Here is a 112,587-nt window from a genome sequence, read left to right as displayed (position 1 = left end):
TGCCAGTGAACCCAGAATTTGCCTCGCTCAATCTGGCGCAATGTGTGCTGCTGATGGGCTATGAATGGATGCGGGCCAGCACCGAGGTGACGGACCTGACCGTCGAGATGGCCGGCACCGATTGGGCCAAAGGCCAAGAGATCGAACATCTGTCGGCACATTTCGAGGACCGTTTGGATGACGCCGGTTTCTTTTATCCCGCGCACAAGGCCAATTCGATGAAGTTGAACTTGCGCAACATGTGGTCGCGGATGCCTCTGACGCGGGCGGATGTGCAAATGCTACACGGAATGATGCGTCAAATGGTGCGCTGGAAAGAGCGCGACTAGACCTTTTGCGCCGGCTGCCCTACCTATCTGTGCAAGACAATAAGTGAGGCGCAGCATGGCGGAAAAACGCAAGTTGTTCGAAGAGGTCGGCGCGGCAGAGGCCGAACGTCCCGTGGCACAAACCGGAGTGATTGATCGGGGCAGGGGCGGCGCACGCGGCGCCATCCGGATCTGGCTGATGATCCTCTTTGCGCTGGTGTTTGTGATGATCGCAGTGGGCGGTCTGACCCGTCTGACCGACAGCGGTTTGTCGATCACCGAATGGCGCCCCCTGACCGGCGCGATCCCCCCGCTGAGCGAGGCAGACTGGCAAAGCGAATTTGCCAAATACCAAGAGATCGACGAATTCAAAGTGCAAAATGCATGGATGCAATTGTCTGATTTCAAAGTGATCTACTGGTGGGAATGGGGGCATCGGCAATTGGGCCGGGTGATTGGCCTTGTCTGGGCCATCGGCTTTCTCTGGTTCCTTGTGCGGCGTCAAATCCCCACCGGTTGGAACGGCCGATTGGTGTTTATCGGTGCGCTTGGCGGTGTGCAGGGCGCAATTGGTTGGTGGATGGTTGCCTCTGGCGTGACCAGCGGTGAGGGCGTCACGGATGTGGCCAGTTACCGCCTTGCCACCCATCTGGGGCTGGCCTTTGTGATCTTGGGGTTCATCACTTGGTATGTGCTGTTGCTCGGGCGCAGCGAACGCGATCTGATGCAGGCCCGCCGCGCCAAAGAGAGCAAACAATTTGGGCTGGCCACGGGGCTGTTGCATTTTGCATTCCTGCAAATCCTGCTTGGCGCTCTGGTCGCAGGAATTGACGCGGGCCGCTATTTTGTTGATTGGCCGCTGATGCAGGGGCAGTTCTTTCCCCCTGACGCCTTTGATATCACTCCCTCATGGCGGAATTTCTTTGAAAACCCCGGTTTGGTGCAGTTCATGCACCGGATGGCTGGTTATCTATTGCTGGCCTTTGGCATTGTGGTCTGGTTGCGCGGGCGTCAATCGGCGCATCCCAACACCCGCTTTGCCTTTAACGCGGTGATGGCGGCGCTGGCCCTGCAAATCGCCGTGGGCATCACCACCGTGCTTTATGCAGCACCGGTGCATATCGCCCTTGTCCATCAGGCACTTGCCGTGGTCCTTTGGGTGCTGATCCTGCGGGCTCGTTTTCTGGCCGCCTATCCCGTTGCAACATCCCTGAGAGGAAATTGAGCATGTCTGCCTATGATGAATTGATGGCGTTCCAGCGCGACACAGAGGCGCTGTCGCAGGTGGCGGGCCGCCTTGGCTGGGATCAGGAAACCATGATGCCGCGCGGCGCAGCCCCCCAACGGGGCGAGGAAATGGCAGCCATGGAAGGCGTATTGCACGCCCGCCGCACCGATCCGCGTATGGCAGAATGGCTAGACAGGATTGACGAGGCCAAGCTGGACGATGTGGGCCGCGCCAATCTGCGCCACATCCGCCGCAGCTTTGACCGCGCCAGCAAGGTGCCCGCCGCATTGGCCGCCCGCATCGCCCGCGTCACATCTGAGGCGCAAGGTACATGGGCCGAAGCCCGCGCCAATGACGATTTCAAAGCTTTCGTGCCGACCCTGACCGAGGTCGTCGCCCTGAAACGCGAAGAGGGGCAGGCGCTCGCGTCTGGCGGCAATGCCGATGTCTATGACGCAATGCTGGCCGACTATGAACAAGGCACCACTGGCGCCGAGCTTGAGGCGATGTTTGGCGCGCTTCGCCCTGAATTGGCCGCACTGCGCGGCGCGGTGCGCGAGGCAAAAGCCCCGCCAACACTGCAAGGGACATTCGACGAAAGCGCCCAGATGAAGCTGACCCGCCAACTGGCGCGATGCTTTGGCTATGACATGAGCCATGGCCGCGTTGACAAGGCAGTGCATCCCTTTGCATCAGGGTCGGGTCTGGATGTGCGGATCACCACACGGACCAATGATACCGATCCATTCAATTGTTTTTACTCAACAATTCACGAAACCGGTCATGGCGCTTATGAGCAAAACATCAACCGCGATTACCTGCTGACCCCTTTGGGCGGCGGCGTGTCGATGGGTGTGCATGAAAGCCAAAGCCGGATTTACGAAAACCAGCTGGGCCGCAGCCGCGCCTTCACCGGCTATCTCTTTGCCCAGATGAAAGACGCTTTTGGCGATTTTGGCGTGGCAGATGAAGAGACGTTTTATAAAATCGTGAACCGGGTCTCTGACGGGTTCATCCGGACCGAAGCGGACGAGCTGCAATACAACCTGCATGTGCTGATGCGCTTTGACATGGAACGCGCCTTGGTGAGCCATGATCTGCAAGTGCCGGACCTTGAAGCGGCTTGGAACGACCGGTTTGAGGCCGACTTTGGCTTTGCCGTCGACAAGGCCTCAAACGGGGTGTTGCAGGACGTGCATTGGTCGGTTGGCCTGATCGGGTATTTTCCAACCTACAGCCTTGGCAATGTCTATGCTGGCTGTCTGAACGAGGCGATGCGCAGCGCCGTGCCGGATCTGGATGATCAACTTGCCAAGGGTGACACCACCGCCGCGACAAGCTGGCTTCGCGATAATGTGCAGGTGCATGGCGGTCTTTATGAGCCCAAAGAAGTGATCACCCGCGCCTGCGGCAAAGCGCCAAGCGAGGCACCTTTGGTGAGCTACCTCAAGGCCAAATTCTCGGACCTTTACGGTATTTCGTAAACCGCTCCGAAGAATTGTTCGCATTTTGTTCCGCATCTGCTAACCTTCCCGAAAGGGGAGGTTCGCAATCATGAACAGAGATCAGAAGTTCGAGGCGTTCAAAGCCCTGCACCAACAGCAAGGCACGGCCTTTGTGATGCCCAATCCATGGGACGCGGGCACCGCGCGGCTGCTGACCCATGCGGGGTTTGAGGCGCTAGCCACAACCAGCGCGGGCTATGCCTTTGCCGCCGGAAAACGTGACAGCTTCGCAAGCCTGAGCCGCGATGAAATCCTGATCAATGCCAAAGCCATCGTGGACGCCACCGACCTGCCGGTTTCGGCTGATTTGGAGGATGGGTTTGGCCGCGATCCCACCCGTTGTGCGCAGACCATTGGTATGGCCATCGACATTGGGCTGGTGGGCGGATCCATCGAGGATGCAACGGGCGATCCTGACGAACCTGTGCTGCCCATCGGCCTTGCCACAGACCGGATCAGGGCTGCGGCAGAGGCGGCCAAAGACCGCGGTTTTCTGCTCACCGGGCGGGCCGAAAACTTTATCTCTGGGCGTCCTGATTTGGCGGATACAATCAAACGGTTGCAGGCCTATTCAGAGGCCGGTGCGGATGTGCTTTACGCGCCCGGATTGCCGGATTTAGACGCTATATCAACGATATGCAGGGAAGTGGACAAGCCGGTGAACGTGGTCATGGGGCTATCGGGACAGGTCTATACGGTGCCAGAACTTTCTGCCGCCGGTGTGCGCCGGATCTCTGTTGGCGGATCGTTTGCCCGCGCGGCCTTGGGCGCATTGCGCCGCGCCGCAGAGGAGGTGATGCATCAAGGCACCTTTACCTATGCAAAAGCGGCCATTCCCGATGGGGAAATGGCCGCTTTGATGGATCAGACCAAACAACCGGATCGGTCTTAGACTTACGCCTCTTCGCCTTCAGAGCCGTCTTCCGCGTCATCGTCGCCCTGATCGGCGATCCATGCGACGCTGACAACTTCTTCGCCCTTGCCGGTGTCAAAGACCTTGACCCCGCCCGCAGACCGCGACCGGAATGAGATCCCTTCGACTGGCACGCGGATCGACTGCCCCTTGGAGGTGGCGAGCATGATCTGATCGTCCATCTCAACCGGGAAGGAGGCAACAATTTCACCGCCGCGCATCGCCTTGTCCATGGCTGTGACGCCCATGCCGCCACGTCCGCGCACCGGGTAATCATGGCTTGAGCTGAGCTTGCCAGACCCTTTGGCGGTGATGGTCAGGATCAGGTTTTCATGGGCCGACATCTCCGCATAGCGTTCCTGATCAATAGTGGCATTGGCATCAACCGCATCCTCATCGGATACATCAACATCGTCCGCCAACCCTGCAACAGCACGGCGCATTTTCAGATAGGCGGCGCGTTCATCTGCGCCCGCATCAAAGTGACGGATGATCGACATCGAGACCACTTTGTCAGATCCACTGAGCTTGATCCCGCGCACCCCGACAGAGGCGCGACTGTTGAACACCCGCACATCGGTGGCCGGGAACCGGATCGCGCGGCCCGAATTGGTGGTCAGCATCACGTCATCATCATTGGACGCAATCCGCGCATTGATCAGCGTGGTCTCGGCGTGTTCATCCTCGAACTTCATCGCGATCTTGCCGTTGGACTTTACGTTGGTGAAATCCGACAGCTTGTTGCGGCGCACCGTGCCTGCGGAGGTCGAGAAGACCACCTGCAGATCGTCCCATTCTTTTTCATCGCGGTCGACCGGCATGATCGCGGCAATGGAAACACCCACCGGGATCGGCAGGATATTCACGATCGCCTTGCCCTTGGAGGTGCGCCCGCCCTGCGGCAAACGCCATGTCTTGAGCTTGTAAACCATGCCATCGGTGGTGAAGAACAAAAGCTGCGTATGGGTGTTGGCCACAAAGAGGGTGGTGACAACATCCTCTTCTTTGGTTTGCATCCCCGACACGCCTTTGCCGCCGCGCCGCTGGCTGCGGAAATCGATCAGAGGGGTCCGTTTGATATAGCCGCCCGATGTGACGGTCACGACCATATCTTCTCGGGCAATCAGATCTTCGTCGTCCATATCGCCGGACCAATCGACAATCTCGGTGCGGCGCGGGACGGCGAACAGATCGCGCACTTCGCGCAGCTCATCGGCGATGATGCCCATGATCCGCTCACGGCTGCTGAGAATCTCGAGGTATTCCTTGATCTTGGCGGCCAGTTCTTCCAACTCGTCGGTCACCTCTTTGACCCCGATCTGGGTCAGACGCTGCAACCGCAGTTCCAGAATGGCGCGGGCCTGCGTTTCGGACAGGTTATAGGTGCCGTCCTCGTTGGCCGTGTGGGTCGGATCATCGATCAGTTTGATGTAGTCCAGAATGCTTTCCGCAGGCCAGCGGCGCGTCATCAACCGTTCGCGGGCCTCGGCGGCATCGGCAGAGCTGCGGATCGTCTGCACGATCTCGTCGATGTTGGTCACAGCCACGGCCAAACCACACAAGACATGCGACCGCTCACGCGCCTTGCGCAGCAGATAGGCCGTGCGCCGCGCAACAACGTCTTCGCGGAAATCAATGAAAGATGTCAGGAACCTGCGCAATGTCAGGGTCTCTGGCCGGCCACCATTCAGCGCCAGCATGTTACAGCCAAAATAGGTTTGCATCGGGGTAAAGCGGTACAATTGGTTCATCACCACTTCGGCTGTGGCGTCACGCTTTAGCTCGACCACAACCCGTACGCCGTTGCGGTCGGATTCGTCCTGAACATGGGCGATGCCCTCGATCTTTTTCTCGCGCACCTGTTCGGCGATTTTTTCGATCATCACCGATTTGTTCACCTGATAGGGGATCTCTTCGATGATAATGGCCCAGCGATCTTTGCGGATCTCTTCGACACGGGTCTTGGCCCGGATGATCACACTGCCGCGCCCCTCAAGATAGGCTTTGCGCGCGCCAGTGCGGCCCAAAAGAATACCGCCCGTCGGGAAATCAGGACCGGGCACATAGTCGATCAATTGCTCGGACGTCAGATCAGGCTCTTCGATCAGGGCCATTGTCGCGTCAATCACTTCACCCAAGTTATGAGGCGGAATGTTGGTGGCCATGCCAACCGCAATACCGCCAGCGCCATTGACCAACATGTTGGGGAACCGGGCAGGCAGAACCGTGGGTTCCTGATCTTTGCCGTCATAGTTGTCTTGGAAATCAACAGTATCGCGGTCGATGTCTTCCAGCAGATATTGCGCGGCCTTTTCCATCCGCACTTCGGTGTAACGATAGGCCGCCGCCTTATCCCCGTCCATGGAGCCAAAGTTGCCCTGACCGTCCAAAAGCACCAGCGACATCGAGAAATCCTGCGCCATCCGTACCAGCGCATCATAGATCGCGCTGTCGCCATGCGGGTGGTATTTGCCCATCGCCTCGGCCACTGGCCGCGATGATTTGCGGTAGGGTTTGTCGTGGGTGTTGTTGGTCTCATGCATGGCATAAAGAATGCGCCGGTGCACAGGTTTCAGACCATCCCGCAAGTCGGGAATCGCACGGCTGACGATCACGCTCATCGCATAGTCGAGATACGAATTGCGCATCTCTTCTTCGATGGTCACAGAGGGCCCGTCATATACGGGGCGCTGTGGCGTATTTTCGTCTTCGTTTTCAGGGGTTTCTGGCGTATCGCTCACGTTCACTGCTCAGCTGTTGGGGCGCTCTATATCTTGCGTTGATTTATAGCAGAAGCGGCAGATCAGGTGCAATGCCTGTGGCCCAAACGCACTGGCAGCATCCCGCTTTGAGTGCCAACACACTGTTTTCATTGAAAAGTAATTCGTTCCGGTCAAACTAGTGCTGCAACAGGCCAAAAAGGAGGGAAAAATGACCCCGAGCGAGACCGAATTGATGCTCAAGGGCTATGGATTAACCACCGCTGAGATCTTTTACCGGATGCCCGATTACACCCATGTGTTGAACAGCTATATCTGGCAGGATTATGATCTGGCCCCGGATCACGAGAAACTGTTTGCGTTTGTCGAATTTTGGCAATCAGAGATCGAAGGCAAACTGCATTCCTTGCGCTTTACCCATCGCAAGCTGATCGGGCCGGGCGAGTGGCAAAATCAGGTGGGCGAATTCACCCTGCATTGAACTTCTCACGCAACGTCGCGGAAAAATCACTGGCGACAGCGAAAGCGGCTGCCCTAGGCTGTGACAAACAGCAATTTGAGGGCCGACATGCACAGACTTCTGGTGGACCACCGAAATATCACCCAAACCAAACTGGAAGAGGCGGCCCCGGCGCCGTTGTCTGATGGTCAGGCCCGGCTCAAGCTGGAAAGCTTTGCACTGACGGCCAACAATGTGACCTATGCCGCCTCCGGCTTTGCCATCGGGTATTGGAAGTTCTTTCCGACGGGTGAGGATGGACAGGGTTTGGTGCCAGTTTGGGGCGTGGCCGAAGTAGCCGAAAGCACCAGCGATGATCTGGCGGTCGGCACCCGGCTTTATGGCTATTACCCAATGGCGGAGGAACTGGTGATCACCCCCAAGGCCGACGGCCATGGCAGCATTCTGGACGCCGCGCCGCACCGCAGGGATTTGCCGCTGATCTACAATCAATATGTGCCTGTCCATGGCGGCACAGCCGAACAAGATCACCTCCGGGCGATTCTACAGCCGCTGTTGGCGACGTCTTACCTGCTGTTTGATTGGTTGATGGACAACGATTGGTTTGGCGCCGAACAGATCATCATCGGCAGCGCCTCATCCAAGACCGGGCTTGGCCTGTGCAAATACCTCGCCGAGCCGGAGAAACGCCCTTACAAAATTGTCGGCCTGACGTCAGAGCGCAATCGCGCCTTTGTCGAAGGCTTGGGCGCCTGTGATCAGGTTCTGAGTTATGATGAGGTGAGCAATCTGGCACAGGTGTCATCTGTCTATGTCGATATGGCCGGCAACACAGAGGTCAAAGCAGCGCTGCACAGCCATCTGGCAGATCATCTGCGCCACTCTGCCGCTGTGGGTCTAAGCCATTGGGACAAATTTGAACAAACCCAAGACCTTGCAGGCCCCAAGCCCGTGTTCTTTTTCGCCCCTGCGCAGGTCGCCAAACGCCGGGAGGATTGGGGACCGGGCAAGATTGAACAACAGATCACGCAAGCGTGGAAACGTATCGCGGCGGACGCATCAGGCTGGCTGAACGTGGTGGTGCATGACGGCATCGCAGCCTCGGATGCGGTTTACAAATCATTGGCGGACGGCACCGCCGATCCTCGTGATGGGCATATCATCCGGCTTTGAACGGCAAGGGTGAGGCAGGGCGAAACGGCCTCAGGCCGAACAGCTAGCCCCGCCCAAAACGCAGAACTTTGCACAATGCGGATGGTTCAGGGCCACGTCACGCTCGGCTTCTTGCAAGGTTGTGCCCAGCTCAAATTCCGGATCATAGGGCAGCAGGGTACAGGCCAGAACAGCAGGGGCCGCCGCACCCTTGCGTTTGACCACCATCCGCGAGGAGGAACACATCACCGCATCGGGCGATTTGTCCAAGATGCTCCAGCAGGCGGTGGTGATTTCCGGCACTTCAACACTTTCGTCCATCTCAGGAAATAACACTGTCATTCCGGGATCTTGCGCATCGATCTTAAAGCTGTGCTCAGCAAAGAACCGGCCATACCCAGCGCGGCTGTCTTCGTCGCTGTCGGCAAAGACAGAGCGGCCCGCGACCGCCATGCGAAAGCCGTTGTCGCGCAGCCATTTCATCCCGGTCAACGTCTTGTCAAACGCCCCATCACCACGTTCCGCATCATGCAGATCCGCCCGGTAATGGTCGACAGATATCCGCAACGTCAGCTTGCCCGGATAAGCCTTGTTGAGCCGCAAAAGCCCCACCTGCATCGATTTGCGCATCATCGGCCGCATGGCATTGGTCAGGATCAACACCTCATAACCTGCCGCCAGCGCGGCCTCTGTCATCTCGATCATCTGGGGGTTCATAAACGGCTCACCACCCGTAAAGGCGATCTCGTGCACCGGCCAATCGCGGGCCTTGATCTGGTCCAGATAATCGCGCACCTCATCCGCCGTGATATAGACCAGCGCATCATTGCTGGGGCTGGAGGCGATATAGCAGTTCACACATTCGATATTGCACAGGGTGCCGGTGTTGAACCAAAGGGTCTCGGGATGGGTCAATGCAACGGTTGCACGTGTCTCACCCTTGGCCGTGACAGCGGGATCCTTGAATTTGTCCAGATTTGCCCCGGCGAGATCTTTCATGATTGGTCCTTGTGCGATGGGTTGTGATGTCCATTATCTGCTAAGGTATAGCGGCGACGGGTGAAAGTCCTAGCATGAGGTGATGCACAACCTTGTGATGCCGCGCAGAATATGCATGTTAGCGATAACATTGGCAGTATAGACCTGTGCAGACACGGTTTAGATAAGAAAGGTCAAAGAGATGGTTTCGAGAGTGATTCCCGTAGATCCCTTCGATCTGGTGATCTTTGGCGGCACCGGAGATCTGGCGCGGCGCAAAATCCTGCCGGGGTTGTTCCGCCGCTTTTGCGCCGGCCAAGTGCCAAGTGACGCTCGCATTGTCGGCGCGGCCCGCACCGATCTGGACAGCGATGGCTATCGCCAGATGGTCCGCGAGGCGCTTGCCGAATTTGGCCGCGACATTGCCTGTGATGAGGGCACGCTGAACGGCTTTCTTGATATGATCCAATACCTTGCCATTGATGCCCGCGGCGAGACCGGCTGGGCGGAACTGGCGGAATTGATGGTTGGCAAGGGCAGGGTGGAGGCGTTTTACTTTTCCGTCTCTCCGGCATTGTTTGGCGATCTGGCCGAACGGTTGCAACACTGGGGCATGGCGGACGAAGACAGCCGGATCGTTGTTGAAAAACCCTTTGGGCACGATCTGGCCTCGGCCAAGGAGCTAAACGCAACGCTGGCCCGCTATTTTGATGAAAAGCAGATCTACCGGATTGATCATTATCTGGGCAAAGAAACCGTACAAAACCTGATGGCTGTACGCTTTGGCAACATGCTGTTTGAACCCCTTTGGAACGCGCAATACGTCGATCACGTGCAGATCACTGTGGCCGAAACCGTCGGTGTTGGCGGGCGGGGTGAATACTACGACAAAGCGGGCGCAATGCGCGATATGGTGCAGAACCACCTGATGCAATTGCTTTGCCTGATCGCGATGGAGCCGCCTGCGCGGTTCGACCCTGACGCGGTGCGCGATGAAAAGCTCAAGGTGATCCGATCGCTTGATCCGGTGCTGCCCCATCACATCGCCCGTGGCCAATATGACGCCATGCCCGGCAATGAGGCCGAGATGCCCAGCTACCGCGAGGCGGTCGATCATCCGCGCAGCCGCACCGAAAGCTTTATCGCGCTGAAAACCCATATCAGCAATTGGCGGTGGGCTGGCACGCCGTTTTACCTGCGCACGGGTAAGCGCATGGCGGCGCGGTCTTCCGAGATCACGGTGATCTTCAAAGACACCCCGCATTCGATCTTTGCCGAAGACGCCGGACGCCACCGCAATGTGCTGTCCATCCGTTTGCAACCCAACGAGGGCATCACCCTGGGCGTCACGATCAAGGAACCGGGGCCGGGCGGGATGCGGTTGATCGATGTCCCTCTGGATATGACTTTTGCCGAAGCATTGGGCGTGGATGGTTCGGATCATGTGGATGCCTATGAGCGGCTGATTACGGACGTGATCCGCGGCAATCAAACCCTGTTCATGCGCGGCGATGAGGTCGAGGCTGCCTGGGCCTGGACCGACCCGATCATCGAAGGCTGGGAAGCCCGCCATGACGTGCCAAAACCCTATGACATCGGGTCCGACGGGCCCACCGATTCAACCGAGATGATGCGCCGAGACGGACGTGAATGGCGAAAGGTAACACCATGAAATTTATCGAATATCCTGACCGCGAACTTCTGACCATGCGGGTCGCGGATGAACTGGCAGGCGAAATTGAGAATGCCTTGTTCACCCATGAAAGCGCATCTTTTGCCGTGCCGGGCGGCACAACACCGGGGCCGATCTTTGACATGCTCAGCGGCACCGATCTGGGCTGGGACAAGGTCAACGTGATGCTCACTGACGAACGCTGGGTGCCCGAAGATCACGATCTGTCCAACACAAGATTGGTCCGCGACCGGTTGCTGACCGGTCCTGCGGCCGCTGCGACGTTCTTGCCATTCTACCGCGCGGGTAAAACGGCAGCTGAGGCTTGCCCCGAGGTCGCGCAGACGTTGGTGCCACATATGCCGCTCTCGGTTCTGGTATTGGGCATGGGCGATGACATGCACACCGCCTCGCTGTTTCCGGGTGCACCGGGGCTCGAGGCCGCATTGGATGGTCATGCCCCCTTGCTTTGCCCGATATCGCCGCCCGATCAGGACATTGACCGCGTGACCTTGCCAGCCCACGCTCTGAAAGGCGCATTGTCCACCCATGTGGTGATCTTTGGGGCGCTCAAACGCAATGCCCTCGAAAAGGCCCAAAAACTTGCCCCAAAAGACGCGCCGATCTCGGTGGTTTTGGGCAACGCAACCGTGCATTGGGCCGCATGATGGACAATTGGACCCGTTTGAAAAGCCGTCTGGATGCCACCCAAGATCGCCCGCTTCTGGCGCTCTTTGAAGAGGAAGGCCGCGCCGCACATTACGCAGTTCAAACCGAACACATGCGGTTTGACTATGCCAAAACCAACATCGATGCAGACACCCGCGCCGATCTGATTGCCCTGACCGAAGATATGGATCTTGCGGGCAAGCGTGACGCGATGTTTGGCGGCGCGGCGATCAACAGCACCGAAAACCGTGCCGTGCTGCACACCGCCCTGCGCAACCTTGATGGCGGGCCGATCTATGTGGACGGTACCGATGTGATGCCAGACATCCACGCCACTTTGGCCCGGATGCGCGAGTTCGCAGACCGGATCCGCACCGGCAATATCACCGATGTGGTCAACATCGGCATCGGCGGCTCTGATCTTGGCCCGGCAATGGCCACGGCGGCACTCAAACCCTATCACGATGGCCCGCGCTGCCATTTTGTCTCCAACGTTGATGCGGCCCATATCGTCGATACGCTGGCCGATCTTGACGCAAAAACCACGCTGGTGATTGTCGCCTCCAAAACCTTCACCACAATTGAGACCATGACCAATGCCCGCACCGCGCGGGCCTGGATGCAGGACCATGGCGGCGATCCCAAAACCCAGTTTGCCGCGCTCAGCACAGCAGAAGACAAAACCACTGCCTTTGGCATTGATCCCGCGCAGGTCTTTGGATTTGAGGACTGGGTGGGCGGGCGATACTCCGTCTGGGGGCCGATTGGCCTGTCACTGATGATCGCCATCGGCCCCAAGGCCTTTGACAGTTTCTTGCGTGGCGCACAGGCGATGGACCGCCACTTCCAAGTGGCAGACCCGCTGGAGAACATGCCAATTATGTTGGCGCTTGTGGGGATCTGGCATAACCAGATCTGCGGTTATGCCACCCGCGCCGTGCTGCCCTATGATCAACGTCTGGCGCTGCTGCCCAGCTATCTGCAACAGCTTGAGATGGAATCAAACGGCAAGTCCAGCCTGCTGGATGGCTCCGATCCGGCCCGCCACAGCGGCCCGGTGGTCTGGGGCGCTGCAGGCACCAATGGCCAACACGCCTTTTACCAGCTCATCCATCAAGGTACCCGCGTCATTCCTTGCGAATTTATGGTCGCCGCCAACGGGCATGAGCCGGATCTGGCCCATCACCACCAACTGCTGATCGCCAATTGCCTCGCGCAATCCGAAGCCCTGATGCGCGGCCGATCCCTGACCGAAGCCCGCAAATTGATGGAGGCCAAGGGCTTCGAAGGCACTGAGCTGGAACGCCAGGCCCGCCACCGGGTCTTTCCGGGCAATCGCCCGTCGACAACGCTGGTTTATGACCGGCTGGATCCCTTCACCCTTGGCCAGATCATCGCGCTTTATGAGCACCGCGTCTTTGTCGAAGGGGTGATCCTCGGTATCAACTCTTTTGACCAATGGGGGGTCGAGCTGGGCAAGGAACTGGCCACCTCACTGCAACCGCTTGTCGAAGGGGAGGCACCATCCACAGGCAAAAACGGATCAACCGCCGCGCTGCTGGATTACATCCTCAACCGGCGCAGTTAACCTTCTTCATTTGGCCAAGAAAACCTCCGGGGAGTTTGAGGGGCAGCGCCCCTCATTCACAAATAAATCAAATGCGGTGCAGCCGCGCCTTTGGCTACATCAGATCCGGGGCGCGGCCCACGCGGTTGGCCAGCTTGCCCACCGTAAGCCCCTGCACAATAATCGAAAACACCACCACAACATAAGTGCATGTCAGGACCAGCGGCTTCCATTCCCCGTCCGGCAGTGACAGGGCCAGCGCCACGGAAATCCCGCCTTTCAGCCCCCCCCAAGTCATGATCGGGGTCACCCCCTGGCTGAAGGTGCGAAACGGCTTGAGCATCCCGATGGGCACCGCCACGGCGGCCAAACGCGCCAGCAGCGCGATAAAGATGGTGGCGACCCCGGTCAGCAACAGATCGCCGGAAAAGGCGATGGCAAAAACCTCAAATCCGATCAGCAGAAACAGAACCGCATTCAAAATCTCGTCAATCAGCTTCCAAAACGCATCAACATAACGCCGGGTTTCCTCGGACATGCCCCGCGCCGCGCCGACATCGCCAATCAGCAATCCTGCACAGACCGCCATGATTGGCGCAGAAACATGCAGCGCCACCGCCAGTTCATAGCCGCCAAAGGCCAGTCCAAGCGTCAGCAGCACCTCAAGCGAATAATCATCAATCCGCCGCATCACCCGAAAGGTGATCCAGCCCAGCACAATGCCTAGGATCGCACCGCCAAAGGCCTCTTGGATGAAGAGCATAACCGCCGCGCCCAACGGGCTGTCGCCGCTGCCATGATGGGCATCCGATGGAAAGGCCAGCCCAACCAGCACCAGAAACACGACATAGCCAACCCCATCATTAAAAAGGCTTTCTCCTGCAATTTTCGTCTCAAGCGTCTTGGGCAGATCCGCCTCGCGCAGCACCCCCAGAACCGCCACCGGATCAGTGGGAGAGATCAGCGACCCAAACACCAGCGCCAACAGGATCGGCATACCGGTCAGCCATGAAAACGCAAACCCCACCACCACCGTCGACAACGCCACACCCAGCGTTGCCATCAAAAACACCGTCACCCATTCGCGGCGCAGATCGCTTAACTTGACATGCAGCGCCCCGGCAAACAGCAGCAGGCCCAGCATCCCCTCAAGCAGGGCCTCAGAAAAATCTATACCGGTGACAAAACCGCGCACGGTGTCGGCGATGCCAAGCGCGGGCCAGATCAGATCAATCCCCAGCAATCCAAAAGAGGCCAGCAGCGAGACCACCAAAATCCCGATTGCCGCTGGAAGTTTCAGGTAAAGGTAATTGATCGCCCCGAAACAGCCCGCCAGAACGATCAGCAGCGAGGTGATTTGCAGGACATTCATGCGCCCGTGGCCATGTCATAGGTGATCCACATGGTGCGCGTTGCCAGTTGATCATAAACGCCGCGCCCGCGGTAATTGTCATCCGCCGTGATCCAGCGCACCACGGTCCAGCCGTTTTGCTGCGCGTTATCGCCAACCGCTTTGATCAACGCCTGCGCGGCGCCGCTGCCGCGTGCGGCAGGATCGACATAAAGATCGTCAAGAAAACATTTCACCGCAGCGCTCAACGGGCTGGCAAAGGGTCTGAAGTGGGTCAAACCGATCACCACCCCATCACCATCCAGCGCCAGCAACCCGTTCACCTCATGGGCGTCATCCATCAGCCAGCCAAACACGCGATCGCGCATCTCGGCGGTCTGCTCTACCTTATAGAACTGCGCATATCCGGCATAAAGACGATCCCAATCGGCGCGGTCTTGGGCGGTCACGGGGCGGATGGTTACGGTCATGGCGTTTCCTTTGAATGTGGCGGCGGCAGGGGTTGGGGCTACCTCTACACAGATGCACGTTCTGGGCAAGATCACCGGGCCTACGCAGGGCCTTTATACGGTGCGCTGGTAGCGCCTTATGACATAACGTCATTTCACCGCTGGCGCAGTGACCGCGCTTGCAAGAACGGGGCAGATTGTCCAATCTGACCCGAAAGTTCACGGAGGAGAACCCGAATGCTTGGTCAAATGATGTCCAAACCCCTGCTGATTTCCAGCTTGATCGAACACGCCGAACGCTATCACGCCGAAGCGCAAATTCATTCGGTCAACACCGGCGGCGGCATCGAAGAAACCAGCTGGGGGCAGGTGGCCCGCAACGCACGAGCCATGGCTTCCGCGCTGACCGCATTGGGGCTGGAGCCGCAAGCCCGTTGCGGCACCATCGCATGGAACAACCGCCGCCATCTTGAGCTGTATTTTGGTGTTTCGGGAGGCGGGTTTGTTTGCCACACGATCAATCCGCGCCTGTTCCCCGAACAACTTGTCTACATCCTCAATCATGCTGAGGACAAAGTGTTGTTCATCGACAAAACCTTTGTGCCGCTGGTGGCTGCAATCCGTGACAAGTTGGAACATCTCGACCACATCGTTCTGATGGAAGGCCATGACGCCGAAGCCGAGAAAGCCTTGCCCGGCCTGAAATTCTACGACGATCTGGTGGCCTCTGGTGATCCGGCATTCCCATGGCCTGAACTGGATGAAAACACCGCCTCAAGCCTTTGTTATACATCGGGAACAACGGGCAATCCCAAGGGGGTTCTTTACTCCCACCGCTCTACCGTGCTGCACAGCTTTGCGGTGAACTTTGCCGATAGCATTTCCTTCTCCGCCGCCGATATCGTGTTGCCTGTGGTGCCGATGTTCCATGTGAACGCATGGGGCGCGCCCTATGCCTGTGCGCAGGTCGGTGCACGTATGGTGATGCCGGGGCCGGGCCTTGATGGGCCATCGCTATTGGGGCTTATCGAAAACCAGAACGTCACCGTGGCTTTGGGCGTGCCAACGATCTGGCTGGGCCTTTATGGCGAGGCGAAAAAGACCGGGGCCAAGATGGCCAGTTTGCAGCGCACCGTTGTGGGCGGTTCGGCCTGTCCGCCATCGCTGATCACGGCCTTCCGCGAGGAATACAACGTTGACACCATCCATGCCTGGGGCATGACAGAAATGTCGCCCATCGGTTCGGTGAACCGTCCTTTGGCCAAACACGGCGAATTGCCGGTCGAAGAGCAGCACAAGCTGCGCGAAAATCAGGGCCGTCCTGTGTACGGGGTGGAGCTGGAGATCCTCGACGAGAACGGGGCACCGCTGCCCCATGATGGTGAAACCCAGGGCGATCTGGTCACGCGCGGCTATTGGATTGTGGACAGCTATTTCCGTTCCAGCACCGAAGAAACCCTTGAGAACGGTTGGTTCCACACCGGCGACGTGGCAACGATGGACGCGGACGGCTATGTGACCATCCGCGACCGGTCCAAGGACATCATCAAATCGGGCGGTGAATGGATCAGCTCGGTCGAGCTGGAGAATATCGCCATTGCCCACCCCGATCTGGCCGATGCAGCCGTGATTGGCGCGACCCATGAAAAATGGGACGAACGGCCCATTCTGATCGCAGTCAAGGCCGAAGGAGCCGATCCGGCGGAGGCCGATGTTCTGGCGTTCTTTGACGGCAAGATCGCCAAATGGCAGGTGCCGGACCGCGTTGTCTTTACCGATGTTCTGCCGCGCAATGCCACGGGCAAGGTGCTCAAACGCAATCTGCGCGATGAATTTGGCAAGATCCTGCTGGGTTGATCAGGCTTTCCAGCGGTCCAAACGGGGAATGCCGCGTGTGAACATCCACGCCATCACTTTTGGCATTCCCGACCGCATCAATGCCTCGACGCAGTGTTGCTGAAACTCCTTCACGCCGACATCAGGGTGCCGAAATGCGCCCTGATCGTAACAGATGGAACAAAAGGTCTGACTTTTGCTGCCGTCAGCCTCCAATCCACCACCCTGCGGATCCTTGGACAGCGGCATTCCGCAGCTTTGGCAACTTCCTGACATGGTTTTCTCCCTCGTTCTCTTGCGTGACTGCTGGGACCATTGTATAAACCATGGACCACTGTCAATGGTTTTGAGGGAAAGATGCGCATCGGAGAACTGGCCAAGCGGGCAAAAGTGTCCCGCGATACGATCCGTTTTTATGAACGCCACGGTTTGATCCGGTCGGGCGTCGATCCTGAGGCGGGCAACAGTTACCGGATCTATCCCGAAGACGCTGTTCTGACGTTGGATGTGATCCGCGATGCCCAAGCCGCAGGGCTCAGCATTGCCGACATCAGCATGTTTTTGGCGCAGTTTATGGCCCAATCACCCGAGGCTGAGGCCGGGCAGGGGTTTCTCGAAGCCAAGATTGTCGAAGTGCGCGCCCGTCAGGAGGCAGGCGCACGGTTCTTGCAGATGCTGGAGCAAACCAAAGCGGCGCTGGACCGCGCCCCTCAAGATGGTCTGGATGAAGTGACCCGCCGCGGCGAAGCTTGATCAATCCCCGGCGGTCTCACGCCCCTTGGCAAACTGCTGCATTTGCTCAAAGGGCGGCAACCATCCTGCGCGGCGCTGGCACCACAGCTCATAACTTGGGGTAAACTGATCGGGTGCATCCATCGCACCCAAATGCAGCTCGATCTCATCACCGCTGCGGGCAAAGACGGAGGATCCACAATTGGGGCAAAAATGCCGCCCGTTGTAGTCGCCGGTCTCCCCCGCGATCTGCACTGAAGCCACAGGAAAAACCGCCGCCGCATAGAACAACGCCCCGTGATGTTTGCGGCAATCCACACAATGGCACAGCCCAACCCGTGCAGGCGGCCCCATCGCCACAAACCTGACCTTTTCGCAGGCACATCCGCCGGTGATTTCTTGCATTTGCCGCCGTTCCTTATGAGGTGTCATGGCACGATAGAATGCGGCAGATCCAAAAGCCATGCCGCCCCGCAGGATCAGCCCATCGGATGGACCCAGATCTCTGCCTCTGGCTCATGCGGGGCCCGCGTGCCGTCCGTCCGTGCGCCCAGCCTTTTTGCCACGGCCTGTGATCGCGTATTGCTTTGGTCTATGTAGCTGTAAAGCCTATCTAATTTGAGTATGTCAACGGCCCAAACCCTGACCGCGAGTGCAGCTTCGGTCGCAAAGCCTTTGCCTTCCGCGCCTTCGAACAGATGCCAGGCAAGCTCAATCTCCGGCCAGTCGGAATGCTTGATCAATCCCACCCGGCCAACGGGCAGTCCTGTCTGCTGCTCCACTACGATGAAAAAACCGAAACCGTGCCAGTGCCAATGGCCAACACCGGCCAGAAATCCGAACCATGCCTGCTGCTCCGTTCCGGTTTCTCCTTGTGCGACCATCGACGGGGCGCTGGTCATAAAACGGGTGAATGCCGGCAAATCCGCGCGTTCAGGGCCGCGCAGGATCAGCCGCGACGTGGTTAACTTGGGGGCAGTTGTGAGCTGTTGCATGGCAGGCCTTTTCTACGGCGGTCTTGGGGTGCCGCGAGTGTAATGGAGAGTTGGCCCTATCGGAAAGGATGGAGTTTCGCGCATTGGCGAACCCGTTCAGCACCCGAATGTGCTTGCGCAATGTCTTTGAAACAAGTTTCGGGATTTGAGGATCTTTGGAGCGGGTAACGAGAATCGAACTCGTAACTAAAGCTTGGGAAGCTGCCGTGATACCTTTTCACCATACCCGCGCTCAGGTTTGAGATATGCGGGGCGGGCAGGGGCGTCAAGGGCAGACCTTCTAGGAAGCCGAAATCATCGCAACAATCACTAATCCAATAAAGATGAACAGGACGATGGCCGTCATAACCATAGCATCATCAATCTCCGTCGGCTTGGTGTTGATTACCCAATATTTGTGAATGTTAATATTCGCAAGAATGCGAGGCTTTCCATCAAACGAAGATATGACAAAGATATCTTTCGATTTTAGCTCCACGTCATCGTAACAATTTGACTCAAACTGAATGAAATCATCGTTTCCATTTTGGAAAAATCTTATCGAGTATTCGCGGCTTTGACTTGGCTTGTGGCCCCGCGAACGCTTAGATCGCGCGATTCCTATAATGACCTGAAAATCTGCTTCACAGTCTGAACAAGAAAGAGAGTAATAGCCTTCCTTCTCGACCTCATAGTTGTTCTGCTCTTCACAGTTAGCACATACAATTTTCAACGAGCTATCCCTGCATTTTCTTTTGCCATTTCTTTTGTGGCAGAACTGCAGAGAATAAATCAACCGGAGATTGCCGCTCCGCTTTACCCGCGCCGCCGCCGTCTGCGGCCGCCGCCAGCTTCACCGCCATCACCGCCGCCGGTGTTGAAAGTCTCGCTTGGCAGGGTGACGATGCTGTTCAGGATCGGGAAAGGCTCCACCGCGTTGGGGATGGCGGAGGCATTCACAAAATGCTCCTGAAAGCGCGGCTCAATTGCGGTTTCGATCTTGTGAATCGCCCGCACGGTTTGTTCGATCTCGGCCCGCGCCTCGCGGTTCAGCAGGGCAATCCGCGCCCCGGTGCCCGCCGCATTGCCCGCCGATGTGACCTTGTCCAAAGGCGCGTCGGGGATCATGCCCAGAACCATCGCATGTTTGGTGCTGATATGGGCGCCAAAGGCCCCGGCCAGCACCACGCGGTCCACCTTTTCAACGCCAAACTTGTCCATCAAGAGCCGCGCACCAGAATAAAGCGCGGCTTTGGCCATCTGGATCTCGCGGATGTCGCGGTTGGTCACGGTGATCTTGGGGCCGCCTTGGGCCGTGCCGTCATAGACGAGGTATGAATTGGTGCGCCCGTCTGCGAACACCATGGGTGATCCGGTTTGTTCTGCCGTGCCGATCAAACCCGGCGCATCAACGATACCGTGGATGCGCATCTCGGCCACCATCTCGATAATGCCGGAACCGCAGATACCGGTGACCCCCGTGGTGGCGATGGCCGCGTCAAAGCCCTCTTCGTCGGACCACAGATCACTGCCAATCACTTTGAACCGCGCGACCTTGGTGGCTGGGTCAATCTCAACCCGCTCAATCGCGCCGGGGGCGGCCCGTTGGCCGGATGAAATTTGCGCCCCTTCAAAGGCCGGACCAGTGGGAGAGGAACAGGCAAGCACCTTTTCCTTGTTGCCCAGCAGGATCTCGGCGTTGGTGCCCACATCCACCACCAGCACCAGATCGTCGGATTTGTCCGGTGCCTCGCTGAGCGCGACAGCGGCGGCATCGGCGCCCACATGGCCCGCAATGCAAGGCAGCAGGTACACCCGCGCAGATCGGTGAATATTCAGCCCCAGATCCGCTGCCCGCAAACGCACCGCATCAGAGGTGGCCAGGGCAAAGGGCGCCTGGCCCAGTTCAAACGGGTCAATCCCAAGAAACAGATGGTGCATCACCGGATTGCAGACAAACACCGCGTCCACGATCAACTCTTTGTCGATCCCGCCTTCGGTGGCGATCTGGCTGAACAGACCGTTCATGCCCTCGCGCACCGCGCGGGTCATTTCATCCGCGCCCGAGGCGTTCATCATCGAATAGCTGACCCGGCTCATCAAATCTTCGCCAAAGCGGATCTGCGGATTCATCACACCGGAGGAGGCAATCACCTCTCCCGTGGCCAGATCGCACAGATGCGCCGCGATGGTGGTGGAGCCAAGATCAACCGCAAGACCGTAAACCGTGCCCTCATAGTATCCCGGCCAGATTGCCATGATGCGCGGTGCGTTTTCAGCGTCCCCCAAATGCACCGCCACGGTGACCTTCCAGCCACCCTTGCGCAGAACCGGCTGCATGGCCTGCAAGATATGCAGATCGGCAGTTACATCCTCCAGTTCCCATTGATCGCGAAGCGCGTTTCGCAACCGCTCCAGATCGCCCGAAGGGTCGTGCATGTCAGGTTCCTGCACCTCGACATAATACAGCTTGGTCGTCGGGTTGATCACGATGTCCCGCGCCTCGGCGCGTTTGCGTACCACCTGTTTGTGAACCTGGCTTTCGGGGGGCACGTCGATCACCACATCGCCCTGGACCGCCGCCTGACAACCCAGCCGCCGCCCGTCGATCAACCCGCGTTTGTCCTTGTATCGCTGTTCAACGGCGTTCCATTCGGACAGTGCATCGTCGCGCACGGTCACTTTATGCTTGGAGAACTCGCCATAGCTGGGCGTGATCTGGCATTTGGAACAGATCCCGCGCCCGCCGCAGACGGAATCCAGATCAACACCCAATTGCCGCGCGGCGGTCAGAATGGGGGTGCCTTTGGGGAAATGCCCGCGTTTGCCGGAAGGGGTGAAAATCACCAGAGGATCACTGCTCATTGCCTGCACCTTTGACTGCCTTTGCGGGCAGCATAGCGAGGCAGACCGGAAGGGAAAGCCAGCCTGCGGCAAAAAGCAGGCCAGACCCGTCATTTAAAGAGGGATTTTAGATCTTTACTTGAATGATCTCGCCTTGATCGCGCCCGTTGAAACACGTCACGAATTCCAGAGCCTCGATAAGGGCTTCGTCTTTGTGACTTGATGTCACAATAGATCGATCTTTCGCGGTCCCACTCCCAAAGGTCAACGCATCCACATGGTCTTCAAGCGCTTAACATCCTTCGCCAGATATCGCGATGAGGCTGGCCCGCTGCGAAAGCCACTGTTCAACCATGCCCGAAAGGACAAGGAAATCTGATACCGGACTATGCAGAACAGTCTTTGGGCTGCCATTACATGTCACCCAAGACATCCGAAACCAAGCGTGCATTCCGCAGCACCGCAGACATCACTATGTCTATCAACCAAAAATTCGACGAAGCAAACTTTGTTTGACCGGTGCATTCAAGCAATGGAACTGATCGACTTCGCTCGCATCCAGATAACTATCATATCGAAATCCGATCAGCTCTTCGATCAATTCAACAGGTATTTCAAAAACAAAATCGACACCTGTTTCACCGCCTTGTTCGTCGAACAAAGCAGATCTTCTCAATTCATATGTATCAGGTAAATCGCCAGTCGCTTCGATGTGGAAAAGGTCGTCCCCGTCGCCAGCATGCGAGACCCGCCAAACTTCTGTCCCACCCCTCCAGAAAGTGGCCGAACTCCACATCGTTGTCTCGTTGATCTCGCACAGACAGATGTCGTGGTTTTCGGAAAAAGCCTCAATCTCTGCAAGTTTGGTTTGACCGAAAGTTTCCTCTTCGCTCCACAAAACCGTCCAGCCAGAGGACTTGATCTGAGCCACCCACCATTCTTCCTGTGGCATTTCGCTGCACAGCTGTTCAGCCGAAAGTCCGAAGGCCTTCAAGACCTGCACAGGGCTGGCCTTCGCTCCCAGAAAACAAATGCGAAACCCCATGCCAGGCCCTCTCTAAAAACGCGAATTTCCTAGCAAAAAACATATTTGACGTGTATTGGCAAGTCGGCTTGGATTTTGCTCCGATTGATCCTGATCTGGACATTCTACCACCAATGCGCCATCATATGCCCCATGAAAACCTTGCATCAAAAACCATGCGTCCCCTGTGCGGCGCGAATTACCATCCCGGCCTGATTTGCCGGGCCGGGTCGGTTCCTGATTTTGATGTTTCAACGCGCAAGCTGCGCTACCACAAGGTTTTTCTCACCATGACACATATACCAACGCTGCACATGCTTTGCGGCAAGATCGCCGCTGGCAAATCCACATTGGCCCGGCAACTTGGCCAAAAGCCCGGCACCGTTTTGATCTCGGAGGATGAATGGCTGGCCACGCTTTTCTCGGACCAGCTGGACACGTTAGACGACTTTGCGAGATGCAGCAGGCGCCTGCGCGGCATCATGGGGCCACATGTGGCAGGCCTGTTGAAAACGGGCGTGTCCGTTGTGCTGGATTTTCAAGCCAACACTGTTCGGAGCCGCAGTTGGATGAAAGGCATCGCTGAGGCTGCGGGCACGGCCTATGTCCTGCATGTATTGGACCGGTCTGATGCTGAGTGCCTTGAGAGCCTGCGCAAACGCAATGCGCAGGGCGATCATGCCTTCGCGGTGACCGAAGACCAGTTTCACCAGTTTTCAGCGTTGTTTGAGCCGCCCCAGCCGGAAGAAGGGTTTGAGATAATGGTGCATTAGGCCGGACGCGCGGATCAAACCTGATCTCAAATGGGTGGGACAGCCCTTGAAGCCGGGCTATGGCCATGAAGCTAAAGCTGGCTCCGCTCGTGAAAGATAAACCCCAGAAAATTCAGCAGGATCTGCGCTGCAAGGATCGTGGTGCTGCCCGATTGGTCGTAATCCGGCGCCACCTCGACCAGATCAATGCCAACGATTTCATGCCTCTGCGCCGCAGCCTGAAGCAGCTCCAGCACCTCGTAGTACAAGAACCCGCCATGGGACGGCGTGCCCGTACCCGGCGCGATAGAGGGGCAGAAAGCGTCAATATCAATGGTCACATAAAGCCGTGCGCCCGCTGGCACATGACCCAGCACCCCGCGCGGCCCCAACTCGCGGGCCTGCCGGACCGAGATGATATCGGACCCCATGGCACGGGCATCGTCATAGCCCTCTTTCGAGGTTGAGCTGACATTGCGAATGCCCACTTGGGTCAGGCCCGTCACATAGTCCTTTTCGGCGGCGCGCCGCATCGGATTGCCATGACCATGCCGCACCCCGTGGCGCACATCGACAAAGTCCAGATGCGCGTCGATTTGCAGGATGTGGATGTCGCCCTGATCATCAAAGGCGCGGATGCAGGGGATGTTGACCGAATGATCACCGCCAATGACCACGGGCAGGGCGCCTGCCGCCAATATCGCCCGCACCCCGATCTCGATATTGCGGTGGCTGGCCTCTGTATCGGTGTGCACAATATCTGCATCACCAATATCGACGATGTTCACGTCTCCGGGCAGATAGGTCACGTCATCCTCATGGTCATAAGCCCCGGCATGGCCAAAGCTGAACAGGGTCGAGGCCTCGCGCACCCCGCGCGGGCCAAACCGCGCCCCGGACCGCCATTGCGTGCCCGCATCAAAGGGCGCGCCCAGCACCGCCACATCTGCATCCAGCGCATCCCAATCTGGCTCATAGGGGCGCTTGCCAAAGGTCGAAATCCCCACAAACGGCAGGTTCAACCTGCCTGCATCGTATCCATGATCTGCCATAATGCCCCCTTTGCCCGGATCATTGACCAGCCCGCCCCACCACGCAAGCATCTTGCACGCGACCAAGGGCGCGATTGCCCCTTTCCAATTGTAGCCATCCGTGAAATAGCAAACCGCCAAATGAACCCATGACCCGAGGTGTATGATGGAGATTCGTGAGGCCCTGACCTTTGATGATGTGCTGCTTGTTCCGGGGGCGTCCTCCGTTCTGCCTTCCACGGCGGATACGCGCACATTTGTGACCAAATCCATTGCGTTGAACATTCCGCTGCTCAGCTCTGCGATGGACACCGTGACCGAAAGCCGGATGGCGATTGCCATGGCACAGGCCGGCGGTATGGGCGTGTTGCACCGCAATCTGGACATTGAACAACAAGCCCGCGAAGTGCGCCGGGTCAAACGGTTCGAAAGCGGGATTGTCTACAATCCCATCACGCTCACGGCCAATCAAACGCTGGCCGATGCCAAAGCCTTGCAAGAACGCTACAACGTCACCGGTTTTCCGGTGGTCGATGACACGGGCCGGGTTGTCGGGATCGTGACCAACCGCGACATGCGTTTTGCCTCCGATGACAAAACCCCGGTCAGCGTGATGATGTCCACGGACAACCTCGCCATTCTGCACGAACCAGCAGACCGCGAAGAAGCCATAAGCCTGATGAAATCGCGCCGCATCGAAAAGCTGTTGGTGACGGACAAGGGTGGCAAGCTCACAGGTCTGCTGACGTTGAAAGACACCGAACAGGCAGTGCTGAACCCAACCGCCTGCAAAGACAATCTGGGCCGTCTGCGCGTGGCGGCAGCCACCACCGTAGGCGATGCCGGTTTTGAGCGTTCCCAAGCGCTGGTTGAGGCGGGCGTTGATATGATCGTGATCGACACCGCTCATGGCCATTCCGAAGGGGTGGCCCATGCGGTGACCCGCGCCAAAGCGTTGAGCAATGAGGTGCAGGTGGTTGCGGGCAACGTGGCCACCGGCGCGGCAACACGGGCGCTGATCGATGCGGGCGCGGATGCGATCAAGGTTGGTATCGGGCCCGGATCAATCTGTACCACACGGATGGTCGCTGGTGTGGGCGTGCCGCAGTTGACCGCGATTATGGATTGCGCCGCAGCCGCAGGCGACATTCCGGTAATTGCTGATGGCGGCATCAAATTCTCTGGCGATTTTGCCAAGGCGATTGCGGCGGGCGCATCCTGCGCCATGGTCGGCTCCATGATCGCAGGCACGGACGAAAGCCCCGGTGAGGTGATCCTGTATCAAGGGCGCAGTTTCAAAAGCTATCGCGGCATGGGATCGCTGGGCGCAATGGCGCGTGGCTCGGCGGATCGCTATTTTCAGAAGGACGCCGCCAGCGACAAACTGGTGCCCGAAGGCATCGAAGGGCAGGTGCCCTACAAAGGCAGCGCGAATGCGGTTGTACACCAATTGGTCGGCGGCTTGCGGGCCGCGATGGGTTACACCGGATGCGCGACCGTGGCCGAGATGCGCAAAGACTGCAGCTTTGTGCGGATCACCGGCGCTGGTCTCAAAGAAAGCCATGTGCATGACGTTCAGATCACCCGCGAAAGCCCGAACTATCGGATTGGGTAATTGAATATGATCAGTATGTTACAGGCGCATCTTGAAGTGAACCCTGCACCATGACTCCGGGTGCGCGGGTCGCCGCAGCGATCGAAATTCTGGGCGATATGTCTGATGGTTTGGCGGCTGAACAAGCGCTGACCCGCTGGGCCCGGCGCAGCCGCTTTGCCGGCTCCAAAGACCGCGCCGCGATCCGCGATCATGTCTTTGACGTGCTGCGCTGCCGGCGCACGGCGGCGCACTATGGCCAGGGGGATACCCCACGGGCCTTGATGATCGGCCTGCTTCATCAGCAAGACGCGGATCTGGATGGGTTGTTTTCTGGCGATGGCCACGCGCCCGCGCCACTAACCGGGCAAGAGCGCCAGTTTCCTATGCCCCCGGCGGATCAGGCAGTGGCTTGGAACCTGCCCGATTGGCTGATCCCTGCGTTTGAGGCATCGCTGGGTGAGGCCGCAAACGGAGTGGCGATCGCCCTGCAAGACCGCGCACCGGTGTTCCTGCGGGTCAATACGCTCAAAACCGACCGCGATCAGGCGCAGGCATCCTTGCAGGCCGAAGGCGTTGAAACCAAACACAATCCTTTGTGTGACACCGCATTGACCGTCACCGAAGGCGCACGCAAGATCCGCAATTCCAACGCTTATTTGCAAGGCCATGTGGAGTTGCAAGACGCCGCCAGTCAGGCGGTAGTCGCGGCATTGCCCAAAGGTGGCCGGGTGCTTGATTATTGCGCAGGCGGCGGCGGCAAGGCGCTGGCGCTCGCAGAAGATCCGGATCGCAAGGTTTTTGCCCATGACATCGACCCACGCCGCATGGCCGATCTTCCGGGCCGCGCAGATCGTGCGGGCGCACAGATCACGTCATTGAGCACCGAACAGACCGCTCAATTCGAAAAGTTTGATATCGTGCTGTGTGACGCACCTTGTTCCGGCTCCGGCGCATGGCGGCGGGCGGCGGAAGGCAAATGGACATTGACGCCAGATCAACTGGCGACATTGAACCAAACGCAGGATGATATTCTGGACAAAGCTGCAACACTGATCGCCGCAGGCGGGGTTCTGGCCTATGCAACCTGTTCAGTGCTGCGGGACGAAAACGAAGACCGCGTTGAGGCGTTTTTGGCACGACATCCCGGCTGGTCCATGACCTATTCCCACCGCTTTGACCTTGGTCCAAACGGCGATGGTTTTTTCACGGCACACTTGACGCAAGATTGATTGACGCGCTATGCAACTTAAGGATGCATAATGGCCGTTGGTTAATCGTAGCTTAACTCTTCGTGCCCCTAATGCGAGCTGAACTCGTTTTGGGGGCTGGCTTGAAAAGCGAAAAACCACAGTTGGATCCTGCGACGCCGCTGCCTTCGGCCGGGCGGATTCGAATGTTTGTTGTGCTGTCCATTCTATTCGGGGTTCTGGCCGTCATCGCGCCGCATCGGCTTGCCACCCTGGCCCTGATCACCGTTGCCGCCACCTTGTTTGCCTTTGCTTGCCTGCGCACCCTGCGCACGGCCCACCGGGTGAGAAAGGATGTCAGCAAGGTCAATATCGTGGCCGATTTCATCGCAAATGACACTGTAGCCAGCTTGGTCACTACGCGGGACGGCCTTGTCACGCTGCAAAACCCGGCCGCCACCCGACTGTTTCAGGGGGCCGAAAAAACCACGCTTGCCTCAATGCTTTCAGGCACATTCGCCAGCCCCCAAGCGATTTTGTACCGCCTGCAATCACGCGCCACTGTCACGGGCACCGCTCATGAGGACATCGCCACCAAAACCGGCCATATGCGCATCGGCGTTCATGACATCGGGCAGGGCGGGTTGGTCTGGCGAATTGATCAGGTGCCCGAACGTGCGCCCCCGCGACCACCCCAAGAAGGGCAACAATTACCGATGGTTATGGTGGGGCGCTCGGACGCGATCCTGTTTATGAACGATGCGGCCCGGCGGCTGGTTGGCGGGCGTGCGAAATCGCTTGATCGCATGTTCACCAAACTGCCTTTACTGCCCGGCACACAGGCCGAAATCACCACATCAGACGGGCCGCAAAACGCCCTTATTGCAGAGGTCCAGGCGGGTGCGGGACGCCGGGCGATCTATTTGTTGCCGCCGCCTGATGTGCTGGAAACCGGTGAGCAGGGGTGGCAAGCCTTTCACGATTTGCCGGTTCCGATGATCAAGGTCGCGCCGGATGGTTCGGTGCAATCCTTCAATAGAATGGCCAAAACGCTGATCGGTGTGAACCTATCGGAAGCTGCGCATCTTTCTGACCTGATGGAGGGGCTTGGCCGCTCCATCACGGACTGGTTGAATGACACCTTGGCGGGCCGCAAAGTGCAAAAATCAGAGTTTTTGCGCCTGCGCCGCACCGACAAAGAGGTGTTTGTTCAGGTTGTGCTGAACCCGATCAACGAGGATGGCAATCCCGCCCTGATCGCGGTGATGCATGACGCGACCGAGCTGAAATCGCTTGAGGCGAAATTTGTGCAAAGCCAGAAAATGCAGGCGATTGGCCAACTTGCAGGCGGCGTTGCGCATGATTTCAACAACCTGCTGACCGCGATCTCGGGCCATTGTGACCTGCTGCTGCTGCGCCATGATCAAGGGGACAGTGACTATGGCGATCTTGTTCAGATCAGCCAGAATGCCAATCGCGCCGCCGCTCTTGTCGGGCAATTGCTGGCCTTCTCGCGCAAACAAACCCTGCGCCCCGAAACCCTGGATATGCGTGACACTCTGGCCGATTTGACACATCTGTTGAACCGTCTGGTCGGGGAAAAGGTCACGCTCACACTCAGCCATGATCCGGTTTTGCAACCCATACGCGCTGACAAAAGGCAACTGGAACAGGTGCTTATGAACCTTGTTGTCAACGCCCGCGACGCCATGCCCGAGGGCGGCGAAATTCGGATTGTCACTGAATGTATCTCCCTCAAAGAACCGCTTTTGCGTGATCAGGTGTCAGTGCCGCCCGGAAAATATGTCACCGTCAAAGTCATCGACGAAGGATCGGGGATCGCGCCTGACAAACGCGACAAGGTGTTTCAACCGTTTTTCACAACCAAACGCACAGGGGAGGGGACGGGTCTTGGTCTTTCCACGGCTTACGGCATCGTCAAGCAATCGGGCGGCTTCATCTTTGTCGATTCCATCGTCGGAAAAGGCACAACCTTCGCACTCTACTTCCCCGTTCTGGATCTGCCCGCCACAGCACAGCCCGCCGCTGCAGCCAAATCACTACCGCCGCGGGCCCAGACCGAAGACGGCGTTATCCTGCTGGTCGAGGACGAAGCGCCGGTGCGGGCCTTTGCCAGCCGCGCCTTGCGCCTGCGCGGCTATACCGTGCTCGAAGCCGATTGCGCAGAGGCCGCGCTCAAAACCCTCGAAGATTCCAGTCTGTCCATAGATGTGTTTGTCACGGACGTGGTGATGCCCGGTATGGACGGGCCCAGCTGGGTGCGCGAAGCGTTGAAAGTGCGCCCGGACGTGCGGGTGGTATTTGTGTCAGGCTATGCCGAGGACAGCCTTGCCGAAGCGCAGACCAAAATCCCCAACTCCGTGTTCCTGCCCAAACCTTTTTCGCTCAGCGAATTGACCGATACGGTGGGACAGCAACTGCACTAAGCCTAAGGGTGGCTGTTCAGGCAATCGAATCGTACAAGACAAACTCTTCGGCGCATTTGCGGCGCAGGCGGACCTCAATAGATTGCGACAGCTCCAACTCCATCGGCGGCGAGACATTGAGCTGTTGCAAATCAAATGTCACTTCAAGCCGTTGCTCAAGGAATTCTCGTAGGCGCTGGGGATCCTCATAGCGGAACAAATGGCTGATGCCCGTGCCATTTGGCTGTGATTTCAGAAAGTTAGCCTGACTTCCCACATCCGCAAACCCCGGTTTGTTGCCCTTGAGATAAGCCAGAACAAAATCATCAAAGCTAATGCCCGCGGTGCTGTTTGGCTTGCCCGCCATGAAAGGCCGCTGGCGATAACGATACCAACTGCCCAGCCACGACACCGGCTCTCGCATGACCGCCATCAGCTCAAGCTCAACCCCGCAAACCTTGTCAAACATCGGTCTAAAAAACCGATTGTAGCGATAAACCGGGGCATGTTTTAGCATCGGCGGGTCGGAAACCACCATATCAGCCCGATCCGACAAGGCCGCCTGATAGGCCGTGGTCCCGGTTTTGGGAACGGACAGGAACGCCAGACGTTCTTTAACAAAAACAAGCACTTTCGGCGCCCCTGTTTCCAAATCAATCTATTCTTCAACATCTAAACTACTCCTTAACCAAAGCTGGAAAAAGATAGCAAAGCAAAGAATTTGATTGAAATGTTCTCTTTTTGGTCTCATATGGAACATTAGAAGAACAAAACAGGATGGCCGGTCAGCGATTGCGGCAGGCAGGCCACTATGACACTAAGGGGCTAGGCAAATGGCAACGGCAGATCTTTTGACAATGGACACGAAAAAATCAGCGGAAAAGCAAAAGGCACTCGACAGTGCCTTGGCACAGATTGAGCGGCAATTTGGCAAAGGCTCGATCATGAAACTGGGTGCCGAAGGCGCCATTCAGGACATAAAAGCCAGCTCGACAGGCTCGCTTGGTCTGGACATCGCGCTTGGCATTGGCGGTCTGCCGATGGGGCGGATCATTGAAATTTACGGACCGGAAAGCTCAGGCAAAACCACGCTGACTTTGCATTGTGTAGCTGAACAGCAAAAATCCGGCGGCGTTTGCGCTTTTGTGGATGCAGAACACGCGCTCGATCCGCAATACGCCCGCAAGCTGGGTGTGGACATCGACGAGTTGCTGATTTCGCAGCCCGACACCGGCGAACAGGCGCTTGAGATCACCGATACGCTGGTGCGCTCAGGTGCGGTGAACATGGTTGTGGTGGATTCGGTTGCCGCCCTGACACCAAAATCCGAACTTGAAGGTGACATGGGCGACAGCTCTGTGGGTGTTCAGGCCCGGCTGATGAGCCAAGCGATGCGTAAACTGACCGGCTCCATCTCGCGCTCCAACTGCATGGTGATCTTCATCAACCAGATCCGCATGAAGATCGGCGTGATGTTCGGCTCGCCCGAAACCACCACCGGCGGCAACGCGCTGAAGTTCTATTCCTCCGTCCGTCTGGATATCCGCCGCATCGGCGCATTGAAGGACCGCGACGAGGTTGTTGGCAACGCCACCCGCGTTAAGGTCGTGAAAAACAAGGTCGCGCCACCGTTCAAACAGGTCGAATTTGACATCATGTATGGCGAAGGCATCTCCAAAATGGGCGAGCTGCTGGATCTGGGCGTCAAAGCGGGCGTGGTCGATAAATCCGGCTCGTGGTTCTCTTACGGGGATGAACGCATCGGGCAGGGGCGCGAAAACGCCAAGACCTTCCTCAAGGAAAACGAAGCGATGGCACATGAGATCGAGGACAAAATCCGCGCCGCACATGGGCTGGATTTTGAAGGCTCCGAAAACGACGATATCCTCGAAGCCTGAGGCAAAGCGCGGGCCAGACCGCACATACAGTTTAACAAGAAGGGCGCGCCGCTTGGCTGCGCCCTTTTTTCATGGGCCGCCCTGTGGACAGCCCCCCGTTGCGCGGCTATTTGAAAAGGAAGATTTTTGCCCCGGAAGGCCAGACCCATGAAGACGTTGAACGAGATCCGCTCCACCTTTTTGTCCTATTTCGGCAAGCAGGGCCACGCGATTGAGGCATCCGGCCCGCTGGTGCCGCGCAATGACCCAACATTGATGTTTGCAAACTCCGGCATGGTGCAGTTCAAGAACCTCTTTACCGGCGTTGAAACCCGCGATTATGTCCGCGCCACCACAGCGCAGAAATGTGTACGGGCCGGGGGCAAGCACAACGATCTGGACAATGTCGGCTACACCGCCCGCCATCACACCTTCTTTGAGATGCTCGGCAATTTCAGCTTTGGCGATTATTTCAAGGCCGAGGCGATTGCCTTTGCCTGGGAATTGCTGACCAAGGAATTTGGCATCGACGCCTCGCGCCTGTTGGTAACGGTCTATCACACCGATGACGAAGCTGCCGAAATCTGGAAGAAAGTCGCGGGCCTGCCCGATGACCGGATTATTCGCATCGCAACAGATGACAATTTCTGGCGCATGGGGCCAACCGGCCCGTGCGGCCCCTGCACTGAGATCTTTTATGATCACGGCGATCACATCCCCGGCGGTCCTCCCGGCACCCCCGAAGAAGACGGCGACCGGTTTATCGAGATCTGGAACATCGTTTTCATGCAGAACGAACAGTTCGAAGACGGCACGATGAAACCGCTGGCGATGCAATCCATCGACACAGGTATGGGGCTGGAACGTATCGGGGCCCTGCTGCAAGGTCAGCACGACAACTACGAAACCGACACCATGCGCGCCTTGATTGAGGCCAGCGGCAACGCGCTGCACATGGATCCATTCACCAGCGGCAACGTGCATCATCGTGTGATCGCCGATCACCTGCGCTCGACATCTTTCCTGATCGCTGACGGGGTCATGCCCTCCAACGACGGGCGCGGCTATGTTCTGCGCCGTATCATGCGCCGCGCGATGCGTCATGCGCATTTGCTGGGTGCAAAAGATCCGCTGATGCATCAACTGGTTCCTGCGCTGGTCAGCCAGATGGGTTCTGCCTATCCAGAGCTTGGACAGGCGCAGTCGCTGATCACAGAAACTTTGATGCTCGAAGAAACCCGCTTCAAACAGACGCTTGAGCGGGGCCTGAAACTGCTCGAAGATGAGGTGAGCACGCTGGAGGATGGCGCCGCCTTGCCAGGCGCTGCGGCGTTCAAGCTTTATGACACATACGGCTTCCCGCTTGACCTGACCCAGGATGCCCTGCGCGAACAGGGCCGGTCGGTGGACACAGACGGGTTTGACAGCGCCATGGCCGAACAAAAGGCCAAGGCCCGCGCAGCATGGTCCGGTTCGGGCGAAGCGGCAGATGCCACGGTTTGGTTCGATGTGGCAGACAAACAAGGCACCACAGATTTCCTCGGCTATGACACCGAAACCGCCGAAGGCCAGATCGCAGCCATTGTTCAGGGCAGCGATTTGACCGCGAAAGCAGGCAAAGGTGACAGCGTCCAGATTGCACTGAACCAGTCACCGTTCTACGCAGAGTCCGGCGGTCAGGTGGGTGACAGCGGCACAATCCGCACCGAAACGGGCCGGGTAGAGATCACCGATACCCGCAAAACCGCTGGAGTTTTCTCCCATATAGGCAAGGTGTTGGAAGGCGAAGTTGAAGTTGGTCAAGCCGCCGTGCTTGAGGTGGATCACAGCCGCCGGACTGCGATCCGCGCCAACCACTCCGCCACGCACCTGCTGCATGAGGCCCTGCGCGGCGCGTTGGGTGATCATGTCTCACAGCGCGGCTCGCTCAATGCCGCGGATCGGCTGCGCTTTGACTTCTCCCACGCCAAGGCGCTCAGCTCTGACGAGCTGTCGGGCGTGGAACGGGAGGTTAACGATTACATCCGCCAAAACACCCCCGTCGAGACCCGTATCATGACCCCGGACGATGCCCGAGGCCTTGGGGCGCAGGCGCTTTTTGGGGAAAAATACGGCGATGAAGTGCGCGTTGTCTCCATGGGCCGGCAAGACGGCTCTGGCAAGGGCACCGACAAATCCACCTATTCGCTAGAGCTATGCGGCGGCACCCATGTCCGCCAAACCGGTGACATCGGTGCGTTTGTACTGCTCGGCGACAGCGCCAGCAGCGCCGGCGTGCGCCGCATCGAAGCCCTGACCGGAGCCGAGGCCTTGAACTGGCTGCGCGATCAACAGGCGGCGCTGTCCCGCGTTGCCGAAACCCTGAAAACCGCAACCACAGATGTGCCGGACCGGGTCCGCGCCCTGATGGATGAACGCAAGGCCCTGTCCAATGAGGTGGCGCAACTGCGCCGTGAATTGGCCATGTCCGGTGGTGGCAGTGCAGCGCCAGACGTGCGCGAGGTGAACGGCGTCAAATTCATCGCCCAAGTGCTCAGCGGCGTCACCGGCAAGGATCTTCCGGCGCTGGTCGATGAACACAAGGCGCAACTTGGATCGGGGGCTGTCCTGCTGATCGCCGATGCGGGTGGCAAGGCGGCCGTGGCCGCAGGCGTCACCGATGATCTCAAGGTCAATCTGTCAGCGGTCGATCTGGTCAAGGCAGCAGTGGCCGAACTGGGCGGCAAGGGCGGCGGCGGCCGTCCCGATATGGCGCAGGGCGGCGGCAAAAGTGCCGACAACGCAGAGGCGGCGATCGCGGCTGCTGAAAACACAATAAAAGGATAAGACCGATGGGCGCACTTTGGATTGCACATGTCACCGTCACTGACGAAGAGGCATACAAAAAATACGCGGCAGGCGCGACCGTCGCCATTGCTGCGCACGGGGGCGAATTCATCGCCCGCGGTGGCCGCTTTGTTCAACTTGAGGGAAAGGAACGGCCTCGCAATGTCGTGGCGCGTTTTCCCGACGTGGAAACCGCAGAAAAATGTTACCACTCAGAGGCTTACCAGGCCGCACTGAACTATGCCCGCGGCGCATCCGAGCGCGAGCTGATGATTATCGAGACCAGCGAATAACACCAGTCTCCAACCTTTTTGGCCCTAAATACTCCGGGGGGTGCGGGGGGCTGGCCCCCCGCTGCGGTCCGGTCGCCTCAGGCGACCAGAAACTAATTTAGCCCGCTTTTGCCATGCGCTTGCGCTCATGGGGATCCAGGTAACGCTTGCGCAGACGGATCGCATTGGGCGTCACTTCTACCAGTTCATCATCATCGATATAGGCAATCGCCTCTTCCAGCGACAGGATCTTTGGCGTGGTCAAACGCACCGCTTCATCGGTGCCGGAGGCCCGCACGTTGGTCAGTTTCTTACCCTTCAGCGGGTTCACTTCCAGATCGTTCTCACGCGAATGTTCGCCAATGATCATGCCGGTGTAGACGTCCGCCTGTGCACCAATCATCATCTTGCCGCGCTCTTCGAGGTTCCAGAGGGCAAAGGCCACCGAAGTGCCGTTCTCCATGGAAATCAGAACACCTGCACGGCGGCCCGGGATTGTGCCCTTGTGCGGCGCCCATTCGTGGAACACCCGGTTGATCACACCTGTGCCGCGCGTGTCGGTGAGGAATTCACCGTGATAACCGATCAAACCACGCGAAGGCACATGGGCCACGATGCGGGTTTTGCCAGCACCGGCGGGTTTCATCTCGACCAGTTCACCTTTGCGCACACCGGTGATCTTTTCGATCACCGCGCCGGAATATTCGTCATCCACGTCGATGGTGGCTTCTTCAATTGGCTCGTGGCGGACGCCGTCGATCTCTTGAAACAGAACTTGCGGGCGAGAGATTGACAGCTCGAACCCTTCGCGGCGCATGTTTTCGATCAGAACGCCCATCTGCAATTCGCCGCGCCCCGCGACCTCAAAGGCATCGCCGCCCGGGGTGTCGCTGATCTTGATCGCAACGTTTGATTCCGCTTCCTTAAGCAGACGCTCGCGGATCACACGCGACTGCACCTTCTTGCCGTCACGGCCCGCCAGCGGGCTGTCGTTGATGCCAAAGGTCACGGTGATGGTCGGCGGGTCAATCGGCTGTGCCGGGATTGCCTCGCTGACGGATTGATCGGCCAGCGTATCGGCCACGGTCGCCTTGGTCATGCCCGCGATAGAGACAATGTCGCCCGCTTCGGCCACATCAATTGCCGTTTGATCCAGGCCGCGAAACGCGAGAATTTTTGTGCAACGGAAGTTTTCAATCAAAGAGCCATCACGCGACATCGCCTTGATGGTTTGGCCAGCTTTCAACGTGCCGGTTTCAACCCGGCCCGTCAGCAAACGCCCCAGAAACGGATCACCGCCCAGCGTCGTCGCCAGCATCGTGAATGGCTTGTCTGTTTCGCTGATCTGCTTGGGCGCAGGCACGTGATCAAGGATCAGCTGGAACAGATCGTCCAGACCGTCACGTTTGCCATCAAGCTCATGGTCGGCCCAACCAGCACGGCCAGAGGCGTACATCGTAGGGAAATCCAGCTGCTCGTCTGTCGCATCAAGATTTGCAAACAGATCAAAACATTCATCCAACGCCCGGTCCGGCTCGCCGTCCGGCTTGTCGACCTTGTTGATCACAACAATTGGTCGCAGGCCCAGCTTGAGCGCTTTTGAGGTCACGAATTTTGTTTGTGGCATCGGCCCTTCAGCCGCATCCACCAACAGCACAACACCGTCCACCATCGACAGGATCCGCTCAACCTCGCCGCCAAAGTCGGCGTGGCCGGGGGTGTCCACGATGTTGATACGCGTACCTTTCCATTCCACCGAAGTCGGCTTGGCAAAGATCGTGATCCCGCGTTCGCGCTCCAGATCGTTGCTGTCCATGGCCCGTTCAGTGGTGGCCTGGTTTTCACGATAAGTACCGGATTGTTTCAGAAGCTCGTCCACCAGCGTGGTTTTGCCGTGGTCAACGTGAGCGATGATTGCGATATTGCGCAGGTCCATGGGATCAGCCTTTGTGTCAAAGTTGCTGCCCCCTAACGTGCAGGCGAGACAAAGGCCAGCACAAAAGCGGATCACCCGGCGGGCTATTGCCCGCTGTCATCCTCATGCCGCAACGTCAAAGCGCAACGGGCCGTTCGCAACGCCCCCCGGTGGCCGGCCCGTCCAGCGCGGTTCAGTGGGTCTGACTGCCGGAAAACAGATGGATTACAACGATGCCAGAGATGATCAGGCCAAGCCCCAGAACCGCAGGCAGGTCCAGCTTTTGGCCAAACAGGACAAATCCGATCCCCGCGATCAGGACAATCCCCAACCCCGACCAGATCGCATAGACAATGCCCACCGGCATGACCTTAAGCGCAAGCGCCATGAAATAGAACGAAGCGCCATAAAACAGCACAACCGCCACCGAGGGCCAGAACCGGGTGAATTGCTGCGAAGCCTGAAGCGCGGTCGTGCCAAGGGTTTCGGTGACAATGGCGATGAACAGCCAAATATAGTGGACAGGCATCTCAGATCCTTCTCAAGACGGGGAGTTCAGTGGTTTCCTTGATCTCTTCCATGACAAAACTGGCCGAGACATCCGATAGCGGCACCTTACGGATCAGCGCCTGATAAAGCCGGTCATAATCCGCCATATCCGCCACACGGGCCCGGATCAGATAATCCAGATCGCCAGTCATCCGGTAAACGCCCAGAATTTCCGGCATGCCCATTGTTGCTTTGGAAAACGCATTCAGCCAATCGGGCGCATGGGCATTGGTGCGGATCTGCATAAACACCGTCAGTCCGAGATTGAGCTGAACCGGGTCCAGCAGTGTCACCCGCGACCGGATCAGCCCACTGTCTTCCATGGCTTTGATCCGCCGCCAGCAGGCATTGCGCGACAGGCCAACAACCTCGCCAAGCGATTCCAGTGATTTGCCCGCATCGCGTTGCAATTCGGCAAGTATCCGGCGGTCGATGTCATCAATTGATCCCATAAATCCGACTATCACGGGAAAATTTCACATGATCAAGAAAATTGGCGCAGTCTTTGGGAAAAATGCACAAGGCGCTGCGGCTACATTGGGGAAACTCAAATTCAACGCGGAGCCCCCTCATGATCGCACGTCTTTTCCTCGACCATCCGGCCAAAGTGGATGAAACCTTTTTTGAACATATGCTCTTTGCGTTGAAATTCTCCGGTCTGCTGTTTGCGGCGGCAGGGGCTGCGCTGATCCATGCCTTTGTACCAGCGTTGTGCGAAAAGACCGCAAGCGGCATCATCAAAACGCTCTATGAGCGCACCTGCAACCGGGGCTGATCTTTATGTGCAGATGGGCGGCGTGGCAGGGCAAGCCATTGTTCCTCAGCGAAATTCTGACCGCCCCGGATCATTCCTTGATCCAGCAGTCGCGCGAGGCCAGCAAATGCAAAACCGCGATCAACGCGGATGGCTTTGGGCTGGCGTGGTATGACCAACACCCCAATCCTGGCCTATACCGCGATGTCTATCCGGCCTGGTCGGACGCCAACCTGAAATCGCTGGCCGAACAGGTGCGGGCGCGTCTGTTTCTGGCACATGTGCGGGCCTCGACCGGCACAGCGACCAGCCGCAACAATTGTCATCCGTTTGTGCAGGGCAAATGGTCCTTTATGCACAACGGGCAGGTCGGCGGTTTTGACAGCTTCCGCAAAGACGCCGACATGATGATCCCGAATGCGCTTTATGCAAATCGTAAAGGCGCAACTGACAGTGAGGCGTTGTTTCTCGTGGCCAGCGGCATGGGTCTGGACCGCGACCCCAAAGCCGCCATGCAAGCCGCCGTTGGCGCGTTTGAGGCCCGTTCCGTGCAATCAGGGCAGGGGCCGCACATGCGCATGGCCGCCGGTTTTTCGGACGGTGAAACGCTCTACGCGCTGCGCTATGCCTCTGACGATCTGGCGCCGTCGATGTTTTATCAATGGAATGAGGACTGGCAGGGCTGGTCCGTGGTGTCAGAACCCTATGACACGGCCCTTGGCAATTGGATCGAAGTGCCCAAGGGCAGCTTTTGCAGGTTCACCGCGACAGAGGTCGAGATTGAACCCTTTGCGCCAACTTTCATGCAGGCAAAAGAACCGGGGCTGCTCGCGGTTTAATAAAAAAGGGCCGCATCGCTGCGGCCCTTCCAGATTTACCCGGCCAATGCCTTGCTGAGATTTTCGTCGATTTTCTCAAGGAAACCCATGGTGGTCAGCCACCCTTGATCCGGGCCTACCAGCAGGGCGAGATCTTTGGTCATCTGGCCGCTTTCCACCGTATCCACGACCACCCGTTCCAGTGTTTCGGCAAAGTTGGTGAGCGCCTCATTGTTATCCAGCTTGCCACGGTGCTTGAGCCCGCCGGTCCAAGCGTAGATCGACGCGATGGAGTTGGTGGAGGTCTCTTCGCCTTTTTGGTGCTGGCGATAATGGCGCGTCACAGTGCCATGCGCCGCCTCGGCCTCGACAATCTTGCCATCTGGGGTCATCAGTTGCGAGGCCATCAAACCAAGCGAACCGAAACCCTGCGCAACCGTGTCGGATTGCACGTCACCATCATAGTTTTTGCAGGCCCAGACAAAGCCGCCGTTCCACTTCATCGCGCAGGCGACCATGTCGTCGATCAGGCGATGTTCATAGGTGATGCCCTTTTCCTTGAACTGGGCTTCAAACTCTTCTTCGTAGACCTTCTGGAACAGTTCAAGAAAGCGGCCATCGTATTGTTTCAAAATGGTATTTTTGGTGGACAGATAGACCGGCCACCCAATATTCAAACCATAGTTCAAAGAGGCCCGCGCAAAATCAATGATCGAGCTGTCGAGGTTGTACATACCCATGTAGACACCGGCGGAGGGCGCGTCATAGACCTCCTGTTCGATCACGGTGCCATCCTCACCGACAAATTTCATCGTCAGCTTGCCGGGGCCGGGGAATTTCATGTCAGAGGCGCGGTATTGATCGCCAAAGGCATGACGCCCGATGACAATCGGTTTGGTCCAGCCGGGCACAAGGCGCGGTACGTTTTTGCAGATGATTGGCTGCCGGAACACCACGCCGCCCAGAATGTTGCGGATCGTGCCATTGGGCGAGCGCCACATTTTTTTGAGGCCAAATTCCTCAACCCGCGCTTCATCCGGCGTGATGGTCGCACATTTGACGCCAACACCGTATTTTTTAATCGCTTCGGCGGCATCAATGGTGATCTGGTCTTCGGTTTCGTCGCGGGCTTGGATCCCGAGGTCATAATACTTCAGATCCACATCCAAATAGGGTGTGATCAGCTTTTTCTTGATGAAATCCCAGATGATCCGGGTCATTTCGTCACCATCAAGCTCGACGATGGGGTTTTCTACCTTAATCTTCGTCATGGATCGGTTCCTTTGGCATTGGATGTTGTTGAGGCAGGCCATAGCCCAGAATGCGGTGCAGGGGAAGTCTGTATACCTTTGTATACCGGACAATCCTCCTGATCTTGTTAATCAAATGCCCCCAAGCCAGCGACGCGGGTTATTTTTCCAAGGCGGCAAAGAACACCGCGATGCGCTGCTTTGCGTAATCCCACAGACGCGGAGCGCCAATGGCGATCTTGCTGCCGACGCGGTCGGCGATCTGGTCTTGGGTGACGTTAAACTCGGTCCAGCTGCCGCCGCCCGATTGCAGGTTCTGCATCGGAGGCTGAAACCGGTCGAGGGATTTGGCAAATTGCGCAGATGGGCTTTGCGCGGCTTCAAACTCTTCCCAGATGGCCCGCAACTCATCGCGCAGATCGTCCGGCAGCAGGCCAAAGATACGGTCTGCGGCGGCTTGTTCCAGGGCTTCCATTTGGGCAATGTCGTGGTCACCAAAGATCGGGTTGTCGCCCGCGTCGATCTCTACCAAATCGTGTAGAATCAACATCTTTATGACCAAAGTTAAATCAACGCCGGGGCCAGCCTGATCTGCCAGAACCAAGGCATAAAGGGTCAGGTGCCACGAATGTTCCGCCGAGTTTTCATAGCGCGAATTGTCGCACAATTCGGTCGCGCGGATGGTGTTCTTGAGCTTGTCCGCCTCATTAAGAAAGGCGATCTGGCGGTCCAGCCGGGACAGCCCGCCGGCGTCTTTCATGATCCGCCCGAAGCGGCGCGATGCGCCTTGAGTTTCTGCGCGAGAAACGCGCGGCCTTTGTCATTGGCCATCCGGGTGCGGATGGCGGTCAAAAACGCCTCTTCGAGGGTCTGGGAGGAGGCACCAAGCACGGTGCCCACCTCCATAAACAAGCGGTCTTCGCCAGTTTCGTTTTGCACCGCGAGGCATTCTTCCGCCAGTTTGTTGGCCATTTCGATGACAACAGGATCTGCCATCAGCGCGTGGTCTCGGTCAGGCGGCGCTTCACATAGTCGGTGGTTGAGGTGATCAACGTGTCCATATGCGGCTCTTCAAAGAAGTGGCCCGCGCCTTCGACCTCTTGGTGGGTGATGGTTATGCCCTTTTGTTCGTGCAGCTTGTTCACTAGATTGACCGTGTCAGGCGGCGGCGCAACGCGGTCAGCGGTGCCATTGATGATCAGACCCGAAGACGGGCAGGGCGCCAGAAAGCTGAAGTCATACATATTCGCAGGCGGCGCAACCGAGATAAATCCAGTGATCTCGGGCCGGCGCATCAAAAGCTGCATGCCGATCCAGGCGCCAAAGGAGAAACCAGCAACCCAGCAATGCTTGGAGTTGTTGTTCATCGATTGCAGGTAATCCAGCGCCGAGGCCGCATCAGACAATTCGCCAATGCCCTGATCATATTCACCCTGACTGCGCCCGACACCGCGGAAGTTAAACCGCAACACGGTAAAGCCCATGTTGTAGAAGGCATAATGCAGGTTATAGACCACTTTGTGGTTCATGGTTCCGCCAAACTGCGGATGCGGGTGCAGGACGATCGCAATCGGTGCGTCACGTTCTTTTTGGGGGTGGTAGCGGCCTTCGAGGCGGCCTTCTGGTCCGGGGAAAATGACCTCTGGCATGAGCGTCCCTGTCTGGATGGTTCAAAGCGTCCCGCGAATAGTTGACAAATTCGCTAAGGCTCCTTAGAACGGTTCTAATCTTGTGCCCGAGCGCTATTCACGCGGGCCAGTCTAAGCGTTTATGCATTTTCATGCGCCCGCGTCAATCAAAGCGGGTGCAATTTGGGGGGTCAGCGATGAAGCTGTCAACAAAAGGCCGCTATGCGATGGTCGCCCTTGCCGATATTGCCCTGCAACCGGAGGGGGCTTTGGTATCGCTTGGCGACATCTCCGAGCGTCAGTCGGTCTCGCTGCCCTATTTGGAACAGCTGTTTGTGAAGCTGCGCCGCGCCGAACTGGTCACTTCGGTACGTGGACCTGGAGGCGGTTACCGGCTCGCACGGCCCACATCGGAGATCCGTGTGGTGGATATACTGGCGGCTGTGGATGAAACCGTGGATGCGATGCACAAAGGCGCGGGCGCATCGGGTGGATCATCAGGCAGCCGCGCGCAGTCATTGACCAACCGTTTGTGGGAGGGCTTGAGCGCCCATGTTTACGTGTTTTTGCACCAGACCCGGTTGTCGGATGTGATTTCCAATGAATTGGTTCCCTGTCCGGCGGTCCCGAATCTTTTTGCGGTGGTGGACGAGCCATGAACCGGTGTGAAAAGGCCGCGCAAGCGCGACATGATTTTAAAGGGCATGAGGGACGCTGTCCCTCAAACTCCCTGGAGATATTTAGGGCCAAAAAGAAAACATGAGGGTCTATCTGGATCATAATGCCACAACCCCAGTGCGGGCCAAGGCAAGGGCGGCGATGATTGCGGCGATGGATGTGGTGGGCAATCCATCATCGGTGCACGCCGAGGGCCGTGCGGCGAAGGCATTGGTTGAAAAGGCGCGGGCGCAGGTGGCTGCGGCGATGGGGGCGGAAGGGGCGGATATCGTTTTTACCTCCAGCGCAACCGAGGCGGCAGCATTGGCGATGCGCGGGCGTGAGTTGGCTGGCGCCGCGATTGAGCATGACGCGGTGCGGGCTTGGCTTGGCGCGGATCTGCCGGTGAACGGGGATGGACATGTCCAGATTGCCGATCCCGCGCAATCGACCCTGCAATTGGCCAATTCCGAAACCGGTGTGCTTCAGGATCTCCCTGCGGGACTTGCGCTGAGCGACATGACACAGGCCTTTGGCAAAATTCCGGTGGATTTCATCGGCTCTGCGGTACGCATGGCTTTGATTTCGGCGCATAAACTGGGCGGACCGAAAGGTATCGGTGCATTGGTGTTGCGGCGCGGCCAAGAGGTGCCAGCACAGATCAAGGGCGGCGGGCAGGAAATGGGCCGGCGGTCCGGCACCGAGAATATCATCGGCATGGCCGGTTTTGGCGCAGCAGCGGCGGCGGCGGCGCAGGATGTGGCCAATGGCCGCTGGGAAGAAATTGCCCAATTGCGCGATATTCTGCAGCAGGCTCTTGAGGCTGGCGAAAACAAGACTATTTTTGTCGGGAAAGGCGCGGCGCGGCTTCCCAATACGCTGTGCATGATGACCCCCGGTTGGAAGGGTGAGACCCAAGTGATGCAGATGGATTTGGCCGGATTTGCGATCTCTGCCGGATCGGCCTGTTCCAGCGGCAAGGTGCGTGCAAGTGCTGTCTTGCGGGCGATGGGCTTTGATGACACTCAGGCCGCGAGCGCGATCCGCGTTTCGCTGGGTCTGGAGACGACACAAGATGACGTGCTGCGGTTTGCGGACAGCTGGACGGCGAAACTGAAAAAACACGAGCAACGGGCCGCCTGAACGGGCCTTCGGAAAGGAACAAGACCTTGGATACTGTGACCCTGAACGAGAACGATGGCGTCAAGGAAGGCGTTGATCAGGAGACCGTGGATGCCGTGCGCGAAGTGGGCGGTAAGTATAAATACGGCTGGTCCACGGATATTGAGATGGAGTATGCGCCCAAGGGCCTGACCCCTGACATCGTGCGCCTGATCTCCGAGAAAAACGAAGAGCCGGAGTGGATGACCAACTGGCGGTTGGAGGCCTATGAGCGCTGGTTGACCAAGACAGAGCCGGATTGGGCAATGGTGGATTACCCTGAAATCGATTTTCAGGATCAATATTACTATGCCCGCCCCAAAAGCATGGCGGAAAAGCCCAAGTCGTTGGATGACGTTGACCCCAAGCTTTTGGAAACATACAAGAAACTTGGTATTCCACTCAAGGAACAGATGATCCTTGCCGGTGTTGAGGGCGCCGAAGATGCGCCTGCCGAGGGCCGCAAAGTGGCGGTAGATGCGGTGTTTGATTCCGTGTCTGTCGGCACCACCTTTCAGGATGAGTTGAAGAAAGCGGGCGTGATCTTTTGCTCAATCTCCGAGGCCATTCGCGAGCATCCCGAGCTGGTGAAGAAATACCTCGGCACGGTTGTTCCGGTGTCCGACAATTTTTATGCGACGCTGAACTCTGCCGTGTTCTCGGATGGCTCTTTTGTTTATGTGCCGCCCGGTGTGCGATGCCCGATGGAACTGTCGACGTACTTCCGTATCAATGCCGAAAACACCGGCCAGTTTGAGCGTACGTTGATCATCGCCGACAAGGGGTCTTATGTGTCTTATCTTGAAGGTTGCACAGCCCCCCAACGCGACGAAAGCCAGCTGCACGCCGCAGTGGTCGAGATCATCATCGAGGAAGACGCCGAGGTGAAATATTCCACCGTTCAGAACTGGTATCCCGGTGATGAAGACGGCAAAGGCGGCATCTACAACTTTGTCACCAAACGCGCCGATTGTCGCGGCGACCGGGCCAAGGTGATGTGGACACAGGTCGAAACCGGATCTGCGGTAACATGGAAATACCCAAGCTGCATCCTGCGCGGCGACGATTCACAGGGTGAGTTCTATTCTATCGCCATCGCCAACAACATGCAGCAGGCCGACACCGGCACCAAGATGATCCATCTGGGCAAGCGCACCAAATCGCGGATCGTGTCCAAGGGCATTTCTGCTGGTAAGGCGCAGAACACCTATCGCGGTCTGGTGTCGATGCACCCCAAGGCCAAGGATTCGCGCAATTACACACAATGCGACAGCCTGCTGATCGGCGATCAATGCGGGGCACACACGGTGCCCTATATCGAGGTCAAGAACAACAGCAGCCGGGTAGAACATGAGGCGACAACCTCCAAGGTGGATGACGACCAGATGTTCTATTGCCGCTCGCGCGGGATGGACGAGGAAGAGGCGGTTGCACTGGTTGTGAACGGGTTCTGCAAAGACGTGTTGCAGGCCTTGCCGATGGAATTTGCCATGGAAGCGCAAGCGCTTGTGGCGATCTCGCTGGAAGGGTCTGTGGGGTGACCGACCAACCTCCCAACCACACCAGCTTGCATGCCGATGCAGGTCCGGGAATGGCGCAAACGCCGGTTCTGGGCAGGCTGAGCCTGTTTGTCTTGGTGGGTTTGGGGTTGATGTTTTGTGCAGCCCGGCTGGGTCTGGCCCAGCCTGGCGTCTGGGGCGCCTCAGGTACGGTGGGGGTCGCGGTTATCTGGCTCGCAATCAAGGCTTGGCGCAGGCGCCATTTACAAGCACGCGGCGAAGCGCTTCAAGCGCAGCTGCATGATTTGAAACAAGAAGAGTTCCGTCTGAAATTTGCACAGGCGCAGCAGGATGGAGCGATCCCTTTTGCCGCCAAGGGCAAGGAGAATGAAACATGATCCTTACAACAACCAACTCGGTCGAGGGCCGCAGCATCGCCGCCTATCGCGGCATTGTCGTGGGCGAGGCGATTATGGGGGCCAATATCGTCCGCGATATGTTTGCCCGCGTGACGGACATCGTAGGTGGCCGCTCCGGCCAGTATGAAACCAAACTGCGCGATGCGCGTGAAACCGCGATGTCAGAGCTGGAAGACGAAGCCAGATCCAAAGGCGCAGATGCGGTTGTGGGCATCGACATTGATTATGAGATTATTTCGGACAGCATGATGATGGTGTCCGTATCGGGAACCGCTGTCAGCCTTAGCTGATACATGAAGAATTTGCCGTAAGGCACGGAATAGGAAGAGAAACATGCTGAGCATCAAGAACCTGAACGTCAAGCTGGAAGAAGAAGACAAGCAGATCCTCAAAGGGGTCAACCTTGAGGTTGAGGCGGGCAAGGTCCATGCGATTATGGGGCCTAACGGCTCTGGCAAATCCACACTGTCGTATGTTCTGTCTGGCAAGGATGGCTATGAAGTGACCGAAGGATCCGCCACGCTTGAAGGGGAAGATCTGTTGGAGCTGGAGCCGGAAGAACGTGCCGCGGCGGGCCTGTTCCTGGCATTTCAATATCCGGTTGAGATCCCCGGTGTGGGCAACATGACTTTCCTGCGCACGGCTGTGAACGCACAGCGCAAGGCACGGGGCGAGGAGGAGATGTCGGCCGCTGAGTTCCTCAAAGTGGTGCGTGCCAAGGCCAAAGACCTGAAAATCGACGCGGATATGCTCAAGCGGCCTGTCAACATGGGCTTCTCTGGCGGCGAGAAAAAGCGTAACGAAATCTTGCAGATGGCGATGCTAGAACCAAAAATGTGCATCCTGGACGAGACCGATTCCGGGTTGGACGTGGATGCGATGAAATTGGTTGCCGAAGGGGTGAACGCCCTGCGCAACGAAGGGCGCGGGTTTCTGGTGATCACCCACTATCAGCGCCTGTTGGATCACATCAAACCGGATGTTGTACACATCATGGCCGATGGCCGTATCGTGAAAACCGGCGGGCCTGAACTGGCGCTGGAAGTCGAAAACAACGGCTATGCCGACATTCTGGCCGAGGTGGCCTGAAGATGGCAGATGCAGCAGAAAAACTGACCCCGACCGAGGCGATGATTGCTGGGTTGGAAATGCCCGGCGCAGGTTGGTCCAAAACGGCCCGCGAGGACGCTCTGGCACGGTTGCGGGCCATGGGCCTGCCGGAACGCCGCGATGAATATTGGAAGTTCACGCGCCCAGACACGCTGACCCAGCCAAACCCACTTCCAGCTGCCGTTCTCGGCAGTGAAGAGGCACCGTTGTTTGACGAAATGGACCGCCTCAAGGTGGTGTTTGTCGATGGCGTCTTTGACGCAGATGCATCGGATGATCTGGCCCTCGAGGGGATCACGATCGAACGCTTGGCGACAGCAACAAGCGATCTGCATTGGGCGCGGGATCTCTACGGCTCACTGGAACTGAACGGCCAAGATCCGGTCGAACGCCCCTTGGCGAGCCTCAACACCGCCTTTGCCACGGATGGTGTTCTGATTCACGTGACAGGCAAACCATCCAAACCCGTAAGCCTGATTTATCGCCATGTATCAGAGACTTCCGATGCGATATTGCACCATTGCATCAAGCTTGATGCAGGGGCTGAACTGACGGTTCTGGAAAACGGCCCTGCCGCGGCGCGGTTCAACAAGGTGATGGAGGTTGATGTGGCCGACGGGGCCAAGTTCCATCATGTGCGCGCGCAAGGGCGCGATCATGAACGCCGGGCGGCGACGCATATTTTTGCCCGTCTGGGTACGGAATCGCAGTTCAAATCCTTTACGCTGACGGTCAATGGCGTGTTGACCCGCAATGATTGTGTGATCGAGCTGACCGGTGATGACGCGATTGCCCACGTGGCGGGTGCCTGCGTTGGCGATGGTGAATTCCATCACGACGACACGGTGTTTGTGACCCATGATGCGGTGAATTGTGAAAGTCGTCAGGTGTTCAAAAAGGTGCTGCGCAACGGGGCAACCGGGGTTTTTCAGGGCAAGATCCTTGTCAAGAAAGACGCCCAGAAAACCGATGGGTATCAAATCAGCCAATCCTTGCTGCTGGACGAGGACAGCCAATTCCTCGCCAAGCCGGAGCTTGAGATCTACGCCGATGATGTGGCCTGTTCGCATGGCTCCACCTCCGGGGCGATCGACGAGGATGCATTGTTCTATCTGCGCGCCCGCGGTGTCTCCCATGCCGAAGCGACCGATCTGTTGACGCTAGCGTTTTTGGCCGAAGCGGTTGAGGAGATCGAACAGGAAGAGCTGCGCGATGAACTGATCGAGCGTCTGTCGTCCTGGTTGCAACGCCGCAGCGCCTGATGTCGGCGACCCGCGATATTGTGGCCACCTATCGGGGGCCGGGGCAGGTCGTGCGCCGGCTGACCGTGCAGGGGCCGCGCGAGGACCGTGCGCTGATCTATCTGATGCTGGGATGTCTGATGGTGTTTGTCGCCCAAACCCCGCGTTTGGCGCGGGAAGCTCATGAGACAGGGACAGATTTGGGCATGTCCATGGGCGGCACGTTGATGGCGTGGCTCTTTATCGCGCCCTTGCTGCTGTACCTGATTGCATTTCTCAGCCAACTGGTGGCGCGGGCGCTTGGCTCATCGCTGAGCGGATTTGGTGCACGGGTTGCGCTGTTTTGGGCGCTTCTGGCGGCCTCGCCGGTTCTGTTGCTTTGGGGGCTGACAGCCGGATTTGTCGGGCCCGGCATTGAAATGACCGGCGTTGGCATGATCTGGCTTGCCGTGTTTTTGTGGTTCTGGCTTGGCGGGCTGCGCGGCGCGGCAAAGGGTGCGTCATGACCCCCGATGTTCTGATCCCGCTGGCGCGGACCACCCTGCGCGAGCCGCGGCGTGCCGCTGAAACAATCCTGAGCTGGCAGCTTAGCCGCGAAACCCTTTGGACCGCGATGGCGCTTGTCGCAGCGCTTTATACTTTTGTCCTGTCCCTGCTCATTGCGCTGACGCCCAGCACACTGAACCTGCCCGGCTATGCAGCATCGCCATTGGCGTTGTTTGTTCTGGTGGCGGGGATCATGGTTGTCTATGTCCACGCCGCCTATTGGACTGGCCTCGCAACCGGAGGCAGTGGCACGCTCGACGGGCTTTTGGCCGTTATGGTCTGGCTTCAGGTCATGCGGGCCGTGGCAGAGCTGGCCTTGATCGTGCTGTCCTTTGTGATGCCCGCGATGGCCACATTGGCCTCCATCGTGCTGACCGGGTGGAGCCTTTGGGTCATGCTGCATTTTCTTGTCGCGGCCCTGCATCTGCCCTCGATGGGCAAAGCGTTTCTGGTTTTGGTCCTGTCCGGTATCGGGCTGGTTGTGGGTCTTGGGATCCTTCTTGCATTGATCGGGCTGACCGCCCAAGGAGTTTTGAACTGATGTATGATGTTGCGCAGATCCGCCGCGATTTCCCGATCCTGTCGCGTGAGGTCAACGGCAAACCCTTGGTTTACCTCGACAATGGTGCCTCGGCGCAGAAACCGCAGGTGGTGATTGATGCCATCACGCAGGCCTATTCGATGGAATACGCCAATGTGCATCGCGGCCTGCATTTCCTGTCCAATCTGGCGACCGATAAATATGAAGCCGTGCGCGGCACCATTGCAAAATTTCTCAACGCCAAGACGGAAAACGAGATCGTGCTGAACTCCGGCACAACCGAGGGGATCAATACGGTCGCCTATGGCTGGGCCATGCCGCGTATGCAGGCGGGCGACGAGATCGTGCTGAGCGTGATGGAACACCATGCCAATATCGTGCCATGGCATTTCCTGCGCGAACGGCAGGGTGTGGTCCTTAAGTGGGTGGATACAGACAGCACCGGCGCGCTTGACCCGCAGGCGGTGATTGATGCCATCGGCCCCAAGACCAAGCTGATTGCAATCACCCAATTGTCCAATGTTCTGGGCACCAAGGTCGATGTCAAAGCGATCACCGAGGCCGCCCATGCCAAAGGTGTTGCGGTTCTGGTCGATGGATCGCAAGGCGCGGTGCATATGCCTGTGGATGTGCAGGACATCGGCTGTGATTTCTATGCGATCACCGGTCACAAACTATATGGCCCGTCCGGCTCGGGTGCGATCTACATCAAATCCGAACGCATGGCCGAGATGCGCCCGTTTATCGGCGGCGGCGATATGATCAAAGAAGTGCACAAAGACAGCGTCACCTACAACGATCCCCCGATGATGTTCGAGGCTGGCACGCCCGGCATTGTCCAGACCATCGGTTTTGGCGTGGCGCTGGACTATATGATGCAGATCGGCATGGATAAAATCGCCGCCCACGAAGACGCGCTGCGCGATTATGCGGTGTCGCGGCTGGGCGGGCTGAACTGGCTACAGGTGCAGGGCACCACAGCAGACAAGGGCGCGATTTTCAGCTTTACGCTGGACGGGGCGGCGCATGCCCATGACATCTCGACCATTCTCGACAAAAAAGGTGTTGCCGTGCGGGCCGGTCATCATTGCGCTGGTCCGTTGATGGAACATCTGGGCGTCACCGCCACCTGTCGCGCGTCCTTTGGGATGTACAATACCACCGGCGAAGTGGACGCATTGGTGGATGCCCTCGAACTTGCGCATGATCTCTTTGCCTAAGGTTTGATTTTCGATTGCAGGGGCGGGGCAGGCTGGCTATACCGCCCCTTGCGGGACCATTAGCTCAGCTGGATAGAGCGCTGCCCTCCGAAGGCAGAGGCCAGAGGTTCGAATCCTCTATGGTCCGCCATTTTTCCGCCCTTGTATTTGTTACACGTAACAGAAACCTTTCCCCCTCAAGATAGGTCACTCGAAGCGCAGCCCTATTGCACAGCCTAGCCCTAATTTGGATCCACCGCTTTCGGCTGCCCACTTGCCGCTTCGATCACCACACCTGCGGCCAGCAGGATATCCTCACGGTAGCGTGGGCCGATCAGTTGGACACCGTTGGGACGCCCCTGGATTTCCCCCATGGCCACGGCCAGGGAAGGCAGGCCAACGGTAGGTACCGCCCGTTGGGTCAGCTGCGCCTCAAAGAGTGCGGCGAAACTTTCGGGAGATTGCACATCCTGTTGCTGATCAAAGGGCAGGGTGCCGGACACCGGACAGATCAAAACCGGGTAATCTTGCAAGAACATGTCCCATTCGCGCATCAGGCTCACGCGGGCTTGCAGGGCGCTCATCAGTTCCTTTTGGCCAACGTCCCCTGCATCATTCGACATCTGCTCAAACACGAACTGCGCCTCGGCGTCACCTTCCTTTTCGATCATTGCGGTGGCGGCAAATTGGGTGTCGGCCATCCACAGCCGGGCGTTGATTTGAGCGGCGTGGCGCATGGGCGGGCCGCTGACCTCTTCCACGATCCAGCCTGCGTCTGTGAGTTGCGCCGCGGCCTGTCTCAACGCGGCTTCGACGGTATCATCGACAGGCATGCCACCCGGCGCGATGACTAGGGCGGCGCGTTTGGGAAAATCACCCCCCGCCAGAGGGGCCGGAACATGCCAGGGATCGCGCAGGTCTGCGGCGGACATGGCCTGCATGGACAGCGCGATATCCTTGATGCTGCGGGCAATCGGTCCGGAGACCGCCATCAGTTGCGCCCCGATCAGGCGGTCTGCGGCGGTGGCGTTATAGGCTGGCACCCGCCCCAAAGAGGGCCGCAACCCCTGCAATCCGCAGGCATAGGCGGGATAACGGATGGACCCCGCGATATCCGTGCCATGGCCAATTGCGCCTATGCCGGCCGCGACCGCCGCCGCCGCGCCACCCGATGATCCGCCGGGCGTAATCGCCTTGTTGCGGGGGTTTAAGGTTGTTCCGTGCAGGTTGTTCTGGGTGAACCAACGCATAGAAAAGGCGGGGGTGTTGGTGCGTCCGATGATCACCGCACCGGCCTTGCGCAAGTTTGACACCACCGGGCTGTCGGCCTTGGCAATCAGATGTTCTTGCAACCGGAGGCCATTGGTCGTGGCATGGCCGGCCTGATCGACGTTAACCTTGATTGTCACAGGCACACCGCAAAGCGGGCCGGGATCATCGCCACGTGCGATAGCGTCATCCACCTTTTGCGCGGCGCTGAGCGCTTCATCCGGGAAGTCCTGCACCACTGCGTTGATCTTTGGATTGACCTCGGCCAACCGCGCCAAATGCGCCTGCGTCACCTCGGTTGCGGTCACGTCCTTGGTGCGGATTGCAGCCGCGGTATCGGCGGCGGTCCATTGCCAGATGTCGGTCATAGCCTGTCTCCTTGTGCCCGTATCAGGGAAATGCGCCGTGCCATAATGCACAGGGTTTAGGGCAGTTTATGCAGATGCGGGCCACTGGCAACTGCGCATTGTTCAGGGCGCTGGATGCGCGGCTGCCTGCGGGCGGTTTGGCCACTCAAAGACCTATTTTTAAGGCCCGATCCCGACCCCACAATAACATTTGACTGGTTTCTCGCGCAGGCGTAATCAATCCATTGCGCTTTGATCATTGTCCAGATTCGGCATGAGGCAATGCGAACCCGTATCGCTTTGGGGAGTGATGCACATGAACTATTCTAAACTGCTGTTTCCGCTTGTTATTTACCTGCTTGCTGCGCCGCCTGCGGCAGCTGATTGGCCGGTTGGTCTGTGGCAATCGCCGCCTGATACTGCCGGTCTGGTTGTCCACGTGCGCACCAAACCCTGCGGTCGTTCGATCTGCGGCCAGATTGAGCGGACAAAGAACAGATTTGGCTATGACACGCCCTCCAGTTTTGTGGGGCGGCGGATGCTGATGGACATGCAGATCCAACCCGATGGCAGTTATCAGGGCCAGATGTGGGAGCCGCATGGCAACCGCCTTGTTGCCTCTCGGATGCAGGTGCAGGGGAACATCATGCAGTTTCAGAACTGCGACAGCGGGGGATGTGTAAACGTGGACTGGACCCGCCTGCGTTAATGATCGCATTCTCAGGTGGAGCCACGTAAAAATGAAGAGCCAGTACAGGGTGAAAAAGTTGTTTGCGCTCTAACAATTGTTGGTTGCGCTAACTTTTTTGCCCAAGTGGACAAAAATTCCACAGAAATAGCTTTGCCTAGACCAGTGTTATCGCTAGCCTCCAAAGCCTGGGAGGATATTACATGAAATTAATGAACACACTTTTGTCTGGCGCTGCCTTTTCGTTGACATTGGCCATTGTCGGACCCGCCGCTGCTGAGGACTGCCCGCGCGGTGATCTGGACAAGCGTTTCTGCGATGTGAACGGGGATCTGATTGCGGACACGCCCACAGATCCGGCCGATCAGGTTGACCCCGATACACTGATCTTTGCCTATACGCCTGTAGAAGATCCCGCTGTTTACAAAACCGCATGGTCTGATTTCCTGACCCATCTGGAGAAAGAGACCGGCAAGTCTGTGGTCTTCTTTCCCGTTCAGAACAACGCCGCCCAGATTGAGGCAATGCGGTCGGGGCGTTTGCACATTGCGGGCTTCAACACCGGGTCCAACCCTTTGGCTGTGAACTGCGCCGGGTTTAACCCGTTTACCATTATGGCGTCCAAAGACGGCAATTTCGGCTACGAGATGGAGATCATCACGTACCCCGGTTCCGGCATCGAAAAGGTTGAGGACATCAAAGGCAAACAATTGGCCTTTACCTCGCCCACGTCAAACTCAGGCTTCAAAGCGCCAAGCGCGATTTTGAAAGGCGACTTTGACATGCTGCCAGAGCGGGACTTTGAACCGGTCTATTCGGGCAAGCATGACAATTCGATCCTTGGTGTGGCCAACAAGGACTATATGGCGGCCTCTATCGCCAATTCGGTCAAGGCGCGGATGCTGAGCCGTGATGTGATCACCGAAGATCAGGTCAAGGTGATCTACAAATCGCAAACCTTTCCCACCACCGGTTTTGGCACAGCACACAACCTCAAGCCCGAGCTGAAAGACAAGATCCGCAACGCGTTCTTTAACTTTGAGTGGGAAGGCACGTCGCTGCAGGCGGAGTTTGAGAAATCGAACGAGGGTCAGTTCCTTGAGATGACCTATCAGGAATTCTGGGAAGTGATCCGCAAGATCGACGCTGCAAATGGCGTCAGCTACGCTTGCGAATAATCCTTGATCGGGCGGGCCAACGGGCCCGCCCTTTCCAACAAAAATGTGCTTGAGGTAAGGGGGGCTTTCATGCTGCGGCTTGAGAAGCTTGTGAAGACGTATAAGACCGGGGATCAGGCGCTGAAGGCCGTCAATCTGGAGATCCCAGAAGGTCAGGTTCTGGCGCTTATTGGCCCATCGGGGGCAGGCAAATCCACCTTGATCCGCTGCATCAACCGCCTGGTTGAGCCGACATCGGGCAATGTGTATCTGGGCGATGTTGAGCTGACAGGGCTGTCCGCCGGGATGCTGCGCAAGGAACGCCGGCGCATGGGGATGATCTTTCAGGAATATGCCTTGGTGGAACGGCTTTCGGTGATGGAAAATGTTCTGTCGGGCCGTTTGGGTTATGTCGGGTTCTGGCGCAGTTTCCTGCGCCGGTTTCCGCAGTCCGATGTCGATGAAGCGTTTCGCCTGCTGGACCGTGTTGGCCTTGCCCATATGGCGGACAAACGTGCGGATGAATTGTCAGGCGGACAGCGGCAGCGGGTTGGTATTTGCCGGGCCTTGATTCAGAACCCCGCGTTGCTGCTGGTGGATGAACCCACGGCATCGCTTGATCCCAAAACCTCGCGGCAGATTATGCGTTTGATCTGCGAGCTGTGCAAAGAGCGCGGCCTTGCAGCGATCATCAATATTCACGACGTTGCCCTAGCGCAGATGTTTGTGCAGCGGGTGATTGGCCTGCGCTTTGGTGAAATGGTCTATGACGGGCCGCCTGATGGGCTGACCCCGGATAAGCTGACCGAGATCTACGGCGAAGAAGACTGGGAGGCGACGATTGAGGCCGTGGACGAAGATGATCTCGAAGCCGAAAGCGCCGCGTCATGAGCGATGCTGCCTTTGATGTTGCCGGCCGGATCGGCCAGCCCTGGAAAAAGCCCCCCTTTATTCAGCGGCGTTGGCTGAGATGGACCTTGCTGCTGGGGGCGCTGGCCTATCTGATCGCGGCCTATATGACGATCGAAGTGAATTGGTCGCGGGTTTACGAGGGGCTTGAAAGGGGCAAAAAGTTTGTTCTGGCCTTTGCAAACCCCGATTTCACGACCCGGTCCTCGGATATTTTCGAGGGCATGATGGAAAGCATCATCATGACCGTGGCATCATCGGTTGTTGGCATCGCAATCTCGATCCCGATTGCACTGGGCGCGGCCCGCAATGTCGCACCTCTGCCGGTCTATCTGATTTGCCGCGGCATCATCGCCATCAGCCGGGCCTTGCAAGAGATCATCGTCGCCATTCTGTTGGTTGCGATCTTTGGCTTTGGCCCCCTTGCAGGCTTCCTCACCCTCAGCTTTGCCACCATCGGCTTTTTGTCAAAACTGCTGGCCGAAGACATCGAAAGCATGGACAAGGTGCAAGCCGAGGCGATCAAAGCCTCTGGCGCACGCTGGACCCAATGGATTAACTACGGGGTGCAACCCCAAGTCATGCCACGGCTTATTGGCCTGTCCATGTACCGCCTCGACATCAACTTTCGGGAAAGCGCGATCCTTGGGCTGGTCGGCGCAGGCGGTATCGGGGCCACGTTGAACACCGCCTTTGACCGCTATGAATACGATACAGCGGCGGCAATCTTGCTGATTATCATCGTGATCGTCATGGGGCTGGAATACCTCTCGGGCGTGATCAGGGCGCGGGTGCAATAATGCCAGTACAAGACATCAAAGGACAAAAGATCTGGCAGCGCCGGGCGGGCCGGGAAAGCCTGTTCCACTGGGCGCTTTGGCTGATCGGCATCGCCGTCTTTGCCTATTGCTGGCAGCAGATTTCCAAATCGACCACTTGGTTCTTTGTCTGGGATGCTCCGCGCATCGCCAATGACATCTGGACCCGCGCGACCCCGCCCAAATGGGAATATATCACCCAACTGGGCAAACCGATCTGGGACACGCTGAACATCGCCACGCTGGGCACATTGATCTCACTGATCCTTGCGGTTCCTGTGGCGTTTTTGGCGGCGCGCAACACGACGCCCTCGCGGTTCATCGTGCGGCCTATCGCCTTGTTGATCATCGTCTCGACCCGGTCGATCAATTCATTGATCTGGGCGCTGTTGTTGATCGCGATCATCGGTCCGGGGGTCTTTGCGGGTGTCATCGCCATCGCCATCCGGTCTATCGGGTTCTGTGCCAAGCTGCTCTATGAAGCCATTGAAGAGATTGACGAAACACAGGTTGAGGCGATCACCGCAACCGGCGCTTCGCGTTGGCAGGTGATGGCCTATGGTATTGTGCCGCAGATCCTGCCTGCCTTTGCGGGGATTGCCGTGTTCCGCTGGGACATCAATATCCGAGAAAGCACGGTTCTTGGGTTGGTGGGCGCTGGCGGCATCGGCCTGCAACTGTCTTCCTCGCTCAATGTTCTGGCATGGCCTCAGGTGTCCCTGATCTTGCTGGTGATCCTGGCGGCGGTGGTGATCTCTGAATGGGTGTCGGCCAAGGTGCGCGGCGCGATTATCTAGGAACCTGTGTTTTGAACATGAACGAAGCATTTGCGGCGTATGAAAACGTGCGCCACCGCTTGCCGGAAGTGTCCCGTGGTGGCGCCTGTCAACGGATGCCGCATCTCGAGGCAATAGCGGATCAGATCGACGTGTTTTTGCTGGATGCATTTGGCGTTCTGAACATCGGCGAAACAGCCATTGACGGCGTGCCGGAACGGGTGGCCAGATTGCAAAAGGCCGGCAAACGGGTGGTCGTGGTCTCCAATGCGGCGGGCTATCCCCATGGTGATCTCATGGCGAAATACGCCCGCCTCGGCTATGATTTTGCACCCGAAGACGTGATCACCAGCCGCAAAACCATCCTGCACGGACTACGCTCAGAACCGCCGCGTCGCTGGGGTTTGATGGCGAACAAGGCCCTTGGAGGTGCCGATCTGGAAGGGTTGGATGTCACTTATCTGGAGGATAGCCGCCAAGCCTATGATCAAGCCGAGGCGTTTCTTATGCTCGGCAGCGCGGTCTGGACCGAGGCGCGGCAAGCCATGCTGGTACAATCCCTGCGTGATAATCCCCGCCCGGTCTATGTGGGCAACCCTGACATCGTCGCGCCGCGCGAGACCGGGTTTTCAACAGAACCGGGGCATTTTGCCCATGAACTGGCGGACGCAACCGGCATCGCGCCGCAGTTTTTTGGCAAACCTTTCGGCAACATCTTTGACCTGACGTTCGCCCGGCTAGGCAATTTCGATCCAGACCGCACGGTCATGGTGGGCGACAGCCTGCACACAGATATTCTTGGCGGACAGGCCGCGGGCCTCAAAACTGCGCTGATTTCAGGGTATGGGTTCTTTGCAGGGCATGACGTGGATGCGCCCATCCAAACCTCGGGTATTCAGCCTGATTTCATTCTCGATCGTCCCTGACCTGCGCAACACAAGTGATCGCCGGACATCAGAAAGCCACTGGGGAATAAATGGCGGAGAGACAGTCCGCCTAACTAAGCTCCTAAGTGTTCCATAAAATACTATAAAACATATATTTAATATACACCCATGTCTTGCACGTTCCAGTCTCGTCCCCCATATTCCAGTAAATAATGGGGGACGGCATGGCGGACGAAATTCATTGAAACAAACCCAAGGCCCCAAGCAAGCGGGCAGAGAAAGCATTGTCCGCCGCATTCGTACGCACAGTTACCAAGCCCGGCAAGTACACAGACGGTCACGGCCTGTTCCTCAAAGTCGAGGCCTCAGGCGCAAAGCGATGGGTGCAGCGCATTGTCATTCGCGGCAAGCGCACTGAGATAGGCATGGGCAGCGCGTCACTGGTTAGCTTGGCAGAGGCACGCGAAACGGCACTAGAGAACCGCAAGCAGGCGCGTGCGGGTGGTGACCCCTTGCAAGCCAAACGTGCCTCACAATCGCTGCTGTCATTTGAGGATGCGGCGCGCAAGGTCCACAAAATCCACGAACCTACATGGCGAAACAAGAAACACGCGGCACAATTCCTGTCTACTTTGGAGACCTACACCTTCCCCCGCATGGGCAAGTTAAAAGTGTCAGAGGTCACCACTGCGGACGTGCTGGCGGTTCTGCAACCGATATGGCTGGCAAAACCTGAAACCGCCCGCCGCGTGCGGCAACGTATCGGGACCGTGATGAAATGGGCCGTGGCGAACGGTTGGCGCGCCGACAATCCCGCCGAAGCGATTTCCCAAGCCTTGCCCAAACACACAGAGGCGCAGCAACACCGCAAAGCCTTGCCCTATGACAAGGTGCCAGAGTTCCTAGACGCCTTGAATGCATCGGACGCAGGCGACCTGACCAAGCTGGCCTTGGAAATGGTTATTCTCACGGCATCCCGGTCCAGTGAGGTGCGCAATGCGGATTGGTCCGAATTTGATCTGGAACAAGGTATCTGGACGCGCCCAGCGCTGCGCATGAAATCAAAGAAGGAACACCGCGTCCCCCTTTCGTCGCGTGCATTGGAGATATTGGCAGAGGCCCGGAAACTTGGGAGGGGTGAAGGTCTTGTATTTCCGGGAACGAAAATCGGAAAGCCGTTGTCCGACATGACCTTGCTCAAACTCACTAAGGCACTAGGCTATGACGTGGACGTGCACGGGTTTCGCACCTCATTCAAGACATGGGCGCAAGAGAGCACCAACACGCCTCGCGACGTGTCAGAGGCGGCGTTAGCGCATGTTGTGAAGGACAAGGCAGAGGCAGCTTATGCACGGTCGGACTTTTTTGAGAAGCGAAGAAGGTTGATGGAGCAGTGGGCATCCGCTGCAGTCACACGTCAATTCTGAGCGGCTCTGAGGAACCCAAAAAATTCTTCGAAACTTCTTGGACACACTGTGCAGAAAGCCTGCATTGCGTATCGGGGGAACGCGAAGTTTGGCAAGACGGTCCCCAATTTTCAGTTAGAGTTTCACCAGATATAGCCCACCTGAGTCGCCACGCCACCACACCCGGTGTCGACTGGGCCATCCACACCTTGTTCACCGTAACACAAAATTTGCAGTTTCTCGTGCACTTCAGGTATTCTTCGTACGTCAAAGGATCGAAGGGAGCATGTATCCAAAATACGCTAGAAAAAACCAACAAAAGTCTTGTGAAGGGCAATGAGGCCCATAGAATGCCGATACGCTCAATCAATCATCAGATTGAGAGGGCCACCCCATGCTTGCAGGCAGTAGGGTGGCCGAAGTTGGAAAGGAATGTGCAACCCCGTTCCAACTTCAAAGTCGCAGAACAAGTGCCGAGTCGCAACAGGTTTGCGAAAGGCCCCCTACTTTGGAGTCAAAAATGACAGAAAATCACCTTCGCCGACCAGCTGTTGAGGCAGCAACCGGACTGAGCCGTAGCAGTCTTTATTCAATGATGGATAGGGAGGAATTTCCCCGCCCTATCCGCATCGGTAAACGCGCCGTGGCATGGCCACAAAGTGCGATTGAGGCTTGGCTCGCGGACCGTCCCGCATCGACTGGCGGCAAATAAACAACACCCACGCAGTCAAATGACAGACGCGGGTGCTGGATAGACTACAGACTTTCAAGATACCGCGCTGTCCTTCCTACGTAAAGGACACAATCCAATGAAGATTGAAGTAACGCTTTTGAGCGAACAGCCCCGTACATTTGAACTCAAGGGCCGCTTGGGCTGGGCCATGGTGCAATTGGTAGAAGCAGGTGCGAAGGGTGTCACCCCCATTACCCGCCCCGCGCCACGCTGGTCAGGTTACGTCTTTGACCTCCGAGAACTTGGTATCCCAATAGAAACCATCATGGAGCCGCACAAAGGCATCTATCCCGGCACCCTCGCCCGATACGTCCTGTCTTGTGACGCAGAGGTGCAACTGCTTGAACAGGAGGCGTGCGCATGAAAACCGAACGCAAAGCGCCGCACAGCATCCCTGCCACGCCCTTTGAGCGCCACTTGATGCACAAGCATAACCTGCCCGACCATTGGGTCCGCACCAACTATGAATTGCGCCGGAGGCATCGCTGATGGCGAAGGGCAAACGCAACGACAAGCAAGGGCAGTACACCACGTTGCCCTATGCACAGATCAAATCCGAAGCATGGCGGTCCCTATCAGGGGCCGCCGTCAAGGTCTGGCTGGAACTGCACACTCGCTTTAATGGTGGCAACAATGGCAATGTCCGCCTGTCAATGAACGAGGCAGTTAGAGCACTAGGCATATCCAAGGGAACTGCCCAGCGGGCATTTATCGAACTTGAGGAAAAAGGGTTCATTGCGCTGCAAAACCCAGGCAATTGGTATCACCGCAAGGCCCACGAATGGCGGTTGACCACCAAGCGAATGCAGACTTCCAAAGGCGTTCAAGTTGCCACAAATGACTGGCAGAAATGGCGGGCGAAAACAAAAGACGGCCCACCAGAGTACCCGTCAACATCGCCAATGGGTCCACCACGAAACCCAACCAAGCGTTCTGGGTCCACTAGAGAACCCGTCAGGGGGGAAATCAAGCCCTCCTTGGGTACTCAGGTGGAACACTAATACTAACCACTCCCCTGTAGGAACGAGGCAACATGAGCAAACCACCAAAGAAGCCGACCAGCACACTGGGCGTGACATTGAAAGGAACCCCGGAAAGCGGGCATCAAGTTGTCTTGCACGCCGAAGACGCGCTGCAAGACCTGTTCCAGACGGAAACGCCCGAGATGGCAAACGGCCTGTTGTCTCATTGCCTGAAGGTTCTCAAGCCTGACGAAGCGAGCGACGAGTATGAAGGTAACGACGAACGCGCCTTCATGCTGGCCACAATCAAAGAGATTGCTCCTCGTGACGCCGTCGAACGGATGCTTGCGCTTCAGATGGCCGCGACGCACGTTGCCATGATACGCGCAGGCAGACGGCTTGCGACCAATGCGACGCTTGAACAGGTGAAGGTGCATTGTTCCAGCTACAACGCGCTGGCGCGCACTTACACAGCTCAGATGGACGTGCTACGCAAACACCGGCACGGGGCCAAACAGACGATAGCTGTGCAGCACGTCAACGTAGAGGGCGGTGGGCAGGCCATTGTTGGCAATGTTCGCAACGGGGGAGTGGCTGACTGAGAATGACGCAATGCGCAGAGCTATCTATGCAATCTTCATTTCTAAGCAACTTTGAACACTTCGCGTCTAGGGCGAACGCTTGAGTATTGGCACAAGATGCTGAGACGTGAGAGTTGCTTAGACTTCCGGTTTGCGGGACAAAGTGAGCTTTCGCTGCGGTTACTCCAATGGCGGCTTTGCGAATATGCATTTGGTTCGCGCCGCATTTTCGAAGTGACTGTTATTTCGTGATGCGGTCAGTTGATGTTGAAAACATAACAACCGACTTCGCGGCCACCTGTTTCAAGCCGCAGCTTTCTAGCATGGCACGTGAGGGAGCATTGTCCTGAGCAACAAACTCCATCGTCGATATCGCGCCGAGTTCGTCAACGGCAACGAGGTTGCAGAGCGCATCCATGTATTTGCCAAGTCCCAGTCCGCGCAACGTAGGATCGACTGCGATAAGGCCTACCCACGCTGATTCATAAAAAGGGCTGTGGCGGTTGTGGGTCATGGCCGCGAAGCCAGCCGCGACAACCTTGCCTTCGGCGTTTTGCAAGGAGATCAGTCTTGCGGGAAAAAGCTTGCCGAGCAGTGCATCCGTTGAGAAAGGCGAGACACCCTGATCTGTTAGAAAAGCCTGAACTTCCTGGGCTTTCTGCGGAGTCATTGCGCCGTCGGAGATGCGTGTCACGCCATCGGGACGACCGCCTTGAACAATTGTGCCGCAAACGTCGCGGATGATTTCGGCATCTGCCATGAAAAGGTCCCAGATGTGCAGCTTGGGATCAAAGTCGCTCAGTTTTTCTTTGGCAATTTCGACAGTCGCTTCGTCAGCACCGCGTAGTGTTACCATGCCTTCTTCCGACATGATCCGCTTCAAGTGACCCCAACCAAGCTTGGCTGGATCGTCGCTTGAGAATGTGCGGGCATGAACAACGGCACCGGGCAGGTCAGCGAGCGCAGCAACCTGCTCATCCCGGGCCTGTTGCAGGGCTTTGACTATATCAGTCCCGAAGTACGGTGAGAAATCGTTAGTCATATCTGTCCACCTTGGCCTTCTCATGATCAGCTGGTGACGAGTTTTTAATGCCCGCAACGGCAACTCGCAAGTAACGCCACATACTGAAGCTCCCAGTTCCCTAAATCTCGGGAAGACCTTTAGCGGACACTCGTACACTGCGTAGCATCTGAAGCTGTGGGCTCGGAGCAGTCATTAGCAGCGAGTTTGGTCGCATCGAAGCTGCTTTTGACTGGTTGGACAATAACCAGTAGGGTTAGTTCTTAGTTATCCAACGAATTCAGCATTTGTGTTGCGCCCTTTGTTTGTGGGCCAAGACCAAGAAACCAACCTTGAGGGGGAGTTCGGTGCAAGAAGCCGGGCAGATTGCTCAGCATTTCCGCTGAGTACTCTTTTAGGGGGAACAATGTCTTCAAACGGTTATACATTGATTACTGTCGCAAAATGCGATCCAGGATATTTGAGCAAGGCGCTGGAACACGTAGGGGTTCTTGCGGCAGAGCTAAAATCACAGGCGGGGGCCCTGGGAACCCGGCATGGCGTGATAAGCACAGGAGAACATGCCGGAAGCATGGTTCTATTTCAGTTCTACAGTGAACTGAACGGGATCGACCGCGCATTTGACGTCTATGGCTCTTCAGATGCGTATCAGGCGTTGATTGGAAGCGGTAAAATTTCGGTCACATTACGCAATATAGGCAAGATGGAAGACCTCGGTTTGAAGAACACCGCCGCGGAGACACCGGCTTATGGCGTTTTGACACGGTGGAGGTCAGCCACACCTATGACCGAACGGATGGCACCGCTTGTACATCTGTTTGAAGACAATGGGGCGATGGTATTGCGGTATGGCACAATCATGACCGGGAGTGACGCCGGAAGCCGTCTGTTGGGCGTCGGTTATCCGTCCATGGATGCGATTGAAAAGACCTATGATGCCTTGCGAGCTAGCAAGGGGTATATGGATATAATTGCAGATATCGAATTGGATTTCCGCAACATATTCCGCTACGCAGGCTGACATCGCTCGCTATGCGTTGTGAGTGCGAAGGCAACGACATTCTTTGCCTTCGCAGCGTTTGTGGCTGATCTCTTCCATTGCTCGGATTCTGTTTGCAGCTTCAGGATCGTGGGTCTTCAAACTGGTCCCATACATCCAGCGCCTAAGCCATCCAAATCAATGACGGCCCGCACACCGATGTGGATGGCAACGCCAAGCAGCTCTTCGAATTTCAGACGTGTTGTCCCAAGGCGCAGAAATACGATCCACAGTTCTTTCATTTGGACCAGGAAGCCGCCAAACAATCGCTGTTTGGTGGTCTGCGCGCGAGCGGGTGGCACACATGCGCAATGACGATGTCTATGCAGGTCGCCAACATGGATGCGAATGGTCGATCTCTGGGGTCCCCACCCGCAGCAAACGTCTGCTTTCCGCCCTTATCAGCAGACGCTGCGAGATCGACTGAGGTCGCCTTTGGGCTCACAGCCGTCATCTGACAAAAGTGGTATGGCTTTCAAACGTTAGCAGCAGCCCAAATGTCCGGTGCGCGGACTTAGTGTGCTTTCGCTGCGGATGCGCCAATGACTGCTATCGCTTTTCGGCAAGTCCACGGTCGCGGAAAATCCTTGTGTCGGCCGCAGTCATGCCACAACAGCGTTTTCATATAACAAGTGTATGACCCCACTGCGTCGCTTTTCATTGTTCTTGTGGTTTTTGCTAAGCCATCTACCCCCGGTCTCACCGGGACGATTGCTGATGCCGGTCATTTTTCTCGGCAGTTGGACAGCGTTACAAGCAGTGCACGTGCAAGATTCCATTGCGTTTGTTTGGGCAGGTGTGCTCGCCCAAGCAGCTCAAATCTGGAGCACACTTCCGGTAACCGTCCGGCGACATCGTTTTACATTTGGTCGTGCTAGCTATGCGACAAGCCGGGCTATGGCAATTCTTCTCTGTTTTTTATCATTGCAAATCTGGTGGTCCGAACCGTGGCTGAGTCAGCGGTTGGTTAGTATCTACTGTGCGCTTTATGCGACATTGATGGCGCTAGGTGTTTGGGGTGACAGTGATATCATCAATCGCTTCGCGCCAGTCTCGAAGGATTCCGATGCCCCTCTCGATTTCCGGCGCCATCTGTTGAAGCTCTATGCAATGGTAGCTATCCTTGTCATCGCGACCAACGAAACACTCATCGCTCTGGATACGGCTTTGGGCACGAGAGTCGTAACGCTCTCGATACTGCCTATCGCATTGCACTACTTTTTCGCCATTACATTGCTGCTGACCCATCCGCCACTGGATGACAGCGATGCCTAAGATAGCAAAGCCGCCCTTCTACGCGCCGCAAGCAACCGTAAGTTCGGGCTCTCCTGACACCTTTGCTGCATGATTTACGAGCGGCTGGTCTGGGAGGGCACGCCGTTCGCTGCGCAGCGCACCAACCCGAAAAGTGCGGACAAACCTGCCCTTGACCGCCGATGATCCAAGGACCGTTTTCCCAGTAAAGCCATGCAGGACCTTAAGGGTGTTGCGAAATAAGTTCACTTTCCTAAGGTACACTTGGGAGGAATACTTATGTTGCCAGAACAGTTCACCGGTGGATGCGCTTGCGGAGCAATTCGATACAGGTCCGAAGGTGTCGCCCGCTACATGGGGAATTGCCATTGCCGTGATTGCCAGCAGGCAACTGGAAGTGCATATTTTCCGGCTGTCCTGGTGAAACAGGCAGATTTCAAGCTCGAAAAAGGGGAACCGAAGTGGTTCGAGCGCCGAGCTGATCGCGGCCATGCCATGCTTCGCGGCTTCTGTTCTGACTGTGGGTCTCCGCTGTTCCTGATCAACAAGGCAAGTGAAGGGGCTATGATCCTGTTTGCGGGGAGCCTGGATGATCCGAGCTGGTACACGCCAAGCCGTGACATTTACGTCAGCAGCGCACAGCCGTGGGATAAGATGGACACCAATCTTCCGAAAGCAGTTGGAATGCCTGCCTGATTTTTCTAATGTCGCTGTTCTTGCCGACATCAGTCGGAAGCTGATATTCGCTGCGCCGTGCCTGAACAGGTAAGGAGCGGGACTTAGTGCGAGTTCGCTGCACCAGTTTGAGTGGCCGCTTCCCGCGCCGCCAGCTAAAAAGAAAAAGGCAACGGCTCAATGGCGATTTGGCGGGTTTCCCCGTCCAATTGGACTACCAAATCTGCGGCATCATTCCCGATATCCATCGCGATCATTCCGACGCCGATATTCTTTGAAAATCGGCTGGAAAATACAAACTCGCTCAGGACACCAACAGTTTTCCCGTTCGCCGTTTTCACGTCCAGAGAATGCTGGCAGGCAGGAACCGGCGCGCCAGAGATAACAAAGCCAACACGCCTGCGCTTCGCGCCTTTTTTCTTGATTTTCTGAAGGGCGGCCTTCCCGATGAAGTCATCTGCTTTGTCAAAATCGACCAACTTGCCCAAAGATATTTCGAACGGATTACAGGGGTTCGCTTGCAAACGCCCATCGGCTCCGTAAGAAACCAACCCGCTTTCAATTCGCTCCAAATCGTTGGGCGCGCCGGGACGAATTCCGTATGCTGCCCCTTTTGACTTAACTTTATTCCACAGTTCAACCCCACGCGCACCGTCTTGTAGATACAACTCATAACCGCCCTGCTTGGACCAGCCCGACCGAGCCAGCACAAGCGGGATTCCCTGCAATTCAGTTTGTTTGAAGCCAAAGTACGTTAGCTCTTTGACCCATTGGCCAAAGAGATCAGCAACCAGGTCATTGGCCAATGGGCCTTGGATCGCGAGCGGAGAAACGTCCGGTTCAAACACCTGCACGTCCCATTTGCGCTCGGCGGCAATAGCGCTCGCCCACAGCTCTATATCGCTGTCCGCTATAGAAAGCCAAAACCGGTCAGCCGCGAGCCTCAACAAAACCGGATCATTGATCAGCTGACCTTGGTGATTGCAGACCGGAACGTAGCGTCCTTGGCCAATTTTGCTCTTAATAATATCGCGAGTGGTCAAATACTGAATGAGTCGCGCAGCGTCTGGCCCAGAAACCTCGACTTGGCGCTGGGCGGCGACATCCCAAATCGTCACGCCGTTCATTAGGCTGTCATACTCAGCTTGTGGGTTTCCGAAATGCGCTGGGATAAGCATATGATTGTAAACCGAAAAGCATGCCACACCATCAGCAACGGTTGCGTCGAAATAGACGGATTTTCGGTTGTTTGGGCCAATGCCTATTTCGAACGCCATGTGATCTCTCCAGTTTGGTTCAGCGGTAGAAGATTTTCATAGGAACTATAGGTTTTTCGTGCATGTTGTGGTCAAAGATACCGAAAAAGTGGCACATTATTGCAGGCCCTCTATGGACACACTTAACATTCGCATCATCGAGACGTTGCAACAACGCGGAGACATAACAAACGCGGAATTGGCCGAAGTGGTCAATTCGACGCCATCAACGTGTTTACGTCGGGTTCGAGACCTTCAAAACGCAGGCATCCTGACCAAAAACATTTATCTTGTGGATAGTGCCAAATTAGGGCGCGGCCTGCGGGCAATCATCACAGCCACGACCAAAGATTACAATCTCGCGAAAAGAGCCGCGTTCGCCAAGCGCGTCGAGGCGGAACCTGCCATAGCGTATGCGTATGGCGTAACAGGTGAGTTAGACGCGATACTTATAGGGAACTTCCAAAATATGGTCGAGTATCAAGAGGTCTGCGACCGGCTGTTTGACGACGACGAAAACATAGTCCGATACACGACGCATTTCGTTTCCGAGACCTACAAAGACGCCCCCGCCATTCCTTGTGACGTTCTTAGGCCGAAGAGGTGATCAAAGCGAAGTAAGGAAGCCGACTTTCGCCGCATCACAGAAATCAGCACTTTGGGGCTCACAGCCGTCATCTGACAGTTTTTGTCGGTCTCTTGGGTGTTAACATTCGCCAAATGTCGGCTGTGCGGACAAACCTGCCGCTCCCATCGCCCAGAACAATGACGGCAGTTAGCACAAAGCGGTCTTCGAACCCGGCTGCAATTCCGAAGAAACAGTAGGAGCACGACCGACTCTTCGCTCCGCCAACAGCGGACTTTCAACTTGGCAGTTTTGCAGGCATCAATGCTTCGGGCTGCTCGAAGAACCCAAAATACGGAAACTGATCCTTAAAAAGTAAGCGCAGTTTCTCGAAAGCACGTATGGGAGCAAGTTGCATCGTCGATTCAACATGCAGCTCTCCATTGTTGAGTGGTAAGCAGCGCTATTTCCCTTCCCCTAGAATTCTCAGATCTGGCACTGCCTCACACAGCGAGCGTGATAGATTTTGAACGGGTGTAGGCGTCAAGGCCCTCCAACCCTTTTTCGCGACCGAAACCGGATTTTCGGTTGCCGCCAAAGGGCAATTCGATTCCGCCGGCCCAATAGTCGTTGACGGTGACCTGCCCCGCATCCACCCGCTGCGCCATACGCAGGGCAGTAGACATGTCGCGGGTGTAGATCCCGGCCGCCAGAGCAAAATCGGTGCAATTGGCAAGCGCTAGTGCTTCTTCTTCGTTTTCGAAGGTCTGCACGGCAAGAACAGGGCCAAAGATTTCCTGCGTCACCGCATCGTCACCGGCACACAGATTGTCGAAGATGGTCGGCTCGAAGAACCAGCCCTTGCCGGTTTTCGGGTCAGTTGCGATGTTGCCGCCGGCGGCGATCTCCACCCCGCGGGCGCGGGCACGCTCCACGTGATCCGCAATCTGCGCCAAATGTCGTTCCGAGTTCACCGCACCCATATCCGGATTCCGAAGCCCGTGGCCAAAGCGCAGGCCTTGCGCTTTTCTGACCAACCGTTCCAGCACCTCGGCGTGCAGGTCGCGGTGGATCACGAGCCGGGAACCAGCGGAGCAAATCTGCCCGGAGTTGGAAAAAATAGCCCAGAGCGCGCCCTCTGCCACCGCCTCGGCATCGGCGTCGGCAAAGGCGATCAGCGGCGACTTGCCTCCCAGTTCCAAGGTCAGTCCGGTCACGTTGGGCGCCACATTCTGCATCACCCCGACGCCGGTTGCGACCGAGCCGGTGAAGGTCACATGCCGCACGCGGGGATCCGTGACCAACGGCGCACCAGCCTCAATGCCGGTCCCGGTGACCACATTGACCACACCCGTAGGCACGCCAGCGCGCAACAGCAGCTCGGCGATCATCAGCGCGGTAAAGGGCGTGGTTTCCGCAGGCTTTACCACCGCCGAGCAGCCCGCTGCCAGTGCCGGGGCAATACCACGTACAAGCGTTGACGTCGGGTAGTTCCACGGCACGATATGAGCGGTCACGCCCACCGGCTCGCGCATCGTGAACGCTGCGTTGCCATTCCCCAGGTTGACGCTTCGTCCGTCCAGCTTGTCAGCGGCACCTGCGTAATATTCGAACAGACGCGCCGAACCCGCGACATCGCCTTGCGCCTCGGCCAGGGTCTTGCCGCTGTCTAGGCTTTCAACCACCGCCAGCCTGTCCGCTTCGGCGCGCATCAGACGCGCCGCCTCGTTAAGGATGGCGCAGCGACGCGCAGGTGGCGTGTTACGCCAAACCTCGAAGCCTTTCGCGGCGCTGGCCACGGCATGGTCCACATCAGCAGCGGTGCCTGCGGCGAATTCGGCAAAGGCTTCGCCAGAGCCGGCATCAAAGCTCTCCATGCGGTTGCCGCTGTCGGCCGCTACGAACACCCCATCGATGAAATGGTCGCTTGGCAGGTCCGGCAGGGTGCCAGTTTCAAAATAGGTGGAAATCATCCGGTCGGAGGTCATCATGCGTCCTCGCTGCATTTGTAGGTGGACTTGGCCAGCCATTCAGGGCAGATCTCGGCGCCCCAGCCTGGGGCATCGGTCACAACCGCCTGGCCGTTCGTGATGGTGAAGGGATCGTTCCGGAACAATTCGCGCTGCCACGGGTAGTAATCGTCGCCCTCGATCGAGAATTCCAGATAGCGGCCCGGATTGGGCACCGCTCGCAGGAGGTGCATGGTGAACAGCGTGACCAGCGACAGGTTGGCCGCATGCGGCGTGCAGGGCAGCCCGGCGGCATGGCCCATACGGGCCACCTCCATGCTGCGCACTATGCCGCCCAGATACAGAATGTCGGGTTGAATGATATCAACCGCACGCAGGGCAATGATGCGCTTCCACTGCTGCAGATCCCAGTCCTGTTCACCGCCCGCCACGTCAATGGAAAGGTCGCGGGTGACTTCGGCAGTCTGCTCAAGCTCCCAATAGGGGCAAGGCTCCTCGAAGTGTTCGTAGCCGTTGGCCTCAAGCATCCTCCCCACCTCTATGGCGCGGGCCGCGCCAAAGCCCGAGTTGCCATCCACTAGCAGCGCCGCATCCGGGCCCATGGCCTTGCGAATTGCGGGAATGATCGCCTCGGTGCGGCCTTCCCATTCGTCCCGGTCCTGGCCGCATTCGGCGCCAACGCGCACCTTGAAGGCGTCAAAGCCGCAATCATCGCGCAGTTCCCGCATCCGCGCTGCCTCATCCTCGGGCGTGATGTCACGCCGCATGGAGGACGCATAGGCCCGCAACGGCCCTGCCGAGCCGCCCAGCAGTTCGGCCACGGGCTTTCCCGCAGCCTTGCCGCGCCAGTCCCAGACTGCAGTGTCCAGACCCGCCATGGCCCTGCGCAGATAGGTGCCGGGAAACTTGTGCTCCCGCAGCGGGATTTCGGCGATCACATCCTCCAGCGCGTCCATGCCGCGCCCCAGCGCCCAGGGTGCCACCTGCCGGTGCAGGATCTCGCAGGTTAGGTCGCTGCTGTACGTGGAAACTTGCCCCCAGCCCATGGTGCCGTCCTCGGAGGTGACCCGCACAAATCCGATCAGCGGCGTGCAAAAGGTCTCAATCCGGCGGATCCGCGGCCCAGTGTCATCCTTACCGCGGGTGTTGGCAGCCGGCACAGCGCCGGACATTGAATAAGGCGTGCTCATACGTCCTCCAGAATGAGATCAGCGGCGCGGTGCGCCAGCATCATGGTCGGGGCATTGGTGTTGCCCGAGGTTATGTTGGGAAAGACCGAGGCATCGGCAACCCGAAGTCCCTGCAGCCCATGCACCCTCAGGCGTGGACAGACCACTGAGTCCTGTGCGTCCCGCCCCATCCGGCAGGTGCCGACCGGGTGAAATACGGTGCCGCAGCGCTCGCGGAAATCGGCCAGAATCTGGCTATCGTCCATACGGCGCAGATCCGGATCCATCGCCGAGTCCACCAGCCCATTCAAAGCCGCAGTTCTCATCAGCCGCTGGCATATGCGCCCGCCTGCCACGACCTGTGCGTGGTCCTCTTCGGTGAACAGCGAATTGGGACGGATGCGGGGCGGGGCGGCCGGGTCAGGGGAGCTGATGTCGATACGGCCGCGACTGGTAGGACGGGTTGGCTGGAAGCCGATGATGAATCCTGGAAACGGGTCGGGCTGCACCACCGTGCGCTTGCCGTTCGGCGTGGTGGTATAGGTCACCGGGTTGAAATACAGCTGCTGGTCGGGCTGGGCTTGATCCGGACTGGAGCAGAAATAGCCGCCGCACTGGTTTACCGACATAGCCAAAGGCCCGCGCCGGGTCAGCGCGTATTGCAGTGCTGCTCGAAGCTTGCCAAAAAACGGGCGCAGCATATTATTCAGCGTCGGTTCGGTTGCGCGGAAATAATAGTTGATGCCCAGATGATCCTGAAGGTTTCCGCCTACGTGCGGCGCATCCAGCAGCGGCGTGATGCCGTGGGATTTCAGCAGGTCCGCCGGACCGATACCCGAAAGCTGCAGCAACCGCGGCGAAGTTACGGTGCCCGACGACACGATAATTTCGCGTCCCGCGCGCAGAGTTTGCTTTTTCCCATCCCTCACCACTTGAACGGCTACGGCACGCGTGCCTTCAAAGACGACCCGCTCGGCCTGCACCCCGGTCATCAGTGTGACGTTGGCCCGCTTGAGCGCGGGCTTCAGGAAGGCCCGCGCCGAGTGCATCCGGCGGCCGCCGCTGGTGTTGATCTGGTAGGCCGCCGCCCCCTCACTGTCGCGGCCGTTGATATTCTCGGTGCGCGGCAGCCCCATTGCTTCGGCCGCAGCAAAGAAGTGCCGGTTCACTGGGTGGAGCTGGTCCGACACATCCTGCACATGCAATGGTCCACTGCCCTGGCGCCCGCCGTTGATATCGAGCCGGGTTTCCATCGCTTCATAGGTCCGGTGTACCGTTTCCCAGTCCCAGCCTGTCGCCCCCGCCGCTGTCCAGTCATCGAAGTCCCGCGGCAGCCCACGCGCATAGACTAAGGCGTTGATCGCACCGGACCCGCCTACAACTTTACCGCGCGGCCAGTAGCCGACGCGTCCGGCCAGCGCATTCTCCGGCTCCGTCTGGTATTTCCAGTTCACTTTTGGGTCGAAAAAGGTCTTGCCATAGCCAAGCGGCAGCGCAATCCAAGGTGACCAGCCGCGTCCGCCGGCCTCAATCACCAGCACTTTGTAGCGCCCGGACACACTCAACCGGTCAGCCAGAACGCAGCCGGCGGAGCCCGCGCCTACGATGATATAGTCAAAGTTTTTCATGGCGTTCCCTGCCGACTCTCTAGGTGTTTCTGGCACAAACAGCTGGTGTTCCATAAACAAATAATTTTTTGATATTGACGTGGAAAAATTTGCAATGCAGGCCCGCCCAATGAATGACATACCTCCTTTACCTTGGCTGCGCGCATTTGAGGCAGCCTCACGAAACGGTAACTTTTCCAACGCCGGAGATGAACTCGGACTGACGCCCGCCGCTGTCAGCCATCAGTTACGGTCGCTCGAAGAGCATTTGGGCTATCAGCTGTTTTCCCGCAAAAAACGGCCCATGGAACTGACCACAATGGGGGAGCTTTATCTGCCCTGGGTCATCAAAGCCTTCGAAACCCTTAGGCTGGGTACGCGGGATGTTTTCGGCACTAGGCACATGCGTCCGTTGAGGATCCGTTGCCTGCCGACATTCGCGCAGCTCTGGCTATTGAAGCAGTTGCCTGATTTCCGGGCGCGATATCCGGAGGTTAATATGCAATTGCATATGGGCACTTGGGCTAGCGCGATCCAATCAGGCCAACTTGATATCGAAATTCGATTTGGGAACGGGGATTGGCCCGGGCAGCGCTCAACGCTGCTAGGGCGTCCACCCGTAGTCCCGGTCTGTCACCCAAGTCTGCAGCCCGGTGGCGAAACGCTTGAGGCTTTGCGAGACTCACCTTTGATCGAGATCATCGGTGTGGCCGACAACTGGCACCAATTTTTCCGTCAGGAGAACTTGGCACCCCCCAAGCAGATCCCTGCATTCAATGTGGATCAGAGTATTGCCGCCCTGGAACTTGCCGCAAATGGGATGGGACATGCGCTGGTGTCAGAGCTTTTCGCGCTTCCCTATCTGCAAGACGGGCGTCTGGCGCGCTCACTGCCCCTCGAAAAACACACAGATCAGGCGATCTATGTCACCTGCCCAGAGGGCCCTGTCAGCTATGGGTCTCAAATGTTTCTGGATTGGATTATCGAGCAGTCTTCCCCGATGCGCCAAGTTTGACCAAACTCAAAGTCTTTTGCTGCGCAAGACCCAATCGCTACCCATTCCATCTTTGATTGCGCGAGGCCAAAGTGCCGAATTGAAAACAGCGACTGCCTTCAACGCCCGCTCCCCGAACACACGAAACCAAGTTCATACTGCTCCGACAACAAACGGCAGCTGTTCACTACTGCGGCACCGCCAAAATCAAAGCCGGATTTGGCGAAAGGGACAGGCTTCAAATGACGTTTTATGCTCTGCTCTGCCGTTCGTTCATGGCGTAGCGTTTTGCACTTTGGGCTCACAGGCGACATCCGATGGTTTCAGTCAGGATTGGGCTGTCTGGTAACTCAGCACGGGTAGCTATCTAACCTTGCCTGAGTATCCTTCCCAAGCCAGTTTAACATGCGGGCAACCGGCCACAAACATCAACGCTTCGTGCAAGTTGCGAAAGTAGACCGCCGTAGCCCGCGTGTTCCAAAGCAGGTGCGGCTTGCTGGCGTAGTTCCCTGTGCCGACGTTTCTTTGCAACCATTGACGGGTTATCTCATAGGTCTCTGGGCGTGCTTCAATGACCAATCGCACAGGGAACTCCCGGTCGATGACGTCGTATCTGTGGGGTAGCTTGCTGCTCATTTAGAACAATTAGAGAACATTGCTTAGTGTGGGCAACCCTTCTAGAGTGAATAAGGACAGAGGGGGTATGCAAATGCCTGCACCAATTAACTCACGGACCGGCGTGGGAAGCCAAAAAAGCACATCCACAAAATGGGGATTTCAGATTTTCACCCTCCGATAAATGACAAACTTGCCTAATGATTTCGTAAAATATCTGGAGACTCAAACATGGGCGGATATGGCTCAGGACGGACTAGCAGCAAGCAGATTGCAGAGCAGTGCAAGTCGCTGGATGTGAACCGGTTTCACCGCGACGGTTGCCTGCGTCCCGGTAGTAGCGGCAATTGGGTCTGGTCCCGCGATGGTGAGGAAGTGGAGCGGATCAACTACAGGGCAGAGGAAAGGCGGCTTGTCCTAGACTACAAGGTGCGGGTGTATGGTGGGGATTGGGAGCCGATTTCGCAGCCAATCCGCATCACCCACGTTGACTGCAATTACGGAAATAAGCGCCCCTATTTTATGTGTCCCGGTGTAGTGAACGGGCGGCATTGCGGGCGACGGGTCGGTAAGCTGTTTTCAGGGGGCAGGTACTTCCTATGCCGCCATTGCTACAGAATTGCTTATGCCAGCCAATCAGAGGCGCGGTATGACCGTATGTTGCGCCGTGCCAACAAACTTCGCATGGCACTGGGCGGCGAACCAGGTACCGCGTATCTGATAGCCCTCAAGCCCAAAGGCATGTGGCAACGGACCTATCAACGAAAAAGGCGTGAGATTACTTGGTGCGAGAGCCAAGCGGACCACCTGTTCATAGCAAAATATGCGAACATTCTCAGCAAAGAGGAACGCGAGATGTTTTTGAACTTGGACATTATTGCTCGTTAGCGCACATGGCTTACATCGGTTACTTTATTACCTTAAGAAATTGTTTTAGAGAGAAAAATGCAAGTTTGCGTTGAATTGCGCAATTGAAACCTCCTACGTGAAATCAGAACAAAAATAGAACAAGCTAGACAGGAGAAGTGTTTGCTGGTAGCCTTTTTGTAATGTAGAGCGCGCTAAAGCAGCTCATTTTTTGCTTGGGAGGGCATTTGGCTATGACAGTTAAGATGCTTCGCAAGCCGTTGTGCGGCTACTGCGGGCGCAAGTGGCTTCCCGAAAGGGGTGTCTCAGCAAAGTCAGAATTTTGCAATGTTTGCAAGGACGATCGCCTTCAAGCGGTCAGCAGACTAACGGTCGGTTTTGAGATAGTAACTGGTGGCAACGGAGATTTGGCAGCAATACCAATTAAGGCCGTATCTACCTAATTCGATTTGTTCTTTTTTGGAAAAATTTCTGCAAGCTCCGATATGCTACAATCCATTTACCAGAACCTGAACCAGCTTCTAAAGCCCGTCGCCTTGCTCCCCCTAAATCCTCCGACCAAGCAGTCCATTCGCTCGTTTTTTTAAAGTAGTCGCGCCAAACTACGCGGACACGCCTTTTTGATCCTTCAAGCGTCCAAATAATTTCGTCCGAGCAAACTTGGCAGTGCCAATTTTCTGTTTTTCCAAGCATTGAGACTAAGTTCAATGCTTCCGACATGGAAGCGCACCTGCGGGAAGGATCATGTCGCAAGAGGCTGCCAATCTTTGTCCTCCAATCCTTTGGTACATGTGGCAAGTAGAGAGGGTTTTCTTTAATGAAGTAGTGGCCAGCTGCATCGATACCAATTGAAGGTTGATTCTGGCTTCTAAAAAACCATTGCTCACCACAAACTAAGTGAAAAAGAGTAGCACCTAGAGAATACACGTCGGATTGTGGCGAACAAACTTTACTCTTATAGACTTCAGGTGCCCAGTACACCGGAGTTCCATATGGAGTTGCAAAGCCAAATAGCAGTTCGTCTGTAACAAAACCAAAGTCCCCCACTTTGGCACAACCGTTGTTACTCAACAGCACATTGTCTGGTTTTACATCCCGATGAATGTAACCATTTCCGTGGATGAAACTAAGACCCATTGCAGCGTCTCGAACAATGCTCTTTGCGTGTCCTAAGTTAACTTGGTTCGACTTGCAGATATCTCGCGCAGAACCATGTTCGCAGAACTCGCAAGAAATCAAAAACTCCTTGTCTGCTGGGTCAGCTAGAACACCGAACACTTTGACAGTATTCGGATGCTCCAGCGCACATAGATTTCTCGCCTCACTTAGAGATTGCCTCTTTGCCAATTTCCAAGCGGAGTTGTCAGAAAAATTGGATGCAAAAATGAACTTCCCGGCCACTACGCCAAGAACTGGATCAATGCACTTATGTACATCTCCAAAAGCCCCTTTCCCAACCAATACCCCCTTGGTAAGATCAGCTAAGTAGAGGCTCATGCGCTTTTCTCTTCCTCGAACATTAAAAGCGCCGCCTCTCGACTTCCCTTACGCAATTTCACACCTGAGAAATTTGCTTCAAAGTAGGTATCATCTTTAAGGTAATCTCCAATCTTTTTTGATTTTGCTCTACTCACCGATTTTGAGTGTTTTTGTACAACGGTGATATTGTTCGGAACCGCTGATAAAAATACGCCACGCAGTTCAGCAGCATGAAGGATAGAAGTCTTTGCCGCATATTTTCCTCCAGAGCTTGCCTTCAACACAATCTTATCAACACCCTCTGAAAGGCGGTCAAAAACTCGACGATGCATGTTCCTAAGGGCAATCGTGCGGTCGCCAGTCTCCAAGTTCATTGTTTCATCTTTTATCAGTGTAATAGTCCCATCAGCTTCAATATTGCCTTCGACCAAAATTAGTTTGGCTGAATGAACGACGACGCCAACAGAAACTGTCATAAATGGTACTTCTCTAAATTTGGGTCTTGGAGCAACACAATTGGGGTTTGTCTCTATGGTATTATCTGGAACTGACAAATTCCACAACCTAAGGTCGCAGTTCAAAGGTCACTCAAATCGTAGTGGGGGTCAAAATGGGGGACGAGCTCACAGCTTGCCCATCTATGACTCTGAAAAAAAAGAAAAAATCTGATCGAATTGGCGGAGAGACAGGGATACCCGACTTTTTTTCCGACCTGAATGTTCCCAAGACCTTAACCGCAACTCCTCCTTGAGTTCGCAATAAAACTGTACCAGTTGACAGGCCAAAGGGAAGGGGGCTGCAAGTATTTTCGCCAGTTTCTGTGCATGATGCTGATCGGGTTCTAAGGGCAATATAGCGCCGCGCCAATTTCATTCAGCGCTGTCGTTACGCGATGGTGCGCACCGCTACTTGGGTTAAAGCCCTCCAGCTTGCCCCGGTTCCGATAGTGACATGTACCGAATTTGGCAGGCCCCAATCTCGGAATAGATAACGACATTGCCACTTTCCCTGTGCCACCATTTCAAGAGACCGAAGGAACCACGTTTGTCTGGCTGACCATACGAATTCATCAAGGCAAACCGAATTTCGTTGCAGCTTTCAGGATGAAGCGGAGCGAGATCAACATAGCGTAACTGTTCTGCTGGGTCGAAGATGAAATATGCATCAAAATTGAAGCCCAGCCCAGTATAAGGTGCGGTTAGAGTAGCAACTAGTGGAAGGGGATCTTTGCCTCGATCATCGTTTGGCCCAGCGGATCCACCCGAAGCCTCAATAACAGCTGTCGGGCTACCGCCCCACTGCGTATACTGCCAATCTGCATAGGTCACAGACGGCAAGCATGAAGCGGCGAGCATTGCAACGATCCGCTTGCATCGTGCAAGGCGATGTGAGCTTCGTTCTGTCAATATCATTTAGTGACCTCCAATTTTGGAACGTTTCGTTCCGTATAATGCCCTCAAAACATACATAGCGGTAGAAGGTATTTCGGAACAAACCGTTCTAGATGAAAGTTTTTGCCAAACGATTGAAAGAACGGGCGTTACAGCTTGGTATTTCCAACTCACAAGCGGCTCGGTTGTGTGATTTGGATGAAAGGCGCTATTCAAACTACGCCAATGATCAACGTGAACCGGACCTAATGACGCTTGCGAAAATTGCACGTGTTCTCGATACATCTGTGGACCATCTGCTAGGCTTGACTGATGCCTCACCTATGAATCGGCGAACCCTGCTTCTGGAGCGACTGACGATAGCCGCCGGCACCCTCCCCGAAGATCAACTGGAAACCGTTGTAAAACAGACGGAGGCTTTGGCAATTCCGCGCCCGAAGAAACCCGGCAGGAAATCTCCACCAATTTCTGGCGTTTAGACGTTCCAGTACCGCTTCGAAACCGTCACCGCTTCAGAAATCGCACAAAAACTAGCAAAGAGGTAATTCAACTGTTACTTAATGCCAAAACCTATTTTGAGGGGCGTTAAATGGGCAATGATTACGTCAGAATGATTGCAGAAAGTGGTCTAACTATTTTTGATTCCATCGAAGTTGGTGATACTGATCTTTGGATACCTACACCTGACCTTGAGCGAATACTGAACGAAGCTCTTGTGGGGGTTGATGGCCTAGACGTACCAATCAGAACTAGATCGAAGCTGGTCAAACAGCACGTCTGCCGCGCTCTTGGCTATCCGGTGCCCAAGAGTTTCACCAAGATTCAGCCCCGCTTTTACGGGCAGATGTTCGACACCTATGCTCAGAAGGCGAACAACCTTCAAATCTGGAATGAAGAGCTATCTCCATCTCGCCGGTATGTTCTTCTCCGGGTCGATGAGGCGGGCGTCATAACGCGCGTCAAGGTGGTCAATGGAGAGGAGTTGGCGCAGCTCGACACCACGGGAACGCTGACTCAGAAATACCAGGCACGGCTGGTTCCCGGGGATCAGTCAGCGGAGCTAATCGCTTCAACCGATACTGAAATGCTTGTACCGCACGTCTGTCTTGGTGCCAACCTTGCCGAAAACGTGAGCCCGATTGACCACCCAGCACACGGTCTCATCCTGCCCATTCGCGAACTATTTGACCGGCTGCGCGGTGCGGTTGGCCGTACATTTCCCGATGCAGGGCGTGACCAAGAACGCAACCGGGGTGCCGCACTTCATCGCATCGTTTGCGAACTTCTTGGTTACGCAGACTACCGAGACGATGGGCGTTTTCCAGATGTTCGAAACCAACTACTTGAAGTCAAGCTACAGACCTCCCCAACAATCGACTTGGGCCTTGTCCTTCCCGCCAGCGAGGACCCACTGGACGTGCCTCAAATCGAAGGGACGCAGGTTCGCCATTGCGATGTTCGCTATGCGTTATTCTCTGCGCACACTGACGGGATGAACGTGACTCTGACGAACGTTTACCTCACCACTGGTGCGAGCTTCTTCAGCCGCTTTCCCCAATTTGGCGGGAAGGTGCTGAATAGAAAGCTCCAGATACCGCTACCTTCAGACTTCTTCAACAGCTAGCCCGAACGCGGTCCAGACCATCTCGTCAATCCGCTTCTCTAAATCGGGCTGGGGGCCATCGGCCAGCCGCGCGTAGAGGTCGCGGCAAGCTTCAACAATCGTGCGCGCGTCGTCGCTAGCGGGGTCTGGGAGCGGGAATTGTTCAACATACTGTGTGATGAAGCGCCGCCGCCCTGCGTACAGTTTGTTATTGAACCGCCGGTCATAGAAACGCTCGATGAATGTCGAGTTGGCAACGCCGAGGGCGAGCCATAGCAAATCCTCGTTGCCCGTCAGCCAGTAGCAGTCCCCGTTGACAACGGTTCCTTCGAGGTCCATCCAGAATGTCGGCTGTTCACAGATGTCTCGGAAGACCAGCTTTGGACCGGGCCAATCTGCAGGGTTTTGTGGCACCCAAATCTCATACCACTCCCTTCCTGCCTCAATCACATAACTGCGGCTTTCTAACGTCTGTCGGTGCTCTTCGAGATAGGCCCGGCTGGCAGGATAATTTGCCAGATCCACGGTCTGCTTGCGACCATTAACCATGTGGTGAGGATAGAGGACCTTCCTGTGGGGTGGTTTGGGACGGAACCGTTGCGCCGTGTGGTGCGTGGTAAGTGGGCGGTGTAGCTCCATTTCCGCATCCCAAGTCTTAGGGATGAAAACCTTGTCAGCGCAGGTCTTGATGCCAACTCTAATTTTTCCAATTTCGCGGAAGGTCCGCCACGTATTCTGTTTAACGGTTGCAAGCCAACGCTCGACACCTTCCGATGCCAGCCGCCAAACTCCAGCTGGATCATTGCCGTTGTCTAGCGTGCCATGCTGGACAAGAAAGGCACGACCGTCTGGAACAGCAACAATTCCCTCATGCTGAAGCGCGGTGAGAACATCAGGAGAGACAAATTCTGCCTCTGCTTTGGCTTGGTAGATCGAATGGAAGGAAGGCGTTTGAGCGTCACCTCCATTGCCCCGTGCGATTAGGACAGCAGGCAGAACTGCGGCTTCAAATAACTTTGTGTCGCCCAAATCATAAATCTCACGCAAACGGATGTCGGTCATCATGCCGGCGCGCGCGGACGCGCCGCCCTTGGTAGTCATGAAACGGTTGGATACGATGAACCCAGCGGCACCGTCTGGCCCCAACACAGTCGCCATGCCCAGTAAGAAGGCGTGATACAAGTCCACGCGCCCAGATAGGCCAAACTGTGAAGCGAGTAGGCGTGCGCGCTCCGCTCCGATGATCTGTGTTCTCACATATGGTGGGTTTGCGATTATAAGATCATACCGCGTAGCGGCACCGAACAAGCCCCCAGCGAAGTCATCTAGGACGTGATCAAGGAAGCTTCCGGTGCGCAGCTTCAACTCAGCGTTAGGGTGTTCCCGAGATAACCTTGCGCGGGCTTCCTCCAAAGCGTCAGGATCCGTTTCGAATCCGTACACCTCGACTGGCCCATCAAGACGGTCTAGCAAGGCAAGCAGCAGCTCCCCATGTCCAACAGCTGGATCAAGTACGCGGACGGGACGATTGGAAACGGGGGCCGCATTAGCGACGATGCGGTCTGCAACAAAATCGGCAAGCGTCCGCGGTGTGTAATTGACACCATCAGACTTGGTTTCGCCCACATCCTCGTACCGTTTGGTAATCCGCACTGCTTCTGTCATTTTCTGTTCTTTCTGCGTTCGTGTCGCAGTTGGATGTTTAGCTTCTTTTTGAGAGCGACATGCAATTGTAATGCTTTGTAACAGCCTTGAGTATCTCAATAGTCCCACTCAATACATAGTTACAACAGGGTTATTAGGGCGTTCTCATCGAACAATCCAGCATCCCGCACATACCGCCCCAGCATCGCGTCTGAGGCGTGGCCTGTTTGGGCGCGGACTCTGTAGGTCGGTACTCCTGCCTTGATGGCGCTGGTTGCGAGGCCGGCACGAAGGCTGTGACCGCTGTAAGCCACGGGGTCGATCCCGACATTATCTAGGCGATTCCGCAGGATAGTGGATACTGCGTCGGAGCGAAGACGGCCGGGCTGCACATTGCCATGTCGATCAACGGGGCGAAATATTGGGCCGCCATCCGAATGCAAAACTTCCAGCCAAGCTGACAGCGCCACCACAGGGCAATTGCGGGTCCGGCCTCGGGGGATGCCGATCTTGCGGCCTTGGCCCGTCTGGTCGGTCTTAGAGCGGCGCAGATACAGCACCAGCCCTTCGCGGACCTCTTCCACATCGGCTGGTTCAAGACCTACCAACTCAGCCGACCGGAAGCCACCTGCCCAGCCGATCAATAGTAATGCTCGGTCTCTGATTGCGCGGGTATCAACTCCAAGCGAGTCCAGCATAATGAATAGGTCTTCCCGCAACAGAGGGCGTGCCTGATTCTGTGCGGTACCTTTCACCCGCTTGATTCCCCGCATCGTTGCGCGGACTAGTTCGCTGCGGACAGGGTTTGGCCAGTCATTCGAATCGTGGGCCTTGCTCAGGGTCGCCACTCGCCGCGCAAGGCTAGCAGGGGCCAACGAATCTGCATGGTTGGCCAGATACCGCGCGACCATATTAGCGGTAGCGGGGAGCGTACCGCCCCAATTTATGAAATGCGTCAGGTCGGCCTGATAAGCTTTACGTGTGTTCTCGGACAGGCTTTCGCGGATGAAATGCTCAACGGCCTTATCAGCGATCAAAGTGTTGCATTCAGTGTACTTTGTGGGCCGGGATAAGAAAGGATTATCCTGGGTTAGAGTCTGGCTGCTCATGATGCGCCCTCCGCGACTACTTCACCCCTGATCGCGTCTAGCTCATACATCGCATCGCGAAGCGCTGCCATCCCAAATATGAGCGAATCCAGCGGCAGTCCAGAGCAATCAACCTCCCATCGCTTTTGCAGACCAATGCTGACTGGTCCAGCCGAACGGCGATGCAAACACTGGCCTTCTAGCCGGAAGAGTAGTTCGCCCGCGATCTGTATCCTACCTGTGCGGGGCAAGGACGTCGCCGCCCATGCTGACATGCCTGCATTTCGCAGAAGCAAACGCCCCAACGCCGTCCGACCGGGGCGGGTGTGCATATCGAATGCCCAAGACGGTATCCCATTTATGACAGTTGCAACCGGGATAGGATCATCGGCAACCCCGGTTCCAGCCACGCCATTCTCTAGGGACAAAAGAGCGACAAACGGGGACAGCATCGTTGCGGTCTTGGTGAAGTTCTCCCGAGTGATGGTCAGTAATGTTGGGGCCACACCCAGATCGGCGAGTGTCGCGAATGCCATATCGGGGCTGCCCTTGCGCCTAGGCAGATATTGGCTTGGACAACGTTCCGTGCCAACTAAAAGCCAAAGTGCCAGAGCCCTACGTTCAAGAGACGGACATCCCAAAACGATCTGGCGCAGGCGGCAATTGGGCATAGTGAAAAAACGGGAGCGGTCGCCGCTTAGTTCCGGCCAGCGCTCGACGACCATAAGTAGATCATCGGCAGCGCGGGATTTTCGGGCGTTAACCATGCGACGGATCAAATAATCGGTTACGATCACATCTCCGCCGAGTTCACGCCGCACCTTTGCGCTGGTTAGACAAGCTGCCGTAATCGCCATGGTTTGGATGTCACCTAGACCGATGTCCTCAGCGGCGATGCCATTGAGGCGGCGGAACAAGTGTTCCCTTTTACCTTCCAGCAAAAACCGTCCAGCTTGGCGCGCAGCAGGTAGGTGACCTCTGCGTATTGCTTTCTGCAAAAGCGAGCTTGCTACCCACCGCGTACTGGTAAACGGGGTTGCTGGTTTGCCCCCATCGTATCCTGCAATCTCTTGTGCAGCCGTTGTCCGAAATTTGGCGAAAGCAGTCTTATCAGTCATCTTTGATCCTCCTTGATCTAAAAGGAGTCAAAAACGTCTGACCTTCTTTAGCTTATCCTGTGACACCGCCAGGTGAAGGGAAATCGACGATTCTAGACACTATTTTTGGATTGCAGTTAATTGCAAATCGCAACATGTACTCCTCTGTGCCTTATCTTGAGGTCAAATATGTCCCCCGCACAAATGGCCCTTATTACCATTTCGCGCATTCATACTTGGCTCAACGGGGGTTGAATAAACGACTGTTTTTCAAATGTCGCGATAAGTGTCTTTGGACGAATTTTGTCCCTCTCTATTTCCAGTGTTTAGGGTCTGTTAATTTCAATGAGCTAAGAACATTCGGCCAAGAGCTCCATATGATATCAGGCATCCACCAGCTATGTTTTTGATCAGCCAGATACTTACGATATTTCGTGCGTTTGGCCTGCGGCAGTAGCTTTAATGCCGGATCAAGCCCGCGCTGTGCCACAGCGTCTGTAAACAGCACCCAAAGGTACTCTTTCAGTTCGAAGGGGGGTGGTGCTGCCGGAACGTTTACGAATTTCACATGTGCGAAAGGATTTGTCAGTTTCCCCAATTCATGCACTTTAAGATTCAGGCTAGTCTTCTTCCGTTCAATCCTTGTACAGGGAATAGCCTTTTCGAATTGCCCCAGTTTTTTCCGCTTCGCAGCGCGGTCATAGATCACCGTCTGATTGCTCTTCGATTTGCCAATGTAGATTGTTTCGACTTTTTGGCCGGACTTGAAGAAAGTCATCGTTTGAGCCTGGTCGGGCAAAATGTGGACGGAGTTGAATGGGATACCCTCGAGGTCAATGGAAACTTCGATTTGCGTCACCTTTGCTTTGCTGACAAAGCTGCCCCAACCATCATCCGTAAACTGGCCCAAGATGCTGTGCAAATCCTCAAAACCCGCCAAATCCATGTCTCTGGGGTGGAGCGTTAGGCGCATCCAATGAGCTTCATGGTTTGCATAGCGATAGGTGAAATGCGGGTGATGTTTGGTGTTGGGAACGCTGGCCAACACAACCTTTTTTTCGATCTCCACAGAGTTTGCGGGCTTCGTGCCAGAAAAGCACTCTGGATCGTCAAACAGCGAAAAGATGGAGGAGTGTGTCTGTTGTGCGACTGCCCCTGGTAAGAAGTCCAGCTTTACGACAAGTCGATCAATGAACAGTAATGGGCTATGCCCTTGGCCATACTTAATCTTGATCATAAATGAGTAGGGTTTGGGTCTTGTAAAAGAGCACCAAGTTTTTTCATGTGAATTGTTCACTTCGATCACGGCCAATTACAAAGGCCCTAGGTCAAAATTACTGACTGCCGATTCAGTTTACGTCGTTTCATTCAATATGACCAGTCATTGTTACCTAAGTGGCCTAAATCCAGCCCGGCGTAGCTAACGCCTTCGATCTCTTCCTTCAAAATGGCCAAGGATGCTCCATCGCCGTATCCCCCATGGGTTTTTTGGTCCTTGTGTCCCACAAGCTGCATCGCGATGTTTTCTGGCATTTTCGCATTTCGGCACGCATCCACAAAGCAGTGGCGAAAGCTATGAAACACAGTTTGGGGCGTATAGAATCCACCTTTTTGCGCGATAACTCGCCATTGTTTGGAATAATACTGACTGTAAGTTCCGTCACTGCCGAGTTTGGTGGCTGCAAAAATTCGGCCCTTCGAATGCAAATTCACATATTCGTTAAAACCAAAATCTAAAAGAGCACTATGAATCGGAACCTTACGTACGCTGGCTTCAGTTTTCAGGGACTTGTCCACCTCATCCCATTTGTTGATGTCGAAAAAGCCGACGCCGTCTTCCACCTTGATATCCGTCCTTGTTAGTTGCAGGATTTCTCCCGCACGCATTCCAGAGAACAAGGCGATCAGAGGAACCCAGAAAAGATAGTCTTTTCGTAATAAATCGCCAGGTAGGTTGTAGTGTTTGACGCTCTTTCGACCTCTATAAATAGGACATTCGAACACCTTTCTAAGCTGTTCCGTTGAATAGGGTTTGCGGGAAACAGTCGTTTTGGCTTTGGCGATAATCGAAATACCTTCGCCGACATATGAATCAGCATGGCCCTCGGAAACCGCCCAACGCAACAGGCCAGTGAAGGCCGCAAGACGTTTGCGCTGCGTCTTTGGGGCCAGCTTTTCCATATTGGAACCCACTTTGGCTGCATCGGTTGCTTTGAGGTCTTTTGTAGCGGCGTTCTTGCTCATGTTTTTTGGAATGGCGCCCAATAAATCGCGGACGGCCCGAACGTCATCTTTCGAAACTCGGTCAATTCGTTTGTCGGGATCAATCGCAGAAAATACCCACTCCATAGTCAACCTGAAGTCGCCCAGCGTCTTTTCTCTATTTCCCTTAGCTCGCTGAACATCGCTATATTTGTTTGCAGCTTCTGCCAAAGTCATCTTGGAGACAGTCGTTTCCCCAGGCAACAGCGGCATGTCCGTTACCGTCATTCCAGCAAAAAACGGGTCCAATGGTGTCGTCTGGTGGAAATGGCCCCGTAGTCGCGCTGCCAAAATACGGTCAGATTCGAGCCTCGCTCTCAGAATGCCCTCGCAAGCATGGTCAATTGCGTCCCCGAGACAGATAGTTGGATTATTGGGGATCTTCCCTACAAGGGCCTTTGCTTCTCTCAGAAGTTCCTCGTCGTAGTTTTGACTTCGCAATAGGTTTGCCCACGACCTTTGTCTGTCTTCGAAGCCAGCGGCTTCCTCATCTTTGTCCAAGTCCGGTCCAAAAATCAGCCGAAAACTATGCCCTTCGTTTAGCGCATTTTGAAAGATGGCGCGGATCCGTTGGTCAATTTGTTCAAGAATAGGGTTACTCATACACAATTCATTCAAGAAAAACTGGTCGATGTCATTACTAATTTGCCGGCAGATCAAGGTCGCCTTAGTGCGATCTACCGTTCGCAATGACACTTTGACTTCGCTTCGATTTAGCTTCGAGACAATTGATCTGGGCACGGCCATGCGGAAATAAAAGACCCCACCGCGCCTAACCAATCTTGGTGTCCTGCCCATTATGCAAACCTCAACTGTACCAGCGAACTGTACCAGTCAGGTTTTCTAGGCCGTCGACTCTTGGAAATTCCATGTATTACCAAACGGTTACACGGCAAAATGGCGGAGAGACAGGGATTCGAACCCTGGGTAGGCTTGCACCCACAACGGTTTTCGAGACCGCCCCGTTCGACCACTCCGGCACCTCTCCGCGGGGGTCTGGTGCGCCCATTTAGTCGGCTTGGCGCGCAGTGACAAGGGGCGATAGGCGCCTTTTGGCGGCACACGGGAAATTTCATTGCCCCGCGCCGATGATTGCCTAAGTTATAAGGACAACCAACAAAGGATGCCTTATGACCGCCGCGCTTCGCTTTCCGATAATTGCCGTGATGATGGGGCTGACGCTTTTGTTCTCGCAACAGCCTGCGCAAGCGGCGGACCAACAAAAGCTAGAGGCCTTTCTGGAGGTCACCGGCTTTGATGTTGCCTTGGAAAGCATCCGTCTTTCGGCGGATTCTGCGCCGCAGATGTTGGGGATTGAGGCCGATGCTTTTGGCTCCGAATGGTCACGGCTGGTGCGCGAGGTGTTTGACACCGATCTGATGCACGGCATGGCGCTTGAGATCCTTGGCACCACGCTGTCGGATGATCTGTTGGTCCATGCCGCAGATTTTTACGCCAGTGATCTGGGCAAACGTCTGGTTCGGGCCGAAAACACCTCGCATATGATCGACGAAGACGGTCTGAAATCGGAGGCGGGCGGCGATATTCTGGCCGGATTGGAACAGATCGGATCGCCGCGTGTCGATATCCTGCGCGATCTCAATGACGCGACGGATGTGGCAGGCAGCTCCATCCGGGCCATTCAGGAGGTTCAGATCCGGTTCCTGCTGGCCGCAGCTGGGGCAGGGGTGATTGAACTGCGCATGGATGAGCCGGACCTGCGCGAGGCGATGCGCAGTCAGGAAGACGATCTGCGGGCCTCTGTCAAACAAAGTGCTTTGGCCGGGTCCGCCTATACCTATCAGGCGTTTTCAGACGCAGAGGTCAGTGCCTATGCCAAAGCGCTGGCCCATCCCAAGATGCAAGAGGTCTATGCCCTGATGAACGCCGTGCAATATGAGATCATGGCCAACCGGTTTGAAGCTGTCGCGGAACGCTTGTCGGGCATGCAGCCCAGTCAGGATCTGTAAATGATACGGGCTTTTGCGATTGCGCCAGTGCTGTTGATGCTGGCCCTGTCACCCGCCTGGGCCGATGCACGGCTGACGGTGCTGGTGGATGTTCTGAAACTGCGAGAGGCGGCGCTGATCCTGCGGGAAGAGGGGATCACCTATGCCGAGGATCTTAATACCGACATGTTGGCCGGAGACGGCGGGGCAGGGTGGCAACAACAGGTTGAGGCGATCTATGATCCCGCACGAATGGTTGAGATGGTACGCCGCGACTTGAAAATCGGGGTCTTTGGCGAGGACCGCGGCGATGTCATCGCATTTTTCAGCAGCGATTTGGGCGTTCAGATTGTCGATCTGGAAAACTCTGCCCGCGCCGCCATCCAAGACCCCGATATCGAAGCGGCAGCAAGGGAACGCTATGCTGCGCTGGCGGGCGGCGATGATCCGCGTCTGGCGATGATCCACGAGATGGTCGAGGGCGGCGATATGATCAACCGCAATGTCACCAGCGCAATGAACGCCAACTATCAGTTTATGCGCGGGCTGGTCACGGGCGGTGCGCTGGAGATGTCTGACGATGATATCCTGCGCGACGTGGCCTCCGAGATCGACGAGATCACCGAAGACACGACTGCATGGCTCTATGGGTATATGTTGCTGGCCTACTCGCCCCTGAGTGACGACGAGCTGGCCACTTATGTCGCCTTTGCGCAAACCCAGGCCGGGCAATCCCTGAACGCCGCGTTGTTTGACGGGTTTGGCAAAGCCTATGAGGATATTTCCTATGCTTTGGGCCGGGCTGTTGCCTTGAACATGACCGCACAAGAGCTGTAAACGCAGGGCCAGCCTGGTCGCTGGCTGATAAATACAGATTTGCCGGGAAAGCGGCTTGACTTAAACAGGTATTCCCCCGATAAGCCCGCATCCCGGCGGGTTTCCCGCTTTCGGGGTATTTTATCAATGACGCCCGAATGGGCGCGCTGTTCGAGGTGGAACAGGCCGACAGGCCCTTCCAAAAACACCCGCAAGGGGACCACAGAACGCGGCAACGACGTAAAGGAAGACGCAATGTTTGCGGTCATCAAGACTGGCGGTAAGCAATACAAAGTACAGTCCGGCGACATGCTCCGGGTTGAACGTATTGCGGCAAGTGCCGGCGAAAAAGTTCAATTCAACGACGTTCTGATGCTGGGTGGCGACAGCCCTCAGGTTGGTGCGCCGGTGATCGAAGATGCAGGCGTTCAAGCCGAAGTTGTCGATCAAATCAAAGGCGACAAGGTGATCAACTTTGTCAAACGCCGTCGTAAGCACTCCTCCAAGCGGACCAAGGGCCACCGTCAGAAGCTGACACTGGTCAAGATCACTGAGATCATGGCGTCCGGCGCTGGTAAATCCGGTGTTGCGGCTGCTGTTGGTACAGGCTCCGTGAGCGCCGCTGCTGTTGCTGCGATCACAGGCGCATCTGTCGATGCCGCCCCCGCCAAGCCAGCCAAAGCCAAAAAGGCCGCGGCGCCTAAGGCTGAAAAAGCTGCTGCCCCTAAGGCAGAAAAGAAAGCTGCACCAAAAGCCAAAGCGGCTGCTGGCGCGGACGATCTGAAAGAACTGTCTGGCGTTGGCCCGGCTCTGGAAAAGAAACTGCATGCCGCGGGCGTAACAACCTTCGCACAAGTCGCAGCCTGGACCGAAGCGGACGTTGCTGAGATGGACGAGAAACTGTCTTTCAAAGGCCGGATCGAGCGTGAAGGCTGGATCGCACAGGCTCAAGAAAAGACTAAAGGCTAAGGAGAGACCAAATGGCACATAAAAAAGCAGGCGGCTCATCCCGTAACGGACGCGACTCAGCTGGTCGTCGTCTTGGCGTGAAAAAATATGGCGGCGAAGCTGTCATTCCCGGCAACATCATCGTGCGTCAGCGCGGCACCAAGTTTTGGCCTGCCGAAGGCGTTGGCATGGGCAAAGATCACACGATCTTCGCAACTGTTGACGGCTCTGTGACCTTCCACAAAGGTCTCAAAAACCGCACGTTTATTTCTGTCCTGCCGGTGGCGGAGGCCGCAGAATAAGCCGTACCCACAAGGTTTGAGAAAATTTAGGGATCGGCGGAAACGCCGGTCCCTTTTCTTTTTCCGCGCAAGATCATCCCGTTCACACCAGCCAGAAAGGAAGGGTGACATGACCACAACAGACCAGCCCATTCTGGCAGATGGCAATCTGCGTTTGCGCCTGGCGTGCAGCGATGATGTGGGCGGACGGTTGGTCTTGGGCAATGACCATGGGGCGACCGTATGAGCATCGCCATTTTTCCCCTTGCGGTGTTCGCCGCCAGTCAGGTCGGCACACCGGGCCCTGCCAATATGGCGCTGATGGCCACCGGTGCCCGCTTTGGCTTTCGCGCTGCGCTGCCTTTTGTGGTGGGCGTCGCCCTTGGCAAGCAATTGATCATCTGGCCCATCGGTTTTGGCCTGATGGAACTGGCCGATCGCGCGCCATGGATCTTTGAAACGCTCAAATACCTCAGCGCCGCCTATATCTTTTGGCTGGCCTGGAAGGTTGCCAATCTGCGCCTTGGTCAGGGCAAAGACACCGGCACCGCGCCGGGCTTTGCCGCAGGATTGATCGTTCACCCGCTCAACCCCAAGGCATGGGCGATGATTGTTGGCAGTTTTACCGCCTTTGTGACGCCCGGCACGCCCAGCCTTATCGCAACTGCAACAATTGCTGCGGTATTGCTGGCTTGCCAGATCATTTTGCATCCGCTTTGGACACTTGCAGGTGATCGGATTGCAAAAACCGTGGCAGGGACACGGGGTGAACCTTATTTGATGTGGATATTGGCGGCGCTCACCGTTGCCTCTGTTCTTTTCGTGCTGTTCGGAGGAGGGACATGACGATGGAAATGCAAAAAATAGTGAACCAACAGGTGATTGCAACAGACCGCTTTGATCTGCGCCCATTGCGGCGCTCGGATCAGGGTCTGATCGAAATGTACGCCAGCGATCCACGTGTGGCCAAGAACACTTCATCGATCCCGCATCCCTTGCCCCCCGGCACGATCGAGGCCTTCATCACCCGCGCCATGGCTGAGCCGCGCGAAGAGGACGTTTGGGTCATGGACGGGCTGAAATCGGGCGGCGATGAGGTGATGGGCTTGATCTCGCTGACCCGCCTTGACCGCAACCAATCCGAGGTTGGCTATTGGGTCGCGCCCGCGTTCTGGAACACCCATCTGGCCTCTGATGCCGTGCAGGCTTTGGTTGACGCCAATCCGCTGCAAAACGATGCGATGTTTGCCGCTGTCTATCATGACAATCCCGCCTCGGCCAAAGTGCTGACAAATGCGGGGTTTATCTATCTGGGCGACGCGGAAACCTATTGTGTGGCACGTGACGCTGCCGTACCCACATGGACCTATAGCCGCAAGCTTTAAGCCCTTTCGAAAGGCCACCCGATGAAGTTTCTCGACCTGTGCAAAGTCTACATTCGTTCCGGCGGGGGCGGAGGCGGCTGCGTGTCGTTCCGGCGTGAAAAATACATCGAATACGGTGGCCCGGATGGCGGCGACGGCGGCACGGGCGGTTCGGTCTGGGCCGAGGCTGTGGATGGGTTGAACACGCTGATTGATTTTCGGTATCAACAGCATTTCTTTGCCAAGAACGGGCAACCCGGCATGGGCAAGCAGCGCACCGGCAAGGATGGCGATGATATCGTGCTGCGCGTCCCCGTCGGTACCGAGATTTTGGACGAAGATCAGGAAACGGTGATCACCGACCTGACCGAAGTGGGCCAGCGCGTACAATTGGCCCGTGGCGGCAACGGCGGTTTTGGCAACCTGCATTTCAAATCCGCCACCAACCAGGCGCCGCGCCGTTCGAACCCCGGCCAAGAGGGCGTTGAACGGACACTTTGGCTGCGCTTGAAGCTGATCGCCGATGTGGGGTTGCTGGGCCTGCCCAACGCAGGCAAGTCTACGTTTCTGGCCGCGACCTCAAACGCGCGCCCCAAGATCGCCGATTATCCGTTTACCACGCTGCACCCCAACTTGGGCGTCGTCGGTGTGGACAACACCGAATTTGTGGTTGCCGATATTCCCGGCCTGATCGAAGGCGCCTCCGAAGGGCGCGGGCTTGGTGATCTGTTTCTGGGCCATGTGGAACGCTGCGCCGTGCTGTTGCATCTGGTGGATGGCACATCCGAAACTGTCGCCGAAGACTATCAAACTATTATCACCGAGTTGGAAGCTTACGGCGGTGATTTGGCCGAGAAACCGCGTGTGACCGTGCTCAATAAAGTTGATGCACTTGATGAAGAGGAACGTGCAAGCGCTTCTGCTGAATTGGAAAAAGCTTCTGGCGGTCCGGTTATGTTGATGTCTGGCGTAGCCCGCGAAGGCGTGACTGAAGTCTTGCGCACATTGCGCGGCGAAATTGACGATGACCGGTTGCGCCACCGTCCCCAAGAAGACGTAGCGCCGTGGCAACCCTAACAGACGCCAAACGTATCGTAATCAAGATCGGGTCTGCCTTGCTGGTGGACCGGAACACCGGCGCATTGCGATCAGACTGGTTGCTGGGGCTGGCGCAAGATGTGAGCTGGCTCAAGGGTTTAGGATGCGATGTTGTTCTGGTCTCCTCCGGCTCCATCGCTTTAGGGCGAGGCGTACTTGGTCTGCCGCGCACAACGCTGGCGCTTGAACAATCGCAAGCTGCGGCCGCAGTTGGCCAGATCCGTCTGGCCCGCGCCTACGAGGAGGCACTCGCGCCCCATGGCATAACCACCGCGCAGGTACTGGTCACCCTAGAGGACAGCGCGGACCGCCGCCGCTACCTCAACAGCCGCGCCACGATGGAACAGCTTCTGAGCCTTGGCGTGGTGCCGATTGTGAATGAAAATGACACCGTCGCCACCGACGAAATCCGCTTTGGCGACAATGATCGCCTTGCCGCGCAGATCGCTGTGACCGTGGGCGCGGATCAGTTGATCCTGCTGTCCGATGTGGACGGATTCTACAGCGGCAACCCTAGTGATGATCCCACAGCGATCCGTTATGACGTCATTGACGCCATCACGCCCGAGATTGAGGCGATGGCAGGCGATGCCGGATCAGGGCTCAGCAAAGGCGGCATGAAAACCAAGGTGATGGCGGCGCGCACCGCAACCGCCGCCGGTTGTGCCATGGCGATCACCGAAGGGTCGGTTTTGCGCCCGCTCACCGCATTGGAAGAGGGCGCAAACGCCACATGGTTCACCGCGCAGGTAGATCCGCAAGCGGCACGCAAACGCTGGATCGCCGCAATGAAACCGCAGGGCAGCATCACGCTGGATGCAGGCGCGGTCGCGGCCTTGTCTCGTGGCAAGTCCTTGTTGCCCGCCGGTGTATCGGCCGTGTCCGGTGACTTTGGCCGCGGTGACACAGTTGCGCTGCTGACCCCTGAGGGCCATGTGATCGGCACCGGATTGACCCGTTATGCCTCGCAAGAGGCCGCGCAGATCGCCGGCCACCGCAGTGACGAGATCGAAGCGATCCTTGGCTATCCGGGACGTGCCGCTTTGATTCACCGCGATGATATGGCACTTTAGCACCTCACACCGACGAATAACGCCTTAATGCAACAGATCAGATATCAGGCCTAACACCATGAAAGACATCGATAACATTCCCGCGTTGATGGCCGATATCGGCGCCCGCGCCAAAGCTGCCTCGGCGGCCCTTGCTAGCGCCAATGCCGAACGCAAGCATGCCGCATTGATCAGCGCCGCCGAAACCGTCTGGCAACGCCGCGCCGAGATCATCGCTGCCAACGCAAAAGACCTCGACTATGGCCGCGACAAAGGGCTGTCAGATGCGATGATGGATCGGTTGATGCTGAACGAGGAGCGGGTTCAGGGAATGGTCGACGGGTTGCGCAGTGTCGCCGAACAGCCTGACCCGATCGGCGAGGTTCTGGCCGAATGGGACCAGCCCACAGGCCTGAACATCAAACGGGTGCGCACCCCTTTAGGTGTGATTGGCGTAATCTATGAAAGCCGTCCCAATGTGACCGCTGATGCCGGGGCACTGTGCCTCAAGGCCGGGAATGCGGTGATCCTGCGCGGCGGCTCGGAAAGCTTTCACTCCTCACAAGCCATTCATGGCTGTCTGCAACAGGGCCTGCGCGACGCGCAGCTGCCAGAGGATGCGGTGCAACTGGTACCCACCCGTGACCGCGCAGCAGTGAGCGAGATGCTTACTATGACGGACACAATCGATGTGATCGTGCCGCGCGGCGGTAAGGGGCTTGTTGGGCTGGTGCAACGCGATGCGCGGGTGCCGGTTTTTGCCCACCTCGAAGGCATCGTGCATATCTATATTGACAAAGACGCCGATCCTGAAAAAGCGCTGAAAGTGGTGTTGAATGCCAAGACCCGGCGCACCGGCATTTGCGGCGCGGCGGAATGCCTGCTTATTCATCAGGATGTGGCCAGCACCATCGGGCAAGGCGTTGTGTGTGCCTTGATCGACGCGGGCGTCGAACTGCGCGTGGATGAGGCACTGTCGGGGATCGAAGGCACCAAGGCTGCCACAGCTGACGATTGGGGGCATGAATACCTTGATATGATCATTGCGGCCAAGGTTGTCCCTGATCTGGAGGGGGCAATTGATCACATCCGGCGCTATGGCTCGAACCACACCGATTGTATCCTGACCGAAGACGCGCAGGCGGCGCAGACCTTTATGAACCGGCTGGATTCCGCGATCCTGATGCACAATGCCTCAACCCAATTTGCCGATGGCGGCGAATTTGGCATGGGTGCTGAGATTGGCATTGCTACCGGCAAAATGCACGCCCGCGGCCCGGTAGGCGCGGCGCAGCTGACCAGTTTCAAATATCTGGTGACGGGTGACGGAACAGTCCGCGCCTAGAGGCAGGGCGCCGCGGTCAAAAGGTCAGCGTCAGGCGGGTCTCATCTGACTGGACGATGATTTTACGGCCTTCCTCAGATGCAATCTGCGGGACCAGGCCAAATTGAACATGCGCGGGCAACAGGGCGTCAGTGACGGCGGCACCCGACAACATGGCCCATAGCCCGCTATCGATGTTCAACCGGTCTGCCTGCGCCGTAAGGGACCAATCGCCTTGATGCTGTGCGATCTCAAGCCTGCCGCCATAGGGCATCGCGGTTTCGCAGCACAGCAACCCCAGAAACGCCAGACGCACAGCCGCCCTTGGCTGCGGCGTGGTGGGGCGCCAATGCACGGTCAAACGACCGCCCTCATAAAGATCGCGCAGGATCGCGCAAACCTCGGTCTGGCCAATCATCTGATCACCCGCAGCACCAAACGCAATGCGGAAAAACCGGATGCGGGCGCTGGCGTTGCCGACACTTTCCCCGATCAATGACATTTCCGGCCCCGCGCCAGCGCCGGAGAGCGACATCAATTCAAGCCCATTGTTGATTGCCCCGATGGGGGATATCAGATCATGGCAGATCCGGCTGCCCACCAATGCCACAAGGTTAGGCGCGGTCATGGGCATCTCCAATGCGTTTGAAAGGCGACATGATGGAAGATTTGAATGCGATTTTCACGCCCGGCATGTTGGCCCGCCATCCCGATCGCCCGGAGTGGGGCATCGGACAAGTCCAAAGCAATGTCGGCGGCAAGTTGACCGTGAACTTCAGGGACGAAGGCAAAATTGTCATAGACAGTTTCCGAATTGCGTTGTTGCCCGTTTTTGATGGCACATCTTGATTGAAAAAGAGTTAATTTACGAAAGATTTAGTTAATGGCTGCCGCGCTGCGAATGGGGCAGCGGCAGGAAGTTGCGATATTGCGCATCGGGGGTGAATTGCCTATCAGACCGCGAACGCATCAAAGGGGTATCACATGCCGATGACCCAACAGGCGACCGGCGGGTTTCATGTCAGACTGGCGGAAACCAACGCAGATCTCGAAGCAGCGCAGCGCCTGCGCTATGATGTTTTTGTCTCGGAACTGGGCGGCGGCGGCGCCATGGTGGATCATGATGCGGGCCTCGAACGAGACCGCTTTGATCCCTTTCTCGATCACCTTTTGCTGTTTGATGACCGCACAGGCGCGGTGGTTGGCGTTTACCGTTTGATGCAACAACACATGGCGTTGCGGGCAGGGGGGTTCTATTCCTCCGGCGAATACGACCTGACCCCGCTTGAAACCTGCGGGCGGCGTATTCTTGAGCTGGGGCGGTCTTGTCTGCATCCCGATTACCGCGGCGGCATGGCGATGCATCACCTGTGGTCGGGCCTTGCCGAGTACATCGCAAAGCATGAAATTGAGGTGCTTTTCGGGGTGGCAAGTTTCCATGGCACGGATGTTGCTGCGTTGAAACAACCATTGTCCTTTTTGCACCATCGCCATCTTGCATCGCCAAAGCTGCGGGTAAAAGCAAGGGATACATCGTTCCAAAGCATGGACTTACTGGACGAAGCTGATCTGGATCGAAAAGCTGCCATGCTGCAAATGCCCAGCTTGATCAAAGCCTATCTGCGCCTTGGCGGCATGGTTGGAGAAGGGGCTTATGTCGATCATGATTTCAACACGGTTGATGTCTGCCTGATCATGGACACCCATCAAATGAACGCCCGCCAATCCAAAATCTATCGCGGAGATCACAGATGAGCATCGCATGGGACAGTGGCGTGCCGCCAGCCTTTCCGCCGATCCGTTTCTGGGGTTGGGTGCGGGTCATTCTGCGGGTGGTTGCGCTTGGCCTGCTGGTGTTTGGCGGGCTGCTGATCTTGCTGATCGTGCGGCTGATCGAACAGCCGCTTTACGGGCTGCACCGACCTGTAACGCCGCATATCACCCAGTTTGTCTGCCGCAACGCGCTGCGCATTCTGGGGATCGGTTATTCCAACAGCGGCAATGTGATGAAGGGACGCGGGGCGGTTGTGGCCAATCATTCCTCATGGCTAGATATCTTTGTGCTGAACGCGGCCAAGCGGATTTATTTCGTATCAAAATCCGAAGTGGCCAGCTGGCCGGGTATTGGCTGGCTGGCGCGGGCAACCGGCACCGTGTTTATCGAACGCAACCCTGCCAAGGCCAAGGAGCAAACCCAAGTCTTCGAGGCGCGGCTGCTGGCGGGGCATAAGTTGTTGTTCTTTCCCGAGGGAACCAGCACCGACGGAATGCAGGTTATCCCTTTTAAAACAACGCTGTTTCAGGCGTTCTTTGCCGAGAACTTGAAGGACGAGATTGCGGTTCAGCCGGTGACGATCACCTATTTCGCGCCAGAGGGTACGGACCCTCGGTTTTATGGCTGGTGGGGGGATATGTCCTTTGGATCGCATCTATTGGCGACATTGGCCCCGGCCCGCCAAGGCCGGGTACATGTTGATTATCATGCGCCGATGCCGGTGCGCGACTATGCCAACCGCAAGGCATTGGCACAGGCCAGCGAAGTGGCCGTGCGGTCAGGGCATCAGCTGTCCAGCCCCGATCAAAAGGTTAACGATCACTCGGAATAGGCAAAGGCGCTATCTGGCACAGGTCCGATAGATCCGTCTGCATTCCAATCCATCATCAGACAGGCGGTGCCTTTGCGCTGAAAATAAGTGGCTTTGATCGCGTACCAACCGGCAACCGGCACTTCGACCTCTTGCAAGCCGGCGGATTCGCAGGCGTGGACCTCGTCATAAAGCGCGACCTGCTGCCCGCCCAGTTCCACGCGGATGCCATCATTGCTGAAAAAATCGATCTCGAATGTGCCCGCCGCGTCAAACCGCAGATAACCGGTGATCTCGGCTGCGACCTTTTTATGAGAGGTCGAGGTCAGCGTCAGATCACCATCATCGCCATCGAGATAGGACAGCCCAACAAGGGCCGGGCCGGGCTTGGCCTTGCGCAGGGCAGCATCGGCCTGTTCCAGCGTGCGCACCTCCTTGGGATAGGCATAGGACACTGCCAGTCCGGGTGTCAGATCGCCAGCGGCAGGTTGCGGATCGGCAGGTGTGAGGGTCAGCGGCGCCGCAAGCGCGGGCGCGGCCAACAAAGCGGCAAAGGCCGCAGATGTCAGTTTGATCATGTGGTGTTCCCCTGATGGTCTTTTTATGATCATACCCTGAGCAACTCCGCGTCATTTGTCCACAATTACAGGGGCAGGGCGCCCAGATCACGATTGCGCCCATGGCCCCTTGCACTTGACCGGATGCTGATCTATACGCGCGGCACTTGAACCCGCAGTCGGGGTTGGGCCTTTGGGGGAGAAATCCTCAAACGTCCGCCGGTTGGCAGCATCCGCTGTCATACCCCCGATGAGGCTAAACCGGAAAGGTATAAAGACATGGCTCTTCCTGAGTTCTCCATGCGCCAATTGCTTGAAGCAGGCGTACACTTCGGCCACCAGACGCAGCGCTGGAACCCACGTATGGGTCCGTTCATCTACGGCGCGCGCAACGGCATCCACATCATGGACCTGACACAGACCGTTCCCTTGCTGGAACAGGCGCTGGTTGTGATCCGTGAAACCGTCGCCAAAGGCGGCAGCATCCTTTTTGTTGGTACCAAGCGTCAGGCCTCGCAGCCTGTGGCCGAAGCCGCTGAAAAATGCGCACAGTATTACATGAACCACCGTTGGCTCGGCGGCACACTGACCAACTGGCAGACCGTGTCCAAGTCCATCAACCGTCTGAAAAACATCGACGAACAGTCCGAGCGCGGCTTTGAAGGTCTGACCAAAAAAGAGCGTCTGGGCATGGAACGTGACCAGGCCAAACTCGAAGCATCCCTTGGCGGTATCCGCGAAATGGGCGGTCGTCCTGACCTGATTTTCGTCATCGACGTGAAAAAAGAAGCGCTGGCCGTGGCCGAAGCCAACAAACTGGGCATTCCAGTTGTGGCTGTGGTTGACACCAACTGCCCGCCAGACGGCATCGACTACATCATTCCTGGCAACGACGACGCGGCACGCGCAATTGCGCTGTACTGCGATCTGGCAGCCCGCGCAGCACTGGACGGCATGTCCGCACAGCTGGGCGCGGCAGGCGTTGATCTGGGCGCGATGGAAGAAGCACCCGTCGAAGAAGCGCTGGTTGAAGAAGTGCCAGCGGAAGCTGTCGCTGACGCTCCGGCTGCTGAAGAAAAAGCCTAAGCTGTCACATGCGTGACATATGGGGCAGGGATGACCTGCCCCAGACCCCGTGATTTCAAAGGAGAACCAAAAGATGGCGATTACAGCATCTATGGTGAAAGAACTGCGCGACAGCACCGGCGCAGGCATGATGGACGCCAAGAAGGCGCTGACCGAAAACAACGGCGACATGGAAGCCGCGGTTGATTGGCTGCGCACCAAAGGTCTGGCCAAAGCGGCCAAGAAATCTGGCCGTACAGCGGCCGAAGGTCTGGTGGCTGTTCAGGTTAATGGCGGCCACGGTGTCGCGGTTGAAGTGAACTCTGAAACCGACTTTGTTGGTAAGAACGCTGACTTCCAGAAAATGGTTGGCGGCATCGCAGAGGTTGCGTTGAACACGGCTGATCTGGACGCGTTGAAAGCGGCTGACATGGGCGGCAAGACCGTCGAACAGACCGTGACAGATGCGGTTGCTGTGATTGGCGAAAACATGTCGGTGCGCCGCATGTCCGCGATCGACGGCGACGTGGTTGTGTCTTACGTCCACAACGCAGCGGCACCTGGCATGGGCAAAATCGGCGTTTTGGTTGCAATGACCGGCGGTGATGAGGCGTTTGGCAAACAGGTTGCGATGCACATCGCCGCTGTGAACCCTGCGTCCCTGTCTGAGGCTGATCTTGACGCGGCGGTTGTCGAAAAAGAAAAGCAGGTCCAGATGGACATCGCACGTGAATCCGGCAAGCCGGAAGCCGTGATCGAGAAAATGATCGTCGGCCGCATGAAAAAGTACATGTCCGAAGTGACACTGCTGAACCAGGCGTTTGTTGTGAACCCTGACCTGACCGTTGGCGACGCCGCCAAAGAGGCCGGCGCAACCATCACCGGTTTTGTCCGTCTCGAAGTCGGCGAAGGCATCGAAGTGGTCAAAGAAGACTTTGCTGCTGAAGTTGCGAAAGCCGCACAGGGCTAAGCCACTCATCAAGCTACGTATTTGGGGCGGTTCCGACATCGGGACCGCCCTTTTTTATGGCCGGACCAAATGGTCAAATGGGGCAGGGGAAAAAGATAGGCGGACTTTGACCGAGAGGCAAAGCCCGCCTATACGCTCGCCCCAGGTTGCGCTGGGACGGTGAGCGCAAAACCCTGCCAGCCGAAACGAAAAAAGCCCCAACCAAACAGGAACCCGGACAGAGCCTCATAATCAAAAGGGTATACTGGGCAGCGTCCCACGGCCAAACCGCGTACACGGGACGGGCTTACCTTGCGTCATGACGCCAACCCGCGCCAGTATGGGATTCCATACCTTTGGACCGGATCAGACGTCCATCACAAACATCTGGTTGGTGAAGGCCGCCTTCAGAACCGCTTGGGCCGTTGTTTCCACGCCCATCGATTCACGCGCCAGCCGCAAGTGTTTTTCCACTGTCGCCGCCGTTAACCCCATTAACAGCGCGATATCCTGCGTGGTTTTGCCATCGCCAACCCACTGCAATGCCTCGCGCTGGCGCGGGGTCAGGGCGTGTTTGGCGGTGTTCTGGGGCAGGGTGAGGATTTTGAGATGGGCGACATCGTTCATCACCTTGATATCATCGCCATGCTGGTCCCAAATCGCATCCACCGCCGCCTGGTCAAGATCGCGCCGCGCAGTCAATGCAATGGCACCTTTGGACCGTGCGGAGATCGATTTGAAGCTGACCGTATAACCCGCAAGCACCCCCATACGGCGATTAAAATCCAACACCCGTTCCACAGCAGGGGTCATGCCCTTGGCCTGCGCCATTTCATGCATCACCGTCCAGCTGCACGCGCCATCATTGGCCAGCGCCCAATGCACCATGGGCGCATCGTAATAGAGACCACCCCCCAGGAATTCATCCGTATAGGTCCGGCAGTGGTTGGTCAGAATGATAAAATCTTCGGGATCACCAAGCGAGGTAGAGGTCCGGTAGCGGGTATACCCATAGATCAGCCGGTCAAAGCCGTATTCGGCCATTTTCTGGGTATGGAGATCCCACAATTCTTCCAAAGAGGGACACCGTACCAAGCCGTCGAGATATTCTTGCAAGCTCATTTTCGCGCAAAAACATCCGCGAGGGCGTCCAGCGCCAGAACATATCCCTTAGCCCCAAATCCGCAGATCTGGCCAACAGCCACCGGCGCAATATAGGACCGATGGCGAAAGCTTTCACGGGCGTGAATATTGCTCAGATGCACTTCGACAACCGGCAATTCAACCGAGGCAATCGCATCCATCAATGCGATCGAAGTATGGGTAAAAGCGCCGGCATTGAGGACGATCCCGTCATGGGTGCCTTTGGCGGCATGGATCTGATCAATCAACACACCTTCATGGTTGGACTGGGCACATGCCACATCAAACCCAAGCGCCGCACCGGCATCGGTACACAGTTCTTCAACATCGGCCAAAGTGGTGACGCCATAAACCTCGGGCTGGCGGGTGCCAAGCAGGTTCAGGTTCGGGCCGTTCAGGATCAAAACAGATGGCATTGCGGAACTCACATATTCAATACAATCAGTTAACGGCCCATAGGCCGCGCTGTCCAGCAACAGCGCAGCATGCAGCCGCAACTTATGGAAGAAGTGGTGCATTTCCGCATGTTTGTAACCAGTTCAGCGCGGCGACCAAACCATGCGAACAAACCGGGAGGAGGGGGCAAACCCCCGGTTTTTTTGCACTAAGGACGCTTTCCCCGTTTGATCCAGCAGGTCTTTGTAAAGAACGTCCGCTTGGCCGATTGCGGGTTCTTTCCCCAGGTCTGCACCACGACCATAAATGGATTCCCCGGTTTTTTGACTTCTTCAAGAAGCTCTTTGTTGAAGGTCAGGCAAATCTCCTTTGCACGTTTTGCGACGAGGGTGCGACTAATCTTGCTGCCAGCGTTTTCACCAGCATAGTTAATCTCAACCACAGCGCCATTCATCGCGGAGCTGAGCCTCGCCGGAGCCCCAGCGCCAACCATCGACCTTGTGCGCGTGATCTCTGTCGGCTCTTTCTTGATCACACATCCCGTGCTGCCATCGCTCAGCTTGATTACAGGCGTACCACGGCACATGGCATCCGCCTGAGAGGCCGCAAATAGCAAACCAATAACCAAAGCCGAACCTTTGGCGAAATTCTGAAATTTGTTTCGAAGTATCTTAGGCATTTTGCGCATTCCGTTTTAGATAGATTGGGCCCATGGCTCAGTCTCAAATCACTACCTCTAGTGGTGGAATATCAAATGTAGTTCAACCCCGAATGGTTGGCCGGTTTTAGAAGGGGATATGCGCACATGACGACGAACCAGCGTTTTCCGGTGTGGTTTTGAACACCAGCTTGCCTGCATTTTGGCATTCCCGATATCTTATAATCAGTATTATGTAACTTTAGCGTTCACTCAGGCTCACCTAAACACGCAACTTTACCCAGTAACCCACTGAATTAAAGCCAAACACCAATCCAAACCCGCCAACCCTCCACATGGTGAAAAACCAGCAATTGCCTTTGCCTGCGTCACAGCCTAGCACTTTGCACAAAATGCGCGACACAGGCACTGGAGAAACCATGACCGACCTTTATCAATCTCGACTGACACGGCTGCGCCAACGGATGGCTGACACTGGCGTCGATCTGGTGGTCGCCGGGCCAAGCAGTCATATGATGTGGCTCACTGGTCTCAGCCCGCATGGCGACGAACGCCCCGTGATGTTGATGGTCAGCGCAACCGCTGCAGGCTTCCTGATGCCAGGCCTCAACGCCGACAGCGCGCGCCAGAAAACCGATCTGCCGTTCTTTTGCTGGGATGATGCCGACGGCCCGGACCAAGCCCTTGACGATCTGTTAAGCGCTGTTGACGCAAAACAAACCGGGCTAAGCATTGCCTTGGACGAGACCATGCGCACGGATTTCTCCCTGTTGTTGCTCGGCACATTGGATCAGCCAAACCACAGCTTTCTGCATCAAACCGTCGGCTATCTGCGTGGTTTGAAAGATGACGCGGAATATCAGGCACTTAAGGCATCGGCTTTGCTCAATGATGCGGCAGCGAAACACGGCTTTGCATCCCTGCGCGAAGGTATGACGGAGATGGAGCTACAAACCATCATTCGCGACTATTACAAGGCCAATGGCGCTGTGCCGGAATTCACGATCGTCGGCTTTGGTGCCAATGGCGCGTTTCCCCATCATCACACCGGTCAAACCCGGCTGGAGCGTGATATGGCCATCTTGGTCGACACGGGGTGCCGATATCAAGGGTATCCCTCTGATATGACACGCTGTGGCTGGTTTGGCGATCCAGATGCGGAATTTCTCAAGGTTGCCGCAGTGGTCGAAGGTGCTGTTCAAGCCGCCGTTAATGCGGCTCGGCCCGGTATGAAAGCCTCAGAGCTGGATAAGGTGGCGCGGGATCACATCACTGAGGCCGGATATGGCAAAGAATTCCTGCACCGTTTGGGCCATGGTGTCGGCATTGATGTGCATGAGCCGCCCTATATCACGGCGACGTCTGACACCGTTCTGGAAGTTGGAAATGTGTTTTCCATTGAGCCGGGCACTTACTTAAAGCAACGCTTTGGTATTAGGCTAGAAGATATTGTTATTATGCGAGAAAACGGCGCTGAAATCCTTTCAAACCTGCCTCGGGATTTGGTGATTTCCAACGGTTGAACAGCTTGAAAAAGGGGGCATCCGCCCCCTACCCCAAGGCATATCCTGCGCCGCGCACCGTCCGGATCGGGTCGTCGCCTCCATGGCGCGTCAACGCCTTGCGCAGCCGTGCAATGTGCACGTCAACGGTGCGTGTATCGACATAGATGTCGCGGCCCCAAACGTGGTCAAGCAGTTGATCACGGCTGAACACGCGCCCCGGTTTTTCAAGCAAAGTCACCAATAGCCGGTACTCAGTTGGACCAAGCTTCAGCTCTTGATCCGCGCGGCTGACCCGGTGGCTTTCGGTATCAAGTGCAATGTCCTGATAAGACAATGACGCGCCGGTCGCCGCCGGCCGCGAGCGGCGCAATTGGTTGCGCACACGTGCCATCAGCTCGCGCATGGAATAGGGTTTGATGATGTAATCATCCGCGCCAGTTTCCAGGCCGCGTACGGCATCCACCTCTTCGGAACGCGCCGATAGCATGATCACCGGAATATGGCGCGTGTCGTCGCGGGTCTTGAGCTGGCGGCAGACCTCGATCCCGCTCATCAGCGGCATCATCCAATCCAGGATCACCAGATCCGGCGCGGCCTCAGCCACCAAAAGCATTGCTTCCTCGCCGTTTTGTGCCTGTGTCACCGCAAGACCTTCGGCCTCAAGATTATAGGCCAGAACTTCGCGCTGTGCCGGTTCGTCTTCGACCAGCAAGACCTGCGGCTGTGTCACACTCATCACCTTAAGCCTTTGATGCCACGGAGGTTTCATCCGCCTTTGGGCGGGCATCTGCCGGGGCAACACCCGTCACCAGATAGACCACCTGTTCGGCGATGGACGTAACGTGATCGCCCATGCGTTCCACGTTTTTGGCGATGAAATGCAGGTGCATGCAGGCAGTGATGTTGCGCGGGTCTTCCATCATGAAGGTCAAGAATTCACGGAAGAGCGCATTGTACATCTGATCGAGATCTTCATCGCGGGCGATAATGTCCAGCGCCAGATCGGCATCACGCTGGATATAGGCATCAAGCGCATCTTTCAGCATCGCTTCAACTGTGCGGGCCATGCGGCGGATCGAACCGGCGCTGTCATTCACTGGCGGCATTTGCGACAGAACCCCGGTGCGCTTGGCCATGTTTTTGGCATAGTCACCGATGCGTTCGAGATTGGCACTGATCTTGATCACGCTCAACACCAGCCGCAGATCAATCGCCGCAGGCGCACGCAGCGCAATCAGACGCGCCGCCTGATCATTGATCAGCTCTTCCAGCCCATCGATGGCCCGGTCCCCTGCCCGCACCTTTTCGGCCAGTTCCTCATCGCGCGTATCCAGCGATTGTGCGCCCAGCCGAATGGCATCTTCCACCAGGCCGCCCATTTTCATGATCTGCGCCTGAATGGATTCTAGGTCACGGTCAAAAGCGGATGCAATATGTTGATCTTGCATGATATTATCCAATCCGTCCGGTGATATAGCTTTCGGTGCGCGGATCTTCCGGCGCGGTGAAAATCTTGTCTGTTTCGCCAAACTCGACCAGATTGCCGAGGTGGAAAAACGCGGTTTTCTGACTGACCCGTGCGGCCTGCTGCATGGAGTGGGTGACGATCACCACCGAATAGCTTTGGCGCAGCTCGTCAATCAGTTCCTCGACCTGTGCAGTGGCAATCGGATCAAGGGCCGAACAGGGCTCATCCATCAGCAAAACCTCGGGTTCAGTGGCCACCGCACGGGCAATGCACAGGCGCTGTTGCTGGCCGCCAGACAGGCCAGTACCCGGCGCATGCAAACGGTCTTTGACCTCGTTCCAGATCGCACCGCGGCGCAGGGCTTTCTCAACGATATCATCCAGTTCCGCCTTATTCCGGGCCAATCCGTGAATGCGCGGGCCGTAAGCCACATTGTCATAGATAGACTTGGGAAACGGGTTCGGTTTTTGGAACACCATGCCCACCTTGGCACGCAGCTGCACCGGATCGACCTTTCGGTCATAGATATCCTCGCCATCAATGCGGATGTCTCCCTCAACGCGGCACACATCAATGGTGTCGTTCATCCGGTTGATGCAGCGCAGAAAGGTGGACTTGCCACAGCCGGACGGGCCGATAAAGGCGGTCACGGTATTGGCCTCGATATCCACATTCACGTCTTTGATCGCATGGGTGTCGCCATAGTAAACCTGCACATTGCGGGCCGCGATTTTGGCGGGATGCGCCGTTTGGTTCTGCATCACGTCTTTCTCCGAAATAATGTTATCTCTCATGGGATCGGGCCTTTTTACCAACGCCGCTCAAACCGGCGGCGCAGCAGCACGGCAATTGCGTTCATTGTGATCAGGAACACCAGCAGGATGATGATACCACCCCAGGCGCGTTCATAAAATGCCGGGTCGGCACGTTTGGCCCATTCATAGATCTGGGCGGGCATGGCGGAGTTTGGGTCCATCAAGCCAGAGGTGATGCCATCGGGCGGGTTCGAGGCGATAAAGCCGACCATCCCAATCAGCAACAGCGGCGCGGTCTCGCCAAGCGCCTGTGCCAGCCCGATAATGGTGCCGGTCAGGATACCCGGCGCGGCCAGAGGCAGCACATGATGGAACACCGATTGCATCTTGGAGGCTCCGACCCCCAGCGCCGCATCACGGATCGACGGCGGCACCGATTTGAGCGAGGCACGGGTGGAAATGATGATCGTCGGCAAGGTCATCAGCGTCAGCACCAGACCACCCACCAAAGGCGCAGAATTGGGCAGGTGCATATAGTTGATAAACACCGCCAGACCCAGAATACCAAAGACGATGGATGGCACTGCCGCAAGATTGGAAATATTCACCTCGATAATGTCGGTGATCCAGTTTTTCGGGGCAAACTCCTCAAGATAGATCGAGGCCGCTACGCCAATGGGCAGCGCCAGCGCCAGCACCACGAGCATCATGAAGAAAGAGCCAATCATCGCCACGCCCATACCTGCCGCTTCGGGCCGTTGGTCAGAGGCATCCGCGCCAGTGATGAAATCCAGATTGAAGCGTTTGCGCAGGCTGCCATCTGCGATCAATGCATCCACCAGATCAAGCTGGGCTGCATTGATGCTTTTGTCATTTGCCATGCTGTCTCGGGACACTCGGCCCTTAAGGTAGCCATCAACGCGGCTGTTGGTCAGAAACTCAAACTCAATTGTTTGACCAATAACATCAACATCTTGCAGGACATAGTTCCGCAAGGTGGCGGCCGCATCCTTGGACAAAAGCGCCGCCATTTGTTTGGATTTCAAACTGGTCTCAATCCCGGCTGCGGCAACCTTTTCTTCAAAGGCGGCCTTCATCAAGGGCGCATAGCCAAAGGTTGAAACCTTCTTGATGTCAGCCAAATCGCGGTTGCCCTTCTTGTCCAGCTTGGCCTCCAGCAATGGCACCTCAAGCGTGACATAGGTCTGTTGAAAGGCGCCCGTGCCCCGCGAGATGATGGTGGTCAACAAGATCACCAGCATCAGCAGGCCAACGGCAATCGCGGCCAAACCATACATCTTGAACCGGGCCTCGGCGCGGTTGCGCTTTTGGGTGCGGGCGTCCTGCACCAGCAGGGATGCACCCGATGGGGTGATATCGGTCATTCGTACTGCTCCCGGTATTTGCGCACGATATAAAGCGCCAGAACATTCAGCCCCAGCGTCAGAACAAACAGTGTCAGACCCAGCGCAAAGGCGACCAATGTCTCTGGCGAGGCAAAGTCGGTATCACCGGTCAACTGGCTGACAATGCGGGTGGTGATTGTGGTCATGGCCTCCAGCGGATTGACCGAGACGCGGGCAATGGCCCCTGCCCCCAGCACCACGATCATGGTCTCGCCAATGGCGCGGCTGGCGGCCAGCAGCACCGCGCCGACAATCCCAGGCAAAGCGGCGGGCAGGATCACCTGCCGTACGGTTTCCGAATGCGTCGCGCCAAGGCCGAATGACCCGTCCCGCAGGCTTTGTGGAACCGCGTTGATGATGTCATCTGACAGGGAGGAAACAAACGGGATCAACATGATGCCCATGACCAGGCCCGCCGTCAGGACAGATGTCGCGCCGCTCATCCATTCGACGCCCAAGATCCCGTCCTCGCCGCGCCCGAACAGGCGTACCAAGGCGGGGCCAACCGTCAACAGGGCAAAGAGACCATAGACGATGGTCGGAATACCGGCGAGGATCTCAAGCAGCGGCTTGGCAATGCCGCGCAGCTTGGGACCGGCGTATTCACTGAGATAAATCGCCGAGAACAGGCCAATCGGCACCGCCACCAGCAGCGCAATGATGGAAATATAGAGCGTGCCCCAAAGCAAGGGCAGGATTGACAGATCACTGTCCCCGCGAAAGTTGGGTGCCCACTTGGGACCAAGGAAGAAATCCTTCCAGTCATGCAAGCGGAAGAAATTGATCGATTCAAACAGCATCGACAGCACGATGCCCACAGTGGTCAGGATCGCTAATGAAGCCGCCACAATCAGCAGCACCAGAATGCCACGTTCCACGATGTTGCGGGCGCGGAAGTCCGGATCTGCGGCACGTACCGCAAGCGCAAGACCGGCCAGCGCAATCAGCAGCACCGCTGCCGCCATCCAGAACCGTCCCTGCCCGTTCAAGGCCCGCGATTTCTGCGCCGCTGCCAGAACAAAGGGTTCGACCTCAGACCCGAGCGCCACGCCCACTTCGCCCAGCGTGGCGCGCAGCGCAGATGGATCATCTGCCATCGCGGCAATGTCCGCCCTGGTCAGCGCCCCCTGAGACAGCGCAATGTCCAGCCCATCCGCCACGCGGCGCACATCCGACAGGATCAGGCTTTGTGTACCGACGCTGTCAATCTTGTCCGCAGGGATCAGCGGCAGTACCGCGTTCTGCACCACGGTAGGCTGCGCCAAAAGCCAGATCAGCAAGACCCCAAGCGCGGGAACAGCGGCAAACATCGCCGCTGTCATTCCGTAATAATTTGGCAAGGAGTGCAACACCCTCGCATCGCCGCCTGCACGGGCCATAACCCGGCCGCGGGCCATGACGTAGCCCAAAAGCGCAATCGCCAGCACAGCGACAAACAGCGCCATGCCAAGCGGCACTCCGAGAAACGTAGTGGCAATTGTCGCCGTCATCTTGCTGGTTCCGCTATTTGTTCAATTCAGTCAAAAAACCGGAGGCCACAGCGCTGCAGCCTCCGGTCTGGATCATCAGGGTCGGGGCTTAGGAGCCGCCGCCCATAACCGCTTCGCCGGAAACGGTTTCTTGTGTCTCGGCAAGCTCCGGATCGGAGACCAGACCGTATTCTGCCAATGGGCCATCGGGGCCAGCGATCTCATCCGCCACGAAGAACTCTGCGTATTCTTTCAGGCCGGGGATCACGCCGATGTGGGCTTTCTTGACGTAAAAGAACAGCGGGCGCGACACAGGGTATTCGCCGGTTGCGATGCTTTCGGTTGAAGGCACAACGCCGGACATGGTCGCGACTTGAAGCTTGTCCGTGTTGTTCTCATAGAACGCCAGACCAAAAACGCCGATGCCGTCTTTGTTGCTTTCAATGCGGGCCAGTGTTTCGGTGTAGTCACCGTCGATGTCCACGGATTTGCCGTCGGTGCGCAGCGCGATGCAGGCCTTCTCAGCGGCTTTTTTCTTGGCTTTGTCGCTGTCGCCGGTTGCGGCAGCCAGGAACACCTCGAAATCGCCGGTGGCTTCACAGCCCGCGAGGATCACCTTGTCTTCGAACACTTCGCGTGTGCCGTGCTTGGTGCCGGGCACATAGGCCTGAATGGGCTGCGCGGGGAAGTCTGCGTTGACCTCGTTCCACATGGTGTAAGGGTTTGCGACAACCTTACCGTCCATCACCAGCGTTTCGGACAGGGCTTTGTACCAATCGGTTGGGGTGAACGCGAAGGTCTCGCCGTTGATGTCGGAGGCAAAGACAATGCCATCATATCCAACGCGCACTTCGATGATGTCAGTCACACCGTTCTCGGCGCAAACCTTGATCTCTTTTTCTTTGATCTTGCGCGATGCGTTGGCGACGTCGATGGTGTTTTCGCCCACACCTTCGCAGAACCGCTTGAGGCCAGCAGAGGAACCGCCGGATTCAACAACTGGTGTTGGAAAGTCAAAGTTTTCGCCAAAAGCTTCGGCAACGATGGAGGCGTATGGCAGCACGGTCGACGACCCGGCAACCTGCACCTGATCGCGCGCGGCGGCAGCAGTGGCAGAAACGGCGGCAATGGCCAGCGCGGATGTGGTGAGTTTTGTCAGCGACATGATGTCTCCTGTCAGTCAAATCGGTGATCACCCCTATGGTGATCTCAGCGCCCGTCTAAATCTCCGGTGCTGTGCTTTTGTGACAGTTACATTACAGTTTTATGACAGCCCCCGGTTTTCGCCAAAGTCTTTTGAAATATGGGTCAATTGCCCTCGGAATCCAGCGGCAGGATCACGGTGAATGTGGACCCTTGCCCAAGCTTTGACGCGATTCTCAGCCGCCCACGATGACGGTTGAGGATATGTTTCACAATCGCCAGCCCCAGACCGGTGCCGCCCAAGGCGCGGCTGCGGTGGCTGTCGGCGCGGTAGAACCGTTCTGTCAGGCGCGGCAGATGCAGCGCATCAATGCCCGGCCCCTGATCTTGCACCATCACCCGCACAGCAGGCCCGCGCAGCGCCGGATCGCGCAGGTTGGTTTCGGTTGTGATCGAGACCTGCTGCCCTGACCCGCCATATTTGATCGCGTTTTCAATGAGGTTGGTAAAGACCTGCAACAGTTGATCCCGGTCCCCAAGGATAAGCAAAGGCGCTTCACCACAGTCGGATTTCAGAGTGACCTCATTGTCTGATGCCAGCGGAGTTAGGTTACGTAGAGTGGTTTCCAACACCTCAGTCACGTCGGTCTGAACCGTCGGGCGCACCCGTTCATCTGCCTCAACCCGGCTCAGCGAAAGCAGATCCCCCACCAGACGGTTCATGCGCCCCGCCTCATCCGCCATAATCCCCAAAAAGCGATCCCGCGCCTTGGCGTCATCTCGCGCCGGCCCCGACAGTGTCTCGATAAACCCCATCAGCGCGGTGAGCGGCGTGCGCAATTCATGGCTGACATTGGCGACAAAATCACGGCGCATCTGTCCTGCCTGAGCCAGTTGGGTCACGTCCTGAAAGCTCAGGATCAGAAACCCGTGGTTTTCCATATGCCGCAGCGACACATCATAAGTCGTGCTGCGCCCCGCGTCACCTGCCAGATAGGGCGCCATGCGGGCCTTGCGGTCGCTCAGGCATTGCTCAACCGCTTCCACCAACGCAGGCTGGCGCAGGCCGGTCACAAAATTGCGCCCCTGAAGCCCTGCCCCCAACAGATCCTGCGCCGCCGGGTTCATCGCCACGATCCGTTCATTGCGATCAATCGCCAGGGTCGGAAGCGGCAGCGCCCCGATCAGATCCGGCAAAAGCAGCGCGTCAGGCATCAATCAAAGCGGCTTGAGATCGCGGCGGAACCGGGCCGCGTTTTCTGTGTAGTGTTCGGCGCTCGCGGTCAGCCCTTTAAAGGCCGCCTCGTCCAGTTGCCGCACCACTTTGCCCGGGGCGCCCATCACTAGCGACCCATCCGGGATCACCTTGTTTTCAGTGATCAACGCGCCCGCACCGATCAGGCAATTCTTGCCGATCTTTGCGCCATTCAGCACCGTTGCCCCCATGCCAATCAGGCTGTTGTCGCCAATGGTGCAGCCATGCAGCATCACCTTGTGGCCGATGGTGCAATTGACCCCGATGGTCAGCGGATATCCGAGATCGGTGTGAAACACGCTGTTTTCCTGCACATTGCTACCTTGGCCCACATGGATCACCTCGTTGTCACCACGCAGGGTACAGCCAAACCAGACCGATGATCCGGCTTCAAGAACCACATTGCCAATCACATTGGCATCGGGGGCAACCCATGCGTCGTCATCCACAGTCGGGCGGGTATCGCCAAGGGCATAAAGGGTCATGATGTTTCCTCAAATTCAGATTGCAGCCCGCGCACATGGTCGTTCAGCCAAGGTTGCTGCAACCGGCGCAGGCGCGTGGCTTCAATGATGGTTTTCAACTGCGCTTCGGTCTGGTCCAGATCGTCGTTGACCAGCACATAATCATAACCGCCCCAATGGCTGATCTCGTCCCAGCTTTTCTCCATCCGGCGGGCAATCACATCCGGACTGTCGAGATTGCGTTTCTCCAGCCGCGTGCGCAGCTCAGCAATGGAGGGCGGCAGCAAAAAGATCGACAGGGTATGCGCCCCAAGGGCGGAGTTGGTGATTTGCTGGGCGCCTTGCCAGTCTATATCAAACAGTACATCGCGCCCCGCATTGATCGCCGCCTCCACAGGCGCACGTGGACTGCCATAAAAATTGCCAAAGACATGGGCATGCTCAAGCATCTGATCATCCGCCACATGATCCTTGAACGCCTTTTCAGCCATAAAGTGGTAATCGACCCCGTCCGCTTCGCCGTCACGCATTGGCCGCGTGGTGGCAGAGACAGAAAAGCTCAGGTCCGTATCCCATTGGCGCAGCCGCGTGGCCAACGTGGACTTGCCAGCACCCGAAGGCGAGCTGAGGATGATCAAAAGACCGCGACGGTCCTGTTCTTGGGCGCTGCTCATGGGTTACTCCACATTTTGTACTTGTTCCCGCATCTGGTCGATCACCGCTTTCAGCGCCAGACCAATGCGGGTCAATCCGGTGTTCTGGGCTTTGGAACACAGCGTGTTGGCCTCGCGGTTGAATTCTTGCATCAGGAAATCCAGCTTGCGCCCCACTGGCCCGCCTTCGGCTAAAAGATCCCGCGCGGCGGTGACATGGGCGCCAAGGCGGTCGATCTCTTCGGTGATGTCGGATTTGACGGCGATCAATGCCAATTCCTGCGCGACGCGGTCCGCATCAGCGCCATCGGCGTTGTCCATCACCTTGGCCAGATTGCGCCGCAGGGTGTCTTGCATCTCATCGGCGCGCAGCGCGGCGGCTTCAGCGGCCTCCTTGGTCAAGGCCTCGACCTCAGCCAGCTGCCCGGCCAGAACCTCGGCCAATGCGGCCCCTTCGGAGGACCGCATCGCGTTGAAATCATTCAATACTGCAGCAAAATCGGCAAGCAACACCTTACACAGCGCCGCGCCATCATCCTCATGACTGGCCTGTTCCAGCACGCCGCGCATTGTGACAATATCGGTGGCCTTGGAGGGGGCAAGCGAGACATTGGCGTCCATCGCCCTGGCCTCGATCTGGTGCAGGGCATTGAGCACGACATGAAGCTGATCTTCGTTGATCTCAAGGGTGCTGCCGCCTTCCTCGCGGGTCAAACGCAGGTTACAGGTCACATTGCCCCGCGCCGCCGCGCCGCCAAGCGTCTTGCGCAGCCCCGCCTCAAGCCCGTCCACCCAATCTGGCACACGCAGCCGCAGGTCCAGTCCCTTGCCATTCACCGCACGCAGCTCCCAGCTCCAGCTGAAGGGCGCGTGGGCACCGGTGGCCGAGGCAAAACCTGTCATTGATCGGATCATCATCGTTCCCTTCGCAGCCCCATCGCTGCGCCTGCAATATGGCGAAACCGCCGCGCGGGGCAAGCCCCGCAGCCCGCCGGCGTTAACCAGTGTTTAGAAAATTTCACCAAATGGACTAAAAATGAGGTATTTATGGTTTGGTAAGATTTGCGGCGTGGGGGCGGTGCAATGACCATGGCAACACCTGTAACAGATGCAGGTGGCCTGTGGTATTTTTCGTTGTTGAGGGATGTAGGTCCATGACTGATCTGCCAGAAGAGAGTTCGAAAATCGTGTCCATTCTGGACTATCAACCCGAGATGGGGTTTGCCCCCATCGCACAGGTCGAAGCCTATTGGGAGGCCCTGCGCGCCGGGCGGCTTTTGCCCAAACGCTCTGAGGTGGACCCGCGCGGGCTTGAAACCAGTCTTGAGAACGCCTTTATCCTTGAACGCATCGCGCCGGGCATTGCACGCATTCGCATCGCAGGCAGTCATCTGGGAGCCTTGATGGGCATGGAGGTGCGCGGCATGCCCCTGACGTCACTGCTGACCCCGGATGCGCGGGCGATACTATCGGAAAAGATCGAAGAGGTCTGCCAAATGCCAGCGGTCTGCACCCTGCGTCTGTCTGCCGATGACAGCGCAGGCAGGCCCGCACTTGAGGCGCGGATGCTGCTGCTGCCGCTCAAAAGCGATCTGGGTGATGTCAGCCGGGTGCTGGGTTGCTGGGTCACGCAAGGCGAGATCGGGCTTGCCCCGCGCCGGTTCGAGGTGATCACGCACCAGATGCAGCCATTGCTGACGGGCACGCCCCTGAGACCATTTTTGCCGCCACCGGCCCCCGCGCCCCGGCCCAAAGCTCCTGCGGGGCAGGTAGCTCCACAAACGGGCGTAACGCGCGGACATCTGCGGCTGGTGTCGTCAAACGATTGATCTTAAACGCCAAACCACCCCAATGCGGCATAGGCGGCAAAGCCGATGCACATGGTTGCGATCACATGGTTGGTCAGCAAAGCCGCGATCAAAGCAGCGCCCGCCGCCACCCAAGTGATCAACGGCTGACCCGCAAGCGAAGACGCCACGAGCGACACCACAATCAGCCCCGGCAGATCATCCAAAACCCAGGCAAAGCGTGAGGCGCGGATCGCATCCCCTGCAAACAGGCCAATCACCCGGATCGCAAAGGCAGCCATGGCCAGCACCGCGATCAATATCCAATGAGAGCTGGTCATCGGCGCCCTGCCCCCTTTTGCCTGATCAGGTAGGACGCGATCAACCCCGCTAGCGCCCCGGCCACAATCGCATAGGCCTTGGGCGCCTCCAGCAGCACGACTGCACCGGTGACGGCAAAACTGGTGACCCATGGCAGCAATTGCGCATGGCTGCGCCAAAGCCCCCGCGCCATGGCGATAAAGGCAGCGGTGAAAGCAAACCCGAGGCCGAATTTCTCAAGATCCGGCAGCGCCGCGCCGATCACAGCGCCCATTGATGTTGAAACAGTCCAGACCGTGATCATCACGAGGCCGGAGCCGATCAGAAACCGAAACCCGACGCCCGGATCATGGGCCCGTTTGGCCATGGTCAATGCCCAGTTTTCATCTCCTGTGATGTGGATCGCCATC

General features: G+C 56.9%; 117 protein-coding genes, 3 tRNA genes and 1 pseudogene (2 of these 121 only partly in view). 67 read left to right on the top strand and 54 right to left on the bottom strand.

Annotated features, from left to right (window positions below):
* The 4 genes from C8N31_RS13020 to C8N31_RS13005 form a co-directional block, all read left to right on the top strand.
* Positions 1–329, top strand: the end of a protein-coding gene (locus C8N31_RS13020) for an RNA methyltransferase (protein ID WP_025046230.1). 424 nt of this gene lie to the left of the window's left edge; 329 of the gene's 753 nt are visible here — the last part of the coding sequence; its start codon lies beyond the left edge, outside the window; the stop codon is at positions 327–329.
* Positions 330–384: 55 nt separating this feature from the next.
* A complete protein-coding gene (ctaA, locus tag C8N31_RS13015) occupies positions 385–1,533 on the top strand; it encodes a heme A synthase (RefSeq protein WP_025046231.1) in 1,149 nt (382 codons plus the stop codon).
* A 2-nt stretch (positions 1,534–1,535) separates the two neighbouring features.
* Positions 1,536–3,020, top strand: a complete 1,485-nt coding sequence (locus tag C8N31_RS13010; RefSeq protein ID WP_025046232.1) for a carboxypeptidase M32 — start codon at positions 1,536–1,538, stop codon at positions 3,018–3,020.
* Positions 3,021–3,090: 70 nt separating this feature from the next.
* Positions 3,091–3,933, top strand: a complete 843-nt coding sequence (locus C8N31_RS13005; protein ID WP_025046233.1) for an isocitrate lyase/PEP mutase family protein — start codon at positions 3,091–3,093, stop codon at positions 3,931–3,933.
* 2 nt (positions 3,934–3,935) lie between these two features.
* Here C8N31_RS13005 and gyrA read toward each other — a convergent pair whose 3' ends face one another.
* Positions 3,936–6,695, bottom strand: a complete 2,760-nt coding sequence (gene gyrA, locus C8N31_RS13000; RefSeq protein WP_025046234.1) for a DNA gyrase subunit A — start codon at positions 6,693–6,695, stop codon at positions 3,936–3,938.
* A 190-nt stretch (positions 6,696–6,885) separates the two neighbouring features.
* Here gyrA and C8N31_RS12995 point away from each other — a divergent pair, with 190 nt between their 5' ends.
* Together C8N31_RS12995 and C8N31_RS12990 are read left to right on the top strand one after the other, a co-directional pair.
* Positions 6,886–7,155: an usg protein gene (locus C8N31_RS12995; protein WP_025046235.1), complete on the top strand. Its 270-nt coding sequence runs from the start codon at positions 6,886–6,888 to the stop codon at positions 7,153–7,155.
* An 87-nt stretch (positions 7,156–7,242) separates the two neighbouring features.
* Positions 7,243–8,307: a DUF2855 family protein gene (locus tag C8N31_RS12990; RefSeq protein WP_025046236.1), complete on the top strand. Its 1,065-nt coding sequence runs from the start codon at positions 7,243–7,245 to the stop codon at positions 8,305–8,307.
* Between the two features lie 30 nt (positions 8,308–8,337).
* Here C8N31_RS12990 and C8N31_RS12985 read toward each other — a convergent pair whose 3' ends face one another.
* Entirely contained in the window at positions 8,338–9,285 is a 948-nt protein-coding gene (locus C8N31_RS12985) for a radical SAM protein (protein WP_025046237.1), read from the bottom strand.
* Between the two features lie 181 nt (positions 9,286–9,466).
* Here C8N31_RS12985 and zwf point away from each other — a divergent pair, with 181 nt between their 5' ends.
* The 3 genes from zwf to pgi are packed head-to-tail and all read left to right on the top strand — an operon-like array spanning position 9,467 to position 13,193.
* Entirely contained in the window at positions 9,467–10,936 is a 1,470-nt protein-coding gene (zwf, locus tag C8N31_RS12980; protein WP_025046238.1) for a glucose-6-phosphate dehydrogenase, read from the top strand.
* The gene (pgl, locus tag C8N31_RS12975; RefSeq protein WP_025046239.1) at positions 10,933–11,604 is read left to right on the top strand and encodes a 6-phosphogluconolactonase; all 672 of its coding nucleotides are present in this window, start codon (positions 10,933–10,935) and stop codon (positions 11,602–11,604) included. Before zwf ends, pgl begins: the two co-directional genes overlap by 4 nt.
* On the top strand, positions 11,601–13,193 hold the full coding sequence (gene pgi / locus C8N31_RS12970) for a glucose-6-phosphate isomerase (RefSeq protein ID WP_025046240.1): 1,593 nt from the start codon (positions 11,601–11,603) through the stop codon (positions 13,191–13,193). Before pgl ends, pgi begins: the two co-directional genes overlap by 4 nt.
* A gap of 94 nt (positions 13,194–13,287) precedes the next feature.
* Here the strand turns inward: pgi and C8N31_RS12965 are convergent, their stop codons facing one another.
* Positions 13,288–14,544, bottom strand: a complete 1,257-nt coding sequence (locus C8N31_RS12965; RefSeq protein WP_025046241.1) for a cation:proton antiporter — start codon at positions 14,542–14,544, stop codon at positions 13,288–13,290.
* A complete protein-coding gene (locus C8N31_RS12960) occupies positions 14,541–14,993 on the bottom strand; it encodes a GNAT family N-acetyltransferase (RefSeq protein ID WP_025046242.1) in 453 nt (150 codons plus the stop codon). The genes C8N31_RS12965 and C8N31_RS12960 overlap by 4 nt, the downstream gene beginning before the upstream one ends.
* Positions 14,994–15,209: 216 nt before the next feature.
* Between C8N31_RS12960 and C8N31_RS12955 the strand changes: the two genes are divergently transcribed.
* Positions 15,210–16,829 (top strand): long-chain-fatty-acid--CoA ligase, encoded by a 1,620-nt coding sequence (locus tag C8N31_RS12955; RefSeq protein WP_025046243.1) that lies wholly within the window; start codon positions 15,210–15,212, stop codon positions 16,827–16,829.
* On the opposite strand, the gene C8N31_RS12950 is transcribed toward C8N31_RS12955, so the two are convergent.
* Positions 16,830–17,084 (bottom strand): zinc ribbon domain-containing protein, encoded by a 255-nt coding sequence (locus C8N31_RS12950; RefSeq protein WP_025046244.1) that lies wholly within the window; start codon positions 17,082–17,084, stop codon positions 16,830–16,832.
* A gap of 81 nt (positions 17,085–17,165) precedes the next feature.
* On the opposite strand from C8N31_RS12950, the gene C8N31_RS12945 reads away from it, so the two are divergent.
* The gene (locus C8N31_RS12945) at positions 17,166–17,561 is read left to right on the top strand and encodes a MerR family transcriptional regulator (protein ID WP_025046245.1); all 396 of its coding nucleotides are present in this window, start codon (positions 17,166–17,168) and stop codon (positions 17,559–17,561) included.
* On the opposite strand, the gene C8N31_RS12940 is transcribed toward C8N31_RS12945, so the two are convergent.
* The 6 genes from C8N31_RS12940 to C8N31_RS12915 all read right to left on the bottom strand — a co-directional run bounded on the left by C8N31_RS12940 (position 17,562) and on the right by C8N31_RS12915 (position 22,403).
* The gene (locus tag C8N31_RS12940; protein ID WP_025046246.1) at positions 17,562–17,945 is read right to left on the bottom strand and encodes a GFA family protein; all 384 of its coding nucleotides are present in this window, start codon (positions 17,943–17,945) and stop codon (positions 17,562–17,564) included.
* Positions 17,946–18,019: 74 nt separating this feature from the next.
* Positions 18,020–18,535: a GNAT family N-acetyltransferase gene (locus C8N31_RS12935; protein ID WP_025046247.1), complete on the bottom strand. Its 516-nt coding sequence runs from the start codon at positions 18,533–18,535 to the stop codon at positions 18,020–18,022.
* 156 nt (positions 18,536–18,691) lie between these two features.
* A tRNA-Gly gene (locus C8N31_RS12930) sits at positions 18,692–18,765 on the bottom strand.
* A 50-nt stretch (positions 18,766–18,815) separates the two neighbouring features.
* On the bottom strand, positions 18,816–19,247 hold the full coding sequence (locus C8N31_RS12925) for a hypothetical protein (protein WP_025046248.1): 432 nt from the start codon (positions 19,245–19,247) through the stop codon (positions 18,816–18,818).
* Positions 19,248–19,330: 83 nt separating this feature from the next.
* Positions 19,331–21,379 carry an ASKHA domain-containing protein gene (locus C8N31_RS12920; RefSeq protein WP_025046249.1) on the bottom strand — a complete coding sequence of 683 codons (2,049 nt, stop codon included), beginning with the start codon at positions 21,377–21,379 and terminating at the stop codon, positions 19,331–19,333.
* A 460-nt stretch (positions 21,380–21,839) separates the two neighbouring features.
* The gene (locus tag C8N31_RS12915; RefSeq protein WP_025046250.1) at positions 21,840–22,403 is read right to left on the bottom strand and encodes a hypothetical protein; all 564 of its coding nucleotides are present in this window, start codon (positions 22,401–22,403) and stop codon (positions 21,840–21,842) included.
* Positions 22,404–22,471: 68 nt separating this feature from the next.
* On the opposite strand from C8N31_RS12915, the gene C8N31_RS12910 reads away from it, so the two are divergent.
* On the top strand, positions 22,472–23,155 hold the full coding sequence (locus tag C8N31_RS12910) for a P-loop nucleotide/nucleoside kinase family protein (protein WP_338063682.1): 684 nt from the start codon (positions 22,472–22,474) through the stop codon (positions 23,153–23,155).
* Between the two features lie 71 nt (positions 23,156–23,226).
* On the opposite strand, the gene speB is transcribed toward C8N31_RS12910, so the two are convergent.
* Positions 23,227–24,186, bottom strand: a complete 960-nt coding sequence (speB, locus tag C8N31_RS12905) for an agmatinase (protein WP_025046251.1) — start codon at positions 24,184–24,186, stop codon at positions 23,227–23,229.
* Between the two features lie 145 nt (positions 24,187–24,331).
* On the opposite strand from speB, the gene guaB reads away from it, so the two are divergent.
* From guaB to C8N31_RS12890, 3 genes are all read left to right on the top strand, one after another.
* Positions 24,332–25,780 carry an IMP dehydrogenase gene (gene guaB, locus C8N31_RS12900; protein ID WP_025046252.1) on the top strand — a complete coding sequence of 483 codons (1,449 nt, stop codon included), beginning with the start codon at positions 24,332–24,334 and terminating at the stop codon, positions 25,778–25,780.
* 50 nt (positions 25,781–25,830) lie between these two features.
* Positions 25,831–26,991, top strand: a complete 1,161-nt coding sequence (locus C8N31_RS12895; protein WP_025046253.1) for an RsmB/NOP family class I SAM-dependent RNA methyltransferase — start codon at positions 25,831–25,833, stop codon at positions 26,989–26,991.
* 164 nt (positions 26,992–27,155) lie between these two features.
* Positions 27,156–29,396, top strand: coding sequence for an ATP-binding protein (locus C8N31_RS12890; protein WP_037917390.1), 2,241 nt, complete (start codon positions 27,156–27,158; stop codon positions 29,394–29,396).
* Between the two features lie 16 nt (positions 29,397–29,412).
* Here C8N31_RS12890 and C8N31_RS12885 read toward each other — a convergent pair whose 3' ends face one another.
* A complete protein-coding gene (locus tag C8N31_RS12885; RefSeq protein WP_025046255.1) occupies positions 29,413–30,006 on the bottom strand; it encodes a hypothetical protein in 594 nt (197 codons plus the stop codon).
* 202 nt (positions 30,007–30,208) lie between these two features.
* Here C8N31_RS12885 and recA point away from each other — a divergent pair, with 202 nt between their 5' ends.
* From recA to C8N31_RS12870, 3 genes are all read left to right on the top strand, one after another.
* Entirely contained in the window at positions 30,209–31,273 is a 1,065-nt protein-coding gene (gene recA / locus C8N31_RS12880) for a recombinase RecA (RefSeq protein ID WP_025046256.1), read from the top strand.
* 147 nt (positions 31,274–31,420) lie between these two features.
* A complete protein-coding gene (gene alaS, locus C8N31_RS12875; RefSeq protein WP_025046257.1) occupies positions 31,421–34,078 on the top strand; it encodes an alanine--tRNA ligase in 2,658 nt (885 codons plus the stop codon).
* Between the two features lie 5 nt (positions 34,079–34,083).
* On the top strand, positions 34,084–34,371 hold the full coding sequence (locus C8N31_RS12870) for a DUF1330 domain-containing protein (RefSeq protein ID WP_025046258.1): 288 nt from the start codon (positions 34,084–34,086) through the stop codon (positions 34,369–34,371).
* Between the two features lie 97 nt (positions 34,372–34,468).
* Here C8N31_RS12870 and typA read toward each other — a convergent pair whose 3' ends face one another.
* The 3 genes from typA to C8N31_RS12855 form a co-directional block, all read right to left on the bottom strand.
* Complete coding sequence (gene typA / locus C8N31_RS12865; RefSeq protein WP_025046259.1) at positions 34,469–36,286, bottom strand: translational GTPase TypA; 1,818 nt, start codon at positions 36,284–36,286, stop codon at positions 34,469–34,471.
* Between the two features lie 172 nt (positions 36,287–36,458).
* Positions 36,459–36,794, bottom strand: a complete 336-nt coding sequence (locus C8N31_RS12860; protein WP_025046260.1) for a DMT family transporter — start codon at positions 36,792–36,794, stop codon at positions 36,459–36,461.
* A gap of 1 nt (position 36,795) precedes the next feature.
* Positions 36,796–37,266: an Lrp/AsnC family transcriptional regulator gene (locus tag C8N31_RS12855; RefSeq protein ID WP_025046261.1), complete on the bottom strand. Its 471-nt coding sequence runs from the start codon at positions 37,264–37,266 to the stop codon at positions 36,796–36,798.
* A gap of 119 nt (positions 37,267–37,385) precedes the next feature.
* On the opposite strand from C8N31_RS12855, the gene C8N31_RS12850 reads away from it, so the two are divergent.
* Together C8N31_RS12850 and C8N31_RS12845 are read left to right on the top strand one after the other, a co-directional pair.
* On the top strand, positions 37,386–37,589 hold the full coding sequence (locus C8N31_RS12850) for a DUF6356 family protein (RefSeq protein WP_025046262.1): 204 nt from the start codon (positions 37,386–37,388) through the stop codon (positions 37,587–37,589).
* A 5-nt stretch (positions 37,590–37,594) separates the two neighbouring features.
* Positions 37,595–38,407 carry a class II glutamine amidotransferase gene (locus C8N31_RS12845; RefSeq protein WP_025046263.1) on the top strand — a complete coding sequence of 271 codons (813 nt, stop codon included), beginning with the start codon at positions 37,595–37,597 and terminating at the stop codon, positions 38,405–38,407.
* Positions 38,408–38,442: 35 nt separating this feature from the next.
* Here the strand turns inward: C8N31_RS12845 and C8N31_RS12840 are convergent, their stop codons facing one another.
* From C8N31_RS12840 to C8N31_RS12825, 4 genes are all read right to left on the bottom strand, one after another.
* Complete coding sequence (locus tag C8N31_RS12840) at positions 38,443–39,657, bottom strand: NADP-dependent isocitrate dehydrogenase (RefSeq protein ID WP_025046264.1); 1,215 nt, start codon at positions 39,655–39,657, stop codon at positions 38,443–38,445.
* A gap of 139 nt (positions 39,658–39,796) precedes the next feature.
* The gene (locus C8N31_RS12835) at positions 39,797–40,396 is read right to left on the bottom strand and encodes an HD domain-containing protein (RefSeq protein WP_025046265.1); all 600 of its coding nucleotides are present in this window, start codon (positions 40,394–40,396) and stop codon (positions 39,797–39,799) included.
* Positions 40,393–40,632, bottom strand: coding sequence for a hypothetical protein (locus tag C8N31_RS12830; RefSeq protein WP_025046266.1), 240 nt, complete (start codon positions 40,630–40,632; stop codon positions 40,393–40,395). Before C8N31_RS12830 ends, C8N31_RS12835 begins: the two co-directional genes overlap by 4 nt.
* Positions 40,632–41,285, bottom strand: coding sequence for an alpha/beta hydrolase (locus C8N31_RS12825; protein WP_025046267.1), 654 nt, complete (start codon positions 41,283–41,285; stop codon positions 40,632–40,634). Before C8N31_RS12825 ends, C8N31_RS12830 begins: the two co-directional genes overlap by 1 nt.
* Positions 41,286–41,461: 176 nt before the next feature.
* On the opposite strand from C8N31_RS12825, the gene iscR reads away from it, so the two are divergent.
* The 11 genes from iscR to C8N31_RS12770 all read left to right on the top strand — a co-directional run bounded on the left by iscR (position 41,462) and on the right by C8N31_RS12770 (position 49,788).
* A complete protein-coding gene (iscR, locus tag C8N31_RS12820; RefSeq protein ID WP_025046268.1) occupies positions 41,462–41,923 on the top strand; it encodes a Fe-S cluster assembly transcriptional regulator IscR in 462 nt (153 codons plus the stop codon).
* Positions 41,924–42,023: 100 nt separating this feature from the next.
* Positions 42,024–43,064, top strand: a complete 1,041-nt coding sequence (locus C8N31_RS12815; protein WP_025046269.1) for a cysteine desulfurase family protein — start codon at positions 42,024–42,026, stop codon at positions 43,062–43,064.
* Between the two features lie 35 nt (positions 43,065–43,099).
* Positions 43,100–44,623 (top strand): Fe-S cluster assembly protein SufB, encoded by a 1,524-nt coding sequence (gene sufB / locus C8N31_RS12810; protein ID WP_025046270.1) that lies wholly within the window; start codon positions 43,100–43,102, stop codon positions 44,621–44,623.
* On the top strand, positions 44,620–44,979 hold the full coding sequence (locus C8N31_RS12805) for a hypothetical protein (RefSeq protein ID WP_037917394.1): 360 nt from the start codon (positions 44,620–44,622) through the stop codon (positions 44,977–44,979). Before sufB ends, C8N31_RS12805 begins: the two co-directional genes overlap by 4 nt.
* The gene (locus tag C8N31_RS12800; RefSeq protein WP_025046272.1) at positions 44,976–45,290 is read left to right on the top strand and encodes a heavy metal-binding domain-containing protein; all 315 of its coding nucleotides are present in this window, start codon (positions 44,976–44,978) and stop codon (positions 45,288–45,290) included. Before C8N31_RS12805 ends, C8N31_RS12800 begins: the two co-directional genes overlap by 4 nt.
* 43 nt (positions 45,291–45,333) lie before the next feature.
* A complete protein-coding gene (sufC, locus tag C8N31_RS12795) occupies positions 45,334–46,089 on the top strand; it encodes a Fe-S cluster assembly ATPase SufC (RefSeq protein ID WP_025046273.1) in 756 nt (251 codons plus the stop codon).
* Between the two features lie 2 nt (positions 46,090–46,091).
* Positions 46,092–47,372, top strand: a complete 1,281-nt coding sequence (sufD, locus tag C8N31_RS12790; RefSeq protein WP_025046274.1) for a Fe-S cluster assembly protein SufD — start codon at positions 46,092–46,094, stop codon at positions 47,370–47,372.
* Positions 47,372–47,857 (top strand): hypothetical protein, encoded by a 486-nt coding sequence (locus C8N31_RS12785; RefSeq protein WP_025046275.1) that lies wholly within the window; start codon positions 47,372–47,374, stop codon positions 47,855–47,857. The genes sufD and C8N31_RS12785 overlap by 1 nt, the downstream gene beginning before the upstream one ends.
* Entirely contained in the window at positions 47,854–48,438 is a 585-nt protein-coding gene (locus C8N31_RS12780; RefSeq protein ID WP_025046276.1) for a Yip1 family protein, read from the top strand. Before C8N31_RS12785 ends, C8N31_RS12780 begins: the two co-directional genes overlap by 4 nt.
* Positions 48,438–49,658 carry a cysteine desulfurase gene (locus C8N31_RS12775; RefSeq protein WP_025046277.1) on the top strand — a complete coding sequence of 407 codons (1,221 nt, stop codon included), beginning with the start codon at positions 48,438–48,440 and terminating at the stop codon, positions 49,656–49,658. The genes C8N31_RS12780 and C8N31_RS12775 overlap by 1 nt, the downstream gene beginning before the upstream one ends.
* Positions 49,659–49,711: 53 nt before the next feature.
* A tRNA-Arg gene (locus C8N31_RS12770) sits at positions 49,712–49,788 on the top strand.
* A gap of 91 nt (positions 49,789–49,879) precedes the next feature.
* Here the strand turns inward: C8N31_RS12770 and C8N31_RS12765 are convergent.
* A complete protein-coding gene (locus tag C8N31_RS12765) occupies positions 49,880–51,274 on the bottom strand; it encodes an amidase family protein (RefSeq protein WP_025046278.1) in 1,395 nt (464 codons plus the stop codon).
* Positions 51,275–51,569: 295 nt separating this feature from the next.
* On the opposite strand from C8N31_RS12765, the gene C8N31_RS12760 reads away from it, so the two are divergent.
* From C8N31_RS12760 to C8N31_RS12710, 12 genes are all read left to right on the top strand, one after another.
* Positions 51,570–51,962 (top strand): DUF2147 domain-containing protein, encoded by a 393-nt coding sequence (locus tag C8N31_RS12760; protein WP_025046279.1) that lies wholly within the window; start codon positions 51,570–51,572, stop codon positions 51,960–51,962.
* 182 nt (positions 51,963–52,144) lie between these two features.
* The gene (gene phnD / locus C8N31_RS12755) at positions 52,145–53,119 is read left to right on the top strand and encodes a phosphate/phosphite/phosphonate ABC transporter substrate-binding protein (RefSeq protein ID WP_025046280.1); all 975 of its coding nucleotides are present in this window, start codon (positions 52,145–52,147) and stop codon (positions 53,117–53,119) included.
* A gap of 69 nt (positions 53,120–53,188) precedes the next feature.
* Positions 53,189–53,989, top strand: a complete 801-nt coding sequence (gene phnC / locus C8N31_RS12750) for a phosphonate ABC transporter ATP-binding protein (protein WP_025046281.1) — start codon at positions 53,189–53,191, stop codon at positions 53,987–53,989.
* Positions 53,986–54,807 (top strand): phosphonate ABC transporter, permease protein PhnE, encoded by an 822-nt coding sequence (gene phnE, locus C8N31_RS12745; protein WP_025046282.1) that lies wholly within the window; start codon positions 53,986–53,988, stop codon positions 54,805–54,807. The genes phnC and phnE (C8N31_RS12745) overlap by 4 nt, the downstream gene beginning before the upstream one ends.
* Positions 54,807–55,622, top strand: coding sequence for a phosphonate ABC transporter, permease protein PhnE (gene phnE / locus C8N31_RS12740; RefSeq protein ID WP_025046283.1), 816 nt, complete (start codon positions 54,807–54,809; stop codon positions 55,620–55,622). Before phnE (C8N31_RS12745) ends, phnE (C8N31_RS12740) begins: the two co-directional genes overlap by 1 nt.
* Before the next feature lie 17 nt (positions 55,623–55,639).
* A complete protein-coding gene (locus tag C8N31_RS12735; protein WP_037917444.1) occupies positions 55,640–56,527 on the top strand; it encodes an HAD-IIA family hydrolase in 888 nt (295 codons plus the stop codon).
* A gap of 245 nt (positions 56,528–56,772) precedes the next feature.
* A complete protein-coding gene (locus C8N31_RS12730) occupies positions 56,773–57,915 on the top strand; it encodes a tyrosine-type recombinase/integrase (protein WP_037917397.1) in 1,143 nt (380 codons plus the stop codon).
* Between the two features lie 373 nt (positions 57,916–58,288).
* On the top strand, positions 58,289–58,606 hold the full coding sequence (locus C8N31_RS20720; protein WP_420877385.1) for a helix-turn-helix transcriptional regulator: 318 nt from the start codon (positions 58,289–58,291) through the stop codon (positions 58,604–58,606).
* Positions 58,607–58,703: 97 nt separating this feature from the next.
* The gene (locus tag C8N31_RS12720) at positions 58,704–58,991 is read left to right on the top strand and encodes a winged helix domain-containing protein (protein ID WP_025046285.1); all 288 of its coding nucleotides are present in this window, start codon (positions 58,704–58,706) and stop codon (positions 58,989–58,991) included.
* Positions 58,988–59,116, top strand: coding sequence for a hypothetical protein (locus tag C8N31_RS20650; protein ID WP_269146516.1), 129 nt, complete (start codon positions 58,988–58,990; stop codon positions 59,114–59,116). The genes C8N31_RS12720 and C8N31_RS20650 overlap by 4 nt, the downstream gene beginning before the upstream one ends.
* On the top strand, positions 59,116–59,628 hold the full coding sequence (locus C8N31_RS12715) for a hypothetical protein (protein ID WP_025046286.1): 513 nt from the start codon (positions 59,116–59,118) through the stop codon (positions 59,626–59,628). The genes C8N31_RS20650 and C8N31_RS12715 overlap by 1 nt, the downstream gene beginning before the upstream one ends.
* 32 nt (positions 59,629–59,660) lie before the next feature.
* The gene (locus C8N31_RS12710; protein ID WP_025046287.1) at positions 59,661–60,191 is read left to right on the top strand and encodes a hypothetical protein; all 531 of its coding nucleotides are present in this window, start codon (positions 59,661–59,663) and stop codon (positions 60,189–60,191) included.
* A 220-nt stretch (positions 60,192–60,411) separates the two neighbouring features.
* On the opposite strand, the gene C8N31_RS12705 is transcribed toward C8N31_RS12710, so the two are convergent.
* Positions 60,412–61,212, bottom strand: a complete 801-nt coding sequence (locus C8N31_RS12705; RefSeq protein WP_025046288.1) for a GNAT family N-acetyltransferase — start codon at positions 61,210–61,212, stop codon at positions 60,412–60,414.
* Positions 61,213–61,597: 385 nt separating this feature from the next.
* On the opposite strand from C8N31_RS12705, the gene C8N31_RS12700 reads away from it, so the two are divergent.
* Positions 61,598–62,212, top strand: coding sequence for a DUF6854 domain-containing protein (locus C8N31_RS12700; protein WP_025046289.1), 615 nt, complete (start codon positions 61,598–61,600; stop codon positions 62,210–62,212).
* Between the two features lie 116 nt (positions 62,213–62,328).
* Here the strand turns inward: C8N31_RS12700 and C8N31_RS20575 are convergent, their stop codons facing one another.
* The gene (locus C8N31_RS20575; RefSeq protein ID WP_025046290.1) at positions 62,329–62,532 is read right to left on the bottom strand and encodes a hypothetical protein; all 204 of its coding nucleotides are present in this window, start codon (positions 62,530–62,532) and stop codon (positions 62,329–62,331) included.
* 334 nt (positions 62,533–62,866) lie between these two features.
* Between C8N31_RS20575 and C8N31_RS12690 the strand changes: the two genes are divergently transcribed.
* Together C8N31_RS12690 and C8N31_RS12685 are read left to right on the top strand one after the other, a co-directional pair.
* On the top strand, positions 62,867–63,505 hold the full coding sequence (locus C8N31_RS12690; protein ID WP_156026831.1) for a hypothetical protein: 639 nt from the start codon (positions 62,867–62,869) through the stop codon (positions 63,503–63,505).
* 258 nt (positions 63,506–63,763) lie between these two features.
* Positions 63,764–64,180, top strand: a complete 417-nt coding sequence (locus C8N31_RS12685; RefSeq protein ID WP_037917400.1) for a GFA family protein — start codon at positions 63,764–63,766, stop codon at positions 64,178–64,180.
* A gap of 134 nt (positions 64,181–64,314) precedes the next feature.
* Here the strand turns inward: C8N31_RS12685 and C8N31_RS12680 are convergent, their stop codons facing one another.
* Positions 64,315–65,436 (bottom strand): glycine cleavage T C-terminal barrel domain-containing protein, encoded by a 1,122-nt coding sequence (locus C8N31_RS12680; protein ID WP_025046293.1) that lies wholly within the window; start codon positions 65,434–65,436, stop codon positions 64,315–64,317.
* Positions 65,437–65,548: 112 nt separating this feature from the next.
* On the opposite strand from C8N31_RS12680, the gene C8N31_RS12675 reads away from it, so the two are divergent.
* Entirely contained in the window at positions 65,549–66,022 is a 474-nt protein-coding gene (locus tag C8N31_RS12675; RefSeq protein ID WP_025046294.1) for an Lrp/AsnC family transcriptional regulator, read from the top strand.
* Positions 66,023–66,483: 461 nt separating this feature from the next.
* Here C8N31_RS12675 and C8N31_RS12670 read toward each other — a convergent pair whose 3' ends face one another.
* Genes C8N31_RS12670 through C8N31_RS12660 form a run of 3 tightly spaced genes read right to left on the bottom strand, consistent with a single transcriptional unit; the run spans position 66,484 to position 70,747 of the window.
* Positions 66,484–67,971: an aldehyde dehydrogenase family protein gene (locus tag C8N31_RS12670; RefSeq protein WP_231476648.1), complete on the bottom strand. Its 1,488-nt coding sequence runs from the start codon at positions 67,969–67,971 to the stop codon at positions 66,484–66,486.
* Positions 67,968–69,140 carry a mandelate racemase/muconate lactonizing enzyme family protein gene (locus C8N31_RS12665; protein WP_025046296.1) on the bottom strand — a complete coding sequence of 391 codons (1,173 nt, stop codon included), beginning with the start codon at positions 69,138–69,140 and terminating at the stop codon, positions 67,968–67,970. Before C8N31_RS12665 ends, C8N31_RS12670 begins: the two co-directional genes overlap by 4 nt.
* Positions 69,137–70,747, bottom strand: a complete 1,611-nt coding sequence (locus C8N31_RS12660) for a GMC family oxidoreductase (RefSeq protein ID WP_025046297.1) — start codon at positions 70,745–70,747, stop codon at positions 69,137–69,139. The genes C8N31_RS12665 and C8N31_RS12660 overlap by 4 nt, the downstream gene beginning before the upstream one ends.
* A gap of 109 nt (positions 70,748–70,856) precedes the next feature.
* Between C8N31_RS12660 and C8N31_RS12655 the strand changes: the two genes are divergently transcribed.
* Positions 70,857–71,741 carry a LysR substrate-binding domain-containing protein gene (locus C8N31_RS12655; RefSeq protein WP_025046298.1) on the top strand — a complete coding sequence of 295 codons (885 nt, stop codon included), beginning with the start codon at positions 70,857–70,859 and terminating at the stop codon, positions 71,739–71,741.
* A gap of 825 nt (positions 71,742–72,566) precedes the next feature.
* Positions 72,567–73,223 (top strand): hypothetical protein, encoded by a 657-nt coding sequence (locus tag C8N31_RS12645; RefSeq protein WP_025046300.1) that lies wholly within the window; start codon positions 72,567–72,569, stop codon positions 73,221–73,223.
* A gap of 414 nt (positions 73,224–73,637) precedes the next feature.
* Here C8N31_RS12645 and C8N31_RS12640 read toward each other — a convergent pair whose 3' ends face one another.
* The 3 genes from C8N31_RS12640 to C8N31_RS20225 all read right to left on the bottom strand — a co-directional run bounded on the left by C8N31_RS12640 (position 73,638) and on the right by C8N31_RS20225 (position 76,009).
* Positions 73,638–74,699, bottom strand: a complete 1,062-nt coding sequence (locus C8N31_RS12640; protein WP_081785610.1) for a serine/threonine-protein kinase — start codon at positions 74,697–74,699, stop codon at positions 73,638–73,640.
* Positions 74,696–75,157 carry a hypothetical protein gene (locus tag C8N31_RS12635; RefSeq protein ID WP_025046301.1) on the bottom strand — a complete coding sequence of 154 codons (462 nt, stop codon included), beginning with the start codon at positions 75,155–75,157 and terminating at the stop codon, positions 74,696–74,698. Before C8N31_RS12635 ends, C8N31_RS12640 begins: the two co-directional genes overlap by 4 nt.
* Before the next feature lie 438 nt (positions 75,158–75,595).
* Complete coding sequence (locus C8N31_RS20225) at positions 75,596–76,009, bottom strand: hypothetical protein (RefSeq protein WP_156026834.1); 414 nt, start codon at positions 76,007–76,009, stop codon at positions 75,596–75,598.
* A 176-nt stretch (positions 76,010–76,185) separates the two neighbouring features.
* On the opposite strand from C8N31_RS20225, the gene C8N31_RS12630 reads away from it, so the two are divergent.
* Together C8N31_RS12630 and C8N31_RS12625 are read left to right on the top strand one after the other, a co-directional pair.
* Entirely contained in the window at positions 76,186–76,551 is a 366-nt protein-coding gene (locus tag C8N31_RS12630) for a helix-turn-helix domain-containing protein (protein WP_025046302.1), read from the top strand.
* A 110-nt stretch (positions 76,552–76,661) separates the two neighbouring features.
* On the top strand, positions 76,662–77,696 hold the full coding sequence (locus C8N31_RS12625; RefSeq protein WP_025046303.1) for a hypothetical protein: 1,035 nt from the start codon (positions 76,662–76,664) through the stop codon (positions 77,694–77,696).
* On the opposite strand, the gene C8N31_RS12620 is transcribed toward C8N31_RS12625, so the two are convergent.
* The 7 genes and pseudogenes from C8N31_RS12620 to C8N31_RS12595 all read right to left on the bottom strand — a co-directional run bounded on the left by C8N31_RS12620 (position 77,676) and on the right by C8N31_RS12595 (position 84,754).
* On the bottom strand, positions 77,676–79,340 hold the full coding sequence (locus C8N31_RS12620; RefSeq protein ID WP_051544541.1) for an Eco57I restriction-modification methylase domain-containing protein: 1,665 nt from the start codon (positions 79,338–79,340) through the stop codon (positions 77,676–77,678). The two genes, C8N31_RS12625 and C8N31_RS12620, sit on opposite strands and share 21 nt — an antisense overlap.
* A gap of 119 nt (positions 79,341–79,459) precedes the next feature.
* Positions 79,460–80,428: a site-specific integrase gene (locus tag C8N31_RS12615; protein ID WP_025046305.1), complete on the bottom strand. Its 969-nt coding sequence runs from the start codon at positions 80,426–80,428 to the stop codon at positions 79,460–79,462.
* Positions 80,425–81,525: a hypothetical protein gene (locus tag C8N31_RS12610; protein WP_025046306.1), complete on the bottom strand. Its 1,101-nt coding sequence runs from the start codon at positions 81,523–81,525 to the stop codon at positions 80,425–80,427. The genes C8N31_RS12615 and C8N31_RS12610 overlap by 4 nt, the downstream gene beginning before the upstream one ends.
* Before the next feature lie 292 nt (positions 81,526–81,817).
* Positions 81,818–82,741 carry a hypothetical protein gene (locus C8N31_RS12605; RefSeq protein ID WP_025046307.1) on the bottom strand — a complete coding sequence of 308 codons (924 nt, stop codon included), beginning with the start codon at positions 82,739–82,741 and terminating at the stop codon, positions 81,818–81,820.
* Between the two features lie 131 nt (positions 82,742–82,872).
* Positions 82,873–84,369: a site-specific integrase gene (locus C8N31_RS12600; protein WP_170116163.1), complete on the bottom strand. Its 1,497-nt coding sequence runs from the start codon at positions 84,367–84,369 to the stop codon at positions 82,873–82,875.
* Positions 84,370–84,396: 27 nt separating this feature from the next.
* Positions 84,397–84,564: pseudogene (locus C8N31_RS20715) on the bottom strand (DUF6538 domain-containing protein); the annotation flags it as partial.
* Between the two features lie 100 nt (positions 84,565–84,664).
* Positions 84,665–84,754, bottom strand: a tRNA-Ser gene (locus C8N31_RS12595).
* A gap of 142 nt (positions 84,755–84,896) precedes the next feature.
* On the opposite strand from C8N31_RS12595, the gene C8N31_RS12590 reads away from it, so the two are divergent.
* The 9 genes from C8N31_RS12590 to C8N31_RS12550 all read left to right on the top strand — a co-directional run bounded on the left by C8N31_RS12590 (position 84,897) and on the right by C8N31_RS12550 (position 92,619).
* The gene (locus tag C8N31_RS12590) at positions 84,897–85,736 is read left to right on the top strand and encodes a DUF2059 domain-containing protein (RefSeq protein ID WP_025046309.1); all 840 of its coding nucleotides are present in this window, start codon (positions 84,897–84,899) and stop codon (positions 85,734–85,736) included.
* Complete coding sequence (locus C8N31_RS12585) at positions 85,737–86,552, top strand: DUF2059 domain-containing protein (protein ID WP_231476650.1); 816 nt, start codon at positions 85,737–85,739, stop codon at positions 86,550–86,552.
* A 234-nt stretch (positions 86,553–86,786) separates the two neighbouring features.
* A complete protein-coding gene (locus C8N31_RS12580; RefSeq protein WP_025046311.1) occupies positions 86,787–87,500 on the top strand; it encodes a 50S ribosomal protein L21 in 714 nt (237 codons plus the stop codon).
* Positions 87,501–87,511: 11 nt separating this feature from the next.
* Positions 87,512–87,781, top strand: a complete 270-nt coding sequence (gene rpmA, locus C8N31_RS12575; protein ID WP_025046312.1) for a 50S ribosomal protein L27 — start codon at positions 87,512–87,514, stop codon at positions 87,779–87,781.
* A gap of 222 nt (positions 87,782–88,003) precedes the next feature.
* The gene (locus C8N31_RS12570; RefSeq protein WP_025046313.1) at positions 88,004–88,606 is read left to right on the top strand and encodes a LysE family translocator; all 603 of its coding nucleotides are present in this window, start codon (positions 88,004–88,006) and stop codon (positions 88,604–88,606) included.
* 2 nt (positions 88,607–88,608) lie between these two features.
* A complete protein-coding gene (locus C8N31_RS12565) occupies positions 88,609–89,145 on the top strand; it encodes a GNAT family N-acetyltransferase (protein ID WP_025046314.1) in 537 nt (178 codons plus the stop codon).
* Between the two features lie 21 nt (positions 89,146–89,166).
* Positions 89,167–90,201: a GTPase ObgE gene (gene obgE, locus C8N31_RS12560; protein WP_025046315.1), complete on the top strand. Its 1,035-nt coding sequence runs from the start codon at positions 89,167–89,169 to the stop codon at positions 90,199–90,201.
* Positions 90,189–91,295 (top strand): glutamate 5-kinase, encoded by a 1,107-nt coding sequence (gene proB, locus C8N31_RS12555; RefSeq protein ID WP_025046316.1) that lies wholly within the window; start codon positions 90,189–90,191, stop codon positions 91,293–91,295. The genes obgE and proB overlap by 13 nt, the downstream gene beginning before the upstream one ends.
* Before the next feature lie 58 nt (positions 91,296–91,353).
* On the top strand, positions 91,354–92,619 hold the full coding sequence (locus C8N31_RS12550) for a glutamate-5-semialdehyde dehydrogenase (protein WP_025046317.1): 1,266 nt from the start codon (positions 91,354–91,356) through the stop codon (positions 92,617–92,619).
* Between the two features lie 16 nt (positions 92,620–92,635).
* Here C8N31_RS12550 and C8N31_RS12545 read toward each other — a convergent pair whose 3' ends face one another.
* The gene (locus C8N31_RS12545; protein WP_231476652.1) at positions 92,636–93,226 is read right to left on the bottom strand and encodes a histidine phosphotransferase family protein; all 591 of its coding nucleotides are present in this window, start codon (positions 93,224–93,226) and stop codon (positions 92,636–92,638) included.
* A gap of 32 nt (positions 93,227–93,258) precedes the next feature.
* Here C8N31_RS12545 and C8N31_RS12540 point away from each other — a divergent pair, with 32 nt between their 5' ends.
* The 3 genes from C8N31_RS12540 (at position 93,259) to olsA (ending at position 95,204) form a co-directional block, all read left to right on the top strand.
* The gene (locus tag C8N31_RS12540; protein WP_025046319.1) at positions 93,259–93,447 is read left to right on the top strand and encodes a DUF3553 domain-containing protein; all 189 of its coding nucleotides are present in this window, start codon (positions 93,259–93,261) and stop codon (positions 93,445–93,447) included.
* A gap of 141 nt (positions 93,448–93,588) precedes the next feature.
* Positions 93,589–94,353: an L-ornithine N(alpha)-acyltransferase gene (gene olsB, locus C8N31_RS12535; RefSeq protein WP_025046320.1), complete on the top strand. Its 765-nt coding sequence runs from the start codon at positions 93,589–93,591 to the stop codon at positions 94,351–94,353.
* Positions 94,350–95,204 carry a lyso-ornithine lipid O-acyltransferase gene (gene olsA / locus C8N31_RS12530; RefSeq protein WP_025046321.1) on the top strand — a complete coding sequence of 285 codons (855 nt, stop codon included), beginning with the start codon at positions 94,350–94,352 and terminating at the stop codon, positions 95,202–95,204. The genes olsB and olsA overlap by 4 nt, the downstream gene beginning before the upstream one ends.
* Here the strand turns inward: olsA and C8N31_RS12525 are convergent.
* Positions 95,192–95,761 (bottom strand): PA14 domain-containing protein, encoded by a 570-nt coding sequence (locus tag C8N31_RS12525; protein ID WP_025046322.1) that lies wholly within the window; start codon positions 95,759–95,761, stop codon positions 95,192–95,194. The genes olsA and C8N31_RS12525 overlap by 13 nt on opposite strands.
* 258 nt (positions 95,762–96,019) lie before the next feature.
* On the opposite strand from C8N31_RS12525, the gene rpsB reads away from it, so the two are divergent.
* Both rpsB and tsf read left to right on the top strand, forming a co-directional pair.
* Complete coding sequence (gene rpsB / locus C8N31_RS12520) at positions 96,020–96,826, top strand: 30S ribosomal protein S2 (RefSeq protein ID WP_025046323.1); 807 nt, start codon at positions 96,020–96,022, stop codon at positions 96,824–96,826.
* Between the two features lie 73 nt (positions 96,827–96,899).
* A complete protein-coding gene (gene tsf, locus C8N31_RS12515; protein ID WP_025046324.1) occupies positions 96,900–97,775 on the top strand; it encodes a translation elongation factor Ts in 876 nt (291 codons plus the stop codon).
* Positions 97,776–98,120: 345 nt separating this feature from the next.
* On the opposite strand, the gene C8N31_RS12510 is transcribed toward tsf, so the two are convergent.
* From C8N31_RS12510 to C8N31_RS12500, 3 genes are all read right to left on the bottom strand, one after another.
* Positions 98,121–98,876 (bottom strand): LuxR family transcriptional regulator, encoded by a 756-nt coding sequence (locus C8N31_RS12510; protein WP_025046325.1) that lies wholly within the window; start codon positions 98,874–98,876, stop codon positions 98,121–98,123.
* Positions 98,873–99,313, bottom strand: coding sequence for a type II 3-dehydroquinate dehydratase (gene aroQ, locus C8N31_RS12505; protein ID WP_025046326.1), 441 nt, complete (start codon positions 99,311–99,313; stop codon positions 98,873–98,875). The genes C8N31_RS12510 and aroQ overlap by 4 nt, the downstream gene beginning before the upstream one ends.
* Before the next feature lie 188 nt (positions 99,314–99,501).
* A complete protein-coding gene (locus C8N31_RS12500; RefSeq protein WP_025046327.1) occupies positions 99,502–99,981 on the bottom strand; it encodes a hypothetical protein in 480 nt (159 codons plus the stop codon).
* Between the two features lie 389 nt (positions 99,982–100,370).
* Between C8N31_RS12500 and C8N31_RS12495 the strand changes: the two genes are divergently transcribed.
* The gene (locus C8N31_RS12495; protein ID WP_025046328.1) at positions 100,371–101,474 is read left to right on the top strand and encodes a M24 family metallopeptidase; all 1,104 of its coding nucleotides are present in this window, start codon (positions 100,371–100,373) and stop codon (positions 101,472–101,474) included.
* A gap of 28 nt (positions 101,475–101,502) precedes the next feature.
* Here C8N31_RS12495 and phoB read toward each other — a convergent pair whose 3' ends face one another.
* The 10 genes from phoB to C8N31_RS12445 form a co-directional block, all read right to left on the bottom strand.
* On the bottom strand, positions 101,503–102,192 hold the full coding sequence (gene phoB / locus C8N31_RS12490; RefSeq protein ID WP_025046329.1) for a phosphate regulon transcriptional regulator PhoB: 690 nt from the start codon (positions 102,190–102,192) through the stop codon (positions 101,503–101,505).
* 4 nt (positions 102,193–102,196) lie between these two features.
* On the bottom strand, positions 102,197–102,904 hold the full coding sequence (gene phoU / locus C8N31_RS12485) for a phosphate signaling complex protein PhoU (protein ID WP_025046330.1): 708 nt from the start codon (positions 102,902–102,904) through the stop codon (positions 102,197–102,199).
* Between the two features lie 4 nt (positions 102,905–102,908).
* Positions 102,909–103,718: a phosphate ABC transporter ATP-binding protein PstB gene (pstB, locus tag C8N31_RS12480; RefSeq protein ID WP_025046331.1), complete on the bottom strand. Its 810-nt coding sequence runs from the start codon at positions 103,716–103,718 to the stop codon at positions 102,909–102,911.
* Positions 103,719–103,732: 14 nt separating this feature from the next.
* Complete coding sequence (pstA, locus tag C8N31_RS12475; protein ID WP_025046332.1) at positions 103,733–105,064, bottom strand: phosphate ABC transporter permease PstA; 1,332 nt, start codon at positions 105,062–105,064, stop codon at positions 103,733–103,735.
* The gene (gene pstC, locus C8N31_RS12470) at positions 105,061–106,575 is read right to left on the bottom strand and encodes a phosphate ABC transporter permease subunit PstC (RefSeq protein WP_420834936.1); all 1,515 of its coding nucleotides are present in this window, start codon (positions 106,573–106,575) and stop codon (positions 105,061–105,063) included. Before pstC ends, pstA begins: the two co-directional genes overlap by 4 nt.
* Before the next feature lie 88 nt (positions 106,576–106,663).
* A complete protein-coding gene (locus tag C8N31_RS12465; RefSeq protein ID WP_025046334.1) occupies positions 106,664–107,719 on the bottom strand; it encodes a substrate-binding domain-containing protein in 1,056 nt (351 codons plus the stop codon).
* 143 nt (positions 107,720–107,862) lie between these two features.
* Positions 107,863–108,912 carry a sensor histidine kinase gene (locus C8N31_RS12460; RefSeq protein WP_025046335.1) on the bottom strand — a complete coding sequence of 350 codons (1,050 nt, stop codon included), beginning with the start codon at positions 108,910–108,912 and terminating at the stop codon, positions 107,863–107,865.
* A gap of 3 nt (positions 108,913–108,915) precedes the next feature.
* Positions 108,916–109,437, bottom strand: a complete 522-nt coding sequence (locus C8N31_RS12455) for a gamma carbonic anhydrase family protein (protein ID WP_025046336.1) — start codon at positions 109,435–109,437, stop codon at positions 108,916–108,918.
* Positions 109,434–110,090: a guanylate kinase gene (gene gmk / locus C8N31_RS12450; RefSeq protein WP_025046337.1), complete on the bottom strand. Its 657-nt coding sequence runs from the start codon at positions 110,088–110,090 to the stop codon at positions 109,434–109,436. The genes C8N31_RS12455 and gmk overlap by 4 nt, the downstream gene beginning before the upstream one ends.
* 3 nt (positions 110,091–110,093) lie before the next feature.
* Complete coding sequence (locus C8N31_RS12445) at positions 110,094–110,984, bottom strand: YicC/YloC family endoribonuclease (protein WP_025046338.1); 891 nt, start codon at positions 110,982–110,984, stop codon at positions 110,094–110,096.
* 239 nt (positions 110,985–111,223) lie between these two features.
* Here C8N31_RS12445 and C8N31_RS12440 point away from each other — a divergent pair, with 239 nt between their 5' ends.
* A complete protein-coding gene (locus C8N31_RS12440; protein ID WP_025046339.1) occupies positions 111,224–111,898 on the top strand; it encodes a PAS domain-containing protein in 675 nt (224 codons plus the stop codon).
* 2 nt (positions 111,899–111,900) lie between these two features.
* Here C8N31_RS12440 and C8N31_RS12435 read toward each other — a convergent pair whose 3' ends face one another.
* Both C8N31_RS12435 and C8N31_RS12430 read right to left on the bottom strand, forming a co-directional pair.
* The gene (locus tag C8N31_RS12435) at positions 111,901–112,197 is read right to left on the bottom strand and encodes an AzlD domain-containing protein (protein WP_025046340.1); all 297 of its coding nucleotides are present in this window, start codon (positions 112,195–112,197) and stop codon (positions 111,901–111,903) included.
* Positions 112,194–112,587, bottom strand: partial view of an AzlC family ABC transporter permease gene (locus C8N31_RS12430; RefSeq protein ID WP_025046341.1) — the 3' portion only. Its footprint extends 287 nt past the window's final position; 394 of the gene's 681 nt are visible here — the last part of the coding sequence; the start codon falls outside the window, past its right edge; its stop codon occupies positions 112,194–112,196. Before C8N31_RS12430 ends, C8N31_RS12435 begins: the two co-directional genes overlap by 4 nt.

Source organism: Sulfitobacter mediterraneus, from assembly GCF_003054325.1.
In the GTDB taxonomy this organism is placed as follows: Bacteria; Pseudomonadota; Alphaproteobacteria; order Rhodobacterales; family Rhodobacteraceae; genus Sulfitobacter; species Sulfitobacter mediterraneus.
Note: the sequence above shows the minus strand (reverse complement) of the source record. Positions and strands in the feature narration are given on the sequence as shown.

Bases quoted from the DNA above. Each gene is read 5' to 3' on its own strand.
- C8N31_RS12825 (WP_025046267.1), bottom strand. From the start codon at position 41,285: ATGCCAGAGGTCATTTTCCCCGGACCAGAAGGCCGCCTCGAAGGCCGC.
- phnC (WP_025046281.1), top strand. From the start codon at position 53,189: ATGCTGCGGCTTGAGAAGCTTGTGAAGACGTATAAGACCGGGGATCAG.
- C8N31_RS12465 (WP_025046334.1), bottom strand. From the start codon at position 107,719: ATGTCGCTGACAAAACTCACCACATCCGCGCTGGCCATTGCCGCCGTT.
- pstA (WP_025046332.1), bottom strand. From the start codon at position 105,064: ATGACCGATATCACCCCATCGGGTGCATCCCTGCTGGTGCAGGACGCC.
- C8N31_RS12565 (WP_025046314.1), top strand. From the start codon at position 88,609: ATGGAAATGCAAAAAATAGTGAACCAACAGGTGATTGCAACAGACCGC.
- gmk (WP_025046337.1), bottom strand. From the start codon at position 110,090: ATGAGCAGCGCCCAAGAACAGGACCGTCGCGGTCTTTTGATCATCCTC.
- sufD (WP_025046274.1), top strand. From the start codon at position 46,092: ATGGCAGATGCAGCAGAAAAACTGACCCCGACCGAGGCGATGATTGCT.
- C8N31_RS13005 (WP_025046233.1), top strand. From the start codon at position 3,091: ATGAACAGAGATCAGAAGTTCGAGGCGTTCAAAGCCCTGCACCAACAG.
- C8N31_RS12775 (WP_025046277.1), top strand. From the start codon at position 48,438: ATGTATGATGTTGCGCAGATCCGCCGCGATTTCCCGATCCTGTCGCGT.
- C8N31_RS12985 (WP_025046237.1), bottom strand. From the start codon at position 9,285: ATGAAAGATCTCGCCGGGGCAAATCTGGACAAATTCAAGGATCCCGCT.
- C8N31_RS12690 (WP_156026831.1), top strand. From the start codon at position 62,867: ATGACCCCACTGCGTCGCTTTTCATTGTTCTTGTGGTTTTTGCTAAGC.
- C8N31_RS12940 (WP_025046246.1), bottom strand. From the start codon at position 17,945: ATGCAAGAAATCACCGGCGGATGTGCCTGCGAAAAGGTCAGGTTTGTG.
- C8N31_RS12855 (WP_025046261.1), bottom strand. From the start codon at position 37,266: ATGGGATCAATTGATGACATCGACCGCCGGATACTTGCCGAATTGCAA.
- C8N31_RS12645 (WP_025046300.1), top strand. From the start codon at position 72,567: ATGGGCGGATATGGCTCAGGACGGACTAGCAGCAAGCAGATTGCAGAG.
- C8N31_RS12585 (WP_231476650.1), top strand. From the start codon at position 85,737: ATGATACGGGCTTTTGCGATTGCGCCAGTGCTGTTGATGCTGGCCCTG.
- C8N31_RS12845 (WP_025046263.1), top strand. From the start codon at position 37,595: ATGTGCAGATGGGCGGCGTGGCAGGGCAAGCCATTGTTCCTCAGCGAA.
- C8N31_RS12850 (WP_025046262.1), top strand. From the start codon at position 37,386: ATGATCGCACGTCTTTTCCTCGACCATCCGGCCAAAGTGGATGAAACC.
- guaB (WP_025046252.1), top strand. From the start codon at position 24,332: ATGGAGATTCGTGAGGCCCTGACCTTTGATGATGTGCTGCTTGTTCCG.
- C8N31_RS12460 (WP_025046335.1), bottom strand. From the start codon at position 108,912: ATGCCTGACGCGCTGCTTTTGCCGGATCTGATCGGGGCGCTGCCGCTT.
- pstC (WP_420834936.1), bottom strand. From the start codon at position 106,575: ATGACGGCGACAATTGCCACTACGTTTCTCGGAGTGCCGCTTGGCATG.
- C8N31_RS12605 (WP_025046307.1), bottom strand. From the start codon at position 82,741: ATGATCAAGATTAAGTATGGCCAAGGGCATAGCCCATTACTGTTCATT.
- pgl (WP_025046239.1), top strand. From the start codon at position 10,933: ATGAAATTTATCGAATATCCTGACCGCGAACTTCTGACCATGCGGGTC.
- C8N31_RS12710 (WP_025046287.1), top strand. From the start codon at position 59,661: ATGAGCAAACCACCAAAGAAGCCGACCAGCACACTGGGCGTGACATTG.
- olsA (WP_025046321.1), top strand. From the start codon at position 94,350: ATGAGCATCGCATGGGACAGTGGCGTGCCGCCAGCCTTTCCGCCGATC.
- C8N31_RS12815 (WP_025046269.1), top strand. From the start codon at position 42,024: ATGAGGGTCTATCTGGATCATAATGCCACAACCCCAGTGCGGGCCAAG.
- pstB (WP_025046331.1), bottom strand. From the start codon at position 103,718: ATGAGAGATAACATTATTTCGGAGAAAGACGTGATGCAGAACCAAACG.
- C8N31_RS12960 (WP_025046242.1), bottom strand. From the start codon at position 14,993: ATGACCGTAACCATCCGCCCCGTGACCGCCCAAGACCGCGCCGATTGG.
- C8N31_RS12440 (WP_025046339.1), top strand. From the start codon at position 111,224: ATGACTGATCTGCCAGAAGAGAGTTCGAAAATCGTGTCCATTCTGGAC.
- C8N31_RS12610 (WP_025046306.1), bottom strand. From the start codon at position 81,525: ATGACTGATAAGACTGCTTTCGCCAAATTTCGGACAACGGCTGCACAA.
- C8N31_RS12835 (WP_025046265.1), bottom strand. From the start codon at position 40,396: ATGAAAGACGCCGGCGGGCTGTCCCGGCTGGACCGCCAGATCGCCTTT.
- C8N31_RS12920 (WP_025046249.1), bottom strand. From the start codon at position 21,379: ATGAGCAGTGATCCTCTGGTGATTTTCACCCCTTCCGGCAAACGCGGG.
- recA (WP_025046256.1), top strand. From the start codon at position 30,209: ATGGCAACGGCAGATCTTTTGACAATGGACACGAAAAAATCAGCGGAA.
- ctaA (WP_025046231.1), top strand. From the start codon at position 385: ATGGCGGAAAAACGCAAGTTGTTCGAAGAGGTCGGCGCGGCAGAGGCC.
- C8N31_RS12895 (WP_025046253.1), top strand. From the start codon at position 25,831: ATGACTCCGGGTGCGCGGGTCGCCGCAGCGATCGAAATTCTGGGCGAT.
- C8N31_RS12640 (WP_081785610.1), bottom strand. From the start codon at position 74,699: ATGAGCCTCTACTTAGCTGATCTTACCAAGGGGGTATTGGTTGGGAAA.
- C8N31_RS12620 (WP_051544541.1), bottom strand. From the start codon at position 79,340: ATGACAGAAGCAGTGCGGATTACCAAACGGTACGAGGATGTGGGCGAA.
- C8N31_RS12630 (WP_025046302.1), top strand. From the start codon at position 76,186: ATGAAAGTTTTTGCCAAACGATTGAAAGAACGGGCGTTACAGCTTGGT.
- C8N31_RS12840 (WP_025046264.1), bottom strand. From the start codon at position 39,657: ATGACGAAGATTAAGGTAGAAAACCCCATCGTCGAGCTTGATGGTGAC.
- C8N31_RS12545 (WP_231476652.1), bottom strand. From the start codon at position 93,226: ATGACCGCGCCTAACCTTGTGGCATTGGTGGGCAGCCGGATCTGCCAT.
- C8N31_RS12760 (WP_025046279.1), top strand. From the start codon at position 51,570: ATGAACTATTCTAAACTGCTGTTTCCGCTTGTTATTTACCTGCTTGCT.
- C8N31_RS12830 (WP_025046266.1), bottom strand. From the start codon at position 40,632: ATGGCAGATCCTGTTGTCATCGAAATGGCCAACAAACTGGCGGAAGAA.
- C8N31_RS12500 (WP_025046327.1), bottom strand. From the start codon at position 99,981: ATGCGCAAAATGCCTAAGATACTTCGAAACAAATTTCAGAATTTCGCC.
- C8N31_RS12670 (WP_231476648.1), bottom strand. From the start codon at position 67,971: ATGATGACCTCCGACCGGATGATTTCCACCTATTTTGAAACTGGCACC.
- rpsB (WP_025046323.1), top strand. From the start codon at position 96,020: ATGGCTCTTCCTGAGTTCTCCATGCGCCAATTGCTTGAAGCAGGCGTA.
- C8N31_RS12680 (WP_025046293.1), bottom strand. From the start codon at position 65,436: ATGGCGTTCGAAATAGGCATTGGCCCAAACAACCGAAAATCCGTCTAT.
- C8N31_RS12720 (WP_025046285.1), top strand. From the start codon at position 58,704: ATGAAGATTGAAGTAACGCTTTTGAGCGAACAGCCCCGTACATTTGAA.
- alaS (WP_025046257.1), top strand. From the start codon at position 31,421: ATGAAGACGTTGAACGAGATCCGCTCCACCTTTTTGTCCTATTTCGGC.
- zwf (WP_025046238.1), top strand. From the start codon at position 9,467: ATGGTTTCGAGAGTGATTCCCGTAGATCCCTTCGATCTGGTGATCTTT.
- C8N31_RS12455 (WP_025046336.1), bottom strand. From the start codon at position 109,437: ATGACCCTTTATGCCCTTGGCGATACCCGCCCGACTGTGGATGACGAC.
- obgE (WP_025046315.1), top strand. From the start codon at position 89,167: ATGAAGTTTCTCGACCTGTGCAAAGTCTACATTCGTTCCGGCGGGGGC.
- C8N31_RS12700 (WP_025046289.1), top strand. From the start codon at position 61,598: ATGTCTTCAAACGGTTATACATTGATTACTGTCGCAAAATGCGATCCA.
- phnE (WP_025046283.1), top strand. From the start codon at position 54,807: ATGCCAGTACAAGACATCAAAGGACAAAAGATCTGGCAGCGCCGGGCG.
- C8N31_RS12435 (WP_025046340.1), bottom strand. From the start codon at position 112,197: ATGACCAGCTCTCATTGGATATTGATCGCGGTGCTGGCCATGGCTGCC.
- phnE (WP_025046282.1), top strand. From the start codon at position 53,986: ATGAGCGATGCTGCCTTTGATGTTGCCGGCCGGATCGGCCAGCCCTGG.
- C8N31_RS12785 (WP_025046275.1), top strand. From the start codon at position 47,372: ATGTCGGCGACCCGCGATATTGTGGCCACCTATCGGGGGCCGGGGCAG.
- C8N31_RS12660 (WP_025046297.1), bottom strand. From the start codon at position 70,747: ATGAAAAACTTTGACTATATCATCGTAGGCGCGGGCTCCGCCGGCTGC.
- C8N31_RS12995 (WP_025046235.1), top strand. From the start codon at position 6,886: ATGACCCCGAGCGAGACCGAATTGATGCTCAAGGGCTATGGATTAACC.
- C8N31_RS12915 (WP_025046250.1), bottom strand. From the start codon at position 22,403: ATGGGGTTTCGCATTTGTTTTCTGGGAGCGAAGGCCAGCCCTGTGCAG.
- C8N31_RS12615 (WP_025046305.1), bottom strand. From the start codon at position 80,428: ATGAGCAGCCAGACTCTAACCCAGGATAATCCTTTCTTATCCCGGCCC.
- C8N31_RS12935 (WP_025046247.1), bottom strand. From the start codon at position 18,535: ATGCAACAGCTCACAACTGCCCCCAAGTTAACCACGTCGCGGCTGATC.
- olsB (WP_025046320.1), top strand. From the start codon at position 93,589: ATGACCCAACAGGCGACCGGCGGGTTTCATGTCAGACTGGCGGAAACC.
- C8N31_RS12550 (WP_025046317.1), top strand. From the start codon at position 91,354: ATGAAAGACATCGATAACATTCCCGCGTTGATGGCCGATATCGGCGCC.
- aroQ (WP_025046326.1), bottom strand. From the start codon at position 99,313: ATGCCATCTGTTTTGATCCTGAACGGCCCGAACCTGAACCTGCTTGGC.
- C8N31_RS12860 (WP_025046260.1), bottom strand. From the start codon at position 36,794: ATGCCTGTCCACTATATTTGGCTGTTCATCGCCATTGTCACCGAAACC.
- C8N31_RS12590 (WP_025046309.1), top strand. From the start codon at position 84,897: ATGACCGCCGCGCTTCGCTTTCCGATAATTGCCGTGATGATGGGGCTG.
- C8N31_RS12675 (WP_025046294.1), top strand. From the start codon at position 65,549: ATGGACACACTTAACATTCGCATCATCGAGACGTTGCAACAACGCGGA.
- rpmA (WP_025046312.1), top strand. From the start codon at position 87,512: ATGGCACATAAAAAAGCAGGCGGCTCATCCCGTAACGGACGCGACTCA.
- sufC (WP_025046273.1), top strand. From the start codon at position 45,334: ATGCTGAGCATCAAGAACCTGAACGTCAAGCTGGAAGAAGAAGACAAG.
- C8N31_RS12715 (WP_025046286.1), top strand. From the start codon at position 59,116: ATGGCGAAGGGCAAACGCAACGACAAGCAAGGGCAGTACACCACGTTG.
- C8N31_RS12495 (WP_025046328.1), top strand. From the start codon at position 100,371: ATGACCGACCTTTATCAATCTCGACTGACACGGCTGCGCCAACGGATG.
- C8N31_RS12445 (WP_025046338.1), bottom strand. From the start codon at position 110,984: ATGATCCGATCAATGACAGGTTTTGCCTCGGCCACCGGTGCCCACGCG.
- C8N31_RS12580 (WP_025046311.1), top strand. From the start codon at position 86,787: ATGTTTGCGGTCATCAAGACTGGCGGTAAGCAATACAAAGTACAGTCC.
- typA (WP_025046259.1), bottom strand. From the start codon at position 36,286: ATGGACCTGCGCAATATCGCAATCATCGCTCACGTTGACCACGGCAAA.
- C8N31_RS12685 (WP_037917400.1), top strand. From the start codon at position 63,764: ATGTTGCCAGAACAGTTCACCGGTGGATGCGCTTGCGGAGCAATTCGA.
- C8N31_RS12890 (WP_037917390.1), top strand. From the start codon at position 27,156: ATGTTTGTTGTGCTGTCCATTCTATTCGGGGTTCTGGCCGTCATCGCG.
- pgi (WP_025046240.1), top strand. From the start codon at position 11,601: ATGATGGACAATTGGACCCGTTTGAAAAGCCGTCTGGATGCCACCCAA.
- speB (WP_025046251.1), bottom strand. From the start codon at position 24,186: ATGGCAGATCATGGATACGATGCAGGCAGGTTGAACCTGCCGTTTGTG.
- phoB (WP_025046329.1), bottom strand. From the start codon at position 102,192: ATGAGTGTGACACAGCCGCAGGTCTTGCTGGTCGAAGACGAACCGGCA.
- C8N31_RS12945 (WP_025046245.1), top strand. From the start codon at position 17,166: ATGCGCATCGGAGAACTGGCCAAGCGGGCAAAAGTGTCCCGCGATACG.
- C8N31_RS12800 (WP_025046272.1), top strand. From the start codon at position 44,976: ATGATCCTTACAACAACCAACTCGGTCGAGGGCCGCAGCATCGCCGCC.
- C8N31_RS12665 (WP_025046296.1), bottom strand. From the start codon at position 69,140: ATGAGCACGCCTTATTCAATGTCCGGCGCTGTGCCGGCTGCCAACACC.
- C8N31_RS20650 (WP_269146516.1), top strand. From the start codon at position 58,988: ATGAAAACCGAACGCAAAGCGCCGCACAGCATCCCTGCCACGCCCTTT.
- iscR (WP_025046268.1), top strand. From the start codon at position 41,462: ATGAAGCTGTCAACAAAAGGCCGCTATGCGATGGTCGCCCTTGCCGAT.
- C8N31_RS12525 (WP_025046322.1), bottom strand. From the start codon at position 95,761: ATGATCAAACTGACATCTGCGGCCTTTGCCGCTTTGTTGGCCGCGCCC.
- C8N31_RS12765 (WP_025046278.1), bottom strand. From the start codon at position 51,274: ATGACCGACATCTGGCAATGGACCGCCGCCGATACCGCGGCTGCAATC.
- C8N31_RS12600 (WP_170116163.1), bottom strand. From the start codon at position 84,369: ATGAGTAACCCTATTCTTGAACAAATTGACCAACGGATCCGCGCCATC.
- C8N31_RS12570 (WP_025046313.1), top strand. From the start codon at position 88,004: ATGAGCATCGCCATTTTTCCCCTTGCGGTGTTCGCCGCCAGTCAGGTC.
- C8N31_RS12510 (WP_025046325.1), bottom strand. From the start codon at position 98,876: ATGAGCTTGCAAGAATATCTCGACGGCTTGGTACGGTGTCCCTCTTTG.
- phoU (WP_025046330.1), bottom strand. From the start codon at position 102,904: ATGCAAGATCAACATATTGCATCCGCTTTTGACCGTGACCTAGAATCC.
- C8N31_RS12950 (WP_025046244.1), bottom strand. From the start codon at position 17,084: ATGTCAGGAAGTTGCCAAAGCTGCGGAATGCCGCTGTCCAAGGATCCG.
- C8N31_RS12540 (WP_025046319.1), top strand. From the start codon at position 93,259: ATGGAAGATTTGAATGCGATTTTCACGCCCGGCATGTTGGCCCGCCAT.
- C8N31_RS12955 (WP_025046243.1), top strand. From the start codon at position 15,210: ATGCTTGGTCAAATGATGTCCAAACCCCTGCTGATTTCCAGCTTGATC.
- C8N31_RS12965 (WP_025046241.1), bottom strand. From the start codon at position 14,544: ATGAATGTCCTGCAAATCACCTCGCTGCTGATCGTTCTGGCGGGCTGT.
- C8N31_RS12625 (WP_025046303.1), top strand. From the start codon at position 76,662: ATGGGCAATGATTACGTCAGAATGATTGCAGAAAGTGGTCTAACTATT.
- C8N31_RS12635 (WP_025046301.1), bottom strand. From the start codon at position 75,157: ATGACAGTTTCTGTTGGCGTCGTCGTTCATTCAGCCAAACTAATTTTG.
- C8N31_RS12705 (WP_025046288.1), bottom strand. From the start codon at position 61,212: ATGACTAACGATTTCTCACCGTACTTCGGGACTGATATAGTCAAAGCC.
- tsf (WP_025046324.1), top strand. From the start codon at position 96,900: ATGGCGATTACAGCATCTATGGTGAAAGAACTGCGCGACAGCACCGGC.
- C8N31_RS13010 (WP_025046232.1), top strand. From the start codon at position 1,536: ATGTCTGCCTATGATGAATTGATGGCGTTCCAGCGCGACACAGAGGCG.
- C8N31_RS12870 (WP_025046258.1), top strand. From the start codon at position 34,084: ATGGGCGCACTTTGGATTGCACATGTCACCGTCACTGACGAAGAGGCA.
- phnD (WP_025046280.1), top strand. From the start codon at position 52,145: ATGAAATTAATGAACACACTTTTGTCTGGCGCTGCCTTTTCGTTGACA.
- C8N31_RS12735 (WP_037917444.1), top strand. From the start codon at position 55,640: ATGAACGAAGCATTTGCGGCGTATGAAAACGTGCGCCACCGCTTGCCG.
- C8N31_RS12655 (WP_025046298.1), top strand. From the start codon at position 70,857: ATGAATGACATACCTCCTTTACCTTGGCTGCGCGCATTTGAGGCAGCC.
- C8N31_RS20720 (WP_420877385.1), top strand. From the start codon at position 58,289: ATGCTTGCAGGCAGTAGGGTGGCCGAAGTTGGAAAGGAATGTGCAACC.
- C8N31_RS12990 (WP_025046236.1), top strand. From the start codon at position 7,243: ATGCACAGACTTCTGGTGGACCACCGAAATATCACCCAAACCAAACTG.
- C8N31_RS12780 (WP_025046276.1), top strand. From the start codon at position 47,854: ATGACCCCCGATGTTCTGATCCCGCTGGCGCGGACCACCCTGCGCGAG.